98 protein-coding genes, 3 tRNA genes, 2 pseudogenes and 1 riboswitch (1 of these 104 cut by a window edge) are annotated in these 113947 nt (G+C 62.8%); of the genes and pseudogenes, 48 read left to right on the top strand and 55 right to left on the bottom strand.

Annotated features, from left to right (window positions below; translation table 11 throughout):
- Together B9A15_RS11670 and moaA are read right to left on the bottom strand one after the other, a co-directional pair.
- Nucleotides 1-336, bottom strand: partial view of a hypothetical protein gene (locus B9A15_RS11670; RefSeq protein WP_084410258.1) — the 5' portion only. Its footprint begins 150 nt before the window's first position; the window shows 336 of its 486 coding nt (coding positions 1-336); the start codon lies at nucleotides 334-336; the stop codon falls past the left edge of the window.
- 5 nt (nucleotides 337-341) lie between these two features.
- Nucleotides 342-1331, bottom strand: coding sequence for a GTP 3',8-cyclase MoaA (gene moaA, locus B9A15_RS11665; RefSeq protein WP_244556918.1), 990 nt, complete (start codon nucleotides 1329-1331; stop codon nucleotides 342-344).
- Nucleotides 1332-1684: 353 nt separating this feature from the next.
- On the opposite strand from moaA, the gene B9A15_RS11660 reads away from it, so the two are divergent.
- A complete protein-coding gene (locus tag B9A15_RS11660; protein WP_084410257.1) occupies nucleotides 1685-2047 on the top strand; it encodes a gamma-butyrobetaine hydroxylase family protein in 363 nt (120 codons plus the stop codon).
- Nucleotides 2048-2088: 41 nt separating this feature from the next.
- Here B9A15_RS11660 and ubiA read toward each other — a convergent pair whose 3' ends face one another.
- Nucleotides 2089-3084, bottom strand: coding sequence for a 4-hydroxybenzoate octaprenyltransferase (gene ubiA / locus B9A15_RS11655; RefSeq protein ID WP_084410256.1), 996 nt, complete (start codon nucleotides 3082-3084; stop codon nucleotides 2089-2091).
- Nucleotides 3085-3357: 273 nt separating this feature from the next.
- Here ubiA and purD point away from each other — a divergent pair, with 273 nt between their 5' ends.
- Nucleotides 3358-4629: a phosphoribosylamine--glycine ligase gene (gene purD, locus B9A15_RS11650; RefSeq protein WP_084410294.1), complete on the top strand. Its 1272-nt coding sequence runs from the start codon at nucleotides 3358-3360 to the stop codon at nucleotides 4627-4629.
- A 36-nt stretch (nucleotides 4630-4665) separates the two neighbouring features.
- Here the strand turns inward: purD and B9A15_RS11645 are convergent, their stop codons facing one another.
- From B9A15_RS11645 to B9A15_RS11625, 5 genes are all read right to left on the bottom strand, one after another.
- Nucleotides 4666-5289, bottom strand: coding sequence for a DsbE family thiol:disulfide interchange protein (locus B9A15_RS11645; RefSeq protein ID WP_084410255.1), 624 nt, complete (start codon nucleotides 5287-5289; stop codon nucleotides 4666-4668).
- A 42-nt stretch (nucleotides 5290-5331) separates the two neighbouring features.
- On the bottom strand, nucleotides 5332-5517 hold the full coding sequence (gene ccmD / locus B9A15_RS11640; RefSeq protein WP_084410254.1) for a heme exporter protein CcmD: 186 nt from the start codon (nucleotides 5515-5517) through the stop codon (nucleotides 5332-5334).
- Nucleotides 5514-6293, bottom strand: coding sequence for a heme ABC transporter permease (locus B9A15_RS11635; protein ID WP_084410253.1), 780 nt, complete (start codon nucleotides 6291-6293; stop codon nucleotides 5514-5516). Before B9A15_RS11635 ends, ccmD begins: the two co-directional genes overlap by 4 nt.
- Before the next feature lie 103 nt (nucleotides 6294-6396).
- Nucleotides 6397-7881 carry a cobyric acid synthase gene (locus tag B9A15_RS11630; RefSeq protein ID WP_084410252.1) on the bottom strand — a complete coding sequence of 495 codons (1485 nt, stop codon included), beginning with the start codon at nucleotides 7879-7881 and terminating at the stop codon, nucleotides 6397-6399.
- 40 nt (nucleotides 7882-7921) lie between these two features.
- Nucleotides 7922-8665, bottom strand: coding sequence for a TSUP family transporter (locus B9A15_RS11625; RefSeq protein WP_084410251.1), 744 nt, complete (start codon nucleotides 8663-8665; stop codon nucleotides 7922-7924).
- 321 nt (nucleotides 8666-8986) lie between these two features.
- On the opposite strand from B9A15_RS11625, the gene B9A15_RS11620 reads away from it, so the two are divergent.
- The 4 genes from B9A15_RS11620 to cobI are packed head-to-tail and all read left to right on the top strand — an operon-like array spanning nucleotide 8987 to nucleotide 13739.
- Nucleotides 8987-10198, top strand: coding sequence for a sirohydrochlorin chelatase (locus tag B9A15_RS11620; RefSeq protein WP_084410250.1), 1212 nt, complete (start codon nucleotides 8987-8989; stop codon nucleotides 10196-10198).
- A gap of 9 nt (nucleotides 10199-10207) precedes the next feature.
- On the top strand, nucleotides 10208-11776 hold the full coding sequence (locus B9A15_RS22985; RefSeq protein WP_170923274.1) for a precorrin-8X methylmutase: 1569 nt from the start codon (nucleotides 10208-10210) through the stop codon (nucleotides 11774-11776).
- The gene (gene cbiE / locus B9A15_RS11610) at nucleotides 11773-13023 is read left to right on the top strand and encodes a precorrin-6y C5,15-methyltransferase (decarboxylating) subunit CbiE (RefSeq protein ID WP_084410249.1); all 1251 of its coding nucleotides are present in this window, start codon (nucleotides 11773-11775) and stop codon (nucleotides 13021-13023) included. Before B9A15_RS22985 ends, cbiE begins: the two co-directional genes overlap by 4 nt.
- Nucleotides 13020-13739 (top strand): precorrin-2 C(20)-methyltransferase, encoded by a 720-nt coding sequence (gene cobI, locus B9A15_RS11605; RefSeq protein ID WP_084410248.1) that lies wholly within the window; start codon nucleotides 13020-13022, stop codon nucleotides 13737-13739. The genes cbiE and cobI overlap by 4 nt, the downstream gene beginning before the upstream one ends.
- A 4-nt stretch (nucleotides 13740-13743) precedes the next feature.
- Here the strand turns inward: cobI and B9A15_RS11600 are convergent, their stop codons facing one another.
- A complete protein-coding gene (locus B9A15_RS11600; RefSeq protein WP_084410247.1) occupies nucleotides 13744-14319 on the bottom strand; it encodes an HD domain-containing protein in 576 nt (191 codons plus the stop codon).
- A gap of 124 nt (nucleotides 14320-14443) precedes the next feature.
- Entirely contained in the window at nucleotides 14444-15547 is a 1104-nt protein-coding gene (locus B9A15_RS11595) for a Gfo/Idh/MocA family protein (protein WP_084410292.1), read from the bottom strand.
- Nucleotides 15548-15762: 215 nt separating this feature from the next.
- Between B9A15_RS11595 and B9A15_RS11590 the strand changes: the two genes are divergently transcribed.
- Nucleotides 15763-17040, top strand: coding sequence for an O-acetylhomoserine aminocarboxypropyltransferase (locus tag B9A15_RS11590; RefSeq protein ID WP_084410246.1), 1278 nt, complete (start codon nucleotides 15763-15765; stop codon nucleotides 17038-17040).
- 106 nt (nucleotides 17041-17146) lie between these two features.
- The gene (locus B9A15_RS11585; protein ID WP_084410245.1) at nucleotides 17147-17494 is read left to right on the top strand and encodes a cupin domain-containing protein; all 348 of its coding nucleotides are present in this window, start codon (nucleotides 17147-17149) and stop codon (nucleotides 17492-17494) included.
- A gap of 89 nt (nucleotides 17495-17583) precedes the next feature.
- On the opposite strand, the gene B9A15_RS11580 is transcribed toward B9A15_RS11585, so the two are convergent.
- The 6 genes from B9A15_RS11580 to hslU all read right to left on the bottom strand — a co-directional run bounded on the left by B9A15_RS11580 (nucleotide 17584) and on the right by hslU (nucleotide 26412).
- Entirely contained in the window at nucleotides 17584-19251 is a 1668-nt protein-coding gene (locus tag B9A15_RS11580; RefSeq protein WP_084410244.1) for a TRAP transporter large permease, read from the bottom strand.
- Between the two features lie 5 nt (nucleotides 19252-19256).
- Nucleotides 19257-19937 (bottom strand): TRAP transporter small permease, encoded by a 681-nt coding sequence (locus B9A15_RS11575; RefSeq protein WP_084410243.1) that lies wholly within the window; start codon nucleotides 19935-19937, stop codon nucleotides 19257-19259.
- A 149-nt stretch (nucleotides 19938-20086) separates the two neighbouring features.
- Entirely contained in the window at nucleotides 20087-21100 is a 1014-nt protein-coding gene (locus B9A15_RS11570) for a DctP family TRAP transporter solute-binding subunit (RefSeq protein ID WP_084410242.1), read from the bottom strand.
- Nucleotides 21101-21636: 536 nt separating this feature from the next.
- Nucleotides 21637-22995 carry a sigma-54-dependent transcriptional regulator gene (locus B9A15_RS11565; RefSeq protein ID WP_084410241.1) on the bottom strand — a complete coding sequence of 453 codons (1359 nt, stop codon included), beginning with the start codon at nucleotides 22993-22995 and terminating at the stop codon, nucleotides 21637-21639.
- Nucleotides 22996-23011: 16 nt separating this feature from the next.
- Entirely contained in the window at nucleotides 23012-24781 is a 1770-nt protein-coding gene (locus B9A15_RS11560; RefSeq protein WP_170923273.1) for a sensor histidine kinase, read from the bottom strand.
- A gap of 329 nt (nucleotides 24782-25110) precedes the next feature.
- Nucleotides 25111-26412, bottom strand: coding sequence for an ATP-dependent protease ATPase subunit HslU (gene hslU / locus B9A15_RS11555; RefSeq protein WP_084410239.1), 1302 nt, complete (start codon nucleotides 26410-26412; stop codon nucleotides 25111-25113).
- A 274-nt stretch (nucleotides 26413-26686) separates the two neighbouring features.
- Here hslU and B9A15_RS11550 point away from each other — a divergent pair, with 274 nt between their 5' ends.
- Nucleotides 26687-27268 (top strand): hypothetical protein, encoded by a 582-nt coding sequence (locus B9A15_RS11550; protein ID WP_084410238.1) that lies wholly within the window; start codon nucleotides 26687-26689, stop codon nucleotides 27266-27268.
- A gap of 6 nt (nucleotides 27269-27274) precedes the next feature.
- Complete coding sequence (locus B9A15_RS11545) at nucleotides 27275-27466, top strand: hypothetical protein (RefSeq protein WP_084410237.1); 192 nt, start codon at nucleotides 27275-27277, stop codon at nucleotides 27464-27466.
- A gap of 91 nt (nucleotides 27467-27557) precedes the next feature.
- On the opposite strand, the gene B9A15_RS11540 is transcribed toward B9A15_RS11545, so the two are convergent.
- Entirely contained in the window at nucleotides 27558-28295 is a 738-nt protein-coding gene (locus tag B9A15_RS11540) for a DUF4396 domain-containing protein (RefSeq protein ID WP_084410236.1), read from the bottom strand.
- Nucleotides 28296-28594: 299 nt separating this feature from the next.
- On the opposite strand from B9A15_RS11540, the gene B9A15_RS11535 reads away from it, so the two are divergent.
- The 4 genes from B9A15_RS11535 to B9A15_RS11525 all read left to right on the top strand — a co-directional run bounded on the left by B9A15_RS11535 (nucleotide 28595) and on the right by B9A15_RS11525 (nucleotide 32564).
- A complete protein-coding gene (locus B9A15_RS11535) occupies nucleotides 28595-29530 on the top strand; it encodes a hypothetical protein (RefSeq protein ID WP_139798350.1) in 936 nt (311 codons plus the stop codon).
- A 210-nt stretch (nucleotides 29531-29740) separates the two neighbouring features.
- On the top strand, nucleotides 29741-29875 hold the full coding sequence (locus tag B9A15_RS23640) for a hypothetical protein (protein WP_280173793.1): 135 nt from the start codon (nucleotides 29741-29743) through the stop codon (nucleotides 29873-29875).
- A gap of 258 nt (nucleotides 29876-30133) precedes the next feature.
- Nucleotides 30134-31024, top strand: coding sequence for a D-alanyl-D-alanine carboxypeptidase family protein (locus B9A15_RS11530; RefSeq protein ID WP_084410234.1), 891 nt, complete (start codon nucleotides 30134-30136; stop codon nucleotides 31022-31024).
- A gap of 166 nt (nucleotides 31025-31190) precedes the next feature.
- On the top strand, nucleotides 31191-32564 hold the full coding sequence (locus tag B9A15_RS11525) for a glycosyltransferase family 4 protein (protein ID WP_084410233.1): 1374 nt from the start codon (nucleotides 31191-31193) through the stop codon (nucleotides 32562-32564).
- Here B9A15_RS11525 and B9A15_RS11520 read toward each other — a convergent pair.
- The 6 genes from B9A15_RS11520 to B9A15_RS11490 form a co-directional block, all read right to left on the bottom strand.
- Entirely contained in the window at nucleotides 32516-33661 is a 1146-nt protein-coding gene (locus B9A15_RS11520; RefSeq protein WP_084410232.1) for an FAD-dependent oxidoreductase, read from the bottom strand. The genes B9A15_RS11525 and B9A15_RS11520 overlap by 49 nt on opposite strands.
- Before the next feature lie 27 nt (nucleotides 33662-33688).
- Complete coding sequence (locus tag B9A15_RS11515; RefSeq protein WP_244556913.1) at nucleotides 33689-34135, bottom strand: acyl-CoA thioesterase; 447 nt, start codon at nucleotides 34133-34135, stop codon at nucleotides 33689-33691.
- A 103-nt stretch (nucleotides 34136-34238) separates the two neighbouring features.
- Nucleotides 34239-35516, bottom strand: coding sequence for a cytochrome b/b6 domain-containing protein (locus B9A15_RS11510; RefSeq protein WP_084410231.1), 1278 nt, complete (start codon nucleotides 35514-35516; stop codon nucleotides 34239-34241).
- A gap of 101 nt (nucleotides 35517-35617) precedes the next feature.
- Entirely contained in the window at nucleotides 35618-36226 is a 609-nt protein-coding gene (locus B9A15_RS11505; RefSeq protein ID WP_084410230.1) for a YceI family protein, read from the bottom strand.
- 145 nt (nucleotides 36227-36371) lie between these two features.
- A complete protein-coding gene (locus B9A15_RS11500; protein ID WP_084410229.1) occupies nucleotides 36372-38120 on the bottom strand; it encodes a putative bifunctional diguanylate cyclase/phosphodiesterase in 1749 nt (582 codons plus the stop codon).
- Nucleotides 38121-38976: 856 nt separating this feature from the next.
- Complete coding sequence (locus tag B9A15_RS11490; protein ID WP_084410227.1) at nucleotides 38977-39255, bottom strand: DUF1127 domain-containing protein; 279 nt, start codon at nucleotides 39253-39255, stop codon at nucleotides 38977-38979.
- Nucleotides 39256-39479: 224 nt separating this feature from the next.
- Between B9A15_RS11490 and B9A15_RS11485 the strand changes: the two genes are divergently transcribed.
- Nucleotides 39480-40439, top strand: coding sequence for a LysR family transcriptional regulator (locus B9A15_RS11485; RefSeq protein ID WP_084410226.1), 960 nt, complete (start codon nucleotides 39480-39482; stop codon nucleotides 40437-40439).
- Between the two features lie 192 nt (nucleotides 40440-40631).
- Entirely contained in the window at nucleotides 40632-41519 is an 888-nt protein-coding gene (locus tag B9A15_RS11480; RefSeq protein ID WP_084410225.1) for a VOC family protein, read from the top strand.
- A gap of 156 nt (nucleotides 41520-41675) precedes the next feature.
- Here B9A15_RS11480 and B9A15_RS11475 read toward each other — a convergent pair whose 3' ends face one another.
- Entirely contained in the window at nucleotides 41676-45482 is a 3807-nt protein-coding gene (locus tag B9A15_RS11475) for an ATP-binding protein (protein WP_084410224.1), read from the bottom strand.
- Between the two features lie 279 nt (nucleotides 45483-45761).
- Between B9A15_RS11475 and B9A15_RS11470 the strand changes: the two genes are divergently transcribed.
- Nucleotides 45762-46220, top strand: a complete 459-nt coding sequence (locus B9A15_RS11470) for a phasin (protein ID WP_084410223.1) — start codon at nucleotides 45762-45764, stop codon at nucleotides 46218-46220.
- A gap of 392 nt (nucleotides 46221-46612) precedes the next feature.
- Nucleotides 46613-46689, top strand: a tRNA-His gene (locus tag B9A15_RS11465).
- 218 nt (nucleotides 46690-46907) lie between these two features.
- Here B9A15_RS11465 and B9A15_RS11460 read toward each other — a convergent pair.
- On the bottom strand, nucleotides 46908-47087 hold the full coding sequence (locus B9A15_RS11460; RefSeq protein WP_084410222.1) for a hypothetical protein: 180 nt from the start codon (nucleotides 47085-47087) through the stop codon (nucleotides 46908-46910).
- A gap of 438 nt (nucleotides 47088-47525) precedes the next feature.
- Between B9A15_RS11460 and B9A15_RS11455 the strand changes: the two genes are divergently transcribed.
- Both B9A15_RS11455 and B9A15_RS11450 read left to right on the top strand, forming a co-directional pair.
- Nucleotides 47526-47735 carry a cold-shock protein gene (locus B9A15_RS11455; RefSeq protein ID WP_084410290.1) on the top strand — a complete coding sequence of 70 codons (210 nt, stop codon included), beginning with the start codon at nucleotides 47526-47528 and terminating at the stop codon, nucleotides 47733-47735.
- A gap of 282 nt (nucleotides 47736-48017) precedes the next feature.
- Nucleotides 48018-48242 (top strand): hypothetical protein, encoded by a 225-nt coding sequence (locus tag B9A15_RS11450; RefSeq protein WP_084410221.1) that lies wholly within the window; start codon nucleotides 48018-48020, stop codon nucleotides 48240-48242.
- A 160-nt stretch (nucleotides 48243-48402) separates the two neighbouring features.
- On the opposite strand, the gene B9A15_RS11445 is transcribed toward B9A15_RS11450, so the two are convergent.
- The 3 genes from B9A15_RS11445 to B9A15_RS11435 form a co-directional block, all read right to left on the bottom strand.
- Entirely contained in the window at nucleotides 48403-49485 is a 1083-nt protein-coding gene (locus tag B9A15_RS11445; protein ID WP_244556912.1) for an esterase-like activity of phytase family protein, read from the bottom strand.
- 121 nt (nucleotides 49486-49606) lie between these two features.
- Entirely contained in the window at nucleotides 49607-49936 is a 330-nt protein-coding gene (locus B9A15_RS11440; protein ID WP_170923272.1) for an I78 family peptidase inhibitor, read from the bottom strand.
- Nucleotides 49937-50014: 78 nt separating this feature from the next.
- Nucleotides 50015-50422 (bottom strand): MAPEG family protein, encoded by a 408-nt coding sequence (locus B9A15_RS11435; protein ID WP_084410219.1) that lies wholly within the window; start codon nucleotides 50420-50422, stop codon nucleotides 50015-50017.
- A gap of 226 nt (nucleotides 50423-50648) precedes the next feature.
- Between B9A15_RS11435 and B9A15_RS11430 the strand changes: the two genes are divergently transcribed.
- From B9A15_RS11430 to B9A15_RS11415, 4 genes and pseudogenes are all read left to right on the top strand, one after another.
- Complete coding sequence (locus B9A15_RS11430; protein WP_084410218.1) at nucleotides 50649-51218, top strand: NnrU family protein; 570 nt, start codon at nucleotides 50649-50651, stop codon at nucleotides 51216-51218.
- Nucleotides 51219-51355: 137 nt separating this feature from the next.
- Nucleotides 51356-51997, top strand: a pseudogene (locus tag B9A15_RS11425) (tetratricopeptide repeat protein); the annotation flags it as partial.
- Nucleotides 51998-52219: 222 nt separating this feature from the next.
- The gene (der, locus tag B9A15_RS11420; RefSeq protein ID WP_084410216.1) at nucleotides 52220-53635 is read left to right on the top strand and encodes a ribosome biogenesis GTPase Der; all 1416 of its coding nucleotides are present in this window, start codon (nucleotides 52220-52222) and stop codon (nucleotides 53633-53635) included.
- A 146-nt stretch (nucleotides 53636-53781) separates the two neighbouring features.
- Complete coding sequence (locus tag B9A15_RS11415) at nucleotides 53782-54927, top strand: cell wall hydrolase (protein ID WP_139798349.1); 1146 nt, start codon at nucleotides 53782-53784, stop codon at nucleotides 54925-54927.
- A 560-nt stretch (nucleotides 54928-55487) separates the two neighbouring features.
- Here the strand turns inward: B9A15_RS11415 and B9A15_RS11410 are convergent.
- The 3 genes from B9A15_RS11410 to B9A15_RS11400 form a co-directional block, all read right to left on the bottom strand.
- Nucleotides 55488-55841 (bottom strand): helix-turn-helix domain-containing protein, encoded by a 354-nt coding sequence (locus B9A15_RS11410; RefSeq protein WP_084410214.1) that lies wholly within the window; start codon nucleotides 55839-55841, stop codon nucleotides 55488-55490.
- Nucleotides 55842-56463: 622 nt separating this feature from the next.
- Nucleotides 56464-56934, bottom strand: coding sequence for a Dps family protein (locus B9A15_RS11405; protein WP_084410213.1), 471 nt, complete (start codon nucleotides 56932-56934; stop codon nucleotides 56464-56466).
- 214 nt (nucleotides 56935-57148) lie between these two features.
- A complete protein-coding gene (locus B9A15_RS11400) occupies nucleotides 57149-57637 on the bottom strand; it encodes a hypothetical protein (protein ID WP_084410212.1) in 489 nt (162 codons plus the stop codon).
- 191 nt (nucleotides 57638-57828) lie between these two features.
- Here B9A15_RS11400 and B9A15_RS11395 point away from each other — a divergent pair, with 191 nt between their 5' ends.
- Entirely contained in the window at nucleotides 57829-58089 is a 261-nt protein-coding gene (locus B9A15_RS11395; RefSeq protein ID WP_084410211.1) for a DUF1289 domain-containing protein, read from the top strand.
- A 184-nt stretch (nucleotides 58090-58273) separates the two neighbouring features.
- Here the strand turns inward: B9A15_RS11395 and B9A15_RS11390 are convergent, their stop codons facing one another.
- The 6 genes from B9A15_RS11390 to betI all read right to left on the bottom strand — a co-directional run bounded on the left by B9A15_RS11390 (nucleotide 58274) and on the right by betI (nucleotide 65309).
- The gene (locus B9A15_RS11390; RefSeq protein WP_084410210.1) at nucleotides 58274-59281 is read right to left on the bottom strand and encodes a zinc-dependent alcohol dehydrogenase family protein; all 1008 of its coding nucleotides are present in this window, start codon (nucleotides 59279-59281) and stop codon (nucleotides 58274-58276) included.
- Nucleotides 59282-59408: 127 nt separating this feature from the next.
- A complete protein-coding gene (betA, locus tag B9A15_RS11385; RefSeq protein WP_084410209.1) occupies nucleotides 59409-61073 on the bottom strand; it encodes a choline dehydrogenase in 1665 nt (554 codons plus the stop codon).
- A gap of 21 nt (nucleotides 61074-61094) precedes the next feature.
- The gene (gene betB, locus B9A15_RS11380; protein ID WP_084410208.1) at nucleotides 61095-62558 is read right to left on the bottom strand and encodes a betaine-aldehyde dehydrogenase; all 1464 of its coding nucleotides are present in this window, start codon (nucleotides 62556-62558) and stop codon (nucleotides 61095-61097) included.
- Nucleotides 62555-63202, bottom strand: a complete 648-nt coding sequence (locus B9A15_RS11375) for a glutathione S-transferase family protein (protein ID WP_084410207.1) — start codon at nucleotides 63200-63202, stop codon at nucleotides 62555-62557. Before B9A15_RS11375 ends, betB begins: the two co-directional genes overlap by 4 nt.
- 2 nt (nucleotides 63203-63204) lie before the next feature.
- A complete protein-coding gene (gene betC / locus B9A15_RS11370; RefSeq protein ID WP_084410206.1) occupies nucleotides 63205-64722 on the bottom strand; it encodes a choline-sulfatase in 1518 nt (505 codons plus the stop codon).
- Complete coding sequence (gene betI / locus B9A15_RS11365) at nucleotides 64719-65309, bottom strand: transcriptional regulator BetI (RefSeq protein WP_084410205.1); 591 nt, start codon at nucleotides 65307-65309, stop codon at nucleotides 64719-64721. Before betI ends, betC begins: the two co-directional genes overlap by 4 nt.
- Nucleotides 65310-65464: 155 nt before the next feature.
- On the opposite strand from betI, the gene choX reads away from it, so the two are divergent.
- From choX to choV, 3 genes are all read left to right on the top strand, one after another.
- Entirely contained in the window at nucleotides 65465-66403 is a 939-nt protein-coding gene (gene choX, locus B9A15_RS11360; protein WP_084410204.1) for a choline ABC transporter substrate-binding protein, read from the top strand.
- 279 nt (nucleotides 66404-66682) lie between these two features.
- Nucleotides 66683-67522: a choline ABC transporter permease subunit gene (choW, locus tag B9A15_RS11355; RefSeq protein WP_084410203.1), complete on the top strand. Its 840-nt coding sequence runs from the start codon at nucleotides 66683-66685 to the stop codon at nucleotides 67520-67522.
- Entirely contained in the window at nucleotides 67519-68553 is a 1035-nt protein-coding gene (gene choV / locus B9A15_RS11350) for a choline ABC transporter ATP-binding protein (protein WP_084410202.1), read from the top strand. Before choW ends, choV begins: the two co-directional genes overlap by 4 nt.
- Nucleotides 68554-68584: 31 nt before the next feature.
- Here the strand turns inward: choV and B9A15_RS11345 are convergent, their stop codons facing one another.
- The 3 genes from B9A15_RS11345 to B9A15_RS11335 all read right to left on the bottom strand — a co-directional run bounded on the left by B9A15_RS11345 (nucleotide 68585) and on the right by B9A15_RS11335 (nucleotide 70595).
- Entirely contained in the window at nucleotides 68585-68986 is a 402-nt protein-coding gene (locus tag B9A15_RS11345) for a MarR family winged helix-turn-helix transcriptional regulator (RefSeq protein ID WP_170923271.1), read from the bottom strand.
- Nucleotides 68987-69398: 412 nt separating this feature from the next.
- Nucleotides 69399-69698, bottom strand: a complete 300-nt coding sequence (locus B9A15_RS11340) for a con-10 family general stress protein (RefSeq protein WP_170923270.1) — start codon at nucleotides 69696-69698, stop codon at nucleotides 69399-69401.
- Between the two features lie 204 nt (nucleotides 69699-69902).
- Nucleotides 69903-70595, bottom strand: coding sequence for a cytochrome c oxidase assembly protein (locus B9A15_RS11335; RefSeq protein ID WP_084410200.1), 693 nt, complete (start codon nucleotides 70593-70595; stop codon nucleotides 69903-69905).
- 925 nt (nucleotides 70596-71520) lie between these two features.
- Here B9A15_RS11335 and B9A15_RS11330 point away from each other — a divergent pair.
- The gene (locus B9A15_RS11330; protein ID WP_170923269.1) at nucleotides 71521-78294 is read left to right on the top strand and encodes an ExeM/NucH family extracellular endonuclease; all 6774 of its coding nucleotides are present in this window, start codon (nucleotides 71521-71523) and stop codon (nucleotides 78292-78294) included.
- A gap of 119 nt (nucleotides 78295-78413) precedes the next feature.
- On the opposite strand, the gene B9A15_RS11325 is transcribed toward B9A15_RS11330, so the two are convergent.
- The gene (locus tag B9A15_RS11325; RefSeq protein WP_084410198.1) at nucleotides 78414-79631 is read right to left on the bottom strand and encodes an argininosuccinate synthase; all 1218 of its coding nucleotides are present in this window, start codon (nucleotides 79629-79631) and stop codon (nucleotides 78414-78416) included.
- Between the two features lie 202 nt (nucleotides 79632-79833).
- Between B9A15_RS11325 and B9A15_RS11320 the strand changes: the two genes are divergently transcribed.
- Complete coding sequence (locus B9A15_RS11320; RefSeq protein WP_170923268.1) at nucleotides 79834-80475, top strand: Uma2 family endonuclease; 642 nt, start codon at nucleotides 79834-79836, stop codon at nucleotides 80473-80475.
- A 48-nt stretch (nucleotides 80476-80523) separates the two neighbouring features.
- Here the strand turns inward: B9A15_RS11320 and holA are convergent, their stop codons facing one another.
- The 4 genes from holA to B9A15_RS23390 all read right to left on the bottom strand — a co-directional run bounded on the left by holA (nucleotide 80524) and on the right by B9A15_RS23390 (nucleotide 85216).
- Complete coding sequence (gene holA, locus B9A15_RS11315) at nucleotides 80524-81561, bottom strand: DNA polymerase III subunit delta (protein ID WP_084410197.1); 1038 nt, start codon at nucleotides 81559-81561, stop codon at nucleotides 80524-80526.
- 38 nt (nucleotides 81562-81599) lie between these two features.
- Nucleotides 81600-82238: a hypothetical protein gene (locus B9A15_RS11310; protein ID WP_139798348.1), complete on the bottom strand. Its 639-nt coding sequence runs from the start codon at nucleotides 82236-82238 to the stop codon at nucleotides 81600-81602.
- The gene (gene leuS / locus B9A15_RS11305; RefSeq protein WP_084410195.1) at nucleotides 82225-84843 is read right to left on the bottom strand and encodes a leucine--tRNA ligase; all 2619 of its coding nucleotides are present in this window, start codon (nucleotides 84841-84843) and stop codon (nucleotides 82225-82227) included. Before leuS ends, B9A15_RS11310 begins: the two co-directional genes overlap by 14 nt.
- Nucleotides 84844-84928: 85 nt before the next feature.
- Nucleotides 84929-85216, bottom strand: coding sequence for a hypothetical protein (locus tag B9A15_RS23390; protein WP_244556919.1), 288 nt, complete (start codon nucleotides 85214-85216; stop codon nucleotides 84929-84931).
- Here B9A15_RS23390 and B9A15_RS11300 point away from each other — a divergent pair.
- Genes B9A15_RS11300 through B9A15_RS11285 form a run of 4 tightly spaced genes read left to right on the top strand, consistent with a single transcriptional unit; the run spans nucleotide 85121 to nucleotide 87146 of the window.
- Nucleotides 85121-85330, top strand: a complete 210-nt coding sequence (locus tag B9A15_RS11300) for a BrnT family toxin (RefSeq protein WP_244556916.1) — start codon at nucleotides 85121-85123, stop codon at nucleotides 85328-85330. The two genes, B9A15_RS23390 and B9A15_RS11300, sit on opposite strands and share 96 nt — an antisense overlap.
- Nucleotides 85305-85670 carry a YegP family protein gene (locus B9A15_RS11295; protein ID WP_084410193.1) on the top strand — a complete coding sequence of 122 codons (366 nt, stop codon included), beginning with the start codon at nucleotides 85305-85307 and terminating at the stop codon, nucleotides 85668-85670. Before B9A15_RS11300 ends, B9A15_RS11295 begins: the two co-directional genes overlap by 26 nt.
- Before the next feature lie 22 nt (nucleotides 85671-85692).
- Nucleotides 85693-86364: a YggS family pyridoxal phosphate-dependent enzyme gene (locus B9A15_RS11290; RefSeq protein ID WP_084410192.1), complete on the top strand. Its 672-nt coding sequence runs from the start codon at nucleotides 85693-85695 to the stop codon at nucleotides 86362-86364.
- On the top strand, nucleotides 86361-87146 hold the full coding sequence (locus B9A15_RS11285) for a hydroxypyruvate isomerase family protein (protein ID WP_084410191.1): 786 nt from the start codon (nucleotides 86361-86363) through the stop codon (nucleotides 87144-87146). The genes B9A15_RS11290 and B9A15_RS11285 overlap by 4 nt, the downstream gene beginning before the upstream one ends.
- A gap of 144 nt (nucleotides 87147-87290) precedes the next feature.
- Here the strand turns inward: B9A15_RS11285 and B9A15_RS11280 are convergent, their stop codons facing one another.
- Nucleotides 87291-87689 (bottom strand): hypothetical protein, encoded by a 399-nt coding sequence (locus tag B9A15_RS11280; RefSeq protein ID WP_084410190.1) that lies wholly within the window; start codon nucleotides 87687-87689, stop codon nucleotides 87291-87293.
- 181 nt (nucleotides 87690-87870) lie between these two features.
- On the opposite strand from B9A15_RS11280, the gene B9A15_RS11275 reads away from it, so the two are divergent.
- The 7 genes from B9A15_RS11275 to B9A15_RS23385 all read left to right on the top strand — a co-directional run bounded on the left by B9A15_RS11275 (nucleotide 87871) and on the right by B9A15_RS23385 (nucleotide 96116).
- The gene (locus tag B9A15_RS11275) at nucleotides 87871-89013 is read left to right on the top strand and encodes an AI-2E family transporter (protein WP_084410189.1); all 1143 of its coding nucleotides are present in this window, start codon (nucleotides 87871-87873) and stop codon (nucleotides 89011-89013) included.
- Nucleotides 89014-89158: 145 nt separating this feature from the next.
- Nucleotides 89159-89545 carry a DUF1761 domain-containing protein gene (locus tag B9A15_RS11270; RefSeq protein ID WP_170923267.1) on the top strand — a complete coding sequence of 129 codons (387 nt, stop codon included), beginning with the start codon at nucleotides 89159-89161 and terminating at the stop codon, nucleotides 89543-89545.
- Nucleotides 89546-89766: 221 nt separating this feature from the next.
- Nucleotides 89767-91713 (top strand): acetate--CoA ligase, encoded by a 1947-nt coding sequence (gene acs, locus B9A15_RS11265; RefSeq protein ID WP_084410187.1) that lies wholly within the window; start codon nucleotides 89767-89769, stop codon nucleotides 91711-91713.
- Nucleotides 91714-91894: 181 nt separating this feature from the next.
- On the top strand, nucleotides 91895-93433 hold the full coding sequence (locus B9A15_RS11260; protein ID WP_084410186.1) for an alkaline phosphatase: 1539 nt from the start codon (nucleotides 91895-91897) through the stop codon (nucleotides 93431-93433).
- A gap of 78 nt (nucleotides 93434-93511) precedes the next feature.
- Entirely contained in the window at nucleotides 93512-93952 is a 441-nt protein-coding gene (locus tag B9A15_RS11255) for a hypothetical protein (protein WP_084410185.1), read from the top strand.
- Nucleotides 93953-93990: 38 nt separating this feature from the next.
- Complete coding sequence (locus tag B9A15_RS11250; RefSeq protein ID WP_084410184.1) at nucleotides 93991-94683, top strand: ABC transporter ATP-binding protein; 693 nt, start codon at nucleotides 93991-93993, stop codon at nucleotides 94681-94683.
- Nucleotides 94680-96116 (top strand): FtsX-like permease family protein, encoded by a 1437-nt coding sequence (locus tag B9A15_RS23385; protein ID WP_244556911.1) that lies wholly within the window; start codon nucleotides 94680-94682, stop codon nucleotides 96114-96116. The genes B9A15_RS11250 and B9A15_RS23385 overlap by 4 nt, the downstream gene beginning before the upstream one ends.
- Before the next feature lie 114 nt (nucleotides 96117-96230).
- Here the strand turns inward: B9A15_RS23385 and B9A15_RS11240 are convergent, their stop codons facing one another.
- A complete protein-coding gene (locus B9A15_RS11240; RefSeq protein WP_084410183.1) occupies nucleotides 96231-96794 on the bottom strand; it encodes a TlpA family protein disulfide reductase in 564 nt (187 codons plus the stop codon).
- Between the two features lie 443 nt (nucleotides 96795-97237).
- On the opposite strand from B9A15_RS11240, the gene B9A15_RS11235 reads away from it, so the two are divergent.
- Nucleotides 97238-98068 (top strand): lytic murein transglycosylase, encoded by an 831-nt coding sequence (locus B9A15_RS11235; RefSeq protein WP_084410182.1) that lies wholly within the window; start codon nucleotides 97238-97240, stop codon nucleotides 98066-98068.
- Between the two features lie 93 nt (nucleotides 98069-98161).
- Here B9A15_RS11235 and B9A15_RS11230 read toward each other — a convergent pair whose 3' ends face one another.
- Complete coding sequence (locus tag B9A15_RS11230) at nucleotides 98162-98896, bottom strand: glutathione S-transferase (protein ID WP_084410181.1); 735 nt, start codon at nucleotides 98894-98896, stop codon at nucleotides 98162-98164.
- 411 nt (nucleotides 98897-99307) lie between these two features.
- On the opposite strand from B9A15_RS11230, the gene B9A15_RS11225 reads away from it, so the two are divergent.
- Nucleotides 99308-100807: a globin-coupled sensor protein gene (locus tag B9A15_RS11225; protein ID WP_084410180.1), complete on the top strand. Its 1500-nt coding sequence runs from the start codon at nucleotides 99308-99310 to the stop codon at nucleotides 100805-100807.
- Nucleotides 100808-100961: 154 nt separating this feature from the next.
- Here B9A15_RS11225 and B9A15_RS11220 read toward each other — a convergent pair whose 3' ends face one another.
- The 5 genes from B9A15_RS11220 to thiB form a co-directional block, all read right to left on the bottom strand.
- Nucleotides 100962-102215 carry an ABC transporter substrate-binding protein gene (locus tag B9A15_RS11220; protein WP_084410179.1) on the bottom strand — a complete coding sequence of 418 codons (1254 nt, stop codon included), beginning with the start codon at nucleotides 102213-102215 and terminating at the stop codon, nucleotides 100962-100964.
- Between the two features lie 350 nt (nucleotides 102216-102565).
- The gene (locus B9A15_RS11215) at nucleotides 102566-104089 is read right to left on the bottom strand and encodes a M48 family metalloprotease (protein WP_084410285.1); all 1524 of its coding nucleotides are present in this window, start codon (nucleotides 104087-104089) and stop codon (nucleotides 102566-102568) included.
- Between the two features lie 312 nt (nucleotides 104090-104401).
- Nucleotides 104402-105172: a thiamine ABC transporter ATP-binding protein gene (locus B9A15_RS11210; RefSeq protein ID WP_084410178.1), complete on the bottom strand. Its 771-nt coding sequence runs from the start codon at nucleotides 105170-105172 to the stop codon at nucleotides 104402-104404.
- Nucleotides 105169-106800 (bottom strand): thiamine/thiamine pyrophosphate ABC transporter permease, encoded by a 1632-nt coding sequence (gene thiP, locus B9A15_RS11205; protein WP_084410177.1) that lies wholly within the window; start codon nucleotides 106798-106800, stop codon nucleotides 105169-105171. Before thiP ends, B9A15_RS11210 begins: the two co-directional genes overlap by 4 nt.
- A gap of 22 nt (nucleotides 106801-106822) precedes the next feature.
- Nucleotides 106823-107860 (bottom strand): thiamine ABC transporter substrate binding subunit, encoded by a 1038-nt coding sequence (gene thiB, locus B9A15_RS11200; protein WP_084410176.1) that lies wholly within the window; start codon nucleotides 107858-107860, stop codon nucleotides 106823-106825.
- 147 nt (nucleotides 107861-108007) lie between these two features.
- Nucleotides 108008-108121: riboswitch (TPP riboswitch) on the bottom strand.
- Nucleotides 108122-108245: 124 nt separating this feature from the next.
- Here thiB and B9A15_RS11195 point away from each other — a divergent pair.
- From B9A15_RS11195 to B9A15_RS11180, 4 genes are all read left to right on the top strand, one after another.
- A complete protein-coding gene (locus B9A15_RS11195) occupies nucleotides 108246-108899 on the top strand; it encodes a thiamine diphosphokinase (RefSeq protein WP_084410175.1) in 654 nt (217 codons plus the stop codon).
- Nucleotides 108900-109327: 428 nt separating this feature from the next.
- A tRNA-Arg gene (locus B9A15_RS11190) sits at nucleotides 109328-109404 on the top strand.
- Between the two features lie 379 nt (nucleotides 109405-109783).
- Entirely contained in the window at nucleotides 109784-109942 is a 159-nt protein-coding gene (locus tag B9A15_RS22980; RefSeq protein WP_170923266.1) for a hypothetical protein, read from the top strand.
- A gap of 331 nt (nucleotides 109943-110273) precedes the next feature.
- Nucleotides 110274-110363, top strand: a tRNA-Ser gene (locus tag B9A15_RS11180).
- Nucleotides 110364-110784: 421 nt separating this feature from the next.
- Here the strand turns inward: B9A15_RS11180 and B9A15_RS22975 are convergent.
- Nucleotides 110785-110931 carry a hypothetical protein gene (locus B9A15_RS22975; RefSeq protein ID WP_170923265.1) on the bottom strand — a complete coding sequence of 49 codons (147 nt, stop codon included), beginning with the start codon at nucleotides 110929-110931 and terminating at the stop codon, nucleotides 110785-110787.
- Nucleotides 110932-111270: 339 nt separating this feature from the next.
- Here B9A15_RS22975 and B9A15_RS11175 point away from each other — a divergent pair, with 339 nt between their 5' ends.
- Nucleotides 111271-113142, top strand: coding sequence for a DUF4214 domain-containing protein (locus B9A15_RS11175; RefSeq protein ID WP_084410173.1), 1872 nt, complete (start codon nucleotides 111271-111273; stop codon nucleotides 113140-113142).
- A gap of 349 nt (nucleotides 113143-113491) precedes the next feature.
- Here the strand turns inward: B9A15_RS11175 and B9A15_RS11170 are convergent.
- Nucleotides 113492-113947, bottom strand: a pseudogene (locus tag B9A15_RS11170) (IS5 family transposase); the annotation flags it as partial.

Genomic DNA, 113947 nt, shown 5'->3' with positions numbered 1-113947 from the left:
ATAGCCGGAAACCACCGCCCAGCGTTTGCCGGACGCCTTATAGGTGACCTCGTCGGTCTCGGCGCGGTTCGCGATGATGGTCTGCGGGGTCTCGCCGCCGAGATTGTCGCGGCCATAGATATAGATTTCCGCCCCGTTAGGCGCCGTCCAGCCGAGGCCGTCGCCATTGGTGGGGGCAGGGAGAGGCTGCGGGAAGCGTTCGCCGGGGAATGTGGCGCTCGTGCCGAAGCGCTCATTCACATAATTGACGTCCTCCGCCGCGGCCGATTGAACGGCTAGGAGGGGTGCTGCCGCGACAAGCGCGGCTAGAAGCAAAGGTCTGGACAGTCGGATCATGGGGCTCAGCCTCCAGTCACGCTCATATGCCGCGACACGGACGGGGCCCGCGTCTGCCGGTCTATGACGAAATCATGTCCCTTCGGTTTGCGAGATATTGCGCGGTCGATGGCATCCGACAAGAGCTCGTCGCCTTCCGAGGCTCTCAAAGGCTCGCGCAGATCGACCGCGTCCTCCTGTCCGAGGCACATATAGAGCGTGCCGGTGCAGGTGACGCGGACCCGGTTGCAGCTTTCGCAGAAATTGTGGGTCATCGGCGTGATGAAGCCGAGCCGCCCGCCGGTCTCGGCGACTTCCACATAGCGGGCCGGACCACCGGTCTTGTAAGGGATATTCTGAAGCGTCCAACGCTCGGCGAGGCGGCCCCGCACCTCGCTCAAGGGGAGATAGCGGTCGGTCCGGTCCTCTTCGATCTCGCCCATGGGCATGGTCTCGATGAGGGTCATGTCCATGCCCTCGCCATGCGCCCATTCGATCATTGCCGGAATTTCGTCGTCGTTGAAGCCCTTCAGGGCGACGGCGTTGATCTTCAGCTTCAATCCGGCGGCCTGGGCGGCCTTGATGCCGGCCATGACCTGATCGAAGTCGCCCCAGCGGGTGATCGCCTTGAACTTGTCCGCATTCAGCGTGTCGAGGGACACGTTCAGCCGTTCGACGCCGGCCGCCTTCAGATCGCCGGCAAAGCGCGTCAGTTGCGAGCCGTTGGTCGTCAGCGTCAGCTCCTTCAGGGCGCCGCTGTCCAGATGACGCGAGAGCGAGCGGATGAAATGCATGATATTCTTGCGAACCAACGGCTCGCCGCCGGTCAGGCGCAGACGCTTGACGCCCTTGGCGACGAAGGTCGACGCCAGACGGTCAAGCTCTTCCAGGGAGAGAAGGTCGCGCTTGGGCAGAAACTGCATGTCCTCGGCCATGCAATAGACGCAGCGGAAATCGCAGCGATCCGTCACCGAAATCCGCACATAGGTAACATGGCGACCGAAGGGATCGACCATCTCGCCGGGCGCCAGATCCGTGCGATGCGCTTCGAGAGCCGCCTCCGACCGCATTTCAGGAGTCAGCGCCGACGATGGCGTGCGGATGTCGGACAGGCCGGCCTGGCGGAACAGGGTGGTTTTCGTCATCAACTCGCGTCTCTTGCCGGCGGCACGACTTGCGGCAGACCCGCCGGACCGGTACTCGAAGAATATATTCGTCGCACGAATGTGGAAGCTCACGTGGGGTGGGTCAAGCCGCCCCCTTCGACCAAGCCTCTGTCCTTTCGGCGGAATTCGATCGTGCCCATGGCTCGTCAAATGCCCCAAAAGGCGCGGCGGGCCGCTGATTTGTCCCACGCGAAAGACCTGCCATGCAAGCCGCCTCGACACCTCCCAACGAAATCCGAGTGGCCAGCGATCGGGCAACTCTGACGCTTGGTTGGCCGGATCGCGAGCCGGCCATGCTTTCGGCCGAATTCCTGCGCGTTCTGTCGCCCTCAGCCGAAGTGCGGGGCCATTCGCCGGCCGATCGCAAGACGGTCTTCGGTAAGCGGCAGGTGACGATCGCCAATATCACGCCGGTCGGCAATTACGCCGTGCGCATCCTGTTTTCCGACGGCCACGACACCGGCATCTATACCTGGACCTATCTGCGCGAACTGGCGGAGGAGCGCGACGCGCGCTGGGAGACCTATCTCGCCGAGCTTCGGGAGAAAGGCCTATCGCGCGACTGAGGCGCTTCAAGCAGAGTGTCGTCCGCCACGCCGCCCGAGCGTCAGCCGGGGAAGCTCAACGTCCAGAGCGCGGAGAAGACGAGCCCGAAGAAGACGATCCAGCCAAAGGCCGTGTTCGACTTGAACAGCGCCAGGCACTGATCCGGATCGTCGATGTCGAGGCTTCTGATCTGCCAACCCATTTGCATAGCGCCGAGGAGAAGGCCCGCATAGGCCGGCCAGCTCGGACCGGCCGTCGATGTGCCGGTGAGAAGGAAGGCGACGAGGAAGAGGGTCAGCGCGGTCCCGTAGAGCATGACGATCGCCTGACGCGTCTTTTCGCCGAAAAGCCGCGCCGTCGAACGAACGCCGACCAGCGCGTCGTCCTCCTTGTCCTGATGGGCATAGATCGTGTCGTAGCCGATCACCCAGAAGATCGAGCCGAGATAAAGGCAGAGCGAGGCGAGCGACAGGCTGCCCCAATAACAGGCCCAGCCCATCAGCGCGCCCCAGGAGAAGGCGAGGCCGAGACCGAGCTGGGGCCAGTCGGTGAAGCGCTTCAGAAAGGGATAGATCGCGACGACGCCGAGCGAGGCGATGCCGAGCAGGATGGCGAAGATGTTGAACTGGAGAAGAACCAGAAAGCCGGTCAGCGCCTGAACGACCATGAAGAGCTTGGCGTCGCGCCGGCTGATCCGGCCCGAGGGCAGGGGGCGCGAGCGGGTCCGCGCCACGGCGGCGTCGATCCTCTGGTCGACGAGGTCGTTATAGGTGCAGCCGGCACCGCGCATGGCGATCGCGCCGACCAGAAAGAGGAAGAGGTGCCAGAAGCTCGGCAGGCCCGTATGGACCGCGCTTGAGGCCGTTGCCTGCGGCGCGAGCGCCGCCGCCCACCAGCAGGGCCACATCAGAAGTTGCCAACCGATCGGCCTGTCCCAGCGCGCAAGCTGGGCATAGGGCCAGATGCCGCGAGGCAGAAGGCGGTAGACCCAGCTTTCGGAAGGGGCATCCGCGACGCGGTCAGATTGGCCCGCGATGGTCTGATTCAGATTCGCCATGGGTCCGAAAGAGCGTGTTCGGGGCGCCGCAGTCAAGCCTTTTTGCCTTATTTTTGTACAATTCTATCTTTGCCCCGGCAGACCGTCACTTGACCATTGGCGGCCGCTGACCGTATCGCCGCAGCAAAACCCGACGGATCGACCGAGCGGTCTTGGCGCGAACAAGCGCGAGCTCTCCCATCCGTTCTAAGACAATCGAGACGCGATTTCGTCGCCGGCCTGGAAATCGGTCGCTTCAGGATGGCGTCTGTGCGACGGAGTCAGTCGATGGCGATCGATGTCCTACTCATTGGATCGGGCGGGAGAGAGCATGCGCTCGCCTGGAAGCTCGCACAATCGCCCGAACTCGGCACGCTCTATGCCGCGCCCGGCAATCCCGGCATCAAGGCCCATGCGACCTTGGCGATGCTCGAAGTCGCCGATCATGATGCCGTCTTGACCTTCTGCCGGGACAAGGCAATCGGCCTCGTGGTGGTCGGGCCGGAAGCGCCGCTGGTCGCCGGCCTCGCCGACGCGTTGGAGGCGGCCGGCATCGCCGTCTTCGGACCCTCGGCGGCGGCGGCGCGCCTCGAAGGCTCGAAAGGCTTCACCAAGGATCTCTGCTCGCTCCACGACATTCCGACCGCCCGTTACCGCCGCTTCACCAACGCGCCCGACGCCCGGGCCGCGATCGAGGATCGCGGCATGCCGATCGTCATCAAGGCCGATGGGCTCGCCGCCGGCAAGGGTGTGACCATTGCCGAGACCAAGGCCGATGCGCTGGCGGCGATCGATGCCTGTTTCGAGGGCGAATTCGGCGGGCCCGGCGCGGAGATCGTCATCGAGGAATTTCTGGAGGGCGAGGAGGCCAGCCTCTTCTGCCTTTGCGACGGCGAGCGTGCGGTCTTCTTTGGAACGGCCCAGGATCACAAACGCGCCTTCGACCGGGATCGCGGGCCGAACACCGGCGGCATGGGCGCTTATTCCCCCGCAGTCTCTCTCAGTGAAGCCCAGCTTCGCCGCGCGATGCGCGAGATCATCGAGCCGACGATGAAAGGGATGCGCGAGGCCGGCGCGCCTTTCAAGGGCGTTCTCTATGCGGGCCTGATGCTGACCGAGACCGGGCCGAAGCTGATCGAGTACAATGTCCGTTTCGGCGACCCGGAATGCCAGGTGCTGATGATGCGCCTGAAATCGGACCTCCTGCCGATCCTTCTGGCGGCGGCCAAGGGCGATCTCTCTTCGGTCAAGGCCGATTGGCACGACGATCGGGCTCTGACCGTCGTCATGGCCTCGAACGGCTATCCGGGCTCCTATGACAAGGGAACGCCGATCGCTCATCTGCCCGAGACCGGCGACGATGCGATGATCTTTCATGCCGGCACGGGGCAGATGGACGGCCAGCTGGTCGCGACGGGCGGCCGGGTGCTCAATGTCACCGCCATGGGGCCGAGCGTCCGCGAAGCGGCCCACAAGGCCTATGAGATCATCGGCGAGGTCCGCTGGGACAATGGCTTCTGGCGCTCCGATATCGGCCATCGGGCGATCATGGTCGAGGATCGGTAGGCGCCTTCAAAGTCGCCTGTCGGCTTGCGCTTTGGATCAGGATGTCGGAGCAGGCTTCGCGATGGCCTTTTCCACCGCCGGCAGAAGGTCGTCCTGGATCGACTGCACCGTGAACGGGCCGGTGCGCTTATAGAGGATCGTGCCGTCGGGGGAGACGAGGAAGCTCTCCGGCACGCCGTAGACACCCCAGTCGATCGTTGCCGAGCCCTTCTGGTCGACGCCGATGGCCTCATAGGGATTGCCGAGCGCGCTGAGGAAATCGCGCGCATTCTGGGGCTTGTCCTTGTAGTTAATCGCGACGAGCCGGAAGCGGTCGTCCTTGGCGAGCTCCATCAGAAGTGGATGCTCCTGGCGGCAGGGGGCGCACCAGGAGGCGAAGACGTTGACGAGGAGAGGGCGACCGTCCTCCGCCGACGCAAGATCGAGGCCCGGTATCGGGGCACCGGAGGCGGTTGTCACCCCGTCGAGCGGCGGAAGCACCGTCTTCGGGGCCGCCTTGCCGATCAGCACCGACGGAATTTCGGTGATGTCCCGACCAAGCTGATTCTGATGAAGGGCGATGCCGAAGACGGCCGCGATCGCACCGAACAGGACGAGCGGCAAGGCGACCAGCGCAAACCGTTTGACCGGCGCCTTTTGTGGCGTGTCATCGGCCGACATGCCACGATCGTCCGTTGTTGGGGATGGTCCGCTCATTGCAAATCACCTTGAAGAGGGCGCGGTCTGGTCGGACCGTGCCGATCGGCGCCGGATACCCCGCGCTTCGAGATCGGCGAGCGCGCGCTTCTGGGCCCGGGAATCGAGCCCGATCCAGAGCGCGAGTCCGATGATCGCGAGTGCCGAAAAGCCATAGGCCGAGAGAATATAGGCGGCATAAGGTCCGGTCATGCTAGCGCCTCCTTGGAAGGCGTCTCGGCCCGGCGGGCGGCAAGCCGGGACAAGGCCTCGACCCGGCGGCGCAGGATCTCGTTGCGCATCGCGGTCAGGTGCAGGGCGAAGAACAGAAGCGTGAAGCCGAGCGCGGACAGAAGCAACGGCGTCAGGAAAGCGGCGGGCATCGCAGGCCCGTCCATCCGCATGACGCTGGCCGGCTGGTGCAGCGTGTTCCACCAGTCGACCGAGAATTTGATGATCGGGATGTTCACGAAACCGACCAGCACGAGAATTGCGGCGGCTTTGGCGCTCTTGCCGGGCTCGTCCAAGGCGCGAGTGAGCGCGATCAGGCCGAGATACATGAGAAAGAGGACGAAGACCGAGGTTAGCCGCGCGTCCCAGACCCACCATGTGCCCCACATGGGCCGGCCCCAGATCGAGCCGGTGAGAAGGGCGAGGGCCGTGAAGACCGCGCCGATCGGGGCGGCCGCCTTGACCGAGACGTCGGCCAGCGGATGGCGCCAGACCAGCGTTCCGAGCGCGGAGACGCTCATCACCGTCCAGATCATCATGCAGAGCCAGGCAAAGGGCACATGGATGAACATGATCTTGACGGTGGCGCCCTGCTGATAGTCGTCGGGCGCGACGACGCCGAGGCCGAGGCCCGCCGCAAGCGCCAGAAGCGCCAGCCCGTAAAGCCATGGCTGCACCTTGCCCGACAGCTCGAGAAAGCGCGTCGGGTTGGCAAGGATCGAAAAGCGGCCGGGCCGCGCGGGGGCGATGTCGCTCATGGGTCCAGTCTAGAATCTTCCTGATGTCGTCGCAAACATGGTCTTGCGGCCAAAGCGTGTCTTTTGGGCTCGACACAACGCCACCACCGATCCTTCGCCGCAGCTATCGGTTCTTGGCGATCACCAAGAGGCGCTCGCAATCGATCATGCGCTCCAACGAATCGGCGATCTCGTCGAGGGCGGTCTCGACCGAAGCGCGGTAGCTATGGCCTGTCGCCTTATGCCCGAGACGGGAGAGAAAGGCGCGGCGAAAGCCGTCATTGGCGAAAATGCCGTGGAGATAGGTGCCGAAGACGCGCCCGTCCGGGCTCGTCGCCCCGTCCGGCCGCCCGTCGATCCGGCAGAGCGGGCGCCCGCAGTCGGGGCCCTCGGTGTGGCCGAGATGGATTTCGTAGCACTCCAGCGCCTCGCCTTCCAGCGTCTCGGCGCGGCTGTCCTGCACGGTCTTGTCCGATGCCATCACGGTTTCGACATCGAGAAGGCTCAAGCCTTCGGCCTCGTGCGTGTCGCTCTCGATCCCGCCCGGATCAAGGACCCGCCGCCCGAGCATCTGATAGCCGCCGCAAAGGCCCATCACGAAGCCGCCTCTCGCGTGATGGTCGGCGAGATCCTTGTCCCAGCCGTTTTTGCGAAAGTCTTCGAGATCGCCGATCGTCGACTTCGATCCGGGGATAAGGACGAGCCGCGCCTCCGGTGGCAGGCGATCGCCCGGTTCGACGAAGACGAGCGAGACACCCGGCTCCTGGGCGATCGGGTCGCAATCGTCGAAATTGGCGATGCGGCCGAGACGCGGGACGGCGACGATCAGGTCATTCGGGCCCGACCTCTCCTCGGCCAGGCGTTCCAACGCGACCGAATCCTCGGCCGGCAGGCGGCGCGCGGCGGGAAGATGGGTGACGACGCCGAGGCTCGGCCAGCCGGTGAAGCGGGTGATCGCGGCAAGCCCCTCGTCGAAGAGCGAGACATCGCCGCGAAACTTGTTGATGAGATAGGCTTTGACCATCGCCCTGTCGGCCTCGGGCAGGATAGCATGGGTGCCGACCAGCGAGGCGATGACGCCGCCGCGATCGATGTCGCCGACGAGGACGACGGGCACATTCGCAGCTGTCGCAAAGCCCATATTGGCGATGTCGCCCGACCTCAGATTGATCTCCGCCGGCGAGCCTGCCCCTTCGCAGATGACGAGATCGGCTTCGCCGCAAAGGGTCTCGAAGCCCTTGAGGACGGTATCGAGAAAGCCGGCCTTTAGGCGCTGATAGTCGCGGCCCTTGGCGCTGCCGGCCATCCGGCCATTGAGGACGATCTGGCTGCCGGTCTCCGACTGGGGTTTGAGAAGCACCGGATTCATCGCCGTCGTCGGGGCCGTGCGGCAGGCCAGCGCCTGAAGCCATTGGGCCCGGCCGATCTCGCCGAAGTCGCCGCTTCCGGAGATGCGCGCGACGGCGGCATTGTTCGACATGTTCTGCGGCTTGAAGGGTCGCACAGCGAGCCCGCGTCGGGTAAAGAGCCGGCAGAGCCCTGCGACGAGGACGGATTTGCCGACATCGGAGCCCGTGCCCTGCAGCATGATGGCAGGCGTCTTCGCCATGGATGGCCTTCTTCCTTCAAAACCGGTCAGGGGACCGGCCTTATCCGAAGAGAAGCTTGGCCGCCAAGGCGAGGCAGGTGACGACGAGAAGCGGGCGGATCAGCTTGGAGCCGAAGCGCATGGCTATCGTCGCGCCGAGCCGGGCGCCGAGAAAGGTCGCAACGCCCATCATCAGGCCGAGCCACCAGATGGCGGCGCCGTTGAGGGTGAAGACGAGAAGGCCGCCGACATTGGAGGCGAAGTTCAGAAGCTTCGTATGGGCCGTCGCTTTGAGAACGCCGAAGCCGGCCAGCGTGACGAAGGCGATCATGTAGAAGGAGCCGGCGCCGGGGCCGAACAGCCCGTCATAGGCGCCGATCAATGGCATGACGAGGCCGATCAGGAGGGGCTCGGAGAGCCGGCGCTCGCGATCGAGATCGCCGAGATCGGGCTTCAGCGCGAAAAACACGGCGACGGCGATCAGGAGAAAGGGCAGTCCCGTTTCGAGCGCTTCCGTTGGTATCACGAAGGCGAGCGCCGCGCCCAGCGACGAGCCGATGAGGACGAAGCCGGCGCTCGGCAACTGCTTCCTGAGGTTCACATGGCCCTTGGAGGCATAGGCGATCGTCGCCGAGCCGGAGCCGAAAATCGCCTGCACCTTGTTGGTGCCGATGGCGGTCAAGGGGTCGAAACCGGCGAGGAGGAGAGCCGGAATGGTGATCAGCCCCCCGCCGCCGGCAACCGCGTCGATGGCGCCCGCGACGAAGGCCGCGCCGAGGAGAAGCAGAATGATGTCGAAGTCCATGGCCGAGCCGGGGGAGAAGCGCCGCCGATGCGGCAGGAGGGAGAACCGTGGGTTAGGCCAATTGGTGGGCGGAGGGAAGAGAAAACCGATCGGGCCGCTTCGGGATTTGACCCGTTCCCGCAGCGCGTCTATTCCCCGCCCTTCGAACGACGGTGCCCGGCCGGACCGGGCTGAAAGGAATTCCGGTGCGGCCGACCCAAATCGGGGGCCAAGACGGAACTGTCGGACTGCCCGGCCGCTTGGGGGAACACTCCAGTCGCGCGCCGGCTCCTCCGGCTGGATTTCTCGAGACGCCGGCTGACGGCGAGAAGGAGGAGCCCGATGGATCAGGCCCCGAACGGACATGCCCAACCTCTCAAAGCCTTGATGCTCTGCGGCCATGGCAGCCGCGACAAGGCCGCGATGGAGGAATTTGGCGGCCTCGCGGAAAAGCTGAAGGCGCGCCTGCCCGATTGGCGTACCGAGCATGGCTATCTGGAATTTGCCAAGCCGGTCATCCGCGAAGGCCTCGACAAGCTTCTCGGCGAGGGCGCGCGGGACATCATGGCGCTGCCGGGCATGTTGTTTGCCGCCGGCCATGCCAAGAACGACATTCCTTCCGTTCTCAACACCTATGCGGCCGAGCACGATCTCACCATCCGCTATGGCCGCGAGCTCGGCATCGATCCGAAGATGATCCGGGCGGCCGGCGAGCGCATTCGCGAATGTTTGAAGGCCGATGGCTGGCGCGAAGGCGAGGCGCTCCACGACACGATGCTCGTCGTCGTCGGGCGCGGCTCCTCCGACCCCGACGCCAATTCCAACGTCTCCAAGGTCATGCGCATGCTCTGGGAGGGGCTCGGCTTCGGCTGGGGCGAGACGGTCTATTCGGGCGTCACCTTCCCGCTGGTCGAGCCGGGGCTGAGCCATGCCGCGCGCCTTGGTTATAAGCGCATCGTTGTCTTTCCCTATTTCCTCTTCACCGGCGTTCTCGTGCGCCGCATCTACGACCAGACGGATGTGGTCGCGGCTGGCCATCCCGATATCCGTTTCCTGAAGGCGCCCTATCTCGGCGCCCATGACCTCGTGGTCGAAACCTTCGTCGAGCGGCTCTTCGAGATCATCGAAGGCACCAATGTGATGAATTGCCAGATGTGCAAATATCGCGAGCAGGTGCTGGGCTTCGAGACCGAGGTCGGGCTCGCCCAGGAAAGCCACCATCACCACGTGGAAGGCATCGGCTCCTCGGCCGACTGCACGCTTTGCCAGGACGTGTGTACCGGCGCCTGCCGCAGCGCGGCCGGTCATCACCATCATGGGCACGGACACAGTCACGCCCACGATCATCATCCCGGCCATGGCGACAGCCATGCCCATGATCACCAACACGGCCATGGACATGACCACGATCATGGCCATACCCATCACCACCATGGTGGCGATTCCAGTCCCGCACATGGCAATGGTCATCATGATGCCCATCATCATCATGGGCATCACCACCACCCCTATCCCCACGCGGACCATCCCTTGGGCCCGCGTTCGATGCGTTAAAGGACGGGCATGGCTCTCTTCGATGCCTTCGCCATCGTCGATTGGTCGGCGGCCAACACGCCGACCACCGGCAAGGATTCGATCTGGATCGCTCTCGGCGAGCGGGAGGAGGGCACGTTCCGGCTGATCGAGACGGTCAATCCGCCGACCCGCTCGGCGGCGATGGCGCGTCTGCGCCAGTTCTTCCGCGACGCTTTGGCGGCTGACAAGCGGGTCTTTGCCGGCTTCGATTTCCCATTCGGCTATCCGCGCGGGGCGGCCGGGGCGATCGCCGGCACCGACGACTGGTCGGCGCTTTGGTCCTTCTTCGCCGACAGCGTCCAGGACACCGATTCCAACACCAACAACCGCTTCGAGATCGCCGGTCGGCTCAATCGCGACCGGCTCGCTTTTGCGCCGATGTTCTGGGGCCGCCCGGAATTTCAGGACATTCCCGGCCTGCCGCCGCGCCGGCCCGAGCCCTATCCCGACGCGCTGCCGGAGCGGCGCTTGTCGGAGGACCGTGCGCGAAAAGCCCAGCCGGTCTGGAAGATGCATTATGTCGGCAGCGTCGGCAGCCAGGCCGTGACTGGCATGGCGCGGCTGGAGCAGCTGCGCCGCGACGAGGAGTTTGCCGGCAAGATCGCCGTCTGGCCCTTCGAGACCGGCTTTGCCGACAAGCTGGACGCGCCGATCACCTTTGCCGAGATCTATCCGGGCCTGTCGCAGATCGAGAAGGGCGACAAGTCCTGCCTCGACGAGGCCCAGGTCGAAACGCTCTGCGAAGCCTTTGGCCGCTTCGACGCAGAGGGCCGCTTCGAGGCGTTGCTCGCTGCTCCCGCCGACCTCCAGGGCGAGGACAAGCGCGCCGCCCTGATGGAAGAGGGCTGGATCGTCGGCCTCGGCTATCGCCTGTCGGACGAGGTGCCGAGCGAGCACGACAATTCCGGCATCGCCGTTCCCAATCGCCGCCTTCATTATATCCGCGAGCCGTCGCGCATCTATGAGGAGAGTTTCCGCCTCGTGCGCGAGGCGACGGATCTCTCACGCTTTCCCGAAGAGGCCCATGACCTCGTCATCCGCATGGTCCATGCCTGCGGCATGCCGGAAATCGCCGAGAGTCTCGTCGTCTCGGAGGGCGCGATCGCGGCCGGGCGGGCGGCGCTGGAAGCCGGCGCGCCGATCATCACCGATGCAGAGATGGTCTCCCACGGCATCATCGTTTCCGGCCTCAAGCAGCAGAACAAGATCGTCTGCCGTCTCAACGATCCGCGCACCCGGCGCATCGCCGAGCGGGAGGCGACGACGCGCTCCGCCGCCCAGGTCGATCTGTGGACCGACGTCATGGAGGGCGCGATCGTCGCCATCGGCAATGCGCCGACGGCGCTCTTCCGCCTGATCGAGCGGATCGAGGAAGGCGCGCCGAGGCCGGCCCTCATCCTGGCCTTGCCCGTCGGTTTCGTGGGGGCGGCCGAATCCAAGGCCGAACTTCTGCGCGACGATCGCGGCGTTCCCTTCGTCACCCTTCCCGGGCGTCTCGGCGGCAGCGCGCTGGCGGCGGCTGCGGTCAATGCGCTCGCCTCGGGGCTTGGCGAATGACACGGGACGGCGAGCCCTGGCTGACCATCGTCGGCATCGGCGAGGACGGGCTCTCGGCCTTGTCCGACGAGGCGCATATGGCGCTGGCCGGCGCCGAAGCGATCTTCGGCGGGGAGCGCCATCTGTCCATGCTCGGCAGCAGCCATGCCGAGCAATTCGTCTGGACGACGCCCTTTTCCGACAATCTCGACGCGATCGAGGATTGGGAAGACCGGCGCGTCGTGGTGCTCGCCTCGGGCGATCCCATGTGGTTCGGCGTTGGCGCGATCCTCGTCAAGCGCTTCGGCACTGAGGCCGTCACCATCCTGCCAGGGCTCTCGGCCTTTCAACTCGCGGCCGCGCGGCTCGGCTGGGCGCTGGCCGATGTCGCCTGTCTCACCGCCCATGGCCGGCCGGTCGAGGCCTTGATGCGGAGTGTCCTGCCGGGCGCCCGGCTTCTGGTGCTGACCGGCGGCGAGGAGGGCCCGCGCGACATCGCCAGGCTGCTTACGTCCAGAGGCTACGGCCAGAGCCGGCTCGTCATCTGCGAGGCGATGGGCGGCTATCGCGAGCGTCTGAGGACGACCAGCGCCGGTGCCTATGATTTCGACGATGTCGATCCGCTGAACGTGGTCGCCGTCGAATGCAAGGCGGGACTTGCCGCCGAGCCTCGCCCCTGCGTTGCCGGTCTGCCGGACGATGCCTTCGTCCATGACGGCAAGATGACCAAACGGGTCCTGCGCGCGCTTGCCATCTCCGCTCTGGCGCCTTTGCCGGGCCAGCGCCTGTGGGATGTGGGCGCGGGTTCGGGCTCGATCGCCATCGAATGGCTGCGGGCCGGAACGCGTCTGTCGGCCATCGCCATCGAGCCACGCCCGGAACGCTGTGCCATGATCGCCGAGAACGCGCTCACCCTCGGCACGCCCGAACTCCTGATCCTCGAAGGCGAGGCGCCGGAAGCGCTCGCCGATCTGCCGAGCCCCGACGCGATCTTCATCGGCGGGGGACTGACGGACGGCGTGTTTCAGGCCTGCTGGGCGGCCTTGAGGCCCGGCGGGCGGCTCGCGGCCCATGCGGTGACGCTGGAATCGGAAGCGATCCTCATCGAGCTTCATGCCCGCTTCGGCGGCGAGTTGATGCGCATCGCTGTCGAGACCGCCGCGCCGGTCGGGCCCTATCACGCCTTCAAGCCGTCGATGACGGTCGTTCATTGGCATGTGGAAAGGCCGCTTGGCGCGAGCTTGCGCCGGGGCGAAGGCCCGGCATGAGCGTTCCTCCCGCCACGCTCTATGGTCTCGGCGTCGGGCCGGGCGATCCAGAGCTTCTGACGCTCAAGGCCCATCGTATCCTCACCAGCGCGCCCGTCGTTGCTTATCCAAAGCCTGACACGGGCGAGAGCTTCGCCCGCTCGATCGTCGCCGGTTACTTGCGCAAAGAGCAGGAGGAGATCGCGATCGAGGTGCCGATGCGCGTCGAGCGCTTTCCGGCGGCCGAGGTCTATGAGGCCGCGGCCAAGCGCATCGCGGCGGATCTGAAGGCGGGGCGCGACGTCGCCGTCCTGTGCGAGGGCGATCCGTTCTTCTACGGCTCCTTCATGTATCTCTTCGAGCGTCTGGCCTCGAAATTCCCGACTGAGATCGTGCCGGGCGTCTCCTCGGTCATGGCGGCGGGCGCGGCGAGCGCGAGGCCGATCGCGGCCCGCAACGACGTCTTCACCGTCATTCCGGCCCCGCTCGAAGATCGCGAGATCGCCACACGGATCGCGTTGTCGGAAGCCTTCGCCATCATCAAGCTCGGCCGACATTTTATGCGCGTGAAGACCCTCATCGAAACTCTGCGGCTGACCGGTTCCTGCCGCTATTGCGAGCGCGTGAGCCTTGCCGAGGAGCGCGTCATGCCGCTGGCTGAGGCCAGCGACACGGCGCCCTATTTCTCGATGATCCTCGGCTATCGGGGAGCGGAAAAGGCGATCAGAGGCCGCTAAGTGCTCATGCCTTCGAGGTAGCCTCGCGCTTGCGGGTCTCGGCGTCGAGAATCGCCCGGATACGGGCGAGCAGGGGATCGGCGTCGGTGCGCGATCGTCCATAGGAAAGATTGAAGCCGTAGTCGAAATCGGGGGGATTGGCGCCCTGATTGTGCTGGAGGATCGTCTCCAGCTTGTCGAGGCCTTTCGCAATCACCGCCTCGCGCGAGCCGGCGCTGTCATAGTCGTCCCAGAGATCCAGAATCTCGTCGCGCATCGGAGCCGGGAGGGGCGCCGTCAGGCTCTGAAGATCGGCCCGCTCGCGCGCGGACCGTCCGTCGTCCGGGCTCTGATCGGTCGCCGGTACGTCGCCGGAGATCGCTTCGCCGAGATCGTGGACGACGAGGATCTTCAAAAGCTTCAGCATGTCGATCTCGCCGAAGGATCTGGAGAAGACCAGCGCCATCAGCATGAGCCGCCAACTGTGTTCGGCCGTGCTCTCCGGCCGGCCTGTCGAGGTATGGCCGCTGCGTAGCGTGTCCTTCAACGCCTCGGCCCGGCGCAGGAAATCGAGCGTCGCGATGATCTCAGGCTCGGTCATGCGGGAGGTCCTGATGCGTGGGTCACGATGACGTTTCGAGGAATACGGTCCGACCGAGAGGCTTTCGTGTGATGAATCCCCGGCCCGGACGGGCCGAGGATGATGAGCGAGGACGTCCCGCTCATTACTCCATCGGCACGTCCGTATTGACGAAGTCCGGCACCTTGGCGAGGGGAAGCTCGCGTTTCTCGTCCTTCGAAATCCGGCGCTGTCGCGAGCGCGGCTCCAGCTTCTGCGGCTCGCCGGTTTGAAGCGCTCGCTCGATGGCGGCGAGGACGATCATATCGCACAAGCCCTCTTCGCCATTCGGCTCGGGATCGCGATCGTTGAGGATACAATCGGAGAAATACTCGGTCTCGCCGCCGAACTGGTCGACGACGGGCGCCTTGTGCTCGCTGGTCTCGCCGTCCTTGGTGAGGCGATAGGAGATCGCCGTTCCCTCGCCGAAGCCGAAGGCGGGCATCGCCTCGATGATGCCGTCCGAGCCGACCAGATGAAACCGGTCGATGCTCTCGGCCGAGTAAGACAGGGTGAAGCTCGCCGTCCGTCCCTCGGTGAAGCGCAGGATGACGCTCACAGTGTCGTCGCAGTCGAGGCCTCGCTCGGTGCGCGTGCCGATCGCCATGACTTCGATCGGCTCGGCCTCGAAAAGATTGCGCACGGCATTGATCGGATAAGCGCCCATATCCGGCACAGGGCCGGCCCAATAGCCGTGCTGGGCCCGGTGATTGGAGGGTTTGACGGTCTGGGAGAAGGTCGATGTGAAGAAGCGCGGCTTGCCGATGACGCCCTTGCGCACGGCCTCGACCATGGCGACCGTGCCCGGCTCGCAATGGAGGCGATAGGCGACCATCAGCTTGGCGCCGGAGGCTTTGGCCGCCGCCTCGATCGCCTCGGCATCCTCCATCGAGACCTCCATGGGCTTTTCGAGGAGGACGTGAATGCCGGCCTTCAGCGCCGGCTCGGCGAATTCGCGGTGGCGGAAATTCGGCGTCGCCACATAGACCGCGTCCACCGTGCCGCTCTTCAGCATCTTATCGTATTCGTCATAGCCATAGGCGTCGAGGCCGTAAGCGTTGCCGAGGCCCTTGGCCTTTTCCGGGTCGCCGGTGACGACGGCGGTCATGATCGAGTTGCTGGTCTGGCCGACGCCCGGCATGAACGCGCCTTGCGAGATCCAGCCGGCGCCCACCACCGCATAGCGGATCTTTCCCTCGATGCTTGGCAAAGTCGTCTCTCCTGTCTTGATCTCGCACGGCCGATCCCGGCGCCGGTCGTTTCGCCGAATTTGGCGCGATGCGAGCAAATTGATTGCTGATAACCGCGAGAAAACGGGTTGACCCATCCTCGCCGTGCCATGGGGACACATGGTAAGGCGGTCGCTCCAAGGAGAAAGCCGGCGAGGCGAATTTCTTTGCCGGACAAGGGAAGGAGACAAACGATATGAGCGGACCGAATTTCGAGACCCTGGCGATCCATGCGGGTGCGCAGCCCGATCCGGTCACGGGGGCGCGGGCGACGCCGATCTATCAGACGACGTCCTTCGTCTTCGACAGCGTCGATCACGCCGCGTCGCTGTTCGGCCTCCAGCAGTTCGGCAATATCTATACCCGCATCATGAACCCGACCCAGGCGGTTCTGGAAGAGCGAGTCGCGGCGCTCGAAGGCGGCACGGCCGCGCTCGCCGTCGCCTCGGGCCATGCCGCCCAGCTGATCATCTTCCAGGCCTTGATGAGCCCCGGCGAGGAATTCATCGCTTCGCGCCGGCTTTATGGCGGCTCGATCAACCAGTTCGGCCATGCCTTCAAGAGCTTCGACTGGCGGGTGAAATGGGCCGATCCGGCGGATATCTCCACCTTCGAGGCCGCGATCACCGACAAGACCAAAGCGATCTTCATCGAATCGATCGCCAATCCGGGCGGCGTCGTGGTCGATATAGCCGGCATCGCCGAAATCGCCCACAAGCACGGCCTGCCGCTCATCGTCGACAACACCATGGCGACGCCCTATCTCTGCCGGCCGATCGAGCATGGCGCCGATATCGTCGTTCATTCGCTGACCAAATTCATGGGCGGCCATGGCAATTCCATGGGCGGGGCGATCGTCGATGGTGGCAAGTTCGACTGGTCGAAGTCGGGCCGCTATCCGATGCTGTCGGAGCCGCGGCCGGAATATAACGGCATCGTTCTTCACGAGACCTTCGGCAATTTCGCCTTCGCCATCGCCTGCCGCGTGCTCGGCCTGCGCGATCTCGGACCGGCGATCTCGCCCTTCAACGCCTTCATGATCCTGACCGGTATCGAGACGCTCTCCTTGCGCATGCAGCGGCATTCGGACAATGCCAAAGCGGTCGCCGAGCATCTGAAAGGCCATGACAAGGTGTCCTGGGTCTCCTATGCCGGGCTCGAGGACGATCCCTCCCATGCCAATATGCTCAAATACAGTCCCAAGGGTGCCGGCGCCGTCTTCACCTTCGGTCTGAAGGGCGGATACGAGGCGGGCGTCACCTTCGTCGAAGCGCTCGAACTCTTCTCCCATCTCGCCAATATCGGCGACACGCGCTCGCTGGTGATCCACCCGGCATCGACCACCCACAAGCAGCTCGCCGACGAGCAGAAGATCGGCGCCGGCGCTGGTCCCGACGTCGTGCGCCTGTCGATCGGCATCGAGAATGTCGCCGATCTCATCGCCGATTTGGATCAGGCCTTAGCGAAGATCTGATCGCTGGAAGATGCGGCATTTTTTGCGCTGCACCACTGGTGGTCTCGGCTCGTCATCCTCATATGGCGCCGACCCGAGGGAACCTCGACCGACAGGAGGGTGAGCCATGAGCGAGACAGTTCTGCGCATCGCGAAAGAAGGCGTGGCCGTGGAGACGGGCACGCCGCCCAAGGAGAAGGTTCGAAGCGGCCGGCCGGGCTTCAAGACCTGGAATCTCGAAGATGACGGCAACGGCCTTTATGCCGGGATCTGGGAAGCCTCGGTGGGCGAATGGGACGTCGACTATAGCGAATGGGAGTTCTTCCACATTCTCGACGGTGTCTCGGTCCTGACCGAAGAAGGCGGCGAGCCGATGAAGCTCGTCGCCGGCGACAGCTTCGTCATTCGGCCCGGCTTCAAGGGCCGCTGGAAGGTCGTCGAGCCGACCCGCAAGCATTACGTCATCAAGACCTGATCGGTCTCAGCCCGTCATTCATGACAAAAAGGCCCGGCGCTGGATGGCTGCGCCGGGCCTTTTTCGTTCCTTGGCAGAGTGCCGGATCGTTACCGCACCATCAGTTCCGGCCCCATCAGGCTGTAGGGCAACCAGGTGGACAGCGCCGGGACATAGGTGACGAGGATGAGGAAGACGAAGAGCACGCCGACAAAGGGCATGGCCGCCTTAACCACCCTCACGAGGCTCATGCCCGTGATGCCGGATGTGACGAAGAGGTTGAGGCCGATCGGCGGGGTGATCATGCCGATCTCCATATTCACCACCATGATGATGCCGAGATGGACCGGATCGACGCCGAGCTCCATCGCGATGGGGAAGACCACCGGCGCGACGATGAGGAGGAGGCCCGAGGGCTCCATGAACTGGCCGCCGATGAGCAGAAGGATGTTCACGGCGATGAGGAAGGTGAACCAGTTGAAGCCGTAATCCAGCATCAGGGCGGTGATCGCATCGGGGATGCGTTCGGCCGTCAGCGTGTGGGCGAAAAGCAGCGCGTTCACGATGATGAACATCAGCATGACGGTCGTCTTCGAGGCGTCGACCAACACCTTCTTCGTCTCGGGATGGAAGCAGCCGGGGACGAATTTGGTGCCGATGAGCTTGAAGTTGCGCCCGAAGATCGGCAGGCCCGCGGCGAGCGTGCCTGGCAGGGAGCCGAAGCCACCACCGGCCGTGATTGTGCCGCCGTTGGCGCCTGCCACGATCAGGCCCTTCGAGCGCCAGACCGCATAGGCGATCATGACGAGAAGAGCCGGAATGCCGCAAAGCACCATGCGCTCGCCGAAGGACAGGGTCGAGCCGTCCGGTCCGGCGGTCGCGAAGAAGACCATGATGAGGGCGACGACGAGGAAGGAGAGGCCATAGGTGATGGCGTTGAAGCCGATCCGGGCGCGCGCGCCGTCGCTCTCCAAGACCCAGGGCTCACCCTTGAGCGGTCCCATGTCGCGATAGACGAAGACGGCGATGAGGAAAGAGTAGATCGCGGCGACTGCCGCCGCCTCGGTCGGCGTGAAAACGCCGCCATAGATGCCGCCGAGAATGATGACGATCAGGAACAGGCCCCAACCTGCGGTCTTGCCGTGGGACAGGATCTCGCCGAATCCCTTCCACTCTTCCGCCGGCAGGTTCTTGTAGCGCGCGACGATATAGATCGCGCCCATCAGCATCAGGCCGGCGAGAAGGCCGGGGATGACGCCGGCCAGGAACATGCGCCCAACCGAGACGTCGGTCGCCGCCGAATAGACGACCATGACGATCGAGGGCGGGATCAGGATGCCGAGCGTGCCGGCATTGGCGATGATGCCGGCCGAGAACTCTTTCGAATAGCCCACCTTCTGCATGCCGGCGATGGCGATGGTGCCGATCGCGACGACGGTTGCCGGCGAGGAGCCCGACAGCGCCGCAAAGAGCATGCAGGCGAGCACCGAGGCCATGGCAAGGCCACCGCGGAAATGGCCGACCGCCGCGATGGCGAAGTTGATGAGCCGCTTGGCGACGCCGCCCGTCGACATGAAGGCCGAGGCCAGGATGAAGAAGGGGATGGCGAGGAGCGTGTAGTTCTGCGCCGCCGTGAAGAGCTGGATCGCCACCGAGGACATGGAGTCCGAGGAGAAGAAGGCGACGACGATAAGGGCGGGCAGGCCGAGCGAAATCGCGACCGGCACGCCCATGAAGAGGAAAAGGAGAACGAGGACGAGAAGGACGGTCGATTCCATTGGGGTCAGTCCTTCAGAATATCTTTGTTCTCGGCGACGAGGTCTTCAGCCTCGTGTCCGGCGATGATGAGTTCGCGCTTGCCCGTCGCGATCTCGACGATCGCCTGGAGCGCGCGGAAACCGAGAAGGGCGAGACCGATGGGGAGGATCAGATAGGCGATCCAGCGCTGGACGCGCTCCTGGAGCCCGAAGGTCTCCTGCATCCATTCGGGATAGCGAAGATCATCAAGGCCGATGCCGATCTGGAAGAAGCGCTGCCAGTAGAAGACCGCGCCGCCGGAGGAATCGGCGCCGAAGATGCGAAGCCAGTCGGCATTGAGGAGGATCAGCGCGTAGAGCAGCGTCGCGCCGGCGCCGAACAGCGCGGCGAAACGGAAAAGCGGCTTGGGAAAGGCGCGGATCGCCGCGTCGACGCCGAGATGGAGGCCCGTCTTCAGGCCATAGCTCATGCCGAACAGGATGATCCAGGCAAACAGGATGCGCGTGAATTCTAGAGCCCCCGACCAACCGGTGTTGAAGCCGTAGCGGGCGATCACCTGGACGAAGGAGACGAGCGTGATCGTGGCGAGGAGCAGGGCGAGCGCGTTCTCCTCGAAGCGCGTGACGGCCTCGGGCGATCGGCGCTCCCAGAGGAACAGAAGGGCGATCAGCGCAAGGATCGCCAGATAGGGCCAGATGCCGGCCATGACGCAAAAACCTCCCTCGGACGCGAGCCAAGCGTTCGAGCCGCCGGCGTCTCGACTGAAATGACGTTGTGAACAGCGGAAAAACTGGGTGCGGCCCGGACCTCATCTCGGCCGGGCCGCAAGGCGCGGTCTCACCGCGCCCGTGACGCTCAGTTCGAGGAGTTCGAGGCGACCGCTGCGTCGATCAGATCCTGACCGATATCGTCGGTGAACTCGGCCCAGACCGGCTTCATCGTGTCGACCCATTGCTGACGCTGCTCGGCAGAGAGCTCGCGCACGGTGCCGCCGGCATCGATGATGTTCTGGCGGTTCTTCATTTCCGTCTCGGCGACGGCCGCATTGGCTTCCTGCGTGACCTCGTCGGCGATCTTGACGAACTGATCGCGGACATCCGGCTCAAGGCCGTTCAGCCATTCGGTGGAGGTCACGAGGAGATAGGCGAGAAGCTGGTGATTCGTCTCGGTGATGCCGTCCTGAACCTCGAAGAACTTTTGGGTGTAGATATTGGACCAGGTGTTCTCCTGACCGTCGACGACGCCGGTCTGCAGCGCGCCATAGACCTCCTTGAAGGCGAGCTTCTGGGCCGAGCCGCCCATGGCCTCGATCATCGCCTCAGCGACATCGGAGGTCTGGATGCGGAATTTCAGACCATTGGCGTCGGAAGGAACGAGCAGCGGCTTGTCGGCCGAGAACTGCTTGAGGCCCGACGACCAATATCCAAGGCCGGTATAGCCGACGTCTTCCATGATCGTCAGCATGCCCTTGGCGGTATCGGAGGTCGTGAAACGGTCGACCGCATCGAGGTTTTCGAAAAGGAAGGGCAGATCGAACAGGCGATATTTGAGGGTATAGGCCTCGAATTTCGACAGGGACGGTGCGGCAAGCTGCACATCGCCCAGAAGCAGAGCTTCCATCACCTTGTCGTCGTCGAAGAGAGTCGAGTTCGCGAAGACCTGCATGCAGGCCTTGCCGTTCATCTCGTCATTGACGCGGTCGGCAAATCGCGTGGCTGCATCGCCCTTCGGATGGCCGGTGGCTGCCACGACATGGCTGAATTTGATGACGATTTCGCCGTCGTCGCAAGGATCGGTCTGAGCGTTCGCGCCGGTCGCGGCGAGGCCGAGGGCAAGAGCCGATGCAGCAGCGAGAAGAATGGACTTCATGGGTTGGACTCCTCCGCGGCGGACATGCGCGTCCGCCTTTGAAATCAAGGGCATCGGCCACGGATCGGGCGCGATGCGTATCGTCACGGCGGAGGGACGAGCCGGTCTCGATCGAATGGACCCTGTCTCCCGAAAGATCAGATCCGATCGAACCCGAACGGCGCCTCCCGTCGCCGCGATGATCAGCGTTCTGCAAGCGGCGTGCCAAGAACGGGGGGCGGGCCAAAAATGCCGATGCCGTCTTGCCGCGTGGAGGAAGTCAGATCGGGCGCTCGCAAAAAAATCGTATGTGCGTCAATGGCTTGATAATATTACGGGTGAGAGTACAAAAAAGATCGCAGCAGGCGGAACCGTTTCTCGGGCAGCGCGTTAGCTTCCCATTCAACGCTCACCCTTTATGTGATGTGTCGCGCGCTACCCATCTTGGTTGTTGCTATGGGTAGCTTTCAACGCGGCTAATCAGAGATTGGCGCGTTCCCATCTCCTGCTTATGAGCGCACGAACTCGGCTCGCCTCATGCGGTCCCCGTATCGGTCTCAATCCTCCGGCGCTTCGCGGCTTTCGATCCCCAATCGCTTCATCTTGTCGTAGAGGCCTTTGCGGGAAATCTGTAGCGTCTCATAGGTCGGGCGCAGCGCGCCGCCATTGCGGGCAAGCTCCCCCTCGATGATCGTCTTTTCGAAGATCGCCAGACGATCGGCCAGAGAGCCGGTGACGGGTAGATCGGCCTGAAACCCGCCCGTCTCCTGCGTAAAGCCATGCCACATGCCAAGCACGAAACGATCGGCGTAATTGCGCAGCTCACGGACATTGCCCGGCCAATCATGGGCGGTCAGCTGAAGCTCGAGCCGATGATCGACCGTCGGAATTTCGCGCCGAAAGCGGGCCCGGGCCTCGCGCGCCAGATGAAAGAAGAGGATCGGGATATCCTCTCGCCTCTCGCGCAAAGGCGGAATGTCCAGGGTGACGACGCTCAGGCGATAATAGAGGTCAGGCCGAAAGCGGGATTCGGCGTCTTCGAGATCGGTCTTGGTCGCGGCGACGAAACGGACATCCAGCGGGATCGGCTTGTTGGAGCCGAGGCGCTCGATGGATCGCGTCTCGATCGCGCGCAGGAGTTTGGCCTGAAGATCGAGCGGCATGGATTCGATCTCGTCGAGAAAGATGGTTCCGCCGGATGCGTGCTCGAGCTTGCCGATCCGTTGTTTGGCTGCGCCCGTAAACGCACCGGGCTCATGGCCGAACAATTCGGATTCGATGATGTCGGCGGGCAAGGCCGCGCAGTTGATGGCGACGAAATTGCCCTTGGCCCGGCCGCCGAAATCGTGGAGCGCGCGCGCGACGACCTCCTTGCCGGTTCCCGTCTCGCCAAAGACGAGCACGTCCACATCGGTATCGGCGAGCGCGCCGACCTGTTCGCGCAGACGCTTGATACCCAGCGAACGCCCGACAAGGCGCAGAGCCATTTCGTCGCCGCCATCGAGCGTCGATCGAAGAATGCGGTTTTCGAGAACCAGCCGGCGCTTTTCCAGCGCCCGCTCCACCACCGTATAGAGGCGCGAGACGGGGAAGGGCTTCTCGATGAAGTCATAGGCGCCGATGCGCATGGCATCGACCGCCATCTGCACGTCGCCATGGCCGGTGATCAGAATGACGGGGAGGGTGGGGTCGATAGCTAGTGCCTGGCGCAACAGGTCGAGCCCGTCGATCCCTGGCATCCGGATGTCGCTGACGGCGACGGCGTAAGCATCATGACGGATCTGCGAGAGAAGCGAGGCGCCGTCGGAATGGACGCGCACCGGCAGGCCTTCCAGCTCCAGACCTTGGGCGAGGGCATCGCGAAGATCGTCGTCATCGTCGACGAGATGGACGACCGGTTGTCCGGCATCGGTCATCGGGCGCCTTTCCTGGTCATTCGGCAGCGATCGAAGCCCTATCGGACCTGACGAGGAAAATGGCAAATCGCGTGCATCCCGGGCGCGTCTCGTCCAGCCGGATGGCGCCGCCGAAATCGGCGAGAATGTTGGAGACGATGGACAATCCGATGCCGATTCCTTCGCCGCTCGCCTTGGTGGTCACGAAGGGCTCGAAGATGGTGCGCGCGATATCGGGCGGAATGCCGGGGCCGTCGTCTTCGACTGTGATCGTGATCTCGCCGTCCTGCGGTTCACGCCCGCCGAGCCGGATGGCGATATGGCCCTCGTTCCGGCCAGCATTGGCGTCGACGGCATTGTTGAGGAGATTGACGAAGACTTGGGAGAGGCGAACCCGCCCGCCCATGACCTCGACGTCGCGAATGGCCGGATCGATGGAAAGCGACATGCCGGCTTTCTTCAGGCGTGGCCGGACGAGGATCATCGCCTCGTCCATGACCGGGCCGAGCGCCACTTGTCCGACGCTGGTGCCGGGCTTTCGCGCGAAGGCGAGAAGCGTCTTCGACAATTCGGCCATGCGATCGGTCATCTTGGCGATCGAGCCGAGATTCTTCGACACCATGTCGGGGCGCTCACGGGCGAGAAACCGATCGGCATTGTCGGCATAGGTCCGGATCGCGGCGAGCGGCTGGTTGAACTCGTGGCCGAGCGCGGCGGCCATCTGTCCGAGACCGGCGAGCTTGGCGGCATGGACGAGCTCGGACTGGGTCTTGCGCAACTTGTTCTCGGTCGCGCGCCGCTCGACGATTTCCGCTTCGAGGCTTCGATTGGCCAAGCTCAAGGCGCGGGTGCGGTCGCGCACGATGCGCTCCAACTTGAGCGCAATCGCCCGATCGCGTCGTTCGCGCAGGATCGCCTGCTCGCGGCGTCTGAGAAGAACCGCGAGACCGACGGCAACGACGAGTAGGGCGAGCGCCGCGATCAGGCGGCCGGCGGTCGCCGCCGCCTGGGCCGGCCGCTCATCGGCCAGGACATGCAGGCGCCAGTCGAGAAGCGGCAGATGCCGCTCGATATCGATATAGGGGATCGTCTCGCCATTTGGCGAAAGAGCGGGGCCGCCGGGCGGAAGGGTGCTTGCATCCGCGAGCCGCCAATCGGCCCGGTTCGACAGGAAGACACGGCCCGCCGTGTCGGACAGATAGATCGGATTGGTCGACAGCGCCCAGGTCGATTCGACGTTCTCGAAGCCGACCAGGATCGCGATATGGCCGAGAAGCTCCGGGCCGCGTTTGAGGGCGAAGACGAAGGCATAAGCGCGCTGTCCGTCGCCAAGGACGAGGCTTTCGCGGCCGAGCCGCCCTTGAGCCGAGGCTTTGAGCGCTTCGGCGATCTGGCCCTTCGGATCGGCGATCCGGCCGCGCGCCGAAGCGATCAGCCGGCCATCCGGCTGGACCAGCGCAACGTCCAGCGCTCCTGACAAGCCAGCGATGAGTTCGGCCTGTTGTCGGGCGATGTGCGGATCGGTGGGCGTTTCCGTTGCATAGAGCGCTTCGATCTCGCCCATTCGGGCAAGGAGAGGTGGCAGCAACCGATATTTGTCGAGAATGCCGTTAAGGGTTTCGGCCTGGACATTGAGGGTCTCGACCGCCGAGCGCACGAGAAAGGCGCGTGCATCGTCGGCGGCCCATCGCCCGGCGAACGGCACCAGGATGGCGGCGAGGGCGAGGATCGTCAGGGCGACGACAAGCCGGACGAACCAGAAACCGCGATCGATCTGGCGCCGGCTGCCGGCGGGCCGCTTCGGCATGCCCGCGAAAGCCTGCGCGGCTTTCGCATTTACAACGCTCCCGATCGCGCTCGCCTCGCTCAATCGCCCGATCCCGCCTTCGTCCGATGCCTCATTCTTTGCGGCGACTATGGCGCAAAGTCGCGCGGATCGGGAGACAGGGTGAGGGAAGAAAAGGCCCATCCGGACGCGATGTCGCGCGGATGGGCCCTGCGGATCGGCAAGTTGTCTCGCTTCGGGTCGCCTCTTCGAGCGTCGGGCGATCAATCAGGATCGCCCGACGCTCTGTCCCTCTCCAATACCGCGCCGGGTTGTCGAAAAACCGGTATCCACTTTTTCGCCCGGCGCTCTTAAAGGATGAAGCGCGACAGGTCGGTGTCCCCCGCAATGCCGTCCAGCGCCTTATGGACGTAGTCGGCGTCGATCTTATAGGTCTCGCCGCCCTTGTCCGGCGCGTGGAAGGAGATGTCGTCGAGGACGCGCTCCATCACGGTCTGGAGCCGGCGGGCACCAATGTTCTCCACCGAGCCGTTCAGCTTGACGGCGGTGTCGGCGAGCGCATCAATCGCGTCGTCGGTGATGTCGAGGGTCACGTTCTCGGTCGCCATCAACGCCACATATTGCTTGATCAGCGAGGCCTCGGTCTCGGTGAGAATCCGGCGGAAATCCTCGCGGGTCAAAGCGCGCAATTCGACCCGGATCGGCAGGCGGCCTTGAAGCTCCGGCAAGAGGTCGGACGGCTTGGACACATGAAAGGCGCCCGAGGCGATGAACAGGATATGGTCGGTCTTCACCGGGCCATGTTTCGTCGCCACCGTCGTTCCTTCGACGAGCGGCAGGAGATCGCGCTGAACACCCTCGCGGGAGACGCCGGCCGAATGGCCGTCCTTGTTGGCGACCTTATCGATCTCATCGAGAAAGACGATGCCGTTGTTCTGGACGGCCTCGATCGCCTCGCGGGTCACTTGTTCCTGGTCGAGCAGCTTGTCGGACTCTTCGCCGATCAGAAGCTCGTAGGAATCGCGAACCGTCGTGCGGCGCTGCTTGGTGCGGTTCATCGCCTTGCCGAACATTTCCGACAGGTTGAGAACACCGATATTAGCGCCCGGCATGCCGGGAATGTCCATGCCGCCCAGCGGATTGCCGGTGTCGGCGATCTCGATGTCGATCTCCTTGTCGTCGAGTTCGCCCGAGCGCAGCTTCTTGCGGAAACTGTCGCGGGTCGCGGGCGAGGCCGACTTGCCGACGAGCGCATCGAGAACCCGGTCCTCGGCGCCCTGATGAGCCTTGGCGCGAACCTCCGCGCGCTTCTTCTCGCGCACGAGGCCGATGCCGATCTCCACGAGGTCGCGGATGATCTGCTCGACATCGCGGCCGACATAGCCGACCTCGGTGAACTTGGTCGCCTCGATCTTGATGAAAGGGGCGCCGGCGAGCTTGGCGAGGCGCCGGGAAATCTCGGTCTTGCCGACACCCGTCGGCCCGATCATGAGGATGTTCTTGGGCATCACCTCTTCGCGCAGGCCCGGCTCCAACTGCTGGCGGCGCCAGCGATTGCGCAGGGCGACCGCGACGGCGCGCTTGGCGTCGCTCTGGCCGATGATGTGGCGGTCGAGTTCCGAAACGATCTCGCGGGGGGAAAAGTCAGTCATGTCTCGTCTGGGTTGGGTGGCTTTCAGAACACTGCCTGGATAGGCGCAGGGTGAAAGCCATATCGAGGATTGGTACGATGCGTCCGCGTCTACATGGTGCCCTGAACAAGCGAACGCCAGACCCGCACCGGATCGGACCCCGACGAACACGGCGCTGGAGGGGAAAGCGGCAGCGCTCACTTGCGCGATGCGCGAATGCGAAATACGAAAAGTTGTAGAAACTGCCCCATCGTTCTGTCCCGCGAAATGCGTCCGAATGGCCGTCGGTTCGTGAATGGCTTTCTTCCCGCTTTCCCCGCTCGATCTCGACTGCGCAGATCTCGTTCTGACACCGGGCCGCCGCGATGGATTTGAACATCTCTGCGGCTATGAAATGACGAGCGAACGACGGATCGGTCCCAGGACCGACCGGAAAGCGGCAGCAATCCTCTTTCCCTTCGCCTTGATCGCAGATTTGAACGATGCGCAAAATCGCGTGTTTCTTCACCACAATCATCCTTCGAGCCAAGCACTCAGTCCGACGGATCTCAGGCAGGTTCTCGCCTTCCCTGGCCTTGCTGCCCTGTTTGCCCACGGCCATGACGGGTCGAGCTATGTTGCGAAACGTGGCGGGAACCGGCTCGGCGAACGCGCTATTCACGAGGCGGAAGTCGCTGTTGCGAAAGCGTTCGGGCAGGCGGTGGGCGATGGTCATCTCCACCGCGAAAATGCAAAAGCCTTCTATTGTCACGCGATCGCGATATTGCTGATGGAGCGCCCCGCGATTAATTATGAGTATCGGTTCAGCCGAGTCATCGATCGCAAATTTCGGCGGGTATTCGGCGATGACCGTGGGCTCATACCACTGATAGGGTAACGAGACATGAAAACGTCCGGCGCCTTGATCGATCCCCCGACGCCCTTCGATAGCGTCGAAGCATGGGAGCGGTTCATCGAAGACATCCGCGGGCTTGCCGATAGCAGTCCCGAGGCGCGCGAAGAGCTCAATCGTGCGCGCGACATGGTCGAGGCCTTGCGGGCCGAAGAGCCGGGCCAGCTGAATTTTCATATCTGACCTGGAGCACGGCTTCCAACCAAATGAAGAGGGCCCGTTTGTCTGGGCTGGCCTCCAGTTCAAGCTATGTGACGGAGCCGCCGATCAGGCCTCACATCGCCTCCTTGATCCCCCGGCCGATCAGCCAGCGATTCACCGGATAGGCGGTGACGAAGCCGCAGATCATGGCGATCTGCATCGCGGCCCAGAATTCCACCATGGAGACGTCCAGCGCGACGCCGAGAAGGGCGCCGAAGATCGCGAAATGGGCGAGCGCCATGAAGCCATACATGCCGACCTGCCAGGACGTCAGCGACAATGTATCGGCCTTCAGCGAGGCGATCAGCGCCTGGCCAGCCCCCATATCCGGATTCATCGGCTTGATCGAGGCATATTGGAAGGCGATGCCGAAGAGGAAGGCGAGGATGTAGTCGAGGATCCAGACCGCGAAGATCTTGTCCGCAAAGATCGTCTTATAGCCGAACCAGAGCGCGACTGCCGGGACCATGAAGGCCAGGGTCTCGGCGATGATGTCGCCAAGTGTGCAGCCGGCGCCGCAATGGGTGGCGCCCTTGCCGATCTTGGCGGCATAAGGCGTTTCGGCCATATGCGGCATCGGCTCGTCGCGCTCCATGGCGGCCTTTGCGATGTCGTCGCGTCCCAGCCGGCCATAGCGTTCATAAAACCAGATGGCGAGCGGTCCGGCGTAAAGGCCGGTGATCGGCCAGACGACGTTCATCACGCCCATATGCTGGGGATGGCGAACCACCTTGACGAGGAGATAAAGGAACGAGCCAAGCCCCGTCAGGACCATGCAAATTGAAAGGATGTGGAGCCAGTCCGGTATCATGCAAACTCCCTGACCGCGGATCGCAAGACGCCTGAGAGGAAGCCGGGCGTCAGCGCCGCCGAATTGAACCGAGTTGGTTGGCCAACGTCTGCGACATGGTTTTGTTCGCAACCATCGGCTTCGAAACACCACGATGTCTTTCGCCGGGCACAGGCCTTCGCCCATTCTCCCTGTTCGATCCGCGCCGAGTTCTAAGGGTTCCCAAGGCTGGGCTTCGTCGTCATGGGGGGCTGGTACGAAGAGCAAAATGCCTCTCCCTGTCCTCGACACACCGGCTCGCCTGACGCATGGTTCCGCGCGTGATCCGACCGCTTCTTTCCCCCCTTCGCTTCGCCGCTCGCCTCGGCCCCTGGGCCCTCGTCATCGGGCTGGCAGTGGGTATTCTCTTTCCAGGTCTTGCCTCGACGGTTCGGCTCGCCCTGATGCCGTTGATCGCAGGCATCCTCTTCGTCTCGGTTCTGCGGCTCGATCCCGAGGCGGTGACGAGCGCCCTTGGCCATGCGCGGCAGGACGTGCCGATCGTTCTTGTCCTGCAACTTGGGCTTCCGCTCGGCTTTGCGGCTCTCTTCGCGGCCGCAGATTGGTCCGGGCCCTATGCAGCCGTCCTGATCCTGACTGTCGCGGCCGCGCCGATTGCCGGCGGCGCTGGGCTTGCAGCCCTGACGGGCCTCGACGGCGCCACCGCATTGCGGCTTCTCGTCTGGGGAACGGCGCTGATCCCGGTCACCTCGATCCTGCCGCTGCGCTTCGCGCTGGCCGAAAGCCCGGCGGGGATCTGGCTGCCGGCTTTCAAGCTCCTCCTTATCGTCGCTCTCTCGGGTGGCGCGGCACTGGCCGTCCGGCGCTGGATGCTTGCCCAGCCGTCTTCCGGCGATCGTCAGGCGCTCGACGGGGCCGGTGCGATCCTGCTCTCGGCGATGGTCGTCGGGTTGATGGACGAGATCCAGCCCATGCTCATCAGCGATCCCTTGGGGCTCTTGAAGGTTTTCACCCTCGCATGCGCGGTCAATTTCGGGCTCCAGCTCGCGGGCGCTCTTCTTCTGAAGCCTTTAGGCGGGGCGGCGGATCGGCGCGGCGCCATGGCACTTGTCGCGGGAAATCGCAATCTGGCGCTGTTCCTCGTCGCCCTGCCGCCCTCCAGCATGGATGCCATGATGGTCTTCGTCGGCTGCTATCAGATCCCCATGTTCCTGACGCCGCTCATCATGCGCCGCTTCTATCGCTGGCTGGGCTAACGACCGCCGTGCCGGGGCGAGACTGCCCGGGGGACGTCGTTCGCCCCCGTGGGATCAGCCGTCATCATTGCTTTGACGTGACGCAATCGCGAGCGGACCGACCTGGAACGGCTGATCTTTGTTCCCCGTTGCCGATCGGTAAGGGCCGCCGGACCTTGGTCGCCCTTTCCTTTCGACTTGCGTGGCTTTTGAGGAAGAAGGGTCGGATATATGCGTCAGCGCTTCATCATCGTCGCCATGGCGGGGCTCGCTCTGTTCATCCTCGTCGGGATCGGCGCCTTTTATCTGGCCGGTCTGTCCAACATTCCGGAGGGCGAGATCGCCGAGCCCGAAAATCCACTGTGACGAGAGCTTCGACCGTGCGCCCGAGCGACGGGTGCGCCTCTCCTTCGGCAGTCTGGCCCGCTGCGAACCTACTCGCGAGCACCCGTCGCGGTTCAGCGATCGATGATGCTTTTCGGGGGCGAAACCCTTGAAACCTGTGGCCCCTCCAGCACAGACGGCGAAAGCCGTTGGCGAGAGGCCGAGCGTGATTTGACCCCCGCTGAACTCCTCCCCATAGCTTGAGAAACATCTCGCTTATGGGGTTTTCTTTTGCGATCCATGCGCAGCCTCGACGCCTTGCGGAGCCTTTTCCGTCGGCCGCTCGCCCTTCTTGTCGCACTCGTTCTTCTTGCCGGCTGTCAGTCGACGACGCTGACGGCCGACGGGTTGATGCAGCCGTCGCGTCCGATCGCTGCCGCAGCCTTCGGCGAGGTCGAACGGCGCGGCCATTCGGCGCTTGTCATCGACTATCAGAGCGGGCGCACCCTTTTTGCCGATCAAGCCGACGAATTGCGCTACCCGGCCTCGCTGACGAAGTTGATGACACTCTATCTCGTCTTCGAGCAGCTGAAATCGGGGCGCCTGTCGAAAGATGATCAGCTGCTGGTCAGCGAGAATGCCGCCTCCAAGCCCCCCTCGAAACTCGGTGTCGAAGCGGGCGAGACCATTCCCGTCGGCCTCGCGATCCAGGCGCTGGCGACGAAATCGGCCAATGACGTCGCCACCATCGTCGCGGAAAATCTCGCCGGATCGGAGGGTGCCTTCGCCGCCTCGATGACCGCCAAAGCGCGCTCGCTCGGCATGAACCGGACGCGCTTTGCCAATGCCTCTGGCCTGCCCGATCCGGGCCAGATCTCGACGGCCCGCGACATGGCGATCCTGGCACGTGCGCTCATGTCCCGCTTCCCCGAATATCTGCCGATCTTCGCGGTGCCTTCTTACGAATACCGCGGCAAGACCTATCGGGCGACAAACAAGCTGCTCGGCAAGGTCGCGGGCGTCGACGGGCTGAAGACGGGTTATATCAACGACGCCGGTTCCCATCTCGTGGCGACGGTGAAGCGCGGCGGCAGACGGCTGATCGTCGTCGTACTCGGGGGGAAATCCGGTCGCGAACGCGACGAAGAGGTGACAGCCCTCATCGAACGCTTCGCCGGGCCAGGCTTCTGACCGCTTTTCCATCGACGGGGTTCTGTCGGTCCTGCCTGTTGACGTATATGAGGCAAAGGGCGCCGAACCCGATTGATGGATCCCTGCCGAAAGGGTGCGGCGAGACGATGCCGGGCGTTCAGGGAAGACGCCTCCACGTCTTGAATGAACTTGAACACGGTTGAACATGCCTGAACTCGACGAGACAGCCTCATCCGCCCCGCCGGCCGAACGCCTGCGCGTGATCGGAAATGGCTGGGCGCTTCATCCGCCGCGCAGCGGCGTGGGCGTCTATACCTACGAACTCTTCAGCCGTCTGGAACGCGAGCGTGACCGGATCGACTTCCGCATCCTGATGGGGTCGGAGCTGATGGATCTGGCGAGCGCACTCGCTTATACGGAACGCCGGCCGGAGGAGCCGCCGCGCTTCAAGGCCGCCTGGACGAAATTTTCCTTCGACTGGCGTCGCCCCATTCGAGGCATCCGCCATGCCGGCATCGTCGCCTATCACACGGCGCATTCCGGCTTCAGCCCGATCCGGCGCATGCTTGGACGCACGCCCGTGATCGGGGATCAGCTCAAGCGCTTGTCGAAATTCTATCGCGAGTCTCGCGGCGCGCGCGCCATCGAGCAGCAGAAGGCCGAAATCGATTGGCGCGAAGAGCCGGTGGTCTTCCACGAGCCGAATTTCGTCACGCCCTTCCTGTCCGACCAGCTGGTGGTGACCGTCCACGACTTTTCCTTCGTCCGCTATCGTGAGCTGCATCCCGTCGAGCGTCTCGAATGGCTCACCGAGGGGCTCGATCGTACGATCCGTGGGGCCTCGCGCATTATCGTTCCGAGCGAGTTCACCCGGACCGAACTGCTCGAGATGGTGCCGGAACAGGACCCGGAGCGGGTCCATGTCGTCGGGCTCGGCCATGCACCCGACTTTCGACCGCGAAGCGCCGATGAGTGTGCGCAGAGGCTGAAGGATTACGATCTGGCCTATGGGCGTTATTGCCTGTTCGTCGGCAATCTCGAGCCGCGCAAGAATCTGGTCACGCTTCTTGCCGCCTACGAACGGCTTCCGGACAGCTATCGCCGGGCAATGCCGCTCGTTTTGGTCGGCGCAAAGGGGTGGCGCGACGCCGATATTCTCGCTCGGGTCGAGGCGCTGGAGGTGCGGGGCTTCGTGCGCCGTCTCGGTTTCGTGCCGAGCGAGGACTTGCCGGTCCTTTATTCGGCGGCCGGCCAATTCGTCTATCCGACCATCTATGAGGGCTTCGGGCTTCCGGTTCTCGAAGCGCTGGCGAGCGGCGTGCCGGTGATCTCGACTCGTGCCGCCTCGATCCCGGAAGTGGCCGGGGACGCGGCCCTGCTTCTTGAGGATCCGCGCGACGTCGACGGGCTCGCCGCCGCGATCCGTCAGTTGCAGGACGAGCCGGCCCTTGCCGCCGAAATGGTGGAAAAGGGGCTCAGGCAGGCGCGTCGTTTCTCGTGGGAGCGCTGCGTGTCCGAGACGCTCGACGTCTATCGCCTCGCGGCCGAAGACGCCTCGACGAGCGTTTCGAAGCGCTGAACGAAGCGTCGGTCGTTCCAGTCCTTCCAGCGAAAGACCCAGCGTCCTTCGAGGGAGATGCCCCATTTGTCGGCGACCGCTCGGCCGTCGGCGGTGGAGAGGAGCGTGAGCCACTGCGCCTGCGGCCGGTAGGTCTTCAGCCTCTTGCCGCGCGCGGCGCGGCGCAGATTGGCGGCGAGGATCGGGCCTTCGCGAACGGCGAAGACGCCGGCTTTCGGCCGGGGCTCGGGCAGCGCCGCGATGTCGCCCGCCGCAAAGAGGCTATCATGCGAGAGGCTGCGAAGATGGTCGTCGACCCGGACGAAGCCGGCCTCGTCGAGCGTCAGCCCCGTTGTCTTGAGCCAGGAGGCTGCCGAGCTTCCGGTCGCCCAGATAAGCGCATCGGCCGCGACGTGCCGCCCGTCCGCGAGAGTGGCGCCGCGCTCGTCGCTGGTGACGACCTCCGAGCCGAGGAAAAGGGCGATCCCCTTATTCGTCAGCGTTTTCCGCAACCGGCGGCGCGTGCGCGTCGAGCGCTCCATCAGGATGTCGGGCTCGGCACCGACGAGGGAAATCGTGAACGGCCGACCGTCCAACTCGTCCGACAGTCGGCGACGAAGGGCGAAGGCGAGTTCGACGCCGGCCGCGCCGGCGCCGATGACGGCAAGGCGGACGCAAGCGTCGCGCGCTCTCAGACGGGCATCGGCGAGAATGGTATCGACGGTTTCGGTGAACCGATCGATCGGCTTGACCGGAATGCCCGCCGCAGTCTCGGCGCGGCGCGGTTGCGATCCGATGTCGAGCGAGATGAGGTCATAGGCGAGTTCGGCGCCGCCTAAGAGTTGGGCGGAGCGTTTTGCGAGATCGAGCCCGACGACTTTGCCAAGGCGAAACCCAGCACCTGCGGCGCGGGCAAGGCCCGCCGCATCGATGGTCATTTGGCGCTCGCTGTAGAAACCGGCCAGATAGCCGGGCAGCATGCCGGAATAGGGGGTGCGCTCGGCGGGCGTGACGAGGGTCAGGCGTATGCCCGGCTCCAGCCGCTTGGCGAAAGCCTCCAACACCTGGACATGGGCGTGGCCGGCGCCGACGAGAAGGATATGAACCGGGTCCCTCATGGCGCCGTTGCATCCTGTCCTGTCGTCTCAGGCGTCCTGCCCGGCTGAGGGAGCAAGGCCTGCCTGAAAGGCTGCGATCGTCTCCTCGGGCAAGGGGGTGGAGCGCCGCGTCTTCGTATCGGTCAGGACGACCACGGAGTCTGCGATCGCGCAGCAGCGCCCGTTCTGGAAGATCGCTTGTTCGATGCCGGCGGAGCTGCGCCCGATCCGTCCGATCCGGGTGCCGACGAGGATCTCACCGGGCCACAGCATCTCGGCATGAAATTCGATCGCGATCTTGGCGACGACGAAGGCCATATGGGACGGAATGATCGGCGCCTTGACGTCATAGAGCAGTTCGACCCGGCCCGTCTCGAAGAAACTCATATAGGCGACATTGTTCACATGGCCCTGGCGGTCCATGTCGCCGAAGCGCAGCTTCTCCGTGGCGCGGAAAGGGAAATCCTCGATGGTCGGCGGGGTCCTATTTTCCAAAGGTCACTCGTCCTGTCATTGCTGCCGTAATCGCGTTTCGGCTGTCATAGGGCAGGGCGGCGCTGAAGGAAACGGCCTGGTGCCGAAGGGAGCGCTCGCCTGGTCAGGTGCCGCTGGGCCTTGCCTTCAGATCGAAGGAGACCGCGACGCTCTTGCCGAGATAGGAGCCGCCCGGATCGTTGGAGAGACCGATGCCGTATGCGGTGCGGTCGATCTCTGCGCGTCCTTTCACCATCGCCGTGCCATCCTCGACTTCTTCGAAGGTGAAGGGCACCTCGATCGGCAAAGTCTCGCCCCGCAAGGTGAGCGTGCCCTTGGCAAGATAGCTGCCGGCGGCTGCGCCCCCGGAAAAGTCGGAGAGGACGAGACGGGCTTGCGGAAATTCGTCGCTCTTCAAGCCGTCGGCACCTTGAACCTGCGGTCCGACAAAGCTGTCCTCGACAGCGATCGAGCCGGTCTGGACCGTCACGATCGCATTCGCGTCCTCAAGCGCATCCGGGGAGAAGGTGACGTCGGCGCTCCAAGCGCTGATCGTCCCGGTCAGGCTCTTGCCGGAAAAGCTGACCGTGAAGCCGAGACGGCTCGCTTCCCGGTCGACGATCCAGTTTCCAGCCTGGGCTTGGGCCGGTTCGCCGCTCGCGGACACGTCGGGGGATGTGGCGGCCTGGTTGGCGGTCTTTGCCTGGCCGATGAGAAGGCCTGCGGCTAGAACCGCAACGAATCCGGCAGCGGCGATGAAGGGGGCGGCGGGTCGGCTCGGCTGGCGCGCAAGACCGCCGCCATGGGTCATACGGGATAAAGAGGGCAGGCGGTCGACGAGCGCATGTTTGACGGCGCCCGCAATATGCAGGGCCAGAAGCCCCAGAAAGGCGAGAGCCAGCCATTTGTGAGAGAATTCGAAAACGGCTTCGAGGCTCTCACGCGTCGTCTCGCTCACCGCTTCGCGGATCGGCAGGGACGGCCAGGGCAAAGCATCGATCATGAAGAGATAGGTCGGCACCTGCGCCGCGGAGGCGGACACCACAAGCCAGCCGAGCAGCGGCACGGCCAGCATCAGGGCGTAGAAGGCAATATGGACCGCGCTTGCTGCCAGCGTCTCGCCACGCGTCATGGTCGGCGCGTGGGCGGGCGGTGGATTGGCAATGCGCCAGAGAATACGGGCGACCGTCAGGGCGAGGACCAGAAGGCCGATGGTCTTGTGCCATTGATACATGCCGAAGGAATAGTCTTCGGCAACAAGCCCCGAGGTCATCACGAGCCCGCCGGCAATATTGGCGAGGATCAGCAAGGCGATCGCCCAATGCAGGAGGATCGCGCCGGTCGTGTAGCGCGTGTAGGCTGCGCGCCATTCGCGCGCATCGGATTGCGGGATCGCGCTCATCGTCGAGGATCGCCTTGTGAAGGAAACGGGGCAGAAACGAAGCGCGCGGGCGCGCTGTAGAGCTGCGCCCGCGAACTCTGTTGAGAATGCGATACCGCCGATCAGGACTGAGGAACGAACTCGGTCTCGATCTCCAGCGTCACATCGGCGGCAACCGGGCCGGCCAGCTGATCGATGCCGTATTTCGTGCGATCGATCGTCATGGTGCCGGAAAAGCCGATCGCCGGCTGCTGAGTCATGGGATGCGCGTTGAGGGCGGTGTTGAAGGTCACGTCCATGACCTCTTCACGGGTCTGGCCGTGCAAGGTGAGATCGCCGGTCACCTTGCCCGTGTTCTCGCCGGTGACTTCGATCGACTTGGAGACGAAGGTCGCCTCGGGGAATTCTGCGGCATTCAGAAACATGTCGCTTTCGATCTCGTCGTCGAAGCTCTTGTCCGTGGCCGGATAGTTCGTGTCGACCGATGCCGTGTCGACCGTCGCGGTCAGGCTCGATTGGGTGATGTCTTCGGCATTCAGATCGAGCGTTGCCGAGATACCGTTGAACCGGCCGATATAGGTCGACAGGCCGAAATGGCTGACCTTCCACAGAAGGTTCGAATGGGTGGGATCGTTGACATAGGTGCCCGACGGCACGTCCACAGACTGGGCGGAGGCGCTGCCGACGAGAATGAGAAGAGAGGTCGCGGTGGCTGCGAGAAGACGGTGCATGAAAGGTCCTTGAAAGCGTGTTGATCCACTGGCGGTGAACTTACCTGATGAAAGATTGGATCAAAGCCAGCTTGGCGCCAACGCACTGTTCACAGTTTCAGTACAACGACCGATAAAACTTCATTCAATCAAATGTTATTGCGCGTCACGCGCGTGACATAGTGTTATGGGCAAACACACGGGATGCTGGGGGCAGCGACGCGGCATCGAGGGTCTGAAGCGCGATACGCGTCGCGCAGTCGGCCGCAGATTCTGGACGCCCGAACAGATAGCCTTGGGCGCGCCGGCAACCGGCGCGACGCACACGTCCGAGATGCTCCTGCGTCTCGATCCCTTCGGCAACCGTGTCGAGACCGAGCTTTTCGGCGAGATCGCAGATGGATGCGATGACGTGATCAGCCTGGCGATGGCGCTCGCTGTGTCGCACGAAGCTTTGATCGATCTTTACCACGTCGAAGGGAAAGCGCGTCAGATAGCTGAGCGAGGCAAAGCCCGTTCCGAAGTCGTCCAAGGCGACCCGGACGCCTTCCGCGCGCAGGCGCTCGATCACCGACAGCGCCGCGCCGTCATTTTCGATCAGCGCCGTCTCGGTGATCTCCACCGTGAGGCGGTCGGGTGCGAAACGATTCTCGGCAAGGATCGCCAAAAGCGTTGCAGCGAGCCCCGGTTCGTCGAATTGGCGGGGCGAGAGGTTGATGGAAAGGCGTATCGTCTCCGGCCAGTCGGCCGCAACTTGAGATGCTTTCCTCGCCACCCATTCGCCGATCGGGCTGATAACGCCGCTCTCTTCGGCGAGCGGAATGAACTCAGCCGGCGAGACGGGCCCAAAGTCCTGGTGCTGCCAGCGCAGAAGCGCCTCGAACCCATTGATCGTCCGATCATCGAGACTGACGATCGGCTGGAAGGCAAGATGAAATTCGCCCCTCTCTTCTGCCGTTTTGAGATCCCGGATCAGCCGCTCGCGTCTGAGAAGGTCGGTCTCGAAGGAGGGCGTATAAAAGCTCGCCGAGCCGCGCCGGGTTTTCTTGGCATGGTAGAGTGCAATATCGGCCTGGCGAAGGAGGTCGGAAGCCGAGTCGTGCGGCCCATGTCGCAGGGCGCAACCGATGCTGGTCGAGATCGAAAAGGTCCGCGAGCCGATCTCGCAAGGGGTCTGTCCCAGGTCCTGAAGGCGGTCGATGACGCCTCGTGCGGTCGCATCGGCTTGGCGTCCGACGATGATCGCACCGAATTCGTCGCCCCCGAGCCGCGCGAAATAGCCCGACGACCCGATGGAAAGCGATATCCGTCTGGCAAAGACCTGCAGCAATTCATCGCCGACCGCATGGCCGAGAGCGTCGTTGACCGCTTTGAAATGATCGAGGTCGAATAGGAGAACGGCGACCTCTTGGTTGCGAACCGTCTTGCCGCTGACCTCCTCCAGGACGTCATTGAAGGCGCGTCGGTTGGCAAGTCCCGTGAGCGCGTCCGTCAAAGCGATGCGACGGGTCGCTTTTCGCGTTTCGGCCAAAAGAGCCACCAGCAGGCAGCCGCAGAAGAGCAGCGCCAGAATGATCCCCAGGAGCAGTTTCAAGTTGGTGAAAAGCCGCTCTTGCGTCAGTGGGGCGCGTGGACGGGCGCTGGTGACCAACTCTTGGGCGCCTTCGCCACGCTCGTGCAGCGCCTCCGCCTTTGTCTCTACGGTTGCCAGAACTGGCGGTTCGAGCTTGGCCGGGGCGCGGGGTTCGACGGCCGACGATTGGTCCACATGCTGAATGGCGGGGACGTCGCCAGCGGGCTCCTTGGCGATCCGCCCGTTTTCGATCATCGCCACTAAAAGCACGACGGCAACGAAGGCCAAGCCCGATGCGAGCGCGATCATCGGGCCTTCGCGTCTATCCTCCGCCTTGAACATGCGAAATTTCCTGCCGCCCCTTAATGATCCATCGGGACGAGGCCCATGCCTCGACAGATGTATCGATCCAGCCTCGAAGAGACCGCGGCACGGCGACCCTTTTGATGACCGTCGCCCATCCGCATGACTCCCAGATATCGGGTACCCTCCACCCAGCAGATCATCATGACGCTAAAATCTTGCGGTGAATTTAAGGGCTTGAAACTTTCACAGTTTCCTAGCCCTCACGACAGGCCGTGACGTTGATCGGGGTCATGTCTCATTCCGCAGGAAAGACCGATCATGGTCAATGCAGGCGTTGCGCAGGCACTAGCTGCATAGCAAAGCCGATCCCCTCGACACTTCGTCATTCTCGGTCACGGTGCCGCGAATCCAGGCTTGGCGTCGCCCCAAAGCGGTTCAGATTGAAACTTGTCCACTATTCCAGTCGATTAAAGCGCCGCACTGGATGATCGGGACGGAACTCGAACATGACGAGAGCGCGATGACAGCCAAGCCTGATCTCTGAGTGCTGAGAACTTGGTATATGCCGTTTGAAGAGACTGTGTTTTACTCTGATCGTTATAGGAAAACTTCAGATAAATCGACCGTAAATATTTCGAATATTTGGAAAAAAGACTTTCATATCAGATGGAATATTGTGTCTTTGAATTTGCGATGACGAGATAGATAAGCTTGCACTCGAAATAACGGCAATCGGGGAAGCGGATATCCTGTCGTGATGCTGAAATCTCGAGACGATCGTCGATGGGCAACCGCGCGGCTGACGGCCAGGACGCATAAGGCCGGCGGGAGGTCCCACCGGCCATTTAAGATAGAGAACTGACCGTTATGCCCTGCCGGCGGCTGGGCATGTCTAATCGCGCATTTCCCGCATCGGGTCGCGGCGGCCGGCGCGGTAGGCCAGTTCGAAGGTCGGGTCGGAACGCCAGTCCTGGGAGAGGGCGGCGTGAATGTCGTCGCGCTTCAGGCCCATATCTTTCAGCAGATAGTCCGGCAGTTCGGACAGGCGGCGGGCCGAGCGCCGATTGATATAGGCCTTCCCATAGGCGCGCACGGCCGCGAAGGCGAGCGCCGTGCTTTCGATGAGGCGGGCCGAAAAACCGGTGGTGGAACTCTTCGTGATGATCGCCATGGCTTTGTCTCCTTTCGATCCGGACCGGCCTTTTAGCGATGTGCCGATCCGACAGCCGTTCTGGCGTCGGGAAAAGGGGAAGCGCCGAGCCGAAGACGATCTCTCGCCCCGCCTCTGAACGCTTCCGAAGTTGTTCCTGACAGGATGGAACCTAGGCGGTCCTGATTGATCGATCCAACGAATGTTGATAATGTCTCATATCATTATTCGTGATGAGAAGAGCCATGGCCAATCCGATCGATCTCGATCAGCTGCGCACCTTCGTCGCCATTGTCGACACCGGGAGCTTCACCCGCGCGGCGGAAGATGTGTTCAAGACCCAGTCGGCCGTCTCCATGCAGATGCGCCGTCTGGAAGAGCGGCTTGGGGTGAAGCTCTTCGAGCGCTCGGGCCGGGCGATCGAGATCACCGACGAGGGCACCCGGCTTCTGAACTATGCGCGGCGCATGCTTTCCCTTAGTCAGGAAACCCTGTCGGCCTTCGACGAGAACGCCATGCAGGGCCTCGTGCGAATCGGCCTGCCGGACGATTATGCCGAGCGCTTCCTGCCGGAAATTCTGGCTCGCTTCTCTCGCTCCAATCCGCTCGTCGAGTTGTCGATCGCCTGCGAGCCATCGACCAATCTGGCGGATGCTATCAATAAAGGGCGGCTGGACGTCGCGCTCGTCGCCGATTGCGCGGGCAATGGTGTACTCGCCGAAATCGTCCGGCACGAACCTCTGCATTTCGTCACCTCGACCAGCCACGACGTCCACCAGGAGGAGGTGGTGCCGCTCGCCCTCGGCCGCCTGGATTGCGCCTGGCGGACCAATGGGATCAAGGCGCTGGAAGAGGCGGGGCGCCGCTACAAGGTTCTCTTCTCCTCTTGGTCGGCGCAGATCGTCACCTCGGCGGTGCTCGCCGGTCTCGCGGTCGGCGTCCTGCCCGAATGCGCGCTTCGGCCGGGCATGCGCGTCCTCGGCGAGGCCGAGGGCTATCCGCGCCTCACCGACAACGAGATCGGCATCATTCGCGCCAAGAATGCCGATGGTCCGGTGGTGACCGCGCTCGTCGAGCACATCCGGGCCAGCCTTGCCAATCTGGCGCCCGTGCCAGCGCCGAGCGTCCATGTCACGCGCTTTCCCGAGACCCGGGTTCTACGCTCCCAGCGCCTGAAGCCGGGCATGGTGGCGCCGGGTTGGTGAAGGGGGGCTGGCCGGCTTTCCCGCCGTCTTTGATTGCATGCCCTTTCGCCGCCCCGGCTTCGGATCGCGGCCGATGAACACTGCGGCACCTTGTGCCGGCTCGGTCCTCGCGATGTGACGCGATAAGCTGTGTCCACCACGCGCACAGTGGCAAACCGGCGAAAGACGCGCGGTTGCGAGGGGAGGCGGGCGATGCAGACACCCAATGGCGAACGGCCCTGGACGAGCCCCATCCATGTCGCCCATGTCGAATTGGCCGTCGTCGATCTCAGCCGCGTCGCCTCCTGGTATCAGACGGCTCTCGGCCTTCAGGTGATCGAGGAGACGTCGGAGCGGATCGCGCTCGGCGTAACGGAAGAGGGCGGCGAGGCGATCCGGCTCGTGTCCCTCGCCTCAGCCCCTTTGGCTGAGCGGCCCGGACCCACCGATTGCGGTCTGTTCCACATCGCCCTGGTTCTTCCCACCCGCGCCGATCTCGCCCATTGGCTGACCCATGCGGCGGCGAATGGCGTCACCCTTTCGGGTGCGTCCGATCATCTTGTGACGGAAGCGCTCTATCTCGACGATCCGGAAGGCAATGGGATCGAGCTTTATGTCGACAGGCCGCGACAGGATTGGCCGCGGAGCGAAAGCGGCGCACTCCGCATGGCGACCGAGCGCCTCGACCTTCGAGACCTTGCCTCCGCCGCGCCGAAGCAGACCTTTACGAGATTGGCGGGCGGAACCCGGGTCGGCCATCTTCACTTGAGCGTCGACGAGACGGCCGAAGCGGTTCGCTTCTTCCAGGCCTGCCTCGGCTTCGAGCGGATGGTAGACTATCCCGGGGCGGTTTTTCTCGGCTCCGGCGGCTATCATCACCATATCGGCGCCAATGTCTGGCGCTCGGAAAGGGGCGCCAAGCGCGATCCGGGTAGCCGAGGCTTGTCGTCCTATACCATTCGCTACGACGACCGGGTGGCCATGATGAAAGCCGCCAAGCGATTGGCGGAAGACGAGTTTTCCATCGAGACCAATGACGAACGCTCTTGCGGCACCGATCCTTGGGGCATCGGCTTCGAACTGATTGTGCGATCCCTGTAATACGGAGCCTGAATGGTTGAATTGAATTCCGTATCAAAGCCCGCGCGGCGCTTGAGAAGCTTTAAAAATCCGTATCGCGAAGTGATCAAGCGGATTTTGTATAAGCGAGGTCGGTCGTTCGTCATCGGGGGCTTCGAAAGACGCCCGATGACGACATCAATCCGCCAGAACCCGCTCGGGCGGGAAGCGCAATTCGACGAGCGTTCCGCCTTGAGGCGAGGACTCGATCCGGAATTCGGCGCGATTGGCCTCGGCCATGGTGCGGGCGAGCGGCAGGCCGAGGCCGGTGCCGGTGCTTTGGCTGATCCCGCTCTTGGGTCGCAGCCTTTGGAACGGCGTCATCGCCGTGGCGATCTCCTCCTCGCTCATCCCCACGCCGCTGTCCCGGCAGCGCAGGACCACGCTGCCATCCGGCCGATATTGGCTCGACACGATGACCTGGCCGCCCGCTGGCGTGAAATTGACGGCGTTCTGGACGAGATTGAGAATGATCTGCCGGGCCGAGCGTTCGTCGGCGACGACCGGGGGGACGGAGGCCGGGAGATTGGAGCGCAGGATAACACGCGCCGATCCCGCGACCGGTTGCATCATGGCTACAACTTCGCCGGCCACCTCGTTGAGCGCCACCGCCGCATAGTCGAGCTGGAGCTTGCCGGCCTCGGCCTTGGACAGGTCGAGGAGATCGTTGACGAGCTCCAGGACATGTCGGCCGGAGCGCTTGATGTCGCCCACATAGTCGAGATAGCGCGGATTGCCGATCGGGCCGAAGGCTTCGCTTGCGATCGCATCGGCAAAGCCGAGAATGGCGTTCATCGGCGTGCGAATCTCGTGGGAGATATTGGCGAGGAACTGGGTCTTTTGCAGCGATGCGGCCTCGGCCTTGAGGCGCGCTTCCTCGGAAGCCGCGCGATCGGCCTTGCTGTCCGAGCCGATCACCGCGCACCAGCCGCCGCCATCCATGCGATCGACGAGAACGGTCACCGGCACGAAGAGCCCGTCGGCACGCCGTCCGACCAATTCGCGTCCCTCGTCGAGCGACAGCGTGTCCTCTCCCTTCAACAGATCGAGAAGCGGGCGCTGGCTCTCATGGGCAAAGAGGGAGACGAAAGGCCGGCCTACCGCATCGTTGCGCCCGTTTCTATCGACCTCGCCGAGGCCGAAGATCTGGGCGCCTCTGGCATTCATCGCCTCGATATGGCGATCGGCATCGATGAGGATGACGGCTTCGCCCGCCGCCTGAAGAGCCGCGGCGAGATCCTCGATCCGCCCATCCAGCGAGGCCGGCTCGGGGGCGGGCGGCGGCATCGGCGCAGCGCCATCCTTGCGAAAGTCCTCGATCAGCGCCAGCGTCATGCGGGGCGTTGCGAAGAAGGAGAAGACAAGGACCGACCGACTTGCGACCGTCACCCGGTGCATATGGGCCCGCGCCTTGACCTGATCGCCATTGGCGCGGCGGATCGACAAGGCCTCGCCCGGAGCGCCGTCCATGATCAGCTGATCAAGCCCGCCCGCCGTCTCAAGGGACTCGACGCTGCGATAGCCTGTGAAGTCGGCGAATTCGTCATTGACGAAGACGAGCGTCTCGCCGGCCTGAACGAGAATCGGGATCGGAAGATGGGCGTAGAGGGCGGCAAGAGCTTCAGCGAGGGGCAAGGACGGCCGCGCGGTGGCGATGTCCAACTCGTCTGAACCCTCGTCGAGCCCCGTTTCGGCCGCCGCGTTGCCCGCTTCGCTTGCGCGCCGGTCGAAGAGCGCGATCCGATCCTTGGCAACGCGGATCGCCTCTTCCAAGCTTTCATTGTCCTCGCTGCGCGATAGCGCCGCGCCGATGGCGCGAAAGGCATCGGCCTCTTCCTGGCTCAGCGGCGCCTCGCGCTGGCGGCGGCGCTCGTCGAGCTGGATGACGCCCTGGGTCTCATCGCTCGACGGATGCGTGGCCTCCGGCCTCTCTTCCGCGGGACGGCGACCGAAGACCGGTGCCAGCTCGTCCTCGAAATCCGTCTCGCCCTCGGATCGCGCCTCGCTATAGGCATCGACGAGTTCGGCGAGGGCGACACCGGCCGCCAGGCGCTCACCGATGGCTTCCGGATCGGGCTCGGATTCGCCGGGCCGCGCGATGCCGAAGCCCCTGAATCCGTCGAAGCTGCGATCACGGGCATAGATGGGGAGAGCGGCGAGATCGACGGGAATGCGCCGGTCGCTTGCTTCGACCGGCCAATAGACCGTGCGGCCGGACCAGGTCTCACGCCTCTCGACGAGGTCGGGCAGGGCGCCTTCCGGGTCGAGATCAAGCGCTTCGAGGAAGTCGGCGAAATCGAGCCCGACCACATCGGCCGCGCGCGGACCCACCGCCTCGGCAAGCTCGGAGGAGATCGAGTGGAAACGGCCGTCATGGTCGATCCGCCAGATGAAACGCACCGGACCGCGATCGAAGGGGGCTTTGAACGTGCTCGGCTCTGCGGCGGTATCGAGGCGTTCTTCAGAAACAGGCGCCGCCATTTCCTCGTCACCGGCTCGCGCGTCTTCAGCGGATGGGCCTTGCTCGTCCAGCCGCCCGAAATCGTCCCGCCGCGCGGCGCGCATGGCGTCCTGATCCGTCTCCGACGTCTCGGTGACGTCTGGCTCCAAGCCTTCGGACGCCTTGTCCTGCGAGGCCGGCGAGACGACCGGATCGGCCTCCTCGTTGTCTGGCTGAGGCTCCGAAAAAGCGGGCTCTTCGGGGGCGGAATCGCTCGGGTGCGACACGGCTTGCGCTATGTCGAACGTGGTGCTCTCCGCAGCCTTGCTCTCTTCGGCGGCTTCCTGATCGCCCGCGTCGCGGTCGCTCGCCTCGTCCGGGATCTCGTTCGTCACGGCCTGTTGAGAGGGCGCGCCCTCGCGCCACCAGGCCGATTGCAGTCGCGCCTTGGCGATGGATGCGCTCGTCTCGGCCGGCGGCTCCTGTTGCCTGTCGTCGTCGGACTTGGCGCGCGCGGCGTCGTCATTCCGGCTCTGGCCTGCAGGCTCGCTCGGCCCCCAGAAGGATCGTAGTGCGGAGGCAATCGGCCAAAAGCCCTGGAACCCCTCCTGAACGTCCCAGAAGGGGGGATTACGGGTTTTCTCCCCCTGCGGTGCCTCGGCCTCGGTGGGCGCCGGCGGATTGGGCGGAAGGGTCTCGGTATCCGTCCTGTCGGCACCGCTCGGCGATTCGTCTTCGGCCTCCGCGGGCTGTTCGATCACCGCTTCGGTGGTGTCCTCACCGACCGACGGCTCACCGAAAACGTCCGAGGGCTCTTCCTCTCCGGGCGCTTGCGGGAACGTGGAGAAATCGAGCCTCTGGATCGTCTCGTCGCGAAGATGCCAGACCGCGACCGTCTGCGGCGAAAGCCGCAACAGCCCGATGCTTCGCCCATCGGGCAGGAAGGCGGTCTCTATGCCGCCTCGTGCGAGCAGCGCCTCGTGAAGGTCCTCCGAATAGACCTGCCAGATGTCGTTGAATCCGGCGTCGAACCAGGAGCCTTCCGAATGCCACACGGCGATGGGCTGGGCGCCGATCTCGGAGAGGATGGACAAACCTTCGCGTTGGGGATCGAGGGTGAGCGAGGCCGGGCCGGACCAGAGGAGGTAAACGGGGCCGTCTTCGCCCAGCTGCCGTGTTTCGGCCTTGAGGGTGGTGTTTGCGCCGCCGGGGCTCGTCTGAACCGTGGCGGACGCTGCACTGCCATCGGAACTATGGGCGAGCGCCGTCGCAAGGGTTTCCAGAAGCAGGTCTTCGTCGTTGCTCGGGGCCTTGTCGGCAAGGCGTGGGCCGGCCGGCAGTCCAAGATCCTGGGCCGCGACCGCGCTCAGCCAGATCAGCCGATGCGCATCCACACTGGTGACGAGCGCGATCTCGCCGCGGCTTCGGGCCGATGCGATCTCTTTGTCGATCATCAGGGCCAGAACGTCCGGCAGATGATCCTGTTGGCTTCGGTCACCGACCAAGAAACACCCTTTGGGCTTGTAGCGGCCGAGATTGGCCTCGATCCAATTGTGCGGCTGCGTTTAAGGAAGGATTCATAATTGTTGATGAGGCGGGAATCCATGGCTCGGGCCATATTCCCCATCACTATCGGTCTTTACCGTTAATCGTCGGATTTTCTGAAAATGAGGCAGATCATGTTGCAATGCACAATGACCGATGCTAATTTGTTAGGCAGATAAGGGCGGTCGATTGAGAGCCGCCTATCGGCACCAGAAACGGAAAAGCGATAGGAGACAGTGATGGCTGACGCCAACGATCCGTTCGGCATGGGCAATGCGCAGGCGATGATGGGCATGGACCCCGCCAAGATGACCGAGACCTTCCGTTCCATGACGCAGAAGTCGATGGAACAGTCGAAGGAGGCCTATGGGCGCATGAAGTCGGCTGCCGACGAAGCCACCAAGGCGCTTGAAACGACGATGGAGAATGCCCATCAGGGTTCGCTCCAGCTGTCCAAGAAGGCGATCGAGGCGATGCGCGCCAATGCCGATCTCGGCTTCCAGCACCTCGACGCCCTGATGGGCGCGAAGTCCTTCTCGGAAGTCATCGAGATGCAGACGAGCTATGTGCGCCAGCAGGCCGAGCTCGCCACTAGCCAGGCGAAGGAACTCCAGTCGCTGACCCAGTCGGTCGCGCAGGAGATGATGAAGCCGAGCCGAGACGTCTTCGAAAAGGCATCCCAGTCGGTCGGCAAGTAAGCCATATACAATCGAGTGCGACACGGTAGGCCGTAGCGGCCTTCCAATTCGCGGCTTGATGCATCGGTCCTGTTGCGAGCTGCAGCCCGGACCGCATCGCGAGCAAGCGATGGTGTCGCGTCTCCATCGATTTCGGCCGGCCGGGCTTCAAGCCCGCCGGCCGTTTTCGTGTCTATGGAGCGCTCTTTTGCCCTCTGCGCCATCTCTCAGGCGTGGATTGGCGGTCGCCGCGATTCTTTCCGCGCCAAGCCTTGCACCCAAAGCCAAAACCGATTATCCGAAGCTCCAGCGGCGTCGGAGCCAAGGGTTTCGGTGCTTGCTCTTGCATGCGGGTTCGGTGAAATGGCGTGAGGCGCAAGTCTTCGTCGCTTTTGCTGCAAACCTCGTGCCGTGCGGTTGTAGCTCAGTTGGTTAGAGCGTCGGATTGTGGCTCCGAAGGTCGCTGGTTCGAACCCAGCCAACCGTACCATTTGTTTGTCCTGTGAAATGCTCACATCGATACGATAGGCGCTGGCTGTGTGTTGCCACGGGCCGCCTCATCTATTCTGCGGTGTCTGTTTCCTTGCAAGTAGACGGTCTTCTTCTGTCATCTCGCTCATTCTACGTAACATGAGAGCGCTTATCTCAATCCTTTCGCCGTCAGACATCGCCGACGAATTGACTCAAACGCTTCTGCTTCTGCAGACCCTAATCGAGTGGCGGTTCGAAATGGACCCGAATGTCGGTGATGAGATGGGTGATGCCCTCCAGATCCATATCCCAGGAAATTGCGGCAAGTTCCGCTGCGGCGTCGAAACTCAGGCCCATTTTCATAAAGCGACGGACAAGCCCGACCAATTCTTCTTTTTCAAGTGCAGTGACGTCCATTGAATTCGCTTCACGTTCAATCGATTGCGAACGGTTATCGAATGAGACGACCCAAGGCTATAACACTTGTTGATAAGAGAACATTACATTTACCTAGCCATCTTCTTCAAGGTCGGTCGCATCCGCAGTTTGGCTCCAAATCGATGACAATGCCGGGCCGGCTGGCGCAACTCGAGAGTGAGCCCCACACCTTGTCCATGACGGAAGCTATTGGAAGCTACCGAGTACGATGCAGGTCGAATTGGTGGTGCCAATCGATAAATTCGGCGGGGTCCCTTGTTGCGAGAGCCAAGATAGCCTACATAGGGGCCATCGATCTTTGCAGGTAAATTTTGGTTTCGCGCCCTGCGCCCCGACTGATCTTCTCTTCAAAATCGAATGAACGGACTGGAGCGATCCGGTCAAAATCTTATCCACGTCGATACGAAGGAGATCGTCATGGCCGTTGGAACGGTAAAGTTCTTCAACACGCAGAAGGGTTATGGCTTCATTGCGCCGGAAGATGGCGCAACGGACGTGTTCGTTCACATCAGCGCCGTAGAGCGCGCTGGCATGGACACGCTCGTTGAGGGCCAGAAGGTCCAGTTCGAGGTCGTTAAGGACCGCCGCACGGGCAAGAGCGCGGCCGACAATCTGGCCGCTGCCTGATTGTCATGCGCTGGCCGGTGACCATGAACGCATTGGCACCGGCGACAGATTCCGAATGACGAAAGGTCGGGTTCGCGCCCGGCCTTTTTTATTGCCTAGCGCGCCTTCGAAGCCGAATGCGATCTCGCGAGAACGCTATCGGCTCTCGGCCCTCCTTTCGAGGCATGACAGGATCGGGCCGGGCATTCGGCGTTTTCCCGATACGCTTGAGGCCATGAGCTCGAATTCCTGCGCGGTCGGCATCAACCGAAGACTATTTTCAGCCCATCAACGGAGACCGATATGAACGATAAAGATAGGGAGCGGGCCGAACGCGTCTTCCCGCAGCAGAGCGATCGCTATGAGAAGGGCTCTGCGATGACGCTCATTCAGGAAGCCTCCGTGGCGCAAAAGGCCAAATCCGCTCGCCTTCGCGCCGAGCGCATGGCTCGCGATGCCCGGGAAAGCGAGGCGCTGGCTGCGGCAAAGCCGAAAAAGCGCGTCAAGAAGGCTGTCGCCAAGGCTTGAATGGCTCCGACGGGGGGGCAGGTCGAGCCTCGCCATCCATCGGCGTTCGCTCGGACATTGCTGAAGTCGGTGGAGAGACGACGACGTTTTCCGTCTCTGCCCCTATGCGTCCGATCGGCCAAGCCCTTCGCGCATGAAAGTCTGCGGAGCGAAGATCATGCTATTCGCCGTCATCGGCGAGTAGAAATTCCAGCAGCAGATTGCGCTGGAACAAAGAGCCGTTGTCGTCCGAGACGAGCGTCAGCCGAATGCGGTCATCGGCGTCTCGCCACACGGAGAGGCCCTCCATATTGTCGATTTCGTCCTCGAGCGAGGCCTCGAAGATGATCGGGCCATCGACCAGCGCTCCGGGCCGGATGGTTTCCCCGGCAATGCGACGAATCCGGATGCCGAGGCCGCCGAAAAAGCCTTCATAGCGCCGTTCCAGAACGAGAAGATCGCCGCCGGGCAGAAAGTCTCCGTCGGAGACGTTCCACTTCGCGTCCTTCCGCACCTTAAAGACACCGCCGCCTGGGGCGCCGAACAATGCGGCAAAGAGATTGCCAGCCTCGTCGATCGAGCCCTCCGCGATCGTCACCAACGAACCGGGGCGTTTCGATCCGACAGGGGCCGTTGCCAGCATTTCGAGCCCTTGATTGACCCGCAGCTCTTCGCGCGGAACCGGCAGTGTCAGGCGCGTCGGCTGGCTTCTCCATGGTTCGGAAAGGTCATCAAAGACCAGGATGCGTGGGTCGTGCTCGAAAGCGACGACGGCTTGATCCCGCCAAAGGGTCAGAGCCTCAGCATCGGCCCGGTATTTACGCCCGCCGAGCGCTGTTCCGTCGAGACCGATGATGGGCGCAAGAATCGCGTCTTCGAAGCCGACGGGCCGTCCCGCCTCGTCGCGGGCGATCCGGCCGGCAAACCAGTCGCCAGTGTCGGTGATGGCGAGAAAGCGCTCGCCGCCATCCAAAACGCGCAAACCCGAGACGCCCTTCAAGCGGCTGTCGGACCCGGCAAAGGAGAAGCCGCCGACATAGATCAGGTCTCCGAAACGGGTCTCTTCAGAGACCTTGCGAAACCGATCGATGGCTTTCGCTTCGACCGCGACCGGGCTCGCATCGGCCTTTGCCGGGCGCGGCATTAAAGCAAGCGAGGCTCCCAGAAGGAAAAACGTTACGAGCGCGAAGAGCTTGGTGCGCAAGGGCGTTCGACCTGTCCCATTCCATTCGAGATGAAGCCGATCCGATCTCATCGAGGCCATATGTCCGTTCGTCCTTCGCCGCTCCAGCGACCCGCTCAGTGCGCGGGTGCTGTAGACGAGCGGGCGGAAAACGGAAAATCCTTTTTGCCGGAAGGCTGGTTGTCTTGTGCGCTTCGGACTGTCAGCCGCAGCGCAGTTCAACGATGCGGCCGGACTGATCGGTATAGAGATTGAGCCGCTCGGGGACGAAATCCTGGGTCACCATGTCGTCCGGCCCGACGATCCGCACGCGATCTGCCCTGGTGGCGGCCTTCGCGCTCCGCGCCGTCTCGTCATCGGCGGTGCGGCCGATGAGGAAGAGGGCGTCCTCTGCCCGGCAGGCAGTTTCACTCTCACCGCTCACCGATGGACTATCAGACCCTGGAGCGCCTCGGCCCGACGTGCTGTTGCAGCCGGCAAGGAGGAATGCCGCAAGGCAGGCGAGCGGAAGACGTCGGCTTCGATCCATCATGGGGCGCATTTCTCTCTGTCGATCGTCGCAGGAGCCGGTGAATGCCATCGAATGGCTCGCTTGCCTCTTGCTCCGCGCTCAGAGCGCCATGATGCCGAGAATGCCGGCATAGAGCCCGGCAAGCGCCATGGAAATGGCGGTGAGGACGAAGCCGAGCCCTCGCTGCCAGCGGGGTGCATCCGCGGCCATGAAATGAATGGCATGAAGCGCCCGGCCGATGGTGAGCGCCAGTCCGAGGCCATGGATCGTCAGCGGTGCGGCGCCCAAAAGCGCAGCAAGGGCGAGCGCTATGAGCGTCATGGGCATGGTTTCGATGGCGTTGGCGTGACCGCGCATGACCCGGATCATCCGAGGGTGGCCGCCATCTCCCATCAGGATCTTATGGCGCATGCGCAGTCGCCCGGTCTGGATGGAAAGGGCGTAAAGCACGACGATGTTGAGCGCCGTATAGAGCGCCACGGCCCCGATCGCTGCGTGATTGTCCATATGCTCCCTTTCGGATCGGGCGAACTCGCCGGATCTCGCTTCCGGCCCATGCGGCGCTTCACCATGACATTTCACATAAGGCGTGGGAAGCGCAGGATGCGGCTCGCCCGATGGGGCAGCCCGCCCGCCGGCCTGCTGCAACATCACGCAAGCGCATGTCATCGGCATGGGCAAAGTGCCGTGCTATCAGAAAGGCCCCTCCGCCCTCCGTCATGGGAGATGCGCAATGGCGCTTCTGATCTTCGGTCTCATCCTCTTTCTTGGTCTCCATTCCGTGCGCATCGTCGCCGATGGCGGCCGAACGGCTTTCGTCGAACGCTTCGGCGAGATGAGCTATAAGGGCGTCTATTCCGTTCTGTCCCTGATCGGCATCGTCCTCGTCTCGATGGGCTATCAGCGGGCTTATGGCGAATATGGCTTTCTTTACGAGCCGGTCGCCGGGCTCTCCCATCTCGCCCTCATTCTCGTGCCGATCGCCTTTGTCCTCGTCGCGGCGGCCTATGCACCGGCAGGCCACATCAAGCAGGCGGTGAAGCATCCGATGGTTCTCGGCGTCGCGCTCTGGGCGCTCGGCCATCTCTTGGCGAATGGAATGGTGGCCGATGTGGTTCTCTTCGGCGCCTTTCTCGCCTGGGCGCTCGCCGACTACGCATCCGCCTTGTCCCGGCCGCTGCCGGTCAAGGGCGCAGTCTCGGCGAAGGGCGATATCGCAGCGCTCGCCATCGGGCTCATCATGGCCGGCCTCTTCATCGCCTTTCTCCATCGCTATCTCTTCGGCGTTTCGCCGGTCGGATAAGGGCCTCTTCGGGCCCCAAGCGAGCGCTTCGGCCCGCTTTGCCCTTTCCCCGCGCCAAAAACTTGTTAGAAGTCCCGCATATCCAAGAGGCCGCGCCCATGCGGTCCGGCCGGGCAATGCCGAATTAGAGCGAGGCGATGAGCGACGAGAGTTTCTTCCGAGAGGTGAGCGAGGAGCTGCGCCAGGATCGGATCAAGGCGATCTGGACCCGCTTCGGCACCGTGATCGTCACCGCGATTGTCCTCATCCTTCTGGCAACGGCCGCCTATGTGGGCTGGGAGCGCTATGCGACGAGCGAGGCGAACGCCTCAGGCGATCGCTATCTCGCGGCCCAGGATCTCGTTCGCGAGGGCAAGACCGACGAGGCGATCGCGGCCTTCCGCGAGTTGGCGGCCGATGGCTGGGGTGCTTATCCCGAACTCGCCCGCCTCTCCATCGCCAATGCGGAGGCCGCGAGCGGCGATGCGCAAGCGGCGATCGCCTCCTATGGCGATGTCGCCGGCGATTCCAGCGTGCCGCAGCCCTTGCGCGACATGGCCGATCTGAGAGCCGCCTATCTTCTCGTCGATGCCGGCTCGCTCGCCGATGTGAGGGGTCGGGCCGAGCGCCTGACAGGCGAGGACAACGCCCTGCGCTATGCCGCGCGTGAGGCGATCGGCCTCGCTGCCTGGAAGGCGGGGGAAACGGAGACCGCCGCCGATCTCTTCCAGACCATCGTCGATGCCGGCGATGCGCCGTCTGGCATTGCCCAGCGGGCCCGACTGATGCTGGAATTGATTGCGGCCGAAAAGCCCGCTCCGGCAGCCTCGGCGACACCATCCGACGGCGCTGCTACGGAAGCGCCGGCAAGCGCGGCCGAACCGGCCAATGCCGGCGGAAGCACGGCACCGGCCGGCGCCGCGACGAGCGACCAGCCGGGTGCCGAGGCGCCGGCTGCGGCGAGCCCAGAAACGAATTGAAGGGCGAGGCCCGGAAGGGCCTTGCGGAACAGGATCACGACCATGGTGTCGATCGCCATTATCGGCCGCCCCAATGTGGGCAAGTCGACGCTGTTCAACCGGCTGGTGGGCCAGCGGCTCGCCCTGGTCGATGACCAGCCGGGCGTTACCCGCGATCGCCGGCCCGGCGAGGCCCGACTTTTGGATCTCGAATTCGAGATCGTCGATACGGCCGGTCTCGAAATCGCCGACGAGGACTCGTTGGCCGGGCGTATGCGTGCCCAGACCGAAACCGCCATCGCGGCCGCCGATCTCATCCTCTTCATGATCGACGTGAAGGCCGGATTGACGCCGACCGATCTCGACTTTGCCGAGGTGGTGCGCAAGGCGGCCTCGAAGGTCGTCCTGGTCGCCAACAAAGCGGAAGCGCGGGGCTCCGACGCGGGGCTTCTCGACGCCTATTCCCTCGGCCTCGGCGAGCCCGTCGCGGTCTCGGCCGAGCATGGCGAAGGCATGGGCGATTTGCGCGATGCGATCGTCGAGGCGCTCGGTCTCGAAGTCTTTCGCGAGCCGGAGCCGGCCGAGGACGAGGCGGTCACCGACGTCGTGGTCGAGGACGAGACCGAGGAGACGATCCCGGCCTATGACGAAACCAAGCCGCTGCGCATGGCGATCGTCGGGCGGCCGAATGCCGGCAAATCGACGCTGATCAACCGGTTTCTCGGCGAAGAGCGGATGTTGACGGGGCCGGAAGCGGGCATCACGCGCGATTCCATTTCCGTCGAGTGGGAATGGCGCGGCCGTCAGGTCAAGGTGTTCGACACGGCGGGCCTGAGGCGCAAGGCGCGGGTTCAGGAAAAGCTCGAAAAGCTCTCCGTCGCCGATGCCCTACGGGCTCTGCGCTTTGCCGAGGTCGTTGTCATCGCCTTCGATGTCACCGTGCCTTTCGAGCGGCAGGACCTGTCCATCGTCGATCTGATCGTGCGCGAGGGGCGCGCGCCGGTTCTGGCCTTCAACAAATGGGATCTCGTCGAGGATCGCCAGGCGGTGCTTGCCGATCTAAAGGAAAAGACAGAGCGGCTCCTGCCTCAGGTTCGCGGCTTGAAGGCCGTGACCGTGTCGGGTGAGACGGGGGAGGGCATCGACCGGCTGATGAAGGCCGTGGTCGAGACCCATCGCATCTGGAACAGCCGCGTATCGACCGCGCGGCTCAATCAATGGCTGGAGCGCGTGACCGCCCACCATCCGCCGCCGGCCGTCGCAGGACGACGGGTCAACATCAAATATATGACTCAGGTGAAGACGCGTCCGCCGACCTTCATGATCTCGACGTCGCGTCCTGACGCGCTTGGCGCTTCCTATACGCGCTACCTCACCAACGGACTGAGAGAGGCATTCGGGTTACAGGGCGTGCCTATAAGGATAGGTCTGCGCAAGCCTCAGAACCCTTATGCGGGCAAAAAGAAGCGATCATCCTGAAAATCGCCACGATCTCTTAACCAAAGAACAAGGTTAACGGGGGATGTTTGAAGACATCTGTTAATGTGTCATCCAAAAGTGACGGGGGCGTAATGAACTTGGGGGCCAAGGAAGGGGGACGAAGCATCGCGCGCGGTGTCTCGTTGATGTCCAAGACCGCGATTTTCGTTGCCACTTCTCTGACTGTGATGACGGCACTGCCCGCCATCGTCGGCCAACAGGACGTGACCGCGCTCGAAGGCGGCATCATCGAGGGCGAGGGCTGGCAAGCGGCCCTTATGGATACGCCGATCAATGCCGCGGCAGTCTCTCAGATCACAAAAGCCGCGAACACCCATATTGGTTCCGTCGACGTGTCGAATGCCGGTCGTCTCGTGCGCAAGGCGCTGGCCGACGAACTGGCGCTGATGAACCAGGAAGATCGCATCAGCCGCTCCGGCAAGGGTGCTCGCGTTTTCGCCGCCAGCGTTCGCGACAGCTATCTGGCCGACGCGGATTTCTCGGTCGGCGAAGTGGCCGCCGATCTGGAAGGCCTCGGCTCGCGCGTTGCCGGCGGACCCGCTCGCATTCGCACCGCCTTCGCCATGCCGGCGCCGACGCCTCAGGACGAGGTTCTCGTCGCCACCAGTTTCCGTCTGCAGGGTCCACCGCGCTTTCCGGCGCCCGATGTCAACGCCAAGGACGGGCTGATGCTCGCCTCTCTCGGCGGTAGCGAGGCTGGGACCAGCGCTCTCGGCTATGCGCCGAGCCAAGAGGGCGGACAGACCAATCGTGCGGCATCCCTGTTCGAGAAGGTTCTGAAAGACCAGCCCCAGGCCTTCATTCCGCCGATCGGCGACGACGACCATGCCTGGGCCGCAACGCCGCTGCCCGACGAAGCCTCATCCAGCAAGGAGCAGGCGTGCCTGGCGCGGGGCATCTATTTCGAAGCGCGCGGCGAGAACACGATGGGCCAGGCCGCGGTCGCCCAGGTCATCCTCAATCGCGTCCGCAATCCGGCCTTCCCGAACACGATCTGCGGCGTCGTCTATCAGAACCAGAACTGGCGCAATCGGTGCCAATTCTCCTTCGCCTGCGACGGCCTGAAGGATCGCATCGCCGATGCCGGCTCCTATTCCCGCGCCCAACGGGTTGCCGAGCAGGTGACGAAAGGCGAAATCTGGCTGAACGAGGTCGGCTCCGCTACCCATTATCACGCGACCTATGTGCATCCGCGCTGGGCGAGCGCGATGGAAAAGGTCGACAAGATCGGCAAGCACATCTTCTACCGCACGTTCAATGGCGGCTGGTGAGACGTCAGCACCGGACATGCGGGGGTGGGCGGCATCTGGCCCCGCGCGGCGGCGCGTCTTTGAGCGTCCGCAGCTAAGCCGCTGTGCTTCACTGACGTTACTCCCCGCGACGGTTGCGCCTGATGGCAGGTGCGAGGCGGCATATTATCGAGATGGACGTTCGAACGTCGAAAGGCCTGCCTCTCGCGGATTGCCTTCCGCGCGGAATGCTATTGCCGAGCAGACTGTGATGAGCCGAATTTTCGCCTAGAGAGCAATGCCGGGCTGACGCTCACACCGACGCTCTGATATGCAAATGGCGAAATAGGTGCCTCGGGGCGCATCGGCCAGAACCCACCCAAACCTGCAGGGCATCCTGTCGACCGCGCTCCAATAACGTCATCGAGACGTTTCGGCTGTCAGGGTCTTTAAGATACCAACTGGCCCCATGGACCAGGCCAACCCAATCGATCACGCGCTTCGATCGCCGCAGGGACACGCGGCCTCCCGACATATGTCATCACGGGCCTATCGTCCGGCGGGGCGTGCCGGACGGCTAGCAATCAATGAAGCGCCGAAAATTACGGCCGCTGCATCTCGTCGATCAGCGCTTCGAGCGCGCGCTTGCGGTCGGCGGCCAGGCGGTTGAACTTGCGCGCCATCCCGATATCGCGCGGCGTCGGGCCGGCATCGCTGGACTCGTTGTCGGCGTCTTCGAAGAACCACTGAATCTCGCGACCGAGGATCTGAGCGATCTGGTGAAGACGGCCAGCCGAGACGCGGTTGGCGCCGGACTCGTATTTCTGGATCTGCTGCCAACTGATGCCGAGCTGCACGCCTAGCTTCTCGCGAGACAGACCCGCCATCAGGCGTCCGAGCTTGATCTTTGCTCCCACACTCTTGTCGATATGGGAAGCGGCTTTCGTATCGTACATTCAAACCTTCCTGAGTTGCGGCGCTGCCGCGTGGCTTAGCGAGCGCTCGACCTCTCCCCCAAGAGGCGGCAAACACGTGACTGATCACGGATCGCCAATATAGTCCGCATGGGTAGCACACGCCAGTCCCTATTTTCAGTAACCCGCATCTCTCGGTTCGTCATTCATTTCGAATTCAGTCAATTCTTCGGGTTCTCGCGGGAGCTTTATCTTAACATTCTGTCATCATTCGCGCGCGCCGAAGTGGGGATTGTTGTATGTATAACGCAATGAAACGCATCCTATGCGCGAATTGAAGTCGCTCTGTAGGCGTGTTCTACACCCGCTCCTGCTTTGCCTGGTCGTCTTCGCGCTGTGCCGCTGGTCTCCCGGCCGCTGCAAGAGGTCCGGCGGCCAGGACAGGATGCAATCATAGCGGGTATAAACGCCTGGCAGCCATCGCCTGTCCTGTGCGGTGAGGCCGGTTTTTTTGAAAGGGCCGTTCTTTGGCCAGCCACCAAGAGCGTGAGAGAAACTCCTCGACAGAGAAGAAAATCCAGCCTTCAGTCGTTCGCCGACCAACAAAAAAGGACGGCCCAAAGGACCGTCCCTGTCATTTTTACCGATGGAAACCGGCGAAGTCTTATTTCAGATGGGCGCGCAGCATCCAGGCGAATTTGTCGTGGGTCTCGATGCGGTTGGTCGCCATGTCGTTGGTCGCCCAGTCGCCATGCTGCTCGGCGATCTCGGCAAGGGCCGAGCAAGTCGAGGACAGGGTCTCCTGATCTTTCATCAGGATCTCGATCATGGTCTTGGCGTCGGCCTTGCCGTCATGCTCTTCGATTGCGGAGCGCTCCAGGAAGACGCTGTAACGGCCCTCGGCATGGGCATCGAACGCCTTGATGCGCTCGGCGAGGAAGTCCTGACCCTCGAAATGATCCTCATAGATCTTCTGGAAGAGCTCATGGAGCGGGCCGAAGGCCATGCCGGTCACGTTCCAGTGGAAGTTCTGCGCCTTGAGCGTCACGATCGCGGTCTCGGCGAGCGCCTGGGTCAGGCCTTCGACGATCTCTTCCTTGGCGTTCGGTTCCATCTTGGCGGCAACGAGGCCCATGATCCGTCTCCTTCGATTGTCGTGCGACCCGATGGGCCGACATCCTGTTTAGAACAATTCCAAACTGCTTCGAAGCGCTATTTAGAATGCTTCTAAGCGGAGTTCAATAGACAATTTTCCCCGCACCGGAAGGGAAAGCCCGACCGATCACGGTGCTCAACATGCCTTACGAAAAAGGCGGGTCGGTCGATCCGTCCCGCCTCGTATCCGGTGATTAAAGGGCGTCCTGAATGAATTCGGCCAAGGACGCCGCCAAAAAGCGCATCCATCGGCGCCCTTCGGGGCGAATTCGCCAGGCCACGAGGGCCGCCGCGCTCCGCTCCTCGCCGCCGCCATAGGCCAACATGAGCCGCAACATCCAAATCTCGTCGGCGGAAGGATGACGCGTGCCGGGCCGATAGAGTTCGATGGGCCGAAGGCCATGCGCCTGCAGGCCTCGAAAAAAGGCGTTCGCCACGGGTTCGATCGCGCGTTTGCGGTCTCCCGCCAGGAGGTAACAGGCGCGCTCCACATCGGGCTTGGGGGCGAGACGGCTCTTCAGTGCCAGCCAGCGCAGCCGGTTCAAACGGTCCATATCGGCCGGCTCGAGCTCGGCCGGGCGCTGGGCAAAGGTCGGGCAGGGCTGGGCAGCGTGACGCGAAAAGGGGATGACGACGCTTTCGGCGGCATCCTCGGTCGAGACGAGGGCGGAGACTGCGCTCATGATCTCGAGACATCCTTCCGAACCTTGGAATGGTTCTAAAGTTGACTGTTACACTCTGGCTTTATAACAGAGCCCCGCTTGTCGTGCAAAGCCCGTCCGTCATAGATATTTAAGGGGCGGTCGTCCGAACGATCGCTGAGCGGTTTTGCGCGATCGGCCGATGAACGATCTCGAACAATTTGGAGCCGTGGATGGCCGGACTCTGGCGCAAGGCGCCGTCTCCCTGCATCGGAATCTGCAAGCGCCCCGAAGGCGGTCCCTGCGTCGGCTGTGGCCTGACGAAGGCGGAGAAGAAGAGCTTCAAGCGCCGGCGCAAGAAGCCCGAGCGCAAGGCGCTGTTCCGTCTCGCGCTCGAACGGCTCGAGGCAATGGGTAAGCGCGCGCGTTTCGAACATGTCTATCGCCGCCGCTGCGCCAAGAAGGAGCGGCCCTGTCCGCTCGACAAGCTCTGAGCTGGTTCGCCCCGTTCTGACGGCCAGACGGCAGGACCAGCCCGCCGCCTCGAGCCCTCGAAATCTTATACCGCCGGACGAATGAATTGACCCGTTGGGTCAATCCACGCCCGGCGAAGGGCTCAAACGCCGCTCGGGCTGCCAGCGGACATTCGAAAGCGATGCTTTCATATGTCCGCTGGTATTAGATCGTCAGAGCGATCTTGCCGAAATGCTTCCCGGCCTCTTCGTGACGGAAGGCATCGGCGATGTCGGCCAGGGCAAAGCGGCTGTCGATCACCGGGCGGATGCCGGTCGTCTCCAAGGCGCGGATCATCTCGGTCTGCATGATGTGGCTTCCAACGATGAGACCCTGCAGCGTCTGCTGCTTGGCCATCAGCTTGGCGGTCGGGATTTCGCCGGAGCGGCCGGTGAGGACGCCGATCAGGGCGAGATGGGCGCCGATGCGCCCGGCCTCGATCGATTGGGCGAGCGTTGCCGCGCCGCCGACCTCGACCACATGATCGACACCGTCGCCGCCCGTCCATTCACGCACGGCCGCGCCCCAATTTGCCTCGTTCTTATAATTGACGGTGAAATCCGCCCCGAGTTCGCGCACCCGTTCGAGCTTGTCGTCGGACGACGACGTCGCGGCGACGGATGCGCCGAAGGCTTTGGCCATCTGCAGGGCGAAGATCGAGACGCCGCCCGTGCCAAGAACCAGAACCCGGTCGCCCGGCTTGATGCCGCCATCGACGACGAGCGCGCGCCAGGCGGTGAGGCCCGCCGTCGTCAGGGTCGCCGCTTCGTCATGGTCCCAACCTTTTGGCGCATGGGTGAACCAGGTGGCGGGCCGGACGACGCTCTCGCGCGCATAGCCGTCGACGCCGTCGCCGGGGGTCGTCTTGAAATCGGCGACGCGGGCCGGGCCGTCCTGCCAGAGGGGAAAGAAGCACGAGACCACATGGTCGCCGATCGCGAAGTCCTCGACACCGTCGCCGACCGCCTCGACGACCCCGGCGCCGTCCGACATGGGTATGCGACCATCCTCGGTCGGCATCTTGCCGGAGACGACGCCATAGTCGTGAAAGTTGAGGGAGCTGGCATGAATGCGCACGCGGATTTCGCCGGGACCCGGCGCGCCGGGCTCGTCCATGTCGACGAGGTTCAGGCGGTCGAGACCGCCGGGATTTGCGATGCGGATGGCTTTCATCGGTGTAGGCTTTCGGTGGATTGCGGATAGGCCAGGCGGAAGATCACTTCGCCGGGCGTCTGTTCGCTCCACCTATGAACGGGCCGCCGCATCGCAAGGCACCCGCTTCTTTTGTGACATTTAGGCCCTACCGATCCGAGGTCTCCCAGCGCGGGTTGATCCAGGGTTCAAGATTTTCCGGCGCCAGCGGCTGGCGGCCGAGAATGTGATCGGCCGCCTTCTCGCCCACCATGATCGAGGGCGCGTTGAGATTGCCGTTGGTGATGCGTGGGAAGATCGAGGAATCAGCGACGCGAAGCCCCTCGACGCCGATGACCTTGCATCCAGGATCCACGACGGCATCCGGGTCGGAGGCGCGGCCCATCTTCGCCGTGCCGCAGGGGTGATAGGCGCTCTCGGCATGGTCCCGGATGAAGCCGTCGATCTCGTCGTCGGACTGGATGTCGGCGCCCGGCTGGATCTCCTTGCCGCGAAAGGGATCGAAGGCCTTTTGAGCGAGGATCTCTCGGGTCAGGCGCACGCAGTGGCGAAAATCGACCCAGTCTTCTTCCGTCGACATATAGTTGAAGACGATCTTGGGCGGCTCGTTCGGATCGGCGCTCCGCAGCGAGATGCGTCCGCGCGAGGGCGAGCGCATCGGTCCCACATGGGCCTGGAAACCATGGCCCTCCGCCGCCGCCTTGCCGTCATAGCGCACCGCGATCGGCAGGAAGTGATACTGGATGTCGGGATAGTCGACGCCGGGGCGCGAGCGCACGAAGGCCGCGCTCTCGAACTGGTTGGAGGCGCCGAGCCCGGTCTTGAAGAACAGCCATTCGGCGCCGGCGAGCGCTTTGCCGAAGATGTTCCAGTGCTTGTAAAGGGTGATCGGCTGGGTCGAGGCCTGCTGGATATAGACCTCCAGATGGTCCTGGAGATTGCCGCCGACACCGGGGCGGTCGGCGACGACTTCGATCCCATGCTCGGCTAGATGGGCGGCCGGGCCGATCCCCGAGAGCATGAGCATTTTCGGCGTGTTGATCGAGGAGGCGGAGAGGATCACCTCGCGCCGGGCGCGCACGATCTCGGTCTTGCCGCCGCGCTCCACCTCGACGCCGACCGCCCGGCCGTTCTCGATGACGACGCGTCTTGCGAGGCAGCGATAGAGATCGACATTGTCCCGCTTGAGCGCCGGTTTCAGATAGGCGTTGGCGGTCGACCAGCGACGGCCCTTCCAGACCGTCTGCTCCATCGGGCCGAAGCCCTCCTGCTTTTCGCCATTATAGTCGCCCGTCGTCTCGAAGCCGGCCTGGCGCCCGGCCTCGACGAAGGCGTGAAAGAGCGGGTTCTTTCGGGGGCCGCGCGTCACATGGAGCGGCCCGTCGGTGCCGCGCCAGGTCGGATCGCCGCCATGACCGCCGTCGTGCCAGGTCTCCATGCGCTTGAAATAGGGAAGAACGTCGGCAAAGGACCAGCCCGTCGCCCCCGTCTCGGCCCAATGGTCGAAGTCGCGTGCATGGCCGCGCACATAGACCATGCCGTTGATCGAGGACGAGCCGCCGACGACCTTGCCGCGCGGCGTGGCGAGGCGACGCCCGCCCAGATGCGGCTCGGGCTCTGAGGCGAACCCCCAATCGTAGCGCTTCATATTCATCGGATAGGAGAGCGCCGCCGGCATCTGGATGAACGGGCCCATATCCGTCCCGCCATATTCCAGGACGAGAACGGAGTGCTTGCCATCTTCCGACAGGCGAGCGGCGAGCGCCGAGCCGGCCGAGCCGGACCCGACGATGACGAAATCGGCTTCAGCCATGGGTGTTGTCTCCAAGAGCGATCAATAGGGGCTCTCCACCCGTCCCATGCCCACATGCACGGTCTTGGTCTGCGAATAGAATTCCATCGCCGCGCGACCGTTCTCGCGGCCGAGGCCGGACTGTTTGACGCCGCCAAAGGGCGCTTCTACCGGCGTCAGATTGTAGGTGTTGATCCAGCAGATACCGGCTTGAAGCGCGGCCGCGACCCGGTGGGCGCGGGTCAGATCGCTGGTGAAGACGCCGGCCGCCAGGCCGAAGGGTGTGCCGTTGGCGCGGGCAAGCGCTTCCGTCTCGGTCTCGAAAGGCAGCACCGACATGACCGGGCCGAAAATCTCCTCGCGCGCGATCGTCATGTCGTCGGTGACGTCGGCGAACACCGTCGGCTCGATGAAGGCGCCGGCCTCCATGCCTTGCAGCGTCGGAATGTTGCCGCCGCAGACAAGGCGCGCGCCCTCCTGTTTGCCCGTCTCGATATAGGAGAGAACCTTCTCCCGCTGGGCCATGGATACGAGGGGGCCGAGATGGGTGTCGGGATCGAGCGGATCGCCGAGCCGGATCTTTGCCGTGCGCTCGGCGAGCCGGTCGAGGAAGGGTTCGTACAGACCTTTCTGGACAAAGACCCGCGTGCCATTCGAGCAGATCTGGCCGGTCGAATAGAAGTTGCCGAGCATGGCGCCGGAAATGGCGTCTTCGAGGCTCGCATCGTCGAAGACGACGATGGGCGACTTGCCGCCGAGCTCCATCGTCACGTGACGCATGGACGAGGCGGCGGCCTGATAGACCTTTCCGCCGGTCGCGACCGAACCGGTCAGCGAGACCTTGGCCGTGGTCGGATGGGTGGCGAGCGCGGCGCCGACTTCGCCAAATCCTTGGACGACGTTGAAGAGGCCGGCCGGGGCGCCGGCCTCCATGACAATCTCGGCGAGCTTGAGAGCCGAGAGCGGCGTCACTTCCGAGGGCTTGAAGACCATGGCATTGCCGCAGGCGAGCGCGGGCGCGGCCTTCCAGGATGCGATCTGGATCGGATAGTTCCAGGCGCCGATCCCGACGCAGACCCCGAGCGGCTCGCGGATCGTATAGGCGAAGTCGCCGCCGAGCGGCACGCTCTCGCCGGACAGGGCGGCGGCCATCGAAGCGAACCATTCGAGCGCATCGGCGCCAGAGGCCGCGTCGGCGACGAGGGTCTCTTGGATCGCCTTGGACGTGTCGAGGGTTTCGAGTTTGGACAAGGCCTCGTTGCGCTCGCGCATGAGATCGGCGGCCTTGCGCAGGACGCGGGCGCGGGCGGCGGGCGTCCATGTCGCCCATTCGCCTTGTGCGCGGGCGGCGGAGATCATCGCTCGGTCGACGACGGCGGGCGTTGCGGCGTGAAGCCTGGCGATCGTCTCGCCAGTTGCGGCATAGACGCTGTCGAAGGGCGTTCCGCTCTCATCCTCGAAATAGCCGCCATCGATGAAATGGCTCGCGGCCGGTTGTGCTCTCATGCGATACCTCGAAGGGCTTCATAGGAGACCATGACATGCTCCCGGTAAGCGGGGCGGGCGCAAAGGGTCTCGTAATAGCGTTGAAGGGCAGGGCGGTCGGCCCGTGCGATCTCCACCGTGAAATAGCGGTAGAGAAGCGAGCCGAAGACGATGTCGGCGAGGGTGAAGGCCTCGCCCGCAAGATGGGAATGGGCCGACAGAAGCGCTTCGGCGATGTCGAGCCGCGCGTTAAGACGGGGCAAGGCTTTTTCGACGGCGGCCGCATCGCGGTTTTCCGGCTTCACCATCACCATCGGATAGAAGATCGGAGCCTGAAAGGCAGCCGCGACCTCGACCTTGGCCCATTCGGCCCAGCGATCGACCTGGGCGCGCGCGGCAGGCGCGCTTGGCCAGAATGTCTCGTCAAAGCCGAAGCGCGAGGCGAGATAGCGCAGGATCGCGCCGGTCTCCGCGATCGGGGCATCCTCGCCATCCTTGATGACGGGCACGAGGCCCATCGGATTCATGGCCAGAAACTCCGGCGTGCGATTGCCGCCGAAACGCTGGCCGATATCCCGACGCTCGTGAGTGATCCCGAGTTCGCCGACGAGCCACATCACAGCCTGCACATTGTTGGAATCGGCGCGTCCAAAAATGGTCAGCATGGTCAGTCTCCCCTCGGCCAGCGCTGGGAGGCTTCTAGGACGTTGAGGTCCATGTGATTGCGCATGTAACGCTCGGAGGCCTTCTTCAGAGGCTGGAAGTCCCAGGGGTAATAGGCGCCGTTTCTGAGCGCCTCATAGACAACCCAGCGCCGGGCCTGGCTCTCGCGCACCTCGGCATCGAAAGCCGCCATGTCCCAGAAGTCCCGCACCTTCGCCGCGTAATGGGCGGCGGTCTCGGCATGGGCGGGATCGCCTGCGAGATTGGTCAGCTCGTGCGGGTCGGCTTCCATGTCGAAGAGTTGCGGCGGGTCGAGCTCGCAGTGATTGTATTTCCAGCGGCCCTCGCGGATCGAGACGAGAGGCGCGTTGGAGCCTTCCGCCGCATATTCGATGCGCACGGGTAGTTGGCGCTCGCCGCCGGAGGCCAGCGGAACAAGAGTCTCCCCATCGGTCCAGGGCGCGACGGCGGACAGATCGATCCCGGCGAGATCGGCAAGGGTGGGCGTCACATCCATGGTCGAGACCGGCGTCGTCACGAGCCCCGGTTTCATCTGCGGCGCCGCGATCATCAAAGGCACCCGCGCGGAGCCCTCGAAGAAGGTCATCTTGAACCAGAGGCCGCGCTCGCCGAGCATGTCGCCATGGTCGGAGAGGAAGAGGACGATCGTCTCCTCGGCCTGGCCGGTGCCTTCGAGCGCGGTGAAGATTTCGCCGATCTTGTCGTCGAGATAGGAGATATTGGCGAAGTAGGCCCGGCGCGAATCGCGGATATGCTTCGTCGTAATATTGAAATTGCGCCAGTCATTGGCGTCGAAGATGCGCTTGGAATGTTTGTCCTGATCCTCATAGGGGATCGTGCCGACGACCGGCTCCAGATGCTCGCAATCCTCGTAGAGATCCCAGTATTTTTTCCGCGCCACGTAAGGGTCGTGCGGATGGGTGAAGGAGACCGTCAGCATCCAGGGGCGGGCATCGCCGCGCCGGCCGAGATCATAGACCTTGCGGACCGCCTCATAGGCGACCTCGTCGTCATATTCGAGCTGGTTGGTGATCTCGCCGATGCCGGCGCCCGTCACCGAGCCCATATTGTGATACCACCAGTCGATCCGCTCGCCGGGTTTGCGATAATCGGGCGTCCAGCCGAAATCGGCCGGATAGACATCCGTCGTCAACCGCTCCTCGAAGCCATGGAGCTGGTCGGGGCCGACGAAATGCATCTTGCCCGAGAGGGTCGTCTGATAGCCGGCGCGCCGCAGGTGATGGGCATAGGTCGGAATATCGGAGGAAAATTCGGCCGCATTGTCATAGACGCGGGTGCGGCGCGGCAACTGGCCCGACATGAAGCTCGCCCGGCCCGGCGCGCAGAGCGGAGAGCCCGTATAGCTGTTCTTGAAGCGGGTCGAACGCGCGGCGAGTTTCTTCAGATTGGGCGCATGAAGAAAGTCGGCCGGCCCATCGGGAAACAGCGTGCCGTTGAGCTGATCGACCATCAGGATCAGGATGTTGGGGCGGGCGGTCAAGCGAGCGCTTCCTTTTCGATTCGCATTTCGAGATATTGACCGACAAGGTCGAGTGCGGTGGGGCGATCGACCGCCATGCCGTCGAGCGCGGCGCGGATATAGAGACCGTCGATCATCGCCGCGGTGCCATTGGCGATCGAATGGGCCGCAGGTTCCGGCACCAAGCGGCGCAAAGCATGGACGAGATTGCTGTCGAGACGCCGCGCATAAACGCGCAGGAGCCGCCCGGCTTCGGGCGAGCGCTGCGCCTGGACATAAAAGGCGAGCCAGGCCGAGACGATCGCCGCGTCGAACTGTTCCGGGCCGAAGCTCGCCGAAAGGATCGCCTCAAGCCTTGCGCGCGCTGTCGGTGCGCTCTTGTAGCGGCGCGACACATCCAGGCGGAATTCCTCCAGAATCTGGCGCATGGCGGCGAGGAGAATGCGGTCCTTCGAGCCGAAATAATGATGGGCGAGGGCGGCCGAAACCCCGGCGCGACGGGCGATGCGGCCGACGGTGACGTCGAGCGAACCGACCGCGCCGATCTCTGCGATCGCGGCGCGGATCAGCGCGTCCTTTCGGACCGGCTCCATCCCGATCTTCGGCATTGCACCCTCATTCTGCATCAAATTCGGGCAGTGCAGCATGGCTGCCCCTGTTTACATCAGACATGATATGGCTTTTAATTGACGGATCAATCAAAAAACGTCGGGGGAGGCAATCCGTCTTGTCCGGCGCCTTCAGCAAGAACGAGGCAGACTCAATGACCGCGAAGACCATCAAGCTTCTTGGAATGACGCTCGCTTTGTCGACGGCGCTCGGCAGCGGCGCCTTTGCTCAGGATGCGGCCTGCAATACGGTGACCATGTCGGATGTCGGCTGGACGGATATCACGACGACGACGGCGACCGCCCGCCACATTCTCGAAGGCCTCGGCTACGATGTGGACGTGAAGGTTCTCTCCGTTCCCGTCACCTTCGCCTCGCTGGAGAGCGACGACGTCGACATTTTCCTCGGCAATTGGATGCCGTCCCAGCAGGCGGCGATCCAGCCCTATCTCGACTCCGGCGAGATCGAGAGCGTCGCGGTCAATCTCGACGGCACCAAGTACAATCTGGCGGTTCCGACGTATCTCTATGACGAGGGTCTGAAGACTTACGAGGATCTTCCGAAGTTCAAGGACCAGCTCGATTCGAAAATCTACGGCATCGAGCCGGGCAACGAGGCGAACACTTTCCTCGTTGACGAAGCCGAGAAGGGCGCCGAGGGCCTTGGCGGTTTCGAAGTGGTCGAGAGCTCGGAGCAGGGTATGCTCGCTATGGTCGGCCGGGCCTATAAGAGCCAGGATCCGATCGTCTTCCTCGGCTGGGCGCCGCATCCGATGAACGCCAATTACGACATCCAATATCTGAAGGGCGGCGAGGATTTCTTCGGCGGCGAAGGCCAGGTCCACACCGTCACCCGCAAGGGCTATGTGGAAGAATGCCCGAATGTCGGTCAGCTTCTGAACAACATGAAGTTCTCCCTGGACATGGAGAACAAGATCATGGGCCAGATCCTCGACGAGGGCGAAGAGGCGGGCGATGCGACCGAAGCCTGGCTGAAGGCCAATCCTGACCAGTGGGAAGGCTGGCTCGACGGCGTGAACACCGTCGACGGCAAGCCGGGCCTGCCGGCCGTCAAGGAATCCCTCGGCCTGTAAGGCTCGGACGCCGAAAAGTCGTTCGACTTTTTGGATCGCGGCTTACAAGGGCTTGGACCGAGCAAGCGGCCCAAATTCGGGTTCGCTCCACTCCAAGCCGGTCAACCATCCGCTAGAATGGAGCGCCGGGAGACGCAGGGCAGCCGCTCTGCCTCTCGGCCTCATATCGAGGCAATCGGAGCCATCGAGCGATCCTTGCGCGATCGACGGATGCTCTAGAACGTCGCATCCGCCCTTTGCGTGTGGACGCGGCTTCGCGGTGAGAGAGGGGATGACGGGTTGGACTTCCTGACAGACTACAAGATCCCGGTGGGACGAACCGCCGAGGACATATTCGACTGGCTGCAGACCCATGGCGGCTGGTTTTTCGATGGCCTCGCCGATGTGGGCAGCTGGCTGATCGACTGGCTGCTCTGGCTGCTTCAGGAACCCAATCCCCTCATCATCGTCGTCCTGGCGACCGCGCTCGCCTATTGGCTGCAGAGAAGCTGGAAGGTCGCGCTCTTCGTCGCGCTCGGCTTCCTGTTCATCCTCAATCAGGGCTATTGGGAAGAGACGACCGAAAGTCTGACACTCGTCATCTCCGCCTGTCTCGTCTGCATGGCCATCGGCGTGCCCATCGGGATTGCCACCGCTCACCGCCCGCGCCTCTACGCCGTGCTGCAGCCGATCCTCGATCTGATGCAGACCCTGCCCACCTTCGTCTATCTCATTCCGGCGATCGTCTTTTTCGGTATCGGCATGGTGCCGGGGCTGCTTGCGACCGTCATCTTCGTCCTGCCCGCTCCGATCCGCCTGACCCATCTCGGCATTTCCTCGACGCCGACTTCGCTTCTGGAAGCGGCGGAGGCCTTCGGCGCCACCGGATGGCAGAAGCTCGTCAAGGTCGAGCTGCCCTATGCGACGCCGCAGATCATGGCCGGACTTAACCAGACGATCATGCTCTCGCTCTCGATGGTCGTCGTGGCGGCTCTCGTCGGCGCTGATGGCCTCGGCGTTCCGGTCGTTCGCGCGCTCAATCAGGTCAATACGGCGCTCGGCTTCGAAAGCGGCTTCATCATCGTGGTCGTCGCCATCATGCTCGACCGCGTTCTCAGGATCGGGAGGGCCCGCTCGTGAACAAGGCCGTCGTCTTCGACAATGTGAATATCGTTTTCGGAGAGAAGCCGGAAACGGCCCTGCCGATGATGGACGAGGGCAAGAGCCGGGCGGAAATCCAATCCGAGACCAGCCAAGTGCTCGGCGTCCACAATTGTTCGCTGGAGGTCGGCGAGGGCGAAATCCTCGTCCTGATGGGCCTTTCGGGCTCGGGGAAGTCGACGCTTCTGCGCGCCGTCAACGGGCTCAATCCGGTCTGCCGCGGCAAGGTTCTCGTCAATGACGGGGCCGGCATGACCGACGTCACCAATGCCGATGCCAAAACCTTGCGCCGAATGCGGCTGTCACGGGTTTCGATGGTGTTTCAGCAATTCGGCCTTCTGCCCTGGCGCGACGTTCTGGAAAATGTCGCCATGGGGCTCGAACTGGCCGGCATGGGAAAGAGCGAGCGCGAGGAGAAGGCACGCAGGCAGCTCGAACTCGTCGGCCTCACCGATTGGGCGAGCCGCAAGGTGGGCGAGTTGTCCGGCGGCATGCAGCAGCGTGTGGGTCTTGCCCGCGCCTTCGCGACCGAAGCGCCGATCCTTCTGATGGACGAGCCCTTTTCGGCCCTCGACCCGCTCATCCGCTCGCGACTTCAGGACGAACTCCTGGAGCTTCAGCGCAATCTGAAGCGGACGATCATCTTCGTCAGCCACGACCTCGACGAGGCCTTCAAGCTCGGCGACCGGATCGCGATCATGGAAGGCGGGCGCATCGTCCAATGCGGCACGCCGCCGGAGATCATCCGCAATCCGGCCGATGCCTATGTCGCCGATTTCGTGGCCCATATGAATCCGCTCGGCGTCCTGCGCGCCTCCGACGTCATGTCGCAAGGGTCCGTACCGGAAGGCTCTCCGACGGTGGGGCTAGAGGACCATCTGGCCGATCTGATGGGCGAACTCGGCAAGGGCGTCGTTCACAGCGTCGTCGACAAGAACGGTAGCGCCGTCGGTCGCATCACGCCAGCCGATGTCGTCGCCGCGCTCGCTCCGAGCGAGGGCCGGGCCTGACGGCGGCCGAGGCCAGCGACAGAGGCCTCTCTTAGCGAAGCCGGCGAAGACGCTCCGTCATCAGGGCGTCCAGCCGCGAGGCGGCGTGGCGGACATCCTCCTCTTCGCCGTCGGCGCAGCCGCGCATGATGTAGGCTTCCACATTCTCCCAAAGGGTCTCGACCTCGGCGCGCAAGGCGATACCCTCCGGTGTCAGGCTCACCATGGTGTGGCGCCGATCGGGTCCGTCGCTGCGCCGGGTGACGAGGCCTTTCAGCTCCAGTCGATCGAGCATCTTGGAGGTGGTGGAGGCCCGAACGCCGGTCGCCTCGGCGAGCTGCGACACGAGCTGTGGCGCCCCGTTCGGATCGAGCGCGACGAGAAGATGATCCTGGCCGGAATGAAGGCCGATTTCGGCGAGCCGGAGCGTAATCAGCGCACGCCCGCTTTTCATGATATTGACCAAAGAGGGAACGAAGGCTCTCGATTGGGGCGAAGCTGCGGCAGATATATTCGGCTGTTGAGCGGATGAACTCATAACACTCGCCTCCCTGTTCGGTCGTTTGCGATAGGTTACGACCTATGGTTTCCTGGGAGATGGGCAAGGTTCCTTTGCCGGCCACTTTGTTTTGAATAATCAAAACCTTGGATGAGATGTGCTGGCTCGTACCGCACGATTTTCGCGCTAGACGCCCATGCCCGCGGCCTTCCAATGCCCACCGTCATGGATGAACAGGGTGCTCTGTGCGAGCGACGCGTCCACTCCATCAATTTTGGGATATTGGGCATAAGATGCGCGTCGCGATTGGCTTTGGGGGAGGGGCAAGGCGTTGCCCGTCCCTCCCATCGATGTGCCGCATGATCGTTCAGCTTTGACCGCCATGGGAATGTTCGCCGCCTTTGCGACCGGCTTCCGAGGCTCGCTCGCGATCCTGATCGAAGCTGCCACTGGAGGCTTCGCCGCCTTTGTGACCGGCTTCGCGAGCGCGTTCGGACCCCTTCTCGAAGCTACCGCTGGAGGCCTCGCCACCCTTATGGCCGGCTTCGCGTGCTCGCTCTGAGCCTTCCTCGAAGCTACCGCCGGACGCCTGACCGCCTTTCGAGGCGATGTCGCGCTGCTTGTCTTCGTCCATGCTGGCGAAGCCGCGTTTGTCTGTATCGGCCATCGAATATCTCCTTCTGTTCGCATGGTTGGCGATCGGGCCAGCACTTGGATGTGCCTGCCGTCTCGCCGGAGAAAGGAAGGAGTCGCGTCTTTCGTTCACTCGGTTTTTTCGTCTCGGCTAACCGGTCTTGAGAGAGATATTTCCAATGAAATCAATCCTTCAATCAATGGCGCGAAGCTCCTATCCACGCTCATGGAAATCGACTCAGGCCCGCTCGCTGGCTGCGTTCTCAGACAAGGCAAGGCCGGCCAGGACGAGCGCCGCGACGAGATAGGGAAGGCCGCCGACCGTCGCCATCAACACGCCGCCGAGCCATTGGTCTTCGAGCCCCGAGACGCCGAAGGCGCCGATGCAGACGCTGGGCGAATAGAGAAGGCGGGGCGTGACGCCGAGAAGGACGCCCAGCATTGTCATATGCAGGAAAGTGCCGATCAGCGTGAGGCTGCCGATCGCCCGCTCGCGCCGCGTCACGCCGGACAGGGCGCTCGTCCAGACAAAGAGTCCGGCGGCAAGGAAACTCAGCTGTTGGAGAACAAAGATCGCCCTCGTGGTGGCGGCGCTCTCATGCAGGACCGGCGCGTGCCAGATCCAGACGACGAACATGTCGAAGAGCGAAGCGCCGATCGCCGCGCCGAGGCCGAACAGCGGCGGCAGCCGATTGGGCCAGGCGAGCGCAATGCCGAGCGCGATCAAAGGCGCGGCGAGGGAGACGATCGAAAGATGCAGGATCATATGGGCCGAAAAGGAGACCGCCGAGAGTGGAACGAGCGGCCCGAGCCAGAGGGCGAGGAGCAGCGCGAATCCCAATAGGAGGAGGGTGATGCCCGTTCCACGGATCGGTGCAGCGCTGCGGCGCGCCGTTGATCTCCCGCCCTTTTGCCGCCTCGCGCTTCCCATCCCCACGTCCATCGCCGCTCTCCGAGCCCCAAGCGTCCAATCCCGGCAGACATGGAGGCCGAGCGTGCATCGGCCAGCCGATCGCCGAGCGATGGAAGAGGCGAAGGCCCTCGCAGCTTTTGGATTTCCAGTGGTCCGCACCGCGCGCGCCACGTCTTCCCTCGCAGCCGAAACCAAATGCCGAGGCCAGAGATCGCAACAGTCTCTAAATCAGGGTGGGAAGCCGATCGCATTTCTACCTATCTGGCCTTTTTGCTTTGCGATCCGAATGGAATATTTCGTGTTTTTAACAATAAAACGTTTATATATAGAATAAAAATTCAGAAAATTCGCGATAAATTGGGCGATAGCCCATTTTAAATCAGGATAAATCTCAAAAACATGCGAGAAAAATAGAAATTACCTTTGGTCATTAATGGCTCGCATCAGATTGCGGGAAATTGCACCTTCTGAGGGCGTCTTAAGACTTTCTTCATACTGTCATCAGGCTGTCAGGACTCCTGGGCAGGAGTCCGCCGAACGCGTGGCCTGCGGCGGGACATCGGTCTCTCCGCGAACCACGCCGCGCTCATGAAAGTCATCAAGTAACCAAAGACGGCCATCGCCACAGCGCGAGGCCGCGCGCGTAGGGGCAGGTGTCATGGCAGAGATTTTCCGAGAGAATTTTAATGCGTTCCGGGGCCTGGGCTTTGCCGCTGAGCCGACAAGCGGGCAATTGGATAGTGACGTTTTTTCCGTGAGTGGTTTCAGCGATGGAGATGTTGCGTTCGGTGCTTCTAAGATGAGCGGCGATTTTGCGCGCGGTGAAACATCTGAAGACGTCTCTACAGGCGGCGTTTACTCTATCAATCGTGGCGACGGTGATTATGCTTTCTGGGTCCAGCCCGGCGGCAGCGACTTTACGCCCGGAACTGTGACGATCGCGGTGACGAACACCTCGGGCGTGGCAATCAATAGTTTCACACTGTCCTACGACCTCCTCGTGCTGAATGATCAGGATCGGTCGAACAGCTGGAATGTCGCCGTCTCTACGTCCAATAAGAGTTTCACGCCGGTTGCTGGACTGGGCTACTCGTCCGCTGCCGCCTCCGACGACTTGGGGGTTCAAGCGATTGAGAAAACTCAGACCATCACGTTGGACTCTTCGGTCGAAGCTGGCAGCACCTTCTATGTCCAGTTCTCATCCAATGATGTCTCGGGCAGCGGGAGTCGTGATGAGCTAGGCATCGACAACATCGTCATTAATGCCGGCGATGCACCGTCTGGTGCCACCGTCTCTATCTCCGATGCTTCGATCGTAGAGGGCGACGAAGGAACCAAGACGCTTATCTTTACGGTCACGCGCGGTGACGGCACCGGTGCCGCATCGGTCGACTATGCGACGTCTGATGGGACGGCCGAGGCCGGCAGCGATTATCAGAGCGCTGCCGGAACCATCGAGTTCGCAGAGAACGAAACGTCTAAAACGATCTCGGTTACGATCAATGGCGATACGGATATCGAGGCGAATGAGACCTTCACGGTCACGCTCTCGAATCCGTCTGATGGATTGACCATCGCGGACGCCGAAGCGACCGGAACGATTGAGACCGACGACATCGCGATCACGAAAATCTCGGCGATTCAGGGCTCAGGCACAGAGTCGACGATGAAGGGCGACACCGTCACCGTTGAAGCGGTCGTCACAGCCGATTTCCAGAGCAACTCCGACAGCGACTACAACGGTTTCTTCCTGCAGGAGGAAGCGAGCGACAGCGACAATGATGCTTCGACCTCCGAGGGCCTCTTCGTCTACGAAGGCGGCAATTCCGTCGACGTGAAAGTTGGCGATAAGGTCAAGGTCACCGGAACTGTTACCGAGTACAATGGTGAGACGCAGCTCACTTTGTCGAGCGTCGAGGTTGTCGATGGATCGAACGACCATTTGGGCGATGTGACGCCGGCCGCGATTGCTTTTCCAACGACCAATGTCATCCAAAACGACGCCGGGCAGTTGGTCGCCGATCTCGAAGCCTATGAGGGCATGCTCGTTACGGTCCCCGAGGTCATGACAGTTGGCGATCTTTACACGCTTGGCCGCTACAACGAGGTGGGACTGACCTCCGGCGGCCGGATTGCCACCTTCACTCAGACCAATGATCCGAGCGTTGAGGGTTTCGCCCAGTTCCAGCAGGATGCGGCGGCCCGGGCTCTGGTGATCGACGACGCGTTTTATAAGTCTAGCGGTCAAAACAAAAACCCGATCTACCCGCAAGGCGGCCTCAATGCTGATGAGGGGCCGATACTCAGGGCTGGCGACACAGTCAGCGACCTTCAAGGTGTGTTGACCTATCGGCCGGCAAACACCCAGACGGATAGAGATGGGAAACCGCTCGAATTCGCCAATTTCCGTCTCATCCCGACCGAAGAGCCCCAGTTCGTCTCCAACAACCCGCGCCCGGAAGAGGCGCCGGATGTGGGAGGAACGCTGAAAGTCGCCTCTTTCAATGTCCTGAACTTCTTCACAACGCTCAATGTCGATGGCGCGGAAACCGGGCCTGCGGGCAATATGGACCCGCGCGGAGCGGAAAATGATAACGAGTATGTTCGCCAGCTCGACAAGCTCGCTTCGGCCATGATCAAGCTCGGCGCCGATATCTTCGGCCTGACCGAACTCGAGAACGGCCAACAGGGTGACAGCGCGCTCGACGCTCTCATCGCAAAGCTCAACGGGCTCGGCGAGACCGTCTATGACTACGTCAAGACCGGACCGATCCAGGGTGCCATGGGCGACCCTGTCGAAGGCGATGCCATCAAGGTCGGCTTCATTTACAACACTGGCACGGTCGACGCGATCGGCGACTATGCCCTTCTCGACGAGACGGTCGACGATCGCTTCCAGTCGGTTGGCACGCAGCGCCCGACACTGGCTCAGACCTTCGAGCAGAAGAGCGGTGGCGAGAAGATCACCGTCGCCATCAACCACCTGAAATCGAAAGGCTCTGTCGTCGACGGGGACGAGGCGACTGGCGACGGCCAAGCGAACAACAACCATGTGCGCACAGAGGCCGCCGAGGCTCTGGTCGACTGGCTGAAGAACGACCCGACCGGCGAGGGCAATGGCGACAACCTCATCATCGGCGATCTCAATTCCTATCTGAAGGAAGATCCGATCAAGGCCATCCAGGCCGGCGCGGATGACAAGCCCGGCACGGATGACGACTATACGAGCCTTCTGTCCTCGGACGATTATTCCTTTGGCTTCCCCATCTCCTTGGATGGCGTGCCGCAGGTTCAGACTTATGGCAGCCTCGACCACGCGCTGGCGAGCGCGTCGCTCGCAACCAAGGTTACGGGGGCGGCAAGCTGGCATATCAATGCCGACGAAGCGTCGGTCCTCGACTACAACACCAATTACAAGTCAGAGGAGCAGCAGAGCGATCTCTATAAGAACGATCCCTATCGTTCGTCCGATCATGATCCTCTGATCGTCGGTCTGGACCTTTCCAATTCGGAGACTCCGCTGAACGTCTCGGTCTATAACGGCCCGAGCTTCGACGGGCAGATCGTGCCGACGAAGAATATCGAACTGGATTCCCTGTCGCAGACCAAGCTCTCCGGCGCGGAGATCGCTGCGTATGACGCGGGTAGCAAGCAGCTGCTTGTCACCTCGTCGGACGGACTCCAGTATCTCGATATTTCCGATCCAAAGGCGCCGAGCCTTAGCCGCACCGTCGACCTGAAGACGGTGACGGATCCGAGCACAGGCAACAACTTCACGACGACCGACATCACTTCGGTCGCGGCCAAGAACGGAATCATCGCCGTCGCTCTGCCGGCCGCCAACAAGACCGATGCGGGACAGGTCGTCTTCCTCGACAAGGATGGTGCGGTTCTCGGTTCTGTCACCGTCGGCAGCCTGCCGGACATGCTGACCTTCACCCCGGACGGAATGAAGGTCTTGGTCGCCAACGAGGGCGAGCCCTCCAAAGGCTTTGAGGTTAATCCGAAGGGATCGGTGTCGATCATCGATCTTTCGAACGGCGCCGATCAGGCCACCGTCGAGACGGCGGACTTCACCGCCTTCGACGGCCAGGAGAACGCCCTGCGCGCCGAAGGCGTCCGCATCTTCGAAGGTCAGAGCGTCTCGGACGATGTCGAGCCCGAATATATCGCCGTCACGCCGGATGGCACCAAGGCGCTGGTCACGCTGCAGGAAGCCAATGCGGTCGCCATCGTTGACATCGAGTCGGCAGCCGTTACCGAAATCGTTCCGCTCGGCGGCAAGTCCTTCGCCAATCTCCTCGCCGATTTCTCCGACCGGGATGGCGCCGGTGGCGAGGAAGCGATCAATCTCACGACGGACAATCCGGTCATCGGCCAGTTCATGCCCGATGCGATCTCGAGCTACACGGCGGGGGATGGCAAAGTCTATTTCGTCACGGCCAATGAAGGCGACGATCGGGACGATTTCCTGCCAAACGAAGAGACGATCCGTCTGAAGAACGACGACTATAAGCTGGACTCGGACACCTATCCGAATGCCACGGAGCTGAAACAGGACGCCGACCTCGGTCGCCTGAACGTCTCCAACGCCGCATTGCTCGACGGCGATACAGATGGCGACGGCGATGTGGACCAGATCCTGACCTATGGCGCCCGGTCCTTCTCGATCCTCGACGCCAATGGCAAGATGATCTTCGACAGCGGCGATGCGATCGAGCGGATTGTGGCGAGCGAGTTCCCCGATCTTTTCGATGACGGTCGCTCCGGCAAGAAGGGCCCCGAGCCCGAGGGCGTCACCGTCGCCGAGATCGGCGGCCGTTCCTACGCTTTCGTGGGCCTGGAGCGCTCGAACCTGTCGCTGGTCTTCGACGTGACCGATCCGACCAATGTCACCTATACGACGGCGGCGACGACGGAGGGCGACGAGGAACCGGAGGGAACGCTGGTGATTTCGGCCGCCGATTCACCAACCGGCAAAGCGCTCTACGTCTCGCCGAACGAAGGCAGTAAAACGCTTTCGATCTACGAAGCGACTGTCGCCGAACCCGAGCCCTTCACGCTCGAACTCCTGCATTTCTCCGATCAGGAGGGTGCGACCAACGCGATCGAGGATGCGCCGAACCTGTCGGCCGTGCTCAATGCGCTGCGCGGGCAGGATCTCGGTAATGACGGCATGGCCGACAACACGCTGACGATCTCCTCGGGCGATCTCTTCATTCCGGGGGTCTTCGGCAATGCTTCCGCGGCTCTTTACGGCGCGGCAGGCATCGCCGATATCCAGATCCAGAACGAACTCGGCATTCAGGCGAGCGCGCTCGGCAATCACGACTTCGACTATGGCACCAAGGCTCTCGCGGGCCTGATCTCGGGGTCGGCCGGAGAAGGCACGTCCGCCGGCGGCATGATCCTCGGCAAGGATTTTGCTGGGACCGCCTTCCCCTATCTCTCCTCCAACCTCGTCTTCTCGACCGACGAAGACCTCGCGCCGCTCGAAGTGGCGGGCGGCCAGGCTCCGCAAGGCAATGTCGTGACGTCCTCGGTCGTCATCGATGTCAATGGCGAGAAAATCGGCGTCGTCGGCGCGACCACTCCGATCCTCGGCTCCATCTCCTCGACGGGTGGTGTCGGCATCCTGCCGGAAGACTTCGATAATACGCCGACGCCGGAACAGCTCGACGCATTGGCGGCCGTGATCCAGACGGAGGTCGACGCACTGCTCGAAGCCAATCCGCAAATGGATAAGGTGATCCTGACCTCGCATATGCAGCAGATTTCCATCGAGGAAGCGCTGGCCACCCGCTTGCATGACGTCGACATCATCATCGCCGGCGGATCGGACACGCGCCTTCTCGATGACAACGACCGGCCGCGCGACGACCAGAGCAGCCAGGGTCAATATCCGTTCTTCACCACCGATGCCAAGGGCCATCCGATCGCCGTCGTCAATACGGACGGTCAATACCAATATGTCGGCCGCCTGGTGATCGACTTCGACGAGAATGGTCATCTCGTCACGGATAGCTATGACGAAGAGATTTCCGGCGCTTACGCAACGGACGATCAGGGCGTCGCAGCCCTCGGCGCGGAAAACATGGTCGATCCGGAAATCCAGACGATCATCGATCAGATGGAAGAGCAGATCATCGCGACCGAGAGCAATGTCTTCGGTCTCTCCGACGTCTTCCTGAACGGCAACCGCTCCGGAACCGGTTCGGCCACCGATCCGGACGGGGTGCGGACCCAGGAAACCAATCTCGGCGACCTGACGGCGGACGCCAATCTCGCTTATGCCAATGAGATGGCACAGAAACTCGGCGAAGAGGCGCCGGTTCTGGTCTCGATCAAGAATGGCGGCGGCATCCGGGCCTCGATCGGCGAGACCGTCGTTCCGGCCGGTGGCACCGAAGCCGTGCGGACGGCGAATGAGCCTCTCGTCGACGGCGAGGGCAACATCATCAAGCCGGAAGGCGGCATTTCCCAGACCGACATTCAGGGTGCGCTGGCCTTCAACAACTCGCTGAGCCTCGTGACCCTGACCCGGGCGGAGCTTGTGGCCGTCCTCGAACACGGCGTTGCCGGGCTGCCGGGTGTCGCGGGCCAATTCGCCCAGGTTGCCGGTATCGAGATGTCTTTCGATCCGACGCGCGAGGCGGGTGATCGCATCGTGAATGCGGCGATCGTCGATGAAAATGGCGACGCCATCGCCAATCTCGTCGTCGATGGCGAGATCGCCGGTGATCCCGGCCAGTCCTTCCGGGTCGTGACGCTCGGCTTCCTGGCCGGCGGCGGGGACAACTATCCCTTCCCGACGGGAGACGCTGTCAATCGCGTGGATCTCATCGATCTCGACGGCGACGGCAATGCCGACGACATGACGACGGGCGATGCGACCTTCGCTTTCGACGGCACCGAACAGGATGCCTTCGCCGAGTATCTTCATGACAACTATCTGGAGACGCCCTATTCGGTCGCGGATCAGGGGCCGCTGGGCGACATCCGGATCCAGAACCTCGCTTTGCGTGACGATGTCGTCTCGCTGATCGGTACGGGTGACGGCGGCAATTCTGGCGGCGGTGACGGCGTCACCGGCGGCGGCAGCGATCCGGTGATCGATACGGGCACGGATGGCGGCGACGTCTTCGAGAACCCGACCTTCCCGGGTTCGATCGATGGCGGGGCGGGCATCGACCGTGTCAGCCTGCCGAATGCCTATTCGGATTATGTGCTGACCCCGACCGAAGGCGGCTTCGCGCTCGCCCTCGCCAGCGATCCGTCCGAGGTGATCGATCTGTCGAATGTGGAGGTTCTGCAGTTCGGTGATCTGACGCTGGAGCGCAATGACAGCCCGGAAGCGGCGACCATTTATGGGCTTTATGGCTCCATCTTCGGTCGCACGCCGGATCTGACGGGCATCAGCTTCTGGGTCGATGCCAATGAGAGCGGCGTGTCTTTGGAGACCGTTGCCGAATTCTTCACCCAATCGGCCGAGTTCATCGACACCTATGGGGCGAACCCGACGGACGATGCGCTTGTCGACGGCTTCTTCGGCAACATTCTCGGCCGTACGGGCGATGCGGAAGGCGAGGCCTTCTGGAAGGCGGCGCTCGACAATGGCCTGTCGACGGCCGACCTTCTCCTCGGCTTCGCGCAATCCTCCGAATTCGTCGGGCTGATCGACAATCAGATCGACGACGGCATCTTCGTCATCCAGTAAGCGTTCGTAATCAAAGGCATCGGGCGATCCTATCGAGATGTCCGATGACGAAAAGAAAGCCGCCGGATCTTCAGTGATCCGGCGGCTTTTTCGTGGTTTTGAACTACGGCCTAAAGCGATCAGCGATCGCGCTTGGCGAGGGTGCGCAGCCGCAGGGCGTTCAGGCGGATGAAGCCGGCGGCGTCCTTCTGGTCATAGGCGCCGTGATCGTCCTCGAAGGTAACAAGGGCGTCGTTATAAAGCGATTTGGCGCTCTCGCGGCCTTCGACGATCACATTGCCCTTATAGAGCTTGAGGCGGACTGAGCCCTCCACATGCTCCTGGCTCTTGTCGATCGCCGCCTGGAGCATTTCGCGCTCGGGCGAGAACCAGAAGCCGTTATAGATCAGCTCCGCATATTGCGGCATCAGCTGATCCTTCAGATGCATGGCGCCGCGATCGAGGGTGATCGATTCGATGGCCCGGTGGGCGGCCAGGAGAATCGTGCCGCCCGGCGTCTCATAGATGCCGCGCGACTTCATGCCGACGAAGCGGTTCTCCACGAGATCGAGCCGGCCGATGCCGTTGTCGCGGCCGAGATCGTTGAGCGCTGCGAGAAGCTCATGGGGTTTCATCGCTTTGCCGTCGATCGAGACCGGATCGCCCTTTTCGAAGCCGATCGTGATGATCGTCGCCTTGTCGGGCGCCTCTTCCGGCGAGAGGGTGCGCATGAAGACGTAAGGCGGCGGCGTCTCGTTCGGGTCCTCCAGCACCTTGCCCTCGGAAGAGGAATGCAAAAGGTTGGCATCGACCGAGAAGGGCGCCTCGCCGCGCTTGTCCTTCGTCACCGTGATCTGGTTCTTCTCGGCAAAGTCGAGAAGCTCGGTGCGCGATTTGAAGGTCCAGTCCCGCCAGGGGGCGATGACCTTGATATCCGGCGCGAGCGCATAGGCGGAGAGTTCGAAGCGCACCTGATCGTTGCCCTTGCCGGTCGCGCCATGGGCGATGGCGTCGGCGCCGGTCTCGCGGGCAATGTCGACGAGGTGCTTCGAAATCAGCGGCCGGGCGATCGAGGTGCCGAGAAGATAGGTGCCCTCATAGACGGCATTGGCCCGGAACATCGGAAAGACGAAGTCCCGGCAGAACTCCTCGCGCACGTCGACGATCCGGATGTCCTTGACGCCAGCCCGTTCGGCCTTTTCACGCGCCGGGGTCAGCTCCTCGCCCTGGCCGAGATCGGCGGTGAAGGTCACCACCTCGGCGCCGAACTCGGTCTGCAGCCATTTGAGGATGATCGAGGTGTCGAGCCCGCCGGAATAGGCGAGAACGACTTTCTTGATGTCGCGATGCTGGGTCATGGACCTGCCTTCGAATGGTTGTTTGGGACTGGCTCTACAGCATCGGATGGCGGAGAGGAAACCGGGCAGAGCGGGGTTTGTCGCGCAAATGTCGCTGGCCGGCCTCTCGCCCCGTCACGGCGAAGACCTTGCCGGCCGGACAGGGCAGGGCCAAGATGGCGATAGCCGCGCCGGATGGGCGCGAAAGAGGGAGCCGACGACGATGAGCGCAGCGGATATGCGTCCCTGGAGCTTGGGCGACTTCTTTGCCTGGCAGGAGCGCCAGGAGGAGCTTTACGAGCTTGTCGACGGACTTCCGGTCAGGATGACGACCTGCGCCTCGAAGCGCCACGATCAGGCTATCGGCAATAGTCTCACCGCGCTCAGGAGCCGCCTGAAGGGAAGACCCTGCCGGCCTTTCACGACCGCTGCTGCCATCGAGACGATTTCGGGGCAGATTCGCCGGGCGGATATCGGTGTCGAATGCGGAGCAGCTGACCACAGCTTCCATCTCGTTGCAGAGCCGAAGGTCGTGTTCGAAATGCTTTCAAGACCGACGCGGTATTTCGACCGAGTGATCAAGCTCGAGGAATATCGACGTCTGGCAAGCTTGAGACATATCGTAATCGTCGAAGTCGAAGAGCTTGGCGTCCTACACATTTCGCGACCGGATCAGGACAGCTCTTGGACAACACAGTTTCTTCAATCGCGCGAAGATGAGATCGCTCTCACGGCAATTGGCGTCATGCTTCCATTCACCGAAATCTATCACGGTATTCTGGACGTGAGCGTCGGCGAGACCGAAGCCAACGGAGGCGTCCACCCGCCACGCTCAGGAGCGTGGCCTTCGAGCGAAATGCGATAAATCGGGATCGCCATTTTGCTCTTCGCTTTTGTTTTGTCGCGTCATGCTCTAGCGCCGCCGATGCCGAGCCGCCTCGACGGCGATCGAGAGCATCATTTGGCGCGTCACTGTCAGCGCCATGGCGCTTTCCTTGCGGCTCGTCAGAATATCGGCCTCGATCCGACGGCCGACCCGTGCGAGGGCATCGAGTGGCCAGGCCGATAGCGCCGTTTCCAAGGCCGCCTTGCGCCGGAAATGAGGGCGCCGTCGCTCGACCACCCGGCCGACGGGCTCGCCCTGGCGCTCGACGATCTCGCGCATTGCCTGAAGCTGCTGGATCGTTCGCAACAGGCTTTGCTGCAATTGGAAGACGGCTGTCCCCGCCTCGACCAGCCGGTCGATCAGGCCGGGAAGCTTCTTCACCTCGCCGCTGATCGCCGCGTCGATCGCCTCGTCCACGGCATCGGCCGAGACGTCGCCGACGATGGCCGCCACATCCTCGGTTTCGATCCGCTCCATCCCATAGGCATAAAGGCAGAGCTTGCGGATCTCGCCGCGCGAGGCAAGGCGATTGGCGCCGAGCCGGGACTTCAGCTCCTCCCGAGCGTCGCGATCGAGAGAAAGGCCGGCCGATGCCATCTCCTCGTCGATCATCCGATCGAGGGCTCGCGCCTCGTCTTGATAGCAGGGGAGGGCGATCGCGTATTTCGAGCGTTCGACGCTGGTGCGAAGGGGCGCGCTCTTCTTCAGATCGCCGGCTTCGACGATCATCAAGGCCCCTTCCAGACGTTTGTCCGCAAGGCTCGCGACGGCCTCGGCCAGATTCTTGCCACCGCCGGCGCCGCGAACGCGTACGAGGCGCTGCCCGCCGAACATCGAAACGGTCAGGGCCTCATCATAAAGACGACCGACATCCTTCTCGATCTCGTCGGCGGCGAGGAGGACCGAGGCGAAGGGATCGCTGCGATCGACGCCCGACTTCTCCGCGATCGCCTCGGCCCGCTCGGAGACGAGGCCGGGATCCGGTCCGTAGAGAAGAATGATGGGGAAGGAGAAGTCGGGACGCGACAGAAACGCGTCGACTTCCCCAGCCTTCTTCTGCGCCATGCCTCACCTGAGATCGCGTTGGCCTATGCGGCTCGCCGTCAACCGGCGCGCTGAAGCGCGGTGGCGATGGCGAGTTCCAGCTGCGCCGCCGCTTCCTTGCCCGCCTGTTCGCGCGCGTTCAAAAGCGCGCGCTGGCTCTGGAAGAGCTGCGCCGTGCGATCGAAGGGCACGGGGACCTGGCGCATGCCGCTGTCGACGACCTGATTGTCCGACAGGCGAACCAGCTGGTAGTTGACCGTCAGCACGTAGATCGCCGAGACCGGGACGCCGGTGGACTCGATCGAGATGCCGCGCTCGGCGCCATTGACAGTCAGGCGCACTTCATAGACCGGATCGCTGACGGGCGCGCCCGCATTGAGCCGGAGGAGCAGCGGATTGCGAACGATCTGGGCGGTCCGCGTGTTCGCCTCGCTCACGGCGATGCGGCCGCGGAGATCGCGCAGGGTCTCGGCAGACTGGCCGTCCGGCGCCACGCCGCCATAGAGCGGGCCGGCGGTGCAGCCGGCCAGACTTGCGGCACTAAGCGACAGGGCGAGGATGAGCCCGAGCCGCGCGGCGCCGTCGCTCCATACGCCTAACCGGCGGCGGTGCCTGTTGGTCCCGCTCGTCTTGCCGAAGCACCGGGCCGCCGACAGGCCGGTTTCCACGTTCTCGCCCGGCGCTCTAGACCACGACATTCACGATTCTCCCCGGCACGACGATCAGCCGCTTCGGCTCGCCGCCGGCGAGCGCACGCTGGACGACGTCGCTTTCGAGCGCCGCCTTTTCGATGTCAGCTTTGCTGGCCGCCGCCGGAACGGTCAAGTCGCCGCGCTTCTTGCCGTTGATCTGGATCGGCAGTGTGACCTCTTCGTCGACAAGCAGGCTCTCGTCGATCGCCGGCCAGCCCTTCGCGGCGACGAAGCCGTCATGGCCGAGCACCTGCCAGCATTCCTGGGCCAGATGCGGCATCATCGGCGCGATCAGCTTGACGAGGATGGTCAGGGCCTCGTGGCCCGCTGCCTTCAGGCTGGGATCGCTGTCGGCGGACAGGCCAGCCAGATGGGTCGCCAGCCCGTTGACGAATTCATGGATGCGGGCGATCGCCTTGTTGAAGCCGAGACGCTCGATATCCTCCGCAACGCCTGCCGCCGTGCGATGGGCGACCTTGCGCAGCGCCATTGCCGCTTCGTTGTCGCTGATCGCGGCGGCGTCGGCGCCCGCCACATGCGGCGCGGCCTCGCCGAGGACACGCCACAGACGCTGGACGAAGCGGAAGGCACCCTCGACGCCGGCCTCGGTCCAGATTACGTCGCGGTCGGGCGGCGAATCGGACAGCATGAACCAGCGGGCCGTGTCGGCGCCATAGGAGGCGATGATGTCGTCGGGGTCGACCACGTTCTTCTTCGACTTCGACATCTTCTCGATGCCGCCAATGGCGATCTCGGAGCCTGTCGACAGGCGCTTCGCGCTGCGCTTGCCCTCGGCCTCGGTGATTGCGACATCGGCCGGCGACACCCATTCGCGCCCGTCCCGATAGGTCTCGTGAACGACCATGCCCTGGGTGAACAGGCCCTTGAAGGGCTCGTCGAGATCGAGATGACCGCAAGCCTTCATCGCCCGCACGAAGAAGCGCGAATAAAGAAGATGCAGGATCGCATGCTCGATGCCGCCGATATATTGATCGACCGGCAGCCAGGCATTGGCGGCCTGGGGATCGGTCGGCTCGTCGGCTTTCGGCGCGGTGAAGCGGGCGAAATACCAGGACGAATCGACGAAGGTGTCCATCGTGTCGGTCTCGCGGCGCGCTTCCCCGCCGCATTTCGGGCATTTGGCCTGCCGCCATGTGGGATGGCGATCGAGCGGATTGCCCGGCTTTTCGAAATCGATGTCGTCGGGCAGCTTGACGGGCAGATTCTCGCGCGCTTCCGGCACGACGCCGCAGCTCTCGCAATGGAGAACCGGGATCGGGCAGCCCCAATAGCGCTGGCGCGACACGCCCCAGTCGCGCAGGCGGAAATTGACCTTGCGCTCGCCTTGGGGGCTGCCGGCAAGATCGGTGTGCTCCAGCCGCTTGGCGACGGCCTCGAAGCCCTCGGCCGGCGCCATGCCGTCGAGAAAACGCGAATTATAGAGCGTGCCTTCCCCGTCATAGGCTTCCGAATAGATCGAGAAGGCGGTCGGGTCTTCCTTGGGCGGCAGGACGACGGGCGTGACCGGTAGGTCGTATTTGCGGGCGAAATCGAGATCGCGCTGGTCATGGGCCGGACAGCCGAAGATCGCGCCGGTGCCGTATTCCATCAGTACGAAATTCGCCACATAGACCGGCAGTTTCCAGTCCGGGTCGAAGGGATGGACCGCCATGATCGGCGTGCGATAGCCCTTCTTCTCGGCGGTCTCCAGCGCCTCGGCGCTGGTGCCTGTGCGCCGGCATTCTTCGATGAAGGCCTGGAGTGCGGGATCGCTCTCGGCGGCTTTTGCGGCGAGCGGATGGTCGGCCGCGACCGCTAGGAAGGACGCGCCGAAGAGCGTGTCGGGCCGCGTCGTGAAGACGGTCAGCTCGCTCATATCAGCGGGCGCCGTTTCGGCGGCCAGCTGCCAGCGGACCATCAGGCCTTCGGACTTGCCGATCCAGTTCTTCTGCATCAGCCGGACCTTGTCCGGCCAGTTCGGCAGCTGGTCGAGAGCGGCGAGGAGATCCTCGGCGTAATCGGTGATCTTGAAGAACCACTGGACAAGTTCGCGGCTCTCGACCTCGGCGCCCGAGCGCCAGCCCTTGCCGTCGATGACCTGCTCGTTGGCGAGGACGGTCATGTCGACCGGGTCCCAATTGACCTTCGACTTCTTGCGATAGGCGAGACCCTTCTCCAGCATGTCGAGGAAGAGCATCTGCTGGCGATGGTAATAGTCGACGTCGCAGGTGGCGAACTCACGGGACCAGTCGAGCGACAGGCCCATTGATTTCAGCTGGGCGCGCATCGTGTCGATATTCTCATAGGTCCATTTGGCCGGATGGACCTTGTTCTGCATCGCCGCGTTTTCCGCCGGCATACCGAAAGCGTCCCAGCCCATCGGATGCAGGACGTTAAAGCCCTTGGCGCGCTTATAGCGGGCGACGACGTCGCCCATCGCATAGTTGCGCACATGGCCCATATGAATGCGCCCCGATGGATAAGGGAACATCTCCAGGACGTAGTATTTCTCGCCCGGCGCGTCGGTCTCGGTCTTGTAGAGGTCGGCCTCGTCCCAGGCTTTTTGCCAACGGGGTTCGACGGCGCGGGGATTGTAGCGTTCGGTGGTCATGAATCGGAGTGTTTCGTCGCTCGGGCAGCGGGCCGGGAATGGCCGAAAGGTTTTCCCGCCGTTCAACACGGCTTCTCGGAGGCCGTCAACCAACACACGCTGAACATCGTCTTCTGCGAGCCGCTCCGATGCGAAAGGCGACCGGTGCAAACCTCTCTGTCGATTGCACGCATTTCAAGCTGGCTTTAGGATCGATGCCATGGAGCAGGAGTTCGAGTGGGACGACGCAAAGGAGGCGCTCAATCGGAGCAAGCACGGTATCGGCTTCGATCTCGCCATGCGACTCTTCCTGGACGCAGATCGTGTCACAAAGCTCGATCAGCAGAACGCGTATGGCGAGGAGCGCTTCGTCACCGCCGGATTGATCGAGCATCGTTTGTTCGTCGTCGTCTACACCATGCGCGGACGAACGATACGTATTATATCAGCCCGGAAGGCGAACGAACGCGAACGGAGGCGACATGGCGACCGTCCGAAAACGGCTTGATCTGGAAAGCCCTCCGGCTCTGACCGGCGAAGAGCGTGCCGAACTCGCGCGCCTGGACGACCAGCGTGAGGCGATCGATTATACCGACATCGCTGAACTGGATGATTCGTTCTGGCAGGCTGGCGACGATGGGCAAGCCACTGATCCAGACGGCGATCTGTCCGGATCTTATAAGTTCCAGATTTACCGCGATCCTGCCGGCGAATATGTCGTGCGTTTCCTGCGAGGCAGTGAACTCCTTTTTCAATCCACGCCCTATGCATCCACCGAGAAGGCGCAGATGGCGCTTGATGAGTTGAAGGCGCATGGGCGAGACACGCCGACAGAGACCGTCAATTAATCCCGCATCATCAGGTCAGGCGATGTCCGTTTCCGAACAATACAACGAAGTCCGCGAGGCCATCGACAAGGCCGTTCGCGAAGCCAATCGCTCGCCCGAGGAGGTCACGCTCGTCGCCGTCTCAAAAACCCATGGCGAGGAGGCGATCCTGCCTGTCATCGAAGCGGGGCAGCGCGTCTTCGGAGAGAACAAGGTGCAGGAGGCGAAGGGTAAATGGCCCTCGATCCGCGAGCGCTATGACGATATCGAATTGCGTCTGATCGGCCCCCTGCAATCCAACAAGACCGGCGAAGCGGTGGCCCTGTTCGATGTGATCGAAAGTGTCGATCGGGAGAAGATCGCACGCGAAATCGCCAAGGAGGTCGCGAAACAGGGGCGGGCACCGCGCCTCTATGTGCAGGTGAACACCGGCGAAGAGGAGCAAAAGGCCGGAATTGCGCCGAAGGACGCCGTCGCCTTCGTCGAGCGCTGCCGCAGCGAGCATGGCCTTACCATAGAAGGCCTGATGTGCATTCCGCCCTTCGAGGACAATCCCGGCCCCCATTTCGCGCTCCTCGCCAAGCTCGCCAAGGAGGCCCGCGTAGAGAAGCTCTCCATGGGCATGAGCGGCGATTACGAGACCGCGATCGCCTTCGGAGCGACCAGCGTGCGGGTCGGGACGGCGATCTTCGGCGCTCGCGAAACCGCCCAATGAGCGGGCCGACCCGGCTCCGCCTGTCCGCCAATCTCGGATTTCTCTGGGCCGATCTGCCATTGGCCGAAGCGATCCACCGCGCCGGCCGCGCCGGCTTCGACGCCATCGAATGTCATTGGCCCTATGATGAGCCGATCGCGGATGTTTGCGCGGCGCTCGGCGAGACGGGGCTGGCGATGGTCTCGATCAATGCACGGAAGGGGCCGAATCTCGATGATTTCGGTCTCGCTGCATTGCCGGGCCGGGAGGCTGAAGCCCGTGCCGGGATCGAGGAGGCGATCGCCTATGGCGCTGCGATCGGCGCCAAGAGGGTCCATGTTCTGGCCGGGCGGATCGAGGCGAATGATGTATCAAGGGCGTGTTTCGTCGAAACATTGCGCTTTGCCGCTAAGCGCGCGTCACGCCGCGACATGGCGATCCTGATCGAGCCGATGAACCGGCGCGATGCGCCAGGCTATTTTCTGTCGACGATCGAGCAGGCAGCCGAGATCGTCACGCAGGTTGGGGAGCCCAACTGCCGCATCCTCTTCGATTGCTATCACGTCCAGATCAATCAGGGCGATCTTCTGCGCCGTTTCGAGGCCCATCGCGATCTCATCGGCCATGTCCAATTTGCCGGCGTGCCGGAGCGCGGGGCGCCCGACTTGGGCGAACTCGCCTATGAGCGGCTTCTGCCGGCGATTCGCAATCTCGGCTATGAAGGAGCCTTCGGTGCCGAATATCGCCCGGGCGGTCCGACGGAAGACAGCCTCTCCTGGATGAAGGCCTTCGGCCGAAGCTGACGCGAAGACCTCCTCTCTTATACCAGCGGACATATGAAAGCATCGCTTTCGAATGTTCGCTGGCAGGCCGAGCGGCGTCTGCACCCTTCGCCGGAAGTAGATCGACCCGAGGGGCCACTTCACTCGCCCGTCGGCATTACTGGATCATTCCGCCGCACTCATGGTCGTTGCAGGCTTTCGCGTTCCGGTCCGTGCGACGACCAGCGCAAAAAGCACCATGGAGGCGAGAATGATGATCGAACCGGCCTTCGCAAGCGCTTCGGTCCGGCCGTCGATGGCAAGGACGATCCCCGGCGTCAGGACGAGGACGCCGACATGGGCGGCCACGACCTGGCTGCGGGCGAGCCAGCCGGAAGCTGCGACCGGAAACAGGCTGTAGAAACTGCCGTAAAGGGCCAAAGACACCCAGCCGAGCAGGTTCAGATGGCCGTGGGCGGCGGCGAGCGAATGATCGCCGCTCGCCGACATGACGATACCGAATATCATACCCGCCGCCGCATAGATCGCAGCGCCGAGCCAGCATGCACGCGCAAGACCGTTCATGACGATGCCTTTCGAGAAATCACAGAGTCAAGAGGGGGTGAATCCTCTGCTGCCCTTGCGTCAGGATAGCGGGTCCCTTGCGTATTGGATAGGGGGTGGTCGAACGCCCTTCGTCGCCTAACGGTCTTAAGCGCAACCATTTTCGCTCCCGCTCCTTTGAAGAGAGCGGAGAGGGTGACGCATGAATTCGACAGACAATCTCGAACTGGCACGCAAGACGGCCGTGGTGTCGCTGACGGCATCGATGATCGTCGGACTTCTGGTCGTTCTTTGGCTTGCCGCGCCAGCGGTCCTTCTGATTTTCGGCGGCGCACTCCTGGCCGCGATCTTCACGGCGCTTGCCCGGCCGCTGCAATGGGCCGGAATGCGGCGAGGCTTGGCAGCGACCATCGTCGTCATCCTGTTCTTCGCCGCGATCGTCGGAGCGATCTTCTATGGCGGCGTGAAACTCGTCAGCGACTTCAATATGCTGTGGGAGCAGCTTCGCAGTGAGTTGAACTCGCTCGCGGACATGCTGCGCGAAGCCGGCCTTCACGTCGCGGCGGGGTCTAAGGACGAGCCGGGCATCCAGGCGCTTCTTCCCGATCCCTCCGGCATCTTCTCGTCGGCCTCCCAAGCGGTCTTCTCGGTACTCGGCGGGCTCGGCAATGTCTTCGTTGTCGTCGCTGTCGCGCTGTTTCTCATCGCTCAGCCGGAGCTTTATGCGCGCGGCCTCGTCAGCCTGTTTCCCAAGCCGCTGCGGCCGCGCATCGCCGAGACGATCAAATGGGCGGCCGAAGAGCTGATCCTCTGGGTCTGCGGCACCGGCATCTCGATGGCGACGGTCTTTGTCGTCACCTGGATCGGCCTCGTTCTCGTGGGCATGCCCAGCGCCTTTCTCCTGGCGTTCCAGGCCGGGCTCCTTGCCTTCATCCCGACACTCGGCCCCTTCATCGCTGGCATCCCCATCGTGCTCGTCGGCATGTCGGAATCCATGTCGATGGCGCTCTGGGGTGTCGGCGTCTATGCCCTCGTCCAGACGGTGGAAAGCAATCTCTCCCAGCCGATCGCCCAGCGCTACACCAGCGCCCTGCCTCCAGTCCTAACGATCGGCGCCCAGATCGTCTTTGGCGTCCTTCTCGGCACGCTCGGCATCGTCTTTGCGGTGCCGTTGGTGGCCGTGCTCCTGGTTTTCGTCCGCAATCTCTATGTGGAGGACATGCTGGGCGGGCCCGCGGGCGGTGACCATGTCACCGGCAGCGAAGGCGACGAGGTGATCGCCGAAGTCATGCCGATGGACGAGGCCGTGCCGAGCGAGGGCCGTGACCGGCAGTCGGACCGCTGATCGCCGGTCTTTGCGCCGGGTTCGAAACGAAGCCCGGCTCCGCTGGTTTGATCAGAACCAATCACGTTCTGCGGCCGATCCCGGCCTCTTTGTGATCTTTCAGACCGCTCTCAATCCAAAATTCTGGAGTCAGCCGATCATGGGCATGTCCGCCGTCAGTCCTATCGCCATCCTTCTCGCAGCACTCGTCGCCTTCATCTTCAGCTTCGTCTGGCACCGTCTCTTCGAGAAGTCCTGGATGACGGCTGCCGGCTACAGAGGCCGTCCCGCTTTGAAAGCCGGCCCTCTCGTCGTCGTCTTCGTGGCCTTCGTGGTCATGGCCGGCATGCTGTCGGGGCTCAACGCCCATATCGGCGACGACCTTCAGAGCGCCTTGATCAATGCCGTGCTCGCCTGGGCCGGATTTGTCCTGGCCGCCATCGTCGTCGATCACTCCTTCGAGGCCCGCTCGCGCAAGCTCACCTTGATCAACGGCATCCACTGGCTGGGCGCTTTCCTCCTCATGGGGTTCGTTCTCGCTATTGTCGGCTGATCTTGCGCGACGGGTCATGGACAACCCTTCGTCGCGTGCCATGTCCCTGAAGCAAGCAATGCCGCAGCAGGTCGCGGGTGGCATATAGGCCCAATGGCTGAGATCGTCCGTGCCCAAAGTAGCATGGAGGATCGCTGGACCCGGGCGCCTTTCGCCGACTATTTTCCGCGGCGAGAGGCCGTCCTGCGGCGGTCGTTGACAAGATCTGGGAGGTGACTTCGATGACGACGATACCGGTCAAGGACGAGTGGAAAGCGCACACCAAGGTGGATGAGGCGACCTACGAGGCTTGGTATAAGAAAAGCGTCGAGGACCCGGAAGGCTTCTGGGCCGAGCATGCCAAGCGTCTCGACTGGGTGAAAGAGCCCACCAAGATCAAGAACGTCAACTACATGTATCCCGACGTCTCAATCAAATGGTTCGAGGATGGCGAGCTCAATGTCTGCTACAATTGCGTCGATCGTCATTTGGAAAAGCGCGGCGATCAGACGGCGATCCTTTGGGAGAAGGACGAGCCGGGCGACGCTGAAACGATCAGTTTTAAGCAGCTGCATGCCCGCGTCCAGAAATTCGCCAATGTCCTGAAGGAACTTGGCATCAACAAGGGTGACCGCGTCGTCATCTATCTGCCGATGATCCCGGAAGCGGCAATCTCGATGCTGGCCTGCGCTCGCATCGGCGCCGTCCATTCGGTGGTTTTTGCCGGCTTCTCGTCGGACGCGCTCGCCGACCGCATCAACGGATCGGGCGCCAAGCTCGTCATCACCGCCGACGAAGCCCCGCGCGGAGGCCGCAACACGCCGCTCAAGGCCAATGCCGACAAGGGCCTCGCCAAATGCGAGGACAGCGTCAAATGCTTGGTCGTCCAGCGCACCGGCGGCGACGTCGCCTGGAACGAGGGTCGCGACTTCTGGCTTCATGAGGTGTCGGAAAAGGTCGGCGACGAGTGCCCTTGCGAGACGATGAATGCGGAAGATCCGCTCTTTATCCTCTACACATCCGGCTCGACGGGTAAGCCGAAGGGCGTCGTCCACACCAGCGGTGGCTATCTCGTCTATGCGTCCTTCACCCACGAAGTCATCTTCGACTACAAGGATGGCGACATCTATTGGTGTACCGCCGATGTGGGCTGGGTCACGGGCCACAGCTATATCGTTTACGGGCCGCTTGCCAACGGCGCGACGACGCTGGTCTTCGAGGGCACGCCGGCTTATCCCAGCGCCTCGCGTTTCTGGGATGTCTGCGAGACCCACAAGGTCAATCAGTTCTACACCGCCCCGACCGCGATCCGCGCCCTGATGGGCAAGGGCGACTCCTTCGTTGAGGGTAAGGATCTCTCCTCGATCAAGATCCTCGGCACGGTCGGCGAGCCGATCAATCCGGAAGCTTGGAACTGGTATTACCGCGTCGTCGGCAAGGAGCGCTGCCCTGTCGTCGACACCTGGTGGCAGACCGAGACCGGCGGTGTTCTCATCACCCCGCTTCCAGGCGCCCATGCCCTGAAGCCGGGGCTTGCCTCCAAGCCGTTCTTCGGCGTCCAGCCTGTGATGCTCGAGCCCGAAAGCGGCAAGGTCATCGAGACGACGGAAGCCGAAGGCGTTCTGGCGATCAAGGATTCCTGGCCCGGCCAGATGCGCACGGTGTTCGGCGATCATGAGCGCTTCATGAACACCTATTTCCAGCAATATAAGGGCTATTACTTCTCAGGCGATGGCGCGCGCCGCGATGCCGATGGCTATTGGCAGATCACTGGCCGCGTCGACGACGTGATCAATGTCTCCGGCCATCGCATGGGCACGGCCGAGATCGAGTCGGCGCTGGTCGCCCATGAGAAGGTGTCGGAAGCGGCCGTCGTCGGCTTCCCGCATGATCTCAAAGGTCAGGGCATCTATTGCTACGTCACGCTGATGTCCGGCACCGAGCCGAGCGACGCTTTGCGCGAGGAATTGATCAAGCATGTGCGCGGCGAGATCGGCCCCTTCGCCAAGCCGGATGCGATCCAGTTCGCGCCGGACCTACCGAAGACCCGTTCGGGCAAGATCATGCGCCGCATCCTGCGCAAGATCGCCGAAAACGACACCGGCTCGCTCGGCGACACCTCGACGCTCGCCGATCCGTCGGTGGTGGACGACTTGATCGCGAACCGCCAAAGCGCGTCGGCGAGTTGAGCCACGGAGGCTTCGGCTTCAAAGGCTATAAAGAGCCGCGCCGGGCCGTCCGTCGCGGCTTTTATTATGTCTTTGAGACGGTTGCCGCAATGCGGCGCCGTGTTGTGTAAACGTCATCAAGCTTCGTTATGCCCCTCCCTCACAGGCGCTCAACTCTTGGCGCCCAACAGGAGAGGGATTGATGAAAACCGCGATGATTGCTGCCGTCTCGACGGCGCTTCTGACAACCACCGCCTACGCTCAGGATGCCGCTTCGTCCTCCGTCCGCCAAGCCGAGTCCAGCTGGTACAAGGATGGGCAGGCGCGGATTCAGGAGATGCTCGCCCGCCAGCCGAACACCAATCGCGCCAAGAATGTCATTCTGTTCGTCGCTGACGGAAACGGCGTTGGCACGAATTTCGCGATTCGTCTCTTTGCGGGTCAGAACCAGGGCGAGATGGGCGAAGAGCACGTCCTGCCTTACGAGACTCCTGACTTTCACAGCGCGCTTGTGAAGACCTACAACATCAACGCCCAGACGCCCGATTCCGCGCCGACCGCCGGTGCGATGAACAGCGGTGTCAAACAGCGCTTCAACACGATCAACCTGTCCGAAGAGGGCCGTCACGACAATTGCGCCTCCGAAGAGGGCAATCGCCTGACCACCTTCGCCGAGCTGGCCACTGAGGCTGGAAAGTCGGTCGGAGTCGTTTCGACCGCCCGTATCACCCATGCGACCCCGGCCGGTGTCTATGCCAAGACAGCTAATCGGGATTGGGAAGCTGAAGCGCCGGAGGGGTGCACCGACATCGCGACCCAGCTCGTCGATCAGATGAAGGCCGGCGTGGTCGACATCGCTCTTGGCGGCGGCGGCGGCATGTTCTTCTCGGAAGGTGCCAATACGGAAGGCGCCTATAAGGCCAAGCGCACGGACGGCAAGAACCTCGTCGAGAATGCGACCGACGCCGGTGCGCAGTATGTCTATGACGCCACGACCCTGTCCGGGGCCGATATGTCGGGCGAGAAACCGGTGCTCGGCCTCTTCAAGGACAGCCATATGAGCTACGAAGTGGACCGCCCGGAAAGCGAGCCCTCGCTGACCGATATGACCAAGGCGGCGATCGACTATCTCAAGACCAACGATCAGGGCTTCTATCTCGAAATCGAGGCGGGCCGCGTCGATCATGCCAATCATGACGGCAATGCCTATCGCACCCTGTCCGATGGTGAGGAATTCGCTCGCGCCATCGCTCTGGCCGACGAGTTGACCGACGACGAAGATACGCTCCTCATCGTCACGGCCGACCACGAGCATGCGATTGCCTTCAATGGCTATTGCGGTCGTGGCAACCCGATCCTCGGCATCTGCTACGATGTTGACGCGGAAGGCGTGAAACATTCCGATACGCCGCTCCTGGCAGACGATGGCAAGCCCTATACCGTGATCGGGTATCTGAATGGCGCAGGTTCGATCCTGACGCCGAAGGAAAGCGCCGAGGGCGGCGAGGTCTTCTCCGGTTCGCGTCCGGACGTGACCGAGGACGAGGCGACGGACGTCGACTACATCCAGCAGGCTCTGATCCCGATGAGCTCGGAGACCCATTCGGGTGAGGATGTTGCCGTCTATGCCAAGGGCCCCTGGGCGCATCTCTTCGATGGCACGATCGAGCAGAACTACATCTTCCACGTGATGCATTACGCGGCGATGGACGCGTCCGCCGAAGGCGCTTCCGGACAGTAAGTCCGGAGCTATTCGACAACGATGAAGGATCGGGGGCGCCGATGGGCGTCCCCGTCCATCTGAGACAGGAGCGATGCGATGACGACGAACCGCCGGCAAGTCTTGGCATTCGGAGCGGCAAGCTTTCTGATCGCCGCCCGGCCCATGCCCGTTTTCGCCGAGACCGAGATCATCAAGCTGCGCGACCTCTACGAAAAGGATCAAAGCTTTACCAAGCTTGCCAAGCGTCTCGAGGGCCAGCGCGTCGGGGTCGAGGGCTATATGGCTCCCCCCTTGAAGGCTGAGTCGAACTTCTTCGTTCTCACCAGGCGGCCGATGGCTGTCTGTCCCTTCTGCGAGTCGGAAGCGGATTGGCCCGACGACATCCTGGCTGTCTACGCCAAAAGGGTCGTCGATGTGGTTCGCTACAACGTCAAGCTGGTCACGACCGGCCGGCTTGAGCTCGGCGCTTTCACCGATCCCGAAACGGGTTTCGTCAGCCGTGTACGGCTTGCGGATGCGACATTCGAGCGGGCCTGACCGGACGCATCGGTTCTTTAGCAAAAAGGAAACAGGCGATGAGCGAGGGGACACTTCGGGTCGCCAATCTTGAGGTCCGAGGCGAGGGCGATCGTCGGCTTTTGGCGGTTCCCGACCTGTCGATCACGAGCGGCGAAACCGTCGTCATCGAGGGTCCGTCGGGTGCCGGCAAAACGACGCTGCTTTTTGCGATCGCCGGCTTGCTTGATCGGGCCAAGGGCCGGGTGGAATGGGACGGCGACGAGATTCTTGCGCGCTCAGCGCGCGAACGGGCCGCTTTTCGCCGTGAGCGCCTCGGCCTCATCTTTCAGGAGCATCATTTGTTCGACGAGGTGGGGCCGCTCGTCAATGCCGGGATCGCCGCGCGTTACGGCAGCAAGGCTAATAAGCGCAAGGCGATCGTCGAGCGGGCTCGGACCCTCCTTCAGCAATTCGGCATCGCCGACGATGCCCGCAGCGTTGCGAGCTTTTCCGGTGGCGAGCGCCAGCGGATCGCCGCTGCGCGCGCATTGGCCCACGATCCCGCCGTCATCCTTGCCGACGAGCCGACCGCCTCGCTCGATCGGGCGAATGCAGACCGGCTGATCTCCGATTTGATGGGTTTTGCCCGCGCATCCGGGAAGACGCTGATCGCTGTCAGCCATGATCGGCATCTGGTCGAAGCGGCCGATCGGCGTGTGCGGATCGTCGACGGAGAGATCGTTTCAGTTCCGGAAGGAAGCGTGTCATGACCGCAATGACCCAATGGTGGGCCGGCCTTGCGGCAACGACTCAGGACCTAATCTGGCTAGGGCTCCTCCTGTTGCCAGGCGCAGTCGTCGCTGCGTGTCTTCTTACAGGGCATCGCCCGGCCGGGCTCTCTTTCGCCATTTTGCGCCGCTTTCGCTTTACGAGCCTTCTGTTTCTCTCCCTTATCGCGGTGTCGGTCGCGATTGGCACGGGTTTGATTGCCCAGGAACGAGGCCTGCGCGAGGCGACGGCGCGGGCTGCCGATCCCTTTGATCTTGTGGTTGCGGCGCCGGGCAGCGAGATCACCATGCTGCTCGCCGCCGTCTATCTGCGCCCGTCCGATGTGCCGCTCCTGTCGGGAGCGGCCTATGACGAAATCGCCCGCGACGACCGTGTGGCGATCGCAGCGCCGATCGGCTTCGGCGATTCCGTGGATGGTGCGCCTGTGGTCGGATCGACGGCCGAATTCGTCGCTCATCTCAGCGGGAATCTGGCCGAAGGCCGGTTCTTCGAGGACCATTTCGAAGCGATTGCGGGAGCGTCGGTTCCGCTTTCGATCGGAGACCGCTTTTCGCCTCAGCACGGGATGGGCGAGGCGGACGACGATGACGAAGATCATGCCGGGGGTGAGGATCCCGATCACGACCGCGACCACCAAGGCGAAGCCGGTCAGGGCCATGCGCTTGAGGCAGAGGGCGAGCCGGACCACTCGCATGAGCATCACCACGCCCATGAGGGATTCAACTATACCGTCGTTGGGCGGATGGTCCCGACAGGGAGCCCCTGGGACAAGGCGGTCATCGTGCCGATCGAGGCCGTCTGGGAGATCCACGGCTTGCCGAACGGCCATGCGCCCGAACGGGAGGAACAGGTCGGGCCGCCTTTCGATCCGGCCTATTTCCCCGGCACGCCAGCCGTGCTCGTCAAACCTAGAGAGCTTTATCAGGCCTATGCGCTGCGTGCCGATTTTCAGCGCGACGACATGATGGCGTTCTTTCCGGGCACGGTTCTCTCCGAGCTTTATTCGGTGCTCGGCGATGTGCGGGAGGCCATGTCGCTGATGGCCGTCCTCACACAGTTTCTCGTCACGGCGGGCGTACTGGCGGGGCTCGCCATCTTGTCGCGCCTCTTCTCACGCCAAATGGCGCTGCTGCGCGCCATCGGCGCGCCGACGCGCTTCGCCTTTTCGGTCATTTGGCTTCATGCCGCCACGCTCATTCTGGGCGGCGCGATCTTGGGGCTTGGGCTCGGTTATTTGGCAGCGAGAGCGATCTCTGGGCTCGTCGCGGAGCGGACGGATATTGCGGTTTCGGCAAGCATCGGCTGGAGCGAACTCCATCTCGTCGCAGCCTTTATCAGCCTGACGCTGATCTTTGCGCTTCTTGCGCCGCTCGCGGCTTTGGCGCGACCGATCGTCAAGGACTTGCGCGCCTGAGCGCCATGCTCCGAGGGTTGGCTATAGTATCGTCGGAAGGATAGCGCCCAAAGTGTTCGTCCTTTGCGGGGCGAGTGTCGGACGGGCGATAAGTCTGCCCATCCGCCTCCCGCCTCAGAGTCCGATCAACCGAAGCAGGTCTCGGCGGCGATCCGGCGATTGCCAGTCGACCGGCCCCTGATGGCGCCAGAGCACCGCGCCGGAGGGTGCCAGCACGAGCGTCGTGGGATAACCGAAGACGCGAAGGGCCGAGCCGGGATTGCCTGCCTGGACCTTCAAGACATCGAGATCGGGAAGGTTGAGGCGCGCGGAGAGGAAGCTCGAAACCCGCTCGAATGACTTGCTGTCGACAGACACGACGAGAAACCGCTCCCGCGCGCCTGCCTTCGAGAGTAGGTCGGCAAACTCGGCGAGCTTCGGTAATTCGGTGAGGCAGGGCGCGCACCAGGTCGCCCAAAGATGGACGATGACGGGTCCGGTCTCAATCAGCGTGGATAAGTCGAAATCGGTGCGGCCATCGGTGAGGGCGAGGCTCGAAAGATCGACGCGCTCGCTCTCCTGCGCGAAGGGCGCTTGCGTCCCGAGACCAATCCCAAGGACCCCAACAAGAAGCGTCAGGCCTGCCCCTCGCAGCAAGGATCGGCGGGTGCGCGCCCGACATCTGTTGTTCCCGTGCATTGCGTTTTGTCCTTTCTGCCGGCGGATGCGGGGTCCGCTTAATCGCGACGCGAGTTGCGATGAGCTATTCGCTAGGACAGCCGCTTCCCGAACAAGATGACGGTATTGCGGGTAACCGACGTCTCGATGACAGTTGCGTTTCGGTTCTTCGGCCGTGACTGGGCCGTCTCGATGGGCCGCCAGCCTCCATTTGGCGCATGGCGCACCAGATGCAGAAATGCAACGCGATCACCCTTTCGTCAGTTTGGCCATGACCGTCAATCTTTTGCCGCTCTCTTGCGGCGGGTACGGCTCGCGGCGGAAGACGATGTCCTTTCGTCTCTCAGCTGGCTTTGCAAACGCTTCGGCCCGTCCGGGGACGAGGTGGCAAGCTCGAAGCCATGTCTGCCTGCCAAGTTTCACATCGTCCGTGCCCGAACCGGGCCAGCCGAGAGGACCATTCGATGATCGCCTTCAAGACCACGCTCAAGACCCTTGCGGCAGGAGCGGCGCTGGCGCTTTCCCTGATCGCATCGCCGAGCCTTGCCGCCTCCTGCGGCAACGGCCCCGGCGGTTTCGACCAGTGGAAGGCGGAATTCGCTCAGACCGCCCAGGCCAATGGCGTCGGCTCGCGCGGGCTTCAGGCCCTCGCCAATGCCCGCTACAACAACAAGACGATTTCCATTGATCGCGCGGCCCAGAAGGGCGGCTCTGCCTTCACGATGAGCCTCGACACCTTTCTGAAGAAGCGCGGCGGCAATGCGATCGTCAGCGGCGGCAAGCAGCGCCTGCGCCAGAATCAGGCCATGTTCAACGACATCCAGCGCCGCTACGGCATCACGCCCGGGCCCTTGCTGGCGATCTGGGGCATGGAGACCGGTTTCGGCCGCTTCATGGGTTCGGAGAATGTCGTCTCTTCGGCCGCGACCATCGCCTATGACTGCCGCCGGACCGACTTCTTCAAGCCGCATCTGATCGCCGCGCTCCAGCTTGTCGATCGCGGTGGCCTGTCTGCCAATTCCAAGGGCGCCGGCCACGGCGAATACGGCCACACCCAGTTCCTCGCCGGCAATATCATGCGCTATGGCGTCGATGCCGACGGCAATGGCCGGGTCGATCTGTCCTCGCTGCCCGACGCGATGTATTCGACCGCCAACTTTCTGCGCTCCCATGGCATGACGCCGAACTACCAGCCGGGCCAGGCCGGGTTCCAGGGTATTCAGGGCTGGAACGCAGCGCCGGTCTATCAGCAGGCGATCGCCAAGCTCGGCGCGGAGATCGACGCCTCGCGCTGACGCTTCGTCGACTTGCACCACATTCAGGAGGGCGGCTCGCAAGGGTCGCCCTTTTTCATGTTCGGGCCAGCGCGTCGACCGCTGCAAGGCTTCTCAGTTTTCCGCGTCGAGTTCGGGATAGTACCGGAAGATGCCGTCCTCGTTGAAGGCCATGCGCCGGTCGCTGGACAGATAGTCTCGAAGGCGATGGTCCTCGCGTAGCCGGGCGACCAGCGCCATCACCTTCGGCCAGCTATCGCTGGCTGAGGCCATGCGCTTTGGGAAGGCATAGCCAAGGCCCTCGATAGAGTGGAAGAGGCCGAGGTCCACATAGGACAGCCGGTCGCCGACCAGCCAGTCCGGGCCTTTCGGATTGGCCGTCAGGACCCGCTCGTACCAGTTCAGGAATTTTGGCAGGCGCTCCCGGCGAAAGCCCTCGGCCCGGCGCTTGGCCTCCGGTTTCTGCTCTTCGTAATAGAGCCCCGTCCCCACGGGATGGTGGACGTCGTGGATCTCGGCGACGAAGTCGGCCGTCGTCAGGGCGAGCGAGCGAGCAAACAGGCGCAAGGCCTCTTCGCGGGGCGCAAGGCCATTCCGCTCGGCGACATAGATGCAGCATTCGGCCGTTTGGGAGACGAGCCGATCGCCATCCACGAGGAAGGGCGGCGCGAAGGGGATCTTGCCGTCGATCCCCGATTTGATGACCGTCATCATGGCGTCGATCCCGCCGCCCTCTTCGACCGGAAGCCGTGCAATGTCGCGGTAATCGACATCGGCGACCTCCAAAACGAGGCGAACGAATTCGCCTCGTCCAGGGATCATAGGCCAATAGTATAACTCGACCGGCATTGGCTCTCCTTCAATAGCAGGCTGTCAAACTGAGACAGTTAAGACGGCTCGGTGACCTTGATCGTTGCACAGGTCTGATGTCCCACTCGGGCATGATTTTGCGGGGGCTGACAAGGGTTTCGGCGAGCAATTGATATGGCTCCCACACGAACTGTTCCTGTTCGGCGACCGTCTATATTTTTGTTATTCGCGTTGGAACCAATTTCAAATCCGGATATATTTAAGATTAATCCAGAAAATATTGAAGTAAGATCCAAAAATATTTTAGTTTATGCATGAATATGAGCGAGCCGGTCTACCTATTTGCCAGCAAAACACTTCGTTTGTCCGAGAGAAAGACCGTAATATTGGCATATTTTTAATCTCCTTTGGCTACGATCCAGGCGTTGATCGAACGAACTGGACCCAGAGATGACGTCTTCTGCCCAACCCCGCGCAGCGGTTGCTGAAATTGACCAAAAGACGCTGGAGGCGATGCGTCGTATCCAACCGGTCGTCGAGTCTAAGCTCGATGGGGCTTTGGATCATTTCTACGCCATCGTCTCCAAGAATCCGGCTATGCGCCGCTTCTTCTCTTCCGACCAGCAGATGGGCGGGGCAAAGAGCAAGCAGCGGAGCCATTGGGAGGGTCTGGCGCGGGGTGAGATTGGCGAAGCCCACGCCCAGCGCACGGTTCGGATCGGTCATGCCCATGTACGCATCGGCCTGGAACCCAATTATTTCGTTGCCGGCTATGGCGCGCTTCTCGGCAAGCTTGTTCATGACGTCATCACCGATGCATGGCCGAAATCCGCCTTCGGCGGCGGGCGCGGTAAGGGCAAGGATTTGGCCGAATCGGTCGACGCGGTCATTCGTCTCGCTCTTCTCGACATGGAAATGTCGATCATGACCTATCTCGACGAGCTGACCCGCCAGGCGGCGGAAAAGGCGCGCCAGGAGCAGGAGGAGCGCGCCGCGTCCATGCGCAATCTGGTGCTCGGCGAGATTGGATCGGCGCTGAACCGGCTGGCCGACGGCGACCTGTCTCAGCCGATCACAGCGGATATTCCACCGGAATTCGCCTCGGTGAAAAACGATTTCAACCGGGCGCTCGACTCTCTTGCTTCACTTGTTTCCTCGGTTCGAGGGTCTGCCCAGATCGTCGATAGCGGCGCGGGCGAGATCGCGACGGCCTCCGACGATCTGTCGCGCCGGACCGAGCAGCAGGCAGCGAGCCTGGAGGAAACCGCCGCGGCCCTGTCCGAACTGTCTCAGGCCGTGGACCAGTCCTCGCGCCGTGCGGGCGAGGCCTCCTCGACGGCGAAAGCTTCCATGCAGGATGCCCGCGGCGCCGAAGAGATCGTCAAGAAGGCCGTCGAGGCCATGAGCCGCATCGAGACCTCCTCCACGAAGATCGGCATGATCATCGGCGTGATCGACGAGATCGCCTTCCAGACCAATCTCCTGGCGCTGAATGCGGGCGTCGAGGCTGCCCGAGCCGGCGAGGCGGGTCGCGGCTTTGCGGTCGTCGCCCAGGAGGTTCGCGGTCTTGCCCAGCGCTCGGCGGAGGCCGCGAAGGAAATCAAGGGCCTTATCCAGGCAAGCTCCGATGAAATCGGGGTCGGGGTGGATCTCGTTGGCAATACCGGTATGGCACTGTCGAAGATCGTCGAGCGGGCGCGCGAGATCGAAGGCGTCGTCGACGACATCGCCCGCACCGCCGGCGAGCAGGCGACCGCGATTTCCGAAGTCAACACGGCCATCAATCAAATGGATCAGAGCACCCAGCAGAATGCCGCCATGGTCGAGCAGTCGGCCGCCGTCGCCGGTCAGCTGCGGCAGGGCGCGGCTGAGCTCATGGAGCTGATGACAAAACTGAAGATCGCCGATGCGGGAAGCCCGGCGGGTCGGTCACTCCGACGCGCCGCCTGACGAACGGGTTCAGGGCAAGGCATGACGATCGACGGTCCTGGTCACCTGACCGGGACCGTCGATCGTCCGTTGAAAGGAGCGGCCGGAAGGGAAGGCGAGAGACGGCCGGAGCCGCCTCCCGCTATTGGTCCCGATCGGCTCGATCAAGAACCGGTCAGTTGCTCTTGCCTTCGCCGCCAGCGATCGCGGCCTTGGCGACGTCACAGAGGCCATCCTCGATCGACTGGAACGCATCGTCGCCAGGGATCGTGCGGACAATCTTGTAATAGTCCCACTTCTCCTTGCTCTCTTCAGGCGTCTTGACCTGGGCAAGCAGCATGTCGTGAACCATCAGCCCGTCGGCCCGCACCTTGCCGTTGCGGGCAAACGCGTCCTCGATCGGCATCTCCTTGAGCTTGGCGATGACCGTCTTTGCATCGTCGGTGCCGGTCGCCTCGACGGCTTTCAGATATTGGAGCGCCGAGGAATACATGCCGGCTTGGACCATCGAAGGCTTCGCCCCGGTCTTCTCCTCGAATTTCGCGCTCCATTCGCGCGCCTTGTCGTCGAGGTCCCAGTAGAAGCCGGTGGTCAGGGTCAGCCCTTGGGCCTCATTGAGCCCGAGTGCATCCACATCGGTGATGAAGAGGAGAAGCGAGGCGAGTTTCTGGCCGCTCTGGACGATGCCGAATTCCTGGGCCTGCTTCACCGCATTCTGGGTGTCGGTGCCGGCATTGGCGAGGCCAATCACCTGCGCGCCAGAGCTTTGGGCCTGGAGGAGGAATGAGGAGAAGTCCTGGGTGGGGAAGGGCGCCGCCACTTCGCCGACGACTTCGCCGCCATTCTTCGTCACGGCATTGGCGGCCGTCTTCTGCAGATTGTGGCCGAAGGTGTAGTCGGCGGTGATGAAGAACCAGCTCTTATTGCCTTCCTCGAGCATGGCGACGGCCGTACCGTTTGCCAGCGCATCGGTGTCGTAGGTCCAATGGAGGGCGGTCTCGGGCGCGCAGGCCTCGTTGGTCAGGCTGTTCGACGCGCCGCCATTATTGATATAGGCGACGCCCTTCTGGGCGGTCAGCTCCTGCAGCGCGATGCCGACGCCGGAATTGGTGCCACCCAGAATGAGATCAACATTCTCCTGGTCGATCCACTGGCGGGTGATGTTGGAGCCGATATCGGACTTGTTCTGGTGATCGGCGGAGAGGAGCTCGATCGGCGCCCCGTTCACCTCGCCTCCCATCTCGTCGATGGCCATTTGAACGGCTGCGACCGATCCCTCGCCGTCGAGCGAGGAATAGGCGCCGGACATATCCAGCACCATGCCGATCTTGACCGTGTCACCGCTGATCTTGCCGCCGTCCTGCGCATTGGCCGAGATGGCGATGGCGCTGGCGGCGCCCGCCAGCAGAATTGTCTTCAAGCACTTCATTGATAGTCCTCCCTTGGATTGTCTTCATCCGAACGCCACGACTGCACGGCCTTGTGCAAGCTGCCTCCTCGCAGCCGATGACGACGGAATCACGCCATCAGCTTTGCAGGCTTTGAACCCGCAATCCAGGTGAAACCGACAGGAAGATGGGAATGGCGGTTCGCGATGAACCCGCCCGAGGGCTCGTCGCGATCCGGCAAGTGGGAAGACCGCCTTCGGGCTAGAGTGAAACGCGACCAAGTTGGGTCGCATGTTCACTCTAACCTCTTCATTGTCGTAAGCCGTGATCCAAAAAGTCGATCAACTTTTTGGTGTCTTACTTCTAAAGGGCGGCATCGCCGCCGAAACGTCTATTCCGCCACGATCTTGTAACGCATTCCTGGCGTAACACTCTCAGACGGCCCCATTTCGTTCAGAAGACGGAAGAGATCGCGCGGTCGGTCGACACCAACCATCTTGCGGGAAATGCTGTCCACCGTGTCGCCGCTGCGCGCCGTGACCACGCGAATGCGAAGCGGCTTCAGCGAATTGCGTTCCTCGACCGTCAGGAGCCGGAACGAATTGGCGATGGAATCGGCGATCGGACCGATGCGCGCGCTGTTTTCGGACGGGACGGCCGTCAGGAAGCGATAAACCTGGGAGCCGACGCGCACGACGGTCACGTCGAAGGCATAGTCGCCGCCGCGCGCGCGCGCGGAAACCGCCTCCAGATTGCCGATCGGATGGGGCCGGATGGTTGAGCGATCGAGGCCGCCGACCCAGCCGCTGGCGATGTAGTCGGCAAGCGAGGTGGAGGGGGCGAGGGCGACGCCGTCAAAGCGGATCGCGATATCGCCTGGACCCGTCGCAAGAACCGCTTCCGAGGTGTTGTCGATGACGAAGCCTTCCGGCACCTCGAAGGTGATGCCGAGGCCCGGATGATAGAAGCGCCGCTCGCGGACATAGCCCTCGGACGCGGAATCGCCGAACAGCATGCCATCAATGCCCGACAGATAACGGTCCCGATCGGTCGTACCCCCGCCCGAAGGCTTGACCTCGCGCGCATGGCGCTCGGCCAACTCGATGCGCTGGGGCGCCGAGGGGTGCGAGGCCAGGAAGTCGAGATTGGGATTGTTGACTTGGAAGGCGTTGCGGAAATTCGAATAGGCGTCCATCGCCTTCAGGAAGCGAGCGGCGGCAAAGGGATCGAAGCCGGCTTCGGCGATATGGCGGATGCCGAGAAGATCGGCCTCGAGCTCCTGGCGGCGCGAGAATTGGGCCAAGCTCAGCCGATTTCGGGCGAGCGCCATCTTGCCGGCCTGATCGCTGTCGAGAACCTCGGAAACGACGCGGCTCGCAAGCTCGGCCGCGCGCTCCCGTTCCTGGCGTTCGATGCCGTGATTGGCCGCCACATGGCCCATCTCGTGACCGATCACTGCGGCGACCTCGGCCGAATCATTGGCGAGCGCAAGGAGGCCACGCGTGATGTAGACATAGCCGCCGGGCAGAGCGAAGGCGTTGACGTTGGGGGAATTGAGAATGGTGATGTTGTAGGCGCGGTCGGAATCCGGGCTGGTCGCGGCCAGCCGGCCGACGATGCCGGCGAGCATCCGCTCGACCTTTGGATCCGAATAGGCGCCGCCATAGGTCGCCAGAATCTTGGGGTGCTGCGAGCGACCGATCGCCGATTGCGGATCGCCGGCCTGGGCGGTTTCGAAGGTGACCGGGGCCCGCGATGCCGCATAGCCAGTCTTCACGTCGCTCGAAGACAGGCTGGAAAGCCCGTCCTCGATCGTCGTGCAAGCCCCAATCGCCAGAAGACCGGCCAGGGGAAGGGCGCGCGCGAGCTTCCTCGCGGCCCGCCCGTCAGTCCAGGTTCCGCACAATACGATCATCGTCGAGATTGCTGCCCCCGAATTCTCCGTCGACACCCCAGTCGCCGCCCGCCATGCGACGAACCGTGATCCTAGACGCCGAAAGCGCGATCCCAAAGGGTCGATCTGCAACAGACCGTCCGGCATCCACGCATCGGCCGGCATCCGCCGACCCTGTGCCCCTCGAAGCATCGATCGAGCCGGTCTCTTTCGATGCTGCAAGGCCTTGTTTTCGATGGTCCAGCGTCTTTGCAGCGACATCGCACCACTCCGCCCGCGCATTAGAGGCGAATTGAGTTGGAATTGCGTCGCGGCCGAGGTGGTTCGGAAGCCTTAAGAGCTTTCACGCTCCGGTCTTTCGAGATCCCGATCTTGTCTGTCGTCAAGGCCGAGATAGCGTCGAACCGCTTCCGGCGCCGTCTCGCCCAGCATTTGAGACGTCGGACCGACGGCACCAATCCGCCCGGCCTCGATGAAGGCGACCCGATCGGCATGGCCCGCAGCGTCTTCCGGATGATGCGTCACCATCACGATCGTGAGCGGCGGATCGGAGAAGCCTCTGCGAACCTCGCTCAAGACGCTCAACATCTCGCGCCGCAAAGCGGGCCCCAGCGAGGCGAAGGGCTCGTCGAGGAGAAGGAGGGGGCGTCGGCGCAGAAAGGCGCGGGCAAGCGCCGCTCTCTGGCGCTCGCCGCCTGAAAGCTCGCGCGGCAGGCGCTCGGCCTTTCCGCCAAGGCCGACGGCGGCAAGCCCGCGCTCGATCGCCTCTCGCTCGCTGCGTGTGACGCGCCTGTTGGGTGCAAGCCCAAGCGCGACGTTCTTGAAGACGGACAGGTGGGGGAAGAGATTGTCGTCCTGAAAGACGATGGAGAGCGGTCGCTCGGCAGGCGGGGCGTTCGTGACGTCCTGACCGGCGATCCGCAGGGCGCCCGATGCGAGCGGCAGGAAGCCCGCCACCATGTCGATCAGCGTCGACTTGCCGGCTCCGCTCGGGCCGATCAGCGCCAGCCATTCGCCGGGGGCAACGGACAGATCGGCGGTCACCGTCCAGGAGGGCCGGTGGATCGTCGCCTCGATCAGCTCAAGGGCGGGCACGGCGCTCATCGTCCGCTCCCATGGCGAAGCTTCGTGGCGCTCTCCGACGAGGTAATCAGCGTCAGGCACAAGAGCCCGAGAAGGAGGGCGAGGCCTGCCGCATCCTCGGTGCGGTAGCTGCCCATGCGCTGGAGAAGGAGATAGGGCAGGGTGGTGAACTCCCGATTTCCGAACAAGGCGACGGCGCCGAGATCGCCGAGCGAGATGGCGACGGCCAGCGCATAAGCGAGCCCCATGGGGCGCCTGATCGCCGGCCAATCGACGATCTGGAAGCGCGACAGGCCCGCAAGCCCAAGACTGTCGGCGAGCTTTTCCGATCGCCGGTGGCCGGTGGCAAGGGCGGGTCCGAGAATGCGCACGACGAAGGGCACCGCCATCGCCGCATTGGTGAGGACGACCACATAAGGCGCCGCGGCGAAGACGCTTGTGACCTGTCTGAGGCCCAGAAACCAACCGGCGCCGACGACGACGGGCGGCACGACGAGAACGAGGCTGGCGGTGACCTCCAAAGCCCGCCGCGACTGGCGTGCCAAACGTGACCCGCTGCGCCGCTCGCTGCTCGCCAGCGCCTCGATCGCGGCCAGGATCGGCAGCGAGAGGAGAAGGGCGACGAGCCCGGCGCTGAGCGCCACCCAGAGGCTGGTGAGCGCGGCGTCGATCACGGCCTCTTCCGTCAAAAGCCTTGTCAGATCGGCCTTCAGCCCGGCGATGACGACCGCAACGAAGGGTGAGGCGATGAAGAGAAGACCAAGGGCAAGGACGGCACCATCCGCGAGCTTCAAGAGTGCTCCCGTGCGATCGTAGCGCTTGGTGCGCCCGCCGAGCCCGAAGGAGGCGACGGCATCGCCGCCGAGCCGGTTGGCGGCCATGACGAGAAGCGCGGTCAGCACGATCTGGAGGAGCGAGAGCACGACGGCCCGGCCGGGATCGAAGTCGTAGCGCAGGCTCTGATAGATCGCGACTTCGAGGGTCGTGGCGCTGGGGCCGCCGCCGAGAACCAGCACGATGGTGAAGCTCGTCGCGCAGAGCATGAAGACGAGGCTCGCCGCCGCTGGAAGAACCTGGCGGATCGCCGGCCATTCGATCAGGCGAAACGTCGTTGTCGGCGAGAAGGCGAGTTGACCGGCCAGCTTCCAGCTTTCCGCTGGCACCTCGTCGAGGGCCGCCACCATCAACCGCGCGGCGAGCGGCAGGTTGAAGAAGACATGGGCGAGTAGAATGCCCGACAGGCCATAGACATCGAGCCGCGCGAGGCCCGCCATTGCAAGCGCGTCGGAGACGACGCCGTTGCGCCCCCAGACGGCGACGATGGCGAGCGCTCCGACGAGGACGGGCAGGGCCTGGGGCAGGAGAAAAAGCCGCAGGATCGCGCGCCGCCCGGGAAAGCGGGCGCGATGCAGCGCGATGGCCAGCGGAACGGCGCTAAGGACGGAGAGAAGCGTCGACAGCGCCGCCTGTTCGAGGGTGAAGAGGACGACGCCGCGAATATAACGATCGCTCAGACTTTCGCCGAGCGGCAGGCCCGCGCCCGTCGCCAGGACAAGCACGAGAAAGCCGCCGGCAAGAAAGCCGGCGAGGCCCATGGATGCCGCGATGCCGCCGGCAAGCCGCAGGCGCCGATCCGTCGAGACCTTCATGCGCCAAGCAATCGCAAAGGGATCACCGGCCGAGTGCTTCCAACCATTCGCGCGTCCATTCGCGCCGATTCTCCGCGACCGTTTCGGGATCGATATAAAGGGGTTTGTCAACCTTTATGAGCTTGTCGAATGCGGCCGGCAGCTCGACTCCCTCGATCACCGGATAGGCCCAATTGCCCGTCGGGATGATCGCCTGGAACTCCGATGTCAGAATGAAGGCGAGAAAATCGCGTGCGAGTTCGGGCTGATCGGTCCCCTCGATCATCGCCGCGACCTCGATCTGCAGATATTGTCCTTCCGCAAAGGCGGCCGCCTGATAGCGATCCGTGCCTTCCTCGATCATATGATAGGCGGCCGAGGTCGTGTAGGAGAGGACGAGCGGCATCTCGCCAGAGGTGAAGAGGCCATAGGCCTCCGACCAGCCCGGCGTGACGGTCAGAATCCGATCGGAAAATTCCGCCCATTTTTCAGGCGCCTCGTCGCCATAGACGGCCCTGAACCAGAGAAGCAATCCGAGACCCGGCGTCGAGGTGCGAGCATCCTCGATGGCGATCTTCTGTTCCGGATCGCCGGTGACGAGCTCGTCGAGGCTCTTCGGCCAACTCTTCACCGCTTCGGTGTCCACCATGACGGCGAGATAGGAATAGTCGAAGGGCACGAAGACGGGATCGTCATAGGCGATCGGCAACGCCAGCGGCGAAAGATCGACGCCGCTTTCGGCAAAGAGACCGGTCGCCTTAGCCTCCGGCACGAGATCGGTGGTCAGCCCGATGACCACATCGGCCGGCGTCGAGGGGCCTTCGAGCTTCAGCCGGTTGAGGATCGCAACCCCGTCTTCCAACCCTTGAAACTGAAGATCGCATCCGCAACGGGCCTCGAAGGCCGCCTCGATCTTGGGGCCCGGCCCCCAATCGGGGACGAAACTGTCATAGGTATAGACGGTCAGGACCGGCTTTGGGGCGTCTTGCGCGAAAGCCGAACCCGTCATCGCAATGGCTGAGGCCGTCGTGAGTATGGCCAATCGAGACAGAATATCGGACTTTGCTCTAAGCGCGGACATAACAGGTCTCCTGCCGCAGGCTTTTCGCCTGCCTTGACGGTCGTGAACCGAGGCCGCGCGGGATCAGGCGAACGGCATTCGGCGTGGCTATCCAGGCGGGAATGCAAAGGGAAGGGTGGCCTGAAGCGTCCCGACGACGAAAACGGACGCGTCATGGCTCGCAATCCCTCCGCCGGCATGACCCGGATCAGGTTCGAGGGGTTGGCGAACCCGCCTCTCAGCCCGTCGCATTTGCGCGCGAGGGCACCCCCTTGTGAGCGTTGATCGAGACAATAGGGCAGTCGGCGCGCTTTCGAAAGGGCGCGCTTCGTTCCAAGCCGCAACGAAGGCTGGTTTCCACAGATGCTGCGCCGCGCTATGCGCGTTCGCCATGACAGAGTTCGCCATGACAGAGTTCGCCATCCTTCTCGCCGGGCCCATCGAGCCGACCGATCGCCTCCTGCAGCGCGTCGCCAAACGACGGGTGATCGCCGCCGATGCCGGCATGCGCCATGCTGGCCCTCTGGGGGTTGTTCCAGAGCTTTGGGTGGGCGATTTCGATTCCGCGCCGCCGACCACCGGTCACTTGCGGGCGGTCGAGCGCTTGTCCTTCTCGCGCGACAAGGACCAGACCGATGGCGAGATCGCCATCGAAACTGCCATCGAACGTGGTGCGAAAAGCCTTCTTCTCGTCGGCGCTTTGGGCGGGCCGCGCAGTGACCACGCCTTTGCCCATCTCGTTCTCGCCCTGCGCTATGCCGAGGCCGGCTTTGCGGTCGAGCTCTTCGACGGGCGGGAAGAGGGGCATCCGCTCCGCCCCGGCGTTCCCCGCCAATTGGTCCTTGCCGCCGGGACGCCCTTCTCCATCCTGAAATTCACCGACCTGTCTGGCCTCTCGATTGCAGGCGCGGCCTATCCGCTCGAAGGCATCGATTTGCCTTTCACCTCGATTCTGACCCAATCGAACGAGGCCCTCGGACCGATCACGATCCGCATCGAGGCCGGCCGCGCCATTCTTCTTGCCCAATCAGCGCCGGATGAAGCCGGAAGCATCAAATAATCGCGTCGCTCAGCTTCTTCTGGAACGGATACGGCTTGGCGCGGGCCAATCTCGGCCGCGTGTTCAATTGGCGAGAGGTCTTCAACCAGCGAACATATGAAAGCATCGGTTTCGAATGTCCGCTGGCAGCCCGAGCGGCGCCTCAGCCCGCCGGGTTGCGGGTGGGCCTATCAAATCGATGATTTTCCAAGGCCCCCAGTGTCGGAGCCCGCTGGGCTTTTTCGACAGACGCCCCGCAATTCCCCTATGCTTGACCCTTTACCGCCAAAGGGCGTCGAGACAACTGTTCTCCGCCGCCGCGCCAGGCGCAAGCGGAACGAGTTAATCCGCCAAGTATGCCACTAAAGGCACAGAGCCCGTCGCCTGGCCAAATTTCCAGCCCGCCCGGTTCCGTCCTACGCCCGTTTGGCCTATAAGCGATCCCGGACGGTCCCGTAGCTCAGCAGGATAGAGCATCAGATTCCTAATCTGAGGGTCACAGGTTCGAATCCTGTCGGGATCACCAACGATTTCAGGCGCTTGCGACTATCTTCGATCCCGTGCCCGAGCGCAATGGGGACGCAGGCGTTTCAAATGACGTGATTCGATAGGCAGCGCGGCATTTCAAATGAGCAATACCGTCAATCCTTAGCGTCACTGGGGTGCGGCGGCGAATTCGCGACAGATCGGCAGTGCGTTTGACACAGGCTCTTTGACCAGCCGAAATAGGCCTCTTCGTTGACCAACGCGTGCCGGTCTTGGATGAGCACCGCGACGAGGCGCGAGGGCGTTAGTCAGCAGTCCGTTATGGCCAGGGCGGCTTCAGTGGCTCGCTATTCGAGAACCACCAGCAAGAACCTGCCCTGCTCATCGACGGGACATCGTTACTGGCGAAGGAAAGGCCCGTGACTCCCCATGGCATCCCGTTTCATGGCCAACTGGCCGATCTTCGCGCGAACGCCCCCGACCGTCTTCTGGGCCGCCGTCTCAGCATCGGCACCAATGCCCGGATCGAAGGATTACCCGGCTTCCTCATGCAACTGTCTTTTTCAAGCCTAAACTGAGTACGGGTGAACCCTGTCGCGCCGCGGCAGTTCCACGACCCTCGCCTGCACCCTCAAGCGCAGATCCGCGCCTTGAGCGCGGAATCGATCATGCGGCTCGTCGTCTTCAACATTCTTCGCTCGGACGATCATACGGGTGAGACCTGTCCCCACTTCGCTGCGGGTCTCAAAATCGGCCCCCTTCAAATCCGAAGGCTGCCGCACAAGATCGAATTTCTCGGTCTTGCGAAACCACAAATCACCACTGTGACGCCTCAACCCATCATTTTACATCGCCAAGGCACTTGGGATGGGGTTGCGAAGTGGGCGGAATATGATAGTCGGACTGCGTGGAGAGGTGGCCGAGTGGTCGAAGGCGCTCCCCTGCTAAGGGAGTATACCGGAGACGGTATCGAGGGTTCGAATCCCTTCCTCTCCGCCACGGATTTCACGTAAGCAACTGTTATGAAATAGAGTTTTGAGCGGTCTCGAAGCTCTTCCCCATTTTCTTCCCCACTCCCATTGATCGCTTGTCGTCAGGAGATTCGATCGTTTTATCCGCCATTTTACGCATAAGTTTGCGGGCGGAAGTCGCGTGAACAGAGTTGGACCTCGATCAGAACAGGCCGAGGGGCGCCGGCTAGTCCACGTGACATGGGACGCAACATCGCGCGCCACGCGCCATGGCGCTTCACGGTGGCGTGGACTTACCTCGCCGAGGGGCGAGCGGCATCCCGATCGAGACGACGAACCATCATTGAAATCGTGGTGATTGGGTGTGACTATCATGGTCATACCTTCGCCGAAGGTGCCTTTATTTCGGGGACAGCTTGCTCGGAGGCCTATTGAAGAGGCCCTTCAATCTATTTCCGAAGCTCACTGATGATATGCGGGATAGTCTCGAAATCGAGGTCACGGGAGATCGCGGCAAGCTCGGCCGCCGCCTCGAAATTCAATACCATCTTGACGAACCGACGAACAAGCTCAGCCATCTCGGTGATCTCGGGCAACTCCACACTCATAACAGTCTCACCGGATAATATTTCGTCCGCGATCCATTAGCCGAGTTTGCGCAGTGACGCTATTGGTCAGTTTGTCTGATATTTGCGGAATGTAAGTGGCCAGCGCTTGGTCGCCGGGATTATATTCACGGCTCGTTAGCTTGTACGTCTCGCCCCAAACATCCAACGTCAGGAAGAATGCAGCTTTTCAAGCGCCAGAGAATCTGTCGCCGTTTATTTTTCCGTACACAGGAATAATTTATTTACCTTGCTTTTTTTCAAACGACTGTGCGTCATATCGCGCTGGCGACATCGCCGTAACTGTCGTTTTCAAGTCGGACGCTCCCCATGGAAGAACAGTTTATCATTGAGCTTTATCAGCGTCTCGCATTGCGGGAACCCACGCAAGAAGAGATTGATCAAGGGCTTGCTGCAATTGCTGATCGCGGGCAAGATGCCTATGCGACAGAGATTGCCGAAACCGAAGAAGTCGTCGAGATCCAGACGGTCGTCCTGCCGATCATCAGCCTCTATCAGGCCTTCCTGGAACGCACGCCTGAGCCCGCTGGCCTAGAATTCTGGACGACAGCGATCCAGAACGGCTCGCTCAATTTCGGTGACCTCATCCAGAGCTTCGTGACGACCAACGAATTCGCCATCGCCAATCCGGGCATTGGCGCGAACCCGACCAATGAGGATCTGGTCAACCTCTTCTACACCAACATTCTCGGCCGCGTGCCGGATGCGGAAGGCCAGGCCTTCTGGCTGAGCGCTTTGCAGAACGGCACGATCCAGGCCGGCAACTTTACCACTACCTTCATCGGCTCCTCGGAAATCCAGGGCGATATCGGCGCCGCGCTCCGCGCCTATTATGCCGATGTGAAGGACGGCCAGATCGACGATCCAGCAAATGGCGGATCCCTTCGCGGCGATGGAACCGGCGGAGGAGGCGGTAGTGGCGGAGGAGGCGGTAGTGGCGGAGGAGGTGGTGGTGGAACCCCGTATTATTCAGTCGCTGCGGACTCATCAGCTTTGGGCAGCGACGGCCAGATCACATTCACTGTTACGGCTCAGTCGAGCCCAGCGCTGACTACCGTAGCGTTGACAGGGATCGACCCCGCAGATCTGGAAGACGGTCAGACCTCCATGGCGCTCACGAGCATTGGCGGAGGGAGATATACGTTCACTGTGGATCTCACGACCGACGCTTTGACGGCCCAGAAGGCGTTTACGGTGGAGCTGACCGACACCAGCTTCACATTTGATGTCGCGGTCGGAACGGCCGGAGACGACGACTTTGTGTTGTCTGGAGGGCGAGCTTTTGTATTCGGGCGCGAAGGGTTCGATCGCATTGATCACGGTGCGCTTACTGAGGCAATCAGAGTGGAAAATACCTCCCCTCTGAACGGAACGGTTACTTATTCAGATGGCACCACCACGGACTACATCGACGTCGATTTCGTCATAGGGACATCAGCCGCTGACCAATTCGTCAACCTAGGAGGGCCAATCCGATTCGAAGGTAGGGGCGGCGTTGATTCCTACACCGGAACGCAAGGGCCCGATCAAGACGGCCTCGTCTTCATGGGCTCACCGGCGGCAGTCAATGTTGATGCTTCCCAAGGCATCATACTCGATGATGGATATGGTAATCAGGAGACTTTCCAGGGGTTTGAGCAGATCAATGGTAGTGCCTTTGACGATCGGCTGGTCGGATCGGCAATAACAGAACGACTTCGAGGAGGTGATGGGGATGATTTCATCAACGGAAACGGAGGCCGGGACCGACTTACTGGCGGTAACGGCGACGACACTTTTGTATTTAACGATGTCTCTGCGTCTCAGGGTACTAGCCGCTCGGTTCTTCTAGATTTCAGAGCAAACGGTGATAGTGATCATATCGATGTTGGAGGTTTTAGCGGGACTGCAATGGGGCCTCTGTTCGAGATCGATATCGGCACAACAATTCTCAATGATGCAGTGGCTTTTGAATCCGCGATACAGAATGCGGGCGTAGCCGGTTCGAATTTCGCGGCTCTTGTCAAGGGTTACAGTGCCGCAGAGGATTTTTACAAGTATTATGTCTTGATCGACGATGGTGATGGTTCATTCAACATAACAAATGACTTAACAATTGAGCTGAACGCGGAACCAGGAGACGGTGGAAGCAGTATCGTAACTGGGTTCGGTCAAGATTGGTTTCTCCCTTTGATTAACTAAACGGCCTGGGCGAGCCGTTGAGTTTGGAGTACGGCTCGCCTACCACAAATGGCCTAATGCGGAGCGGCTCGGAACGCTTGCGAGCGATCATTGGCGCTCAGCATCGCGGAAAATCCGGTGTTACAAATGCTGCACCTGAAATGGTCTCAGCTCGCAGGCGGGCGCAAGGGAAAGCTCGACGAATGTCGTCGCGGTACCGTGCGCTGGTGGCGGAGTCTTCCTCCAACGGAAGAACACCTCCGCTCTTCCTCAATTTGAGGACGTGCAAACGGGAACCCGATCCATCCAATTTCGCTTGAAGGCTGCCAGCGAAGGGCGGCCAATGTCGCCTAGGCTCAGGACTCATTGATCAAAGCCAGAAGATGACGGCGGCAGCGATGCAGATGGCCGAGAAGAAGGTGTGGGCGCACCGGTCGTAGCGTGTGGCAACGCGCCGCCAGTCCTTGAGCTTGGCGAACAGGTTCTCGACCTTGTGGCGTTGGCGGTAGAGCGTCGTGTCGTATGCGTAGGGGGTTTTGCGGCTTCGGCTGGACGGGATGCACGGCTCGATGCCCCTGGCTTCCAGTTCCGCGCGGAACCATGCGCTGTCGTAACCGCGATCCGCGATCAGGTGTTCGGCCGCAGGCAAAGCGTCGAGCACGAGACGGGCGCCCTTGTGGTCGCTCATCTGGCCTTCCGACAGGAGCAGGATGATCGGTCGCCCTTCGCCATCGCAGACGGTATGGAGCTTCGAGTTCAATCCACCCTTGGTGCGCCCAATACGACGGGGAACATCCCCTTTTTAAGCAGGCTCGCCGCCGTGCGG

The sequence above is a fragment of the Fulvimarina manganoxydans genome (assembly GCF_900176465.1).
Taxonomy (GTDB): Bacteria; Pseudomonadota; Alphaproteobacteria; order Rhizobiales; family Rhizobiaceae; genus Fulvimarina; species Fulvimarina manganoxydans.
Note: the sequence above shows the minus strand (reverse complement) of the source record. Positions and strands in the feature narration are given on the sequence as shown.

What these genes read in the sequence shown, in the direction of transcription:
- moaA (WP_244556918.1), bottom strand. Translation starts at nt 1,331, where the DNA reads ATGGTCGATCCCTTCGGTCGCCATGTTACCTATGTGCGGATTTCGGTG.
- B9A15_RS11660 (WP_084410257.1), top strand. Translation starts at nt 1,685, where the DNA reads ATGCAAGCCGCCTCGACACCTCCCAACGAAATCCGAGTGGCCAGCGAT.
- ubiA (WP_084410256.1), bottom strand. Translation starts at nt 3,084, where the DNA reads ATGGCGAATCTGAATCAGACCATCGCGGGCCAATCTGACCGCGTCGCG.
- B9A15_RS11645 (WP_084410255.1), bottom strand. Translation starts at nt 5,289, where the DNA reads ATGTCGGCCGATGACACGCCACAAAAGGCGCCGGTCAAACGGTTTGCG.
- ccmD (WP_084410254.1), bottom strand. Translation starts at nt 5,517, where the DNA reads ATGACCGGACCTTATGCCGCCTATATTCTCTCGGCCTATGGCTTTTCG.
- B9A15_RS11635 (WP_084410253.1), bottom strand. Translation starts at nt 6,293, where the DNA reads ATGAGCGACATCGCCCCCGCGCGGCCCGGCCGCTTTTCGATCCTTGCC.
- B9A15_RS11630 (WP_084410252.1), bottom strand. Translation starts at nt 7,881, where the DNA reads ATGGCGAAGACGCCTGCCATCATGCTGCAGGGCACGGGCTCCGATGTC.
- B9A15_RS11625 (WP_084410251.1), bottom strand. Translation starts at nt 8,665, where the DNA reads ATGGACTTCGACATCATTCTGCTTCTCCTCGGCGCGGCCTTCGTCGCG.
- B9A15_RS11620 (WP_084410250.1), top strand. Translation starts at nt 8,987, where the DNA reads ATGGATCAGGCCCCGAACGGACATGCCCAACCTCTCAAAGCCTTGATG.
- B9A15_RS22985 (WP_170923274.1), top strand. Translation starts at nt 10,208, where the DNA reads ATGGCTCTCTTCGATGCCTTCGCCATCGTCGATTGGTCGGCGGCCAAC.
- cbiE (WP_084410249.1), top strand. Translation starts at nt 11,773, where the DNA reads ATGACACGGGACGGCGAGCCCTGGCTGACCATCGTCGGCATCGGCGAG.
- cobI (WP_084410248.1), top strand. Translation starts at nt 13,020, where the DNA reads ATGAGCGTTCCTCCCGCCACGCTCTATGGTCTCGGCGTCGGGCCGGGC.
- B9A15_RS11600 (WP_084410247.1), bottom strand. Translation starts at nt 14,319, where the DNA reads ATGACCGAGCCTGAGATCATCGCGACGCTCGATTTCCTGCGCCGGGCC.
- B9A15_RS11590 (WP_084410246.1), top strand. Translation starts at nt 15,763, where the DNA reads ATGAGCGGACCGAATTTCGAGACCCTGGCGATCCATGCGGGTGCGCAG.
- B9A15_RS11585 (WP_084410245.1), top strand. Translation starts at nt 17,147, where the DNA reads ATGAGCGAGACAGTTCTGCGCATCGCGAAAGAAGGCGTGGCCGTGGAG.
- B9A15_RS11580 (WP_084410244.1), bottom strand. Translation starts at nt 19,251, where the DNA reads ATGGAATCGACCGTCCTTCTCGTCCTCGTTCTCCTTTTCCTCTTCATG.
- B9A15_RS11575 (WP_084410243.1), bottom strand. Translation starts at nt 19,937, where the DNA reads ATGGCCGGCATCTGGCCCTATCTGGCGATCCTTGCGCTGATCGCCCTT.
- B9A15_RS11570 (WP_084410242.1), bottom strand. Translation starts at nt 21,100, where the DNA reads ATGAAGTCCATTCTTCTCGCTGCTGCATCGGCTCTTGCCCTCGGCCTC.
- B9A15_RS11565 (WP_084410241.1), bottom strand. Translation starts at nt 22,995, where the DNA reads ATGACCGATGCCGGACAACCGGTCGTCCATCTCGTCGACGATGACGAC.
- B9A15_RS11560 (WP_170923273.1), bottom strand. Translation starts at nt 24,781, where the DNA reads ATGCCGAAGCGGCCCGCCGGCAGCCGGCGCCAGATCGATCGCGGTTTC.
- hslU (WP_084410239.1), bottom strand. Translation starts at nt 26,412, where the DNA reads ATGACTGACTTTTCCCCCCGCGAGATCGTTTCGGAACTCGACCGCCAC.
- B9A15_RS11550 (WP_084410238.1), top strand. Translation starts at nt 26,687, where the DNA reads ATGGCTTTCTTCCCGCTTTCCCCGCTCGATCTCGACTGCGCAGATCTC.
- B9A15_RS11545 (WP_084410237.1), top strand. Translation starts at nt 27,275, where the DNA reads ATGAAAACGTCCGGCGCCTTGATCGATCCCCCGACGCCCTTCGATAGC.
- B9A15_RS11540 (WP_084410236.1), bottom strand. Translation starts at nt 28,295, where the DNA reads ATGATACCGGACTGGCTCCACATCCTTTCAATTTGCATGGTCCTGACG.
- B9A15_RS23640 (WP_280173793.1), top strand. Translation starts at nt 29,741, where the DNA reads ATGCGTCAGCGCTTCATCATCGTCGCCATGGCGGGGCTCGCTCTGTTC.
- B9A15_RS11530 (WP_084410234.1), top strand. Translation starts at nt 30,134, where the DNA reads ATGCGCAGCCTCGACGCCTTGCGGAGCCTTTTCCGTCGGCCGCTCGCC.
- B9A15_RS11525 (WP_084410233.1), top strand. Translation starts at nt 31,191, where the DNA reads ATGCCTGAACTCGACGAGACAGCCTCATCCGCCCCGCCGGCCGAACGC.
- B9A15_RS11520 (WP_084410232.1), bottom strand. Translation starts at nt 33,661, where the DNA reads ATGAGGGACCCGGTTCATATCCTTCTCGTCGGCGCCGGCCACGCCCAT.
- B9A15_RS11510 (WP_084410231.1), bottom strand. Translation starts at nt 35,516, where the DNA reads ATGAGCGCGATCCCGCAATCCGATGCGCGCGAATGGCGCGCAGCCTAC.
- B9A15_RS11505 (WP_084410230.1), bottom strand. Translation starts at nt 36,226, where the DNA reads ATGCACCGTCTTCTCGCAGCCACCGCGACCTCTCTTCTCATTCTCGTC.
- B9A15_RS11500 (WP_084410229.1), bottom strand. Translation starts at nt 38,120, where the DNA reads ATGTTCAAGGCGGAGGATAGACGCGAAGGCCCGATGATCGCGCTCGCA.
- B9A15_RS11490 (WP_084410227.1), bottom strand. Translation starts at nt 39,255, where the DNA reads ATGGCGATCATCACGAAGAGTTCCACCACCGGTTTTTCGGCCCGCCTC.
- B9A15_RS11485 (WP_084410226.1), top strand. Translation starts at nt 39,480, where the DNA reads ATGGCCAATCCGATCGATCTCGATCAGCTGCGCACCTTCGTCGCCATT.
- B9A15_RS11480 (WP_084410225.1), top strand. Translation starts at nt 40,632, where the DNA reads ATGCAGACACCCAATGGCGAACGGCCCTGGACGAGCCCCATCCATGTC.
- B9A15_RS11470 (WP_084410223.1), top strand. Translation starts at nt 45,762, where the DNA reads ATGGCTGACGCCAACGATCCGTTCGGCATGGGCAATGCGCAGGCGATG.
- B9A15_RS11460 (WP_084410222.1), bottom strand. Translation starts at nt 47,087, where the DNA reads ATGGACGTCACTGCACTTGAAAAAGAAGAATTGGTCGGGCTTGTCCGT.
- B9A15_RS11455 (WP_084410290.1), top strand. Translation starts at nt 47,526, where the DNA reads ATGGCCGTTGGAACGGTAAAGTTCTTCAACACGCAGAAGGGTTATGGC.
- B9A15_RS11450 (WP_084410221.1), top strand. Translation starts at nt 48,018, where the DNA reads ATGAACGATAAAGATAGGGAGCGGGCCGAACGCGTCTTCCCGCAGCAG.
- B9A15_RS11445 (WP_244556912.1), bottom strand. Translation starts at nt 49,485, where the DNA reads ATGGCCTCGATGAGATCGGATCGGCTTCATCTCGAATGGAATGGGACA.
- B9A15_RS11440 (WP_170923272.1), bottom strand. Translation starts at nt 49,936, where the DNA reads ATGATGGATCGAAGCCGACGTCTTCCGCTCGCCTGCCTTGCGGCATTC.
- B9A15_RS11435 (WP_084410219.1), bottom strand. Translation starts at nt 50,422, where the DNA reads ATGGACAATCACGCAGCGATCGGGGCCGTGGCGCTCTATACGGCGCTC.
- B9A15_RS11430 (WP_084410218.1), top strand. Translation starts at nt 50,649, where the DNA reads ATGGCGCTTCTGATCTTCGGTCTCATCCTCTTTCTTGGTCTCCATTCC.
- der (WP_084410216.1), top strand. Translation starts at nt 52,220, where the DNA reads ATGGTGTCGATCGCCATTATCGGCCGCCCCAATGTGGGCAAGTCGACG.
- B9A15_RS11415 (WP_139798349.1), top strand. Translation starts at nt 53,782, where the DNA reads ATGTCCAAGACCGCGATTTTCGTTGCCACTTCTCTGACTGTGATGACG.
- B9A15_RS11410 (WP_084410214.1), bottom strand. Translation starts at nt 55,841, where the DNA reads ATGTACGATACGAAAGCCGCTTCCCATATCGACAAGAGTGTGGGAGCA.
- B9A15_RS11405 (WP_084410213.1), bottom strand. Translation starts at nt 56,934, where the DNA reads ATGGGCCTCGTTGCCGCCAAGATGGAACCGAACGCCAAGGAAGAGATC.
- B9A15_RS11400 (WP_084410212.1), bottom strand. Translation starts at nt 57,637, where the DNA reads ATGAGCGCAGTCTCCGCCCTCGTCTCGACCGAGGATGCCGCCGAAAGC.
- B9A15_RS11395 (WP_084410211.1), top strand. Translation starts at nt 57,829, where the DNA reads ATGGCCGGACTCTGGCGCAAGGCGCCGTCTCCCTGCATCGGAATCTGC.
- B9A15_RS11390 (WP_084410210.1), bottom strand. Translation starts at nt 59,281, where the DNA reads ATGAAAGCCATCCGCATCGCAAATCCCGGCGGTCTCGACCGCCTGAAC.
- betA (WP_084410209.1), bottom strand. Translation starts at nt 61,073, where the DNA reads ATGGCTGAAGCCGATTTCGTCATCGTCGGGTCCGGCTCGGCCGGCTCG.
- betB (WP_084410208.1), bottom strand. Translation starts at nt 62,558, where the DNA reads ATGAGAGCACAACCGGCCGCGAGCCATTTCATCGATGGCGGCTATTTC.
- B9A15_RS11375 (WP_084410207.1), bottom strand. Translation starts at nt 63,202, where the DNA reads ATGCTGACCATTTTTGGACGCGCCGATTCCAACAATGTGCAGGCTGTG.
- betI (WP_084410205.1), bottom strand. Translation starts at nt 65,309, where the DNA reads ATGCCGAAGATCGGGATGGAGCCGGTCCGAAAGGACGCGCTGATCCGC.
- choX (WP_084410204.1), top strand. Translation starts at nt 65,465, where the DNA reads ATGACCGCGAAGACCATCAAGCTTCTTGGAATGACGCTCGCTTTGTCG.
- B9A15_RS11345 (WP_170923271.1), bottom strand. Translation starts at nt 68,986, where the DNA reads ATGAAAAGCGGGCGTGCGCTGATTACGCTCCGGCTCGCCGAAATCGGC.
- B9A15_RS11340 (WP_170923270.1), bottom strand. Translation starts at nt 69,698, where the DNA reads ATGGCCGATACAGACAAACGCGGCTTCGCCAGCATGGACGAAGACAAG.
- B9A15_RS11335 (WP_084410200.1), bottom strand. Translation starts at nt 70,595, where the DNA reads ATGGGAAGCGCGAGGCGGCAAAAGGGCGGGAGATCAACGGCGCGCCGC.
- B9A15_RS11325 (WP_084410198.1), bottom strand. Translation starts at nt 79,631, where the DNA reads ATGACCCAGCATCGCGACATCAAGAAAGTCGTTCTCGCCTATTCCGGC.
- B9A15_RS11320 (WP_170923268.1), top strand. Translation starts at nt 79,834, where the DNA reads ATGAGCGCAGCGGATATGCGTCCCTGGAGCTTGGGCGACTTCTTTGCC.
- holA (WP_084410197.1), bottom strand. Translation starts at nt 81,561, where the DNA reads ATGGCGCAGAAGAAGGCTGGGGAAGTCGACGCGTTTCTGTCGCGTCCC.
- B9A15_RS11310 (WP_139798348.1), bottom strand. Translation starts at nt 82,238, where the DNA reads ATGTCGTGGTCTAGAGCGCCGGGCGAGAACGTGGAAACCGGCCTGTCG.
- leuS (WP_084410195.1), bottom strand. Translation starts at nt 84,843, where the DNA reads ATGACCACCGAACGCTACAATCCCCGCGCCGTCGAACCCCGTTGGCAA.
- B9A15_RS11300 (WP_244556916.1), top strand. Translation starts at nt 85,121, where the DNA reads ATGCGACTCTTCCTGGACGCAGATCGTGTCACAAAGCTCGATCAGCAG.
- B9A15_RS23390 (WP_244556919.1), bottom strand. Translation starts at nt 85,216, where the DNA reads ATGCTCGATCAATCCGGCGGTGACGAAGCGCTCCTCGCCATACGCGTT.
- B9A15_RS11295 (WP_084410193.1), top strand. Translation starts at nt 85,305, where the DNA reads ATGGCGACCGTCCGAAAACGGCTTGATCTGGAAAGCCCTCCGGCTCTG.
- B9A15_RS11290 (WP_084410192.1), top strand. Translation starts at nt 85,693, where the DNA reads ATGTCCGTTTCCGAACAATACAACGAAGTCCGCGAGGCCATCGACAAG.
- B9A15_RS11285 (WP_084410191.1), top strand. Translation starts at nt 86,361, where the DNA reads ATGAGCGGGCCGACCCGGCTCCGCCTGTCCGCCAATCTCGGATTTCTC.
- B9A15_RS11280 (WP_084410190.1), bottom strand. Translation starts at nt 87,689, where the DNA reads ATGAACGGTCTTGCGCGTGCATGCTGGCTCGGCGCTGCGATCTATGCG.
- B9A15_RS11275 (WP_084410189.1), top strand. Translation starts at nt 87,871, where the DNA reads ATGAATTCGACAGACAATCTCGAACTGGCACGCAAGACGGCCGTGGTG.
- B9A15_RS11270 (WP_170923267.1), top strand. Translation starts at nt 89,159, where the DNA reads ATGTCCGCCGTCAGTCCTATCGCCATCCTTCTCGCAGCACTCGTCGCC.
- acs (WP_084410187.1), top strand. Translation starts at nt 89,767, where the DNA reads ATGACGACGATACCGGTCAAGGACGAGTGGAAAGCGCACACCAAGGTG.
- B9A15_RS11260 (WP_084410186.1), top strand. Translation starts at nt 91,895, where the DNA reads ATGAAAACCGCGATGATTGCTGCCGTCTCGACGGCGCTTCTGACAACC.
- B9A15_RS11255 (WP_084410185.1), top strand. Translation starts at nt 93,512, where the DNA reads ATGACGACGAACCGCCGGCAAGTCTTGGCATTCGGAGCGGCAAGCTTT.
- B9A15_RS11250 (WP_084410184.1), top strand. Translation starts at nt 93,991, where the DNA reads ATGAGCGAGGGGACACTTCGGGTCGCCAATCTTGAGGTCCGAGGCGAG.
- B9A15_RS23385 (WP_244556911.1), top strand. Translation starts at nt 94,680, where the DNA reads ATGACCGCAATGACCCAATGGTGGGCCGGCCTTGCGGCAACGACTCAG.
- B9A15_RS11240 (WP_084410183.1), bottom strand. Translation starts at nt 96,794, where the DNA reads ATGCACGGGAACAACAGATGTCGGGCGCGCACCCGCCGATCCTTGCTG.
- B9A15_RS11235 (WP_084410182.1), top strand. Translation starts at nt 97,238, where the DNA reads ATGATCGCCTTCAAGACCACGCTCAAGACCCTTGCGGCAGGAGCGGCG.
- B9A15_RS11230 (WP_084410181.1), bottom strand. Translation starts at nt 98,896, where the DNA reads ATGCCGGTCGAGTTATACTATTGGCCTATGATCCCTGGACGAGGCGAA.
- B9A15_RS11225 (WP_084410180.1), top strand. Translation starts at nt 99,308, where the DNA reads ATGACGTCTTCTGCCCAACCCCGCGCAGCGGTTGCTGAAATTGACCAA.
- B9A15_RS11220 (WP_084410179.1), bottom strand. Translation starts at nt 102,215, where the DNA reads ATGAAGTGCTTGAAGACAATTCTGCTGGCGGGCGCCGCCAGCGCCATC.
- B9A15_RS11215 (WP_084410285.1), bottom strand. Translation starts at nt 104,089, where the DNA reads ATGATCGTATTGTGCGGAACCTGGACTGACGGGCGGGCCGCGAGGAAG.
- B9A15_RS11210 (WP_084410178.1), bottom strand. Translation starts at nt 105,172, where the DNA reads ATGAGCGCCGTGCCCGCCCTTGAGCTGATCGAGGCGACGATCCACCGG.
- thiP (WP_084410177.1), bottom strand. Translation starts at nt 106,800, where the DNA reads ATGAAGGTCTCGACGGATCGGCGCCTGCGGCTTGCCGGCGGCATCGCG.
- thiB (WP_084410176.1), bottom strand. Translation starts at nt 107,860, where the DNA reads ATGTCCGCGCTTAGAGCAAAGTCCGATATTCTGTCTCGATTGGCCATA.
- B9A15_RS11195 (WP_084410175.1), top strand. Translation starts at nt 108,246, where the DNA reads ATGACAGAGTTCGCCATCCTTCTCGCCGGGCCCATCGAGCCGACCGAT.
- B9A15_RS11175 (WP_084410173.1), top strand. Translation starts at nt 111,271, where the DNA reads ATGGAAGAACAGTTTATCATTGAGCTTTATCAGCGTCTCGCATTGCGG.